Raw genomic sequence first — 115,343 nt, forward strand, 5'->3', positions numbered from 1 at the left:
CTCTAGGTTTAATGCTTTTTTAAAGAAATAAAGAGCTATGTTATATTTTTTTGCGTCAGTAAATAAATTCCCTATACCATTTAATGCAATTGCTTGGCTTGGAATACTAAATTTTTCTGCTAAAGTATGTGCTTTGAAATAATAGTCAAATGATTTATCTGTTATATTAACTTTTCTATATGCAATGCCTAAAGAATTTAAACATTTAATTGTTTCAAGTGTGTCTGCGGTCTTTAATAAATAGTTTAGTGCTAATTTATGATTTTGAATGGCTGTATAGTAATCATAATTATATCTAGCAATAAGTCCTTTTTGTTGGTATGCTCTTCCAACACCTTCCGTATACGCTAAACTAGTTCCTATATTAATTGCGCTGTCAATGATGTTATAGTCAACATATTTATTTCTTGAAGCATTTTTGAAAAGATTAATCAGGTTATCAACTTTCAGTTTCGTGTTAGGTGAATTTATAAGTGCAGTAAAAGTGCTATCTGTATCAACTTCTATCTGCTTATTTTGTGCAATAACATTCTCTAATGTTATTATAAGAAGAACAAATACTAGATTTAATAACCTTTTCATATATATATAAAGTCGGAATTAAGAAATATTCAATAAAGAAAACGAAATAAATTAAAATTATAAAATAAAAATTAATAGTTAAGATAACGATAAAGTTTTGGCACGATATCTTCGGACTCAATATTATCAATATAAATATACCCGTAGGTCGCTTAGAATGCCTTTATTCTGTAGATAACTCCTAAACTTATTCTGTTTTTATCATAATTACTGAAGAGGTTCGTGTTTCCCTCAAATTTTACTTTTTTACCCAAATAAGTGAGGAATAATCTCATTTCTTGATCTTCAAAAGGCATATATTCTATTCCTGCATAATAGCCATAAGACTTTCTGAAATTGTCGTCTATATATTCTAATTCAGCTACATTTGCGGTTTCGTAAATTCCTTTGACAAATAAATTCCACGATGATGAAGGCTGATATTCTGCTTTAGCGATAAAAGAATTGTAAGTAACGTCTTCAAAAATATTTACAGGAGTATTTGTACTCATAAAATAATCTTTTGCATCATTAGATGCCACAAGTAGTCGATCAAGATCCGAATCGTCTCTCATATAGTCAAAAGCTAATTGGAAGTTGGGTAAATTGAGCATTGTGCCTAAAGTGATTGAATAAGTATGTTTGTCTTTAGCATCAGTTTGTAAAGCAACAGCCCAGCGCGTTTTAATAACATCACTAAAAAGATTACCATTCCAGTTAAAAATATAAGTCAGTGGCATCTTACTTTCTTCAATTCCTTCAGGTAAGTAATAGTTACTATAAAAATCTTCAAATTTATCATTATGATTATCTGTTATCTGAAATACAAACTCATGGTCTTTATTTGGGGTGTAAATGACAGCAGCACCCAGTTGGAAACAATCCATGTTTTCTCCATAATCTGAAAATTCATAAATATAAATTGGGTTTAAATCATATTCCCAACCACCCCAATATTGTATGAGCTTACCACCAATTACAGTTATTTTATCATTAAAGTGATAACCTACTTTTAATATATCCGTAGCTTTAGATAAGCCATCAAGTGATCCTTTTTCATTTCTCTGGTTTAGTTTGTGACGTAGTCTGTAAAATAATTTATCTGTAAGATAGCCTTTGGCTTCGAAGCGAATATCCTTCATTCTGAACTTTGCACTCCAATTATTAGAACCATTATCCGCTAGGTCAAATGTGGTGTGCGTGTTCAAATAGATATTTAATTTATCTGATTTTTTTTGAACGATATTTAGTTTCTGTGCAATCGAGGGGTATTCCTCATTGGTAATATTATCTTGTGCGTTAATAAAGTTAAAACTTAATAATAGCAAAGAGAATCCAAAGAATAGCTTTTTCATGAAGTTCAAATAATTAATTGTTTTTTGAAGCGCCAAAGATATAAAAGACAAATGAATAAAGAGTTCGTGTTGTTTTGTAACATTTTCTTTTGGAGATGCTATCAAATGTCTATCTACTCCTTTTTGTTTCTATCTATAATCATAGCGATAATTAGGCATAGCATTGCGGTTATTCCTAAATAGTTATCTATGTTTTGTGGTGAGCCTAAATCTTTGTAGTCAAAAAGACATAACTGAGCAATTATTAGAAGTACCGCAAGAATGATTAAACCTGTTCTTAGTTTCCTCATAGTTTATGGGTGGTGTTATCTGTTCTCTTTTAACTCTTCCGCAAGCATTTCCAATTCTATCCAGCGTTCAGTCTTTTCATCTATTTGTTGCTTGACTTTTTCATATTCTTTAGAAAGTTCTGACACATCTTCCAAAGGAGAAGGGGCATTAAATTTTTTCTCAATTTTTTGTTTTAAACTTTCAAGTGTGGCAATTTCTTCTTCTAATTGTTCGTATTCCAACTGTTCTTTGTAAGAAAGCTTAGTTTTTTGTCGTTTAGGTTTTATCGTCTTTTCCTCTTTGGGTTTTACTTGTGTTTTCTGTTTTTCTTCAGATTCTTGGCGGTACTGCGTGTAGTTTCCTGCAAAATCTCTAATCTCTCCGTTTCCTTCAAAAATAAATAAATGGTCAACCATCTTATCCATAAAATAACGGTCGTGAGAAACCACCAAAAAACAGCCTTCAAAGCTCATCAAAAATTCCTCTAAAATATTGAGCGTGACTATATCCAGATCATTGGTGGGCTCATCAAGGATAAGAAAGTTCGGATTGGTCATTAGAATACGACATAGATTCAAACGCTTTTGCTCGCCACCACTTAAATTCTCTACAAAATCATGCTGTTGTTTGCGAGAGAAAAGAAAACGTTCCAGCAGTTGCTCGGCAGAGAGTTGGCGACCTTTTGACAAAGGGATATAATCAGCCACTTCCTTTATTACTTCTACAACTTTCTGTCCTGTTTTAATTTCAATTCCTTTTTGAGAGTAATAACCAAATTTTACCGTTTCGCCCCATTCTATTTCGCCACTGTCTATATTTTCTTTTTCGGTTAGTATATTTAAAAAAGTGGTTTTCCCAGTACCATTATTGCCTACAATTCCAACGCGTTCTCCCTTTTGAAAATTGTAACTGAAATTCTTTAAAATTGATAGATTGTCGAAACTCTTAGAAACCTTATCTAACTTTATGATTTTTGAGCCTAGACGCTCCATTTGAACTTCTATCTCAATATTCCGATGTTCTCGACGCAAGTGTGCAAGTTCTTTGATGTCATAGAAACTGCTGATGCGCGATTTTGACTTTGTACCTCGTGCTTTAGGTTGGCGACGCATCCAGTCTAACTCTTTCCGATAGAGATTTTGAGCTTTACTCACTTCGGTTTCAAACTGCTGTATGCGTTCTTCTTTTTTCTTTAAGAAATAAGAGTAATTTCCTTTGTACTTGTAGAGAGTTTTGTCATCAAGTTCCCAAATTTCATTACAAACGCATTCTAAGAAATAGCGGTCGTGAGTAACCATAAAAAGGGTAACTTTTTCTCGGGCAAGATATTGCTCCAACCATTCAATCATTTCCAAATCCAAATGGTTGGTTGGCTCATCTAAAAGTAACACATCAGGCTTACTTACCAAAATGTGAGCTAATGCTACACGTTTCTTTTGTCCACCTGAAAGCGTTCCGACCTTTTGCTCAATGTCTGTAATTTTTAACTGTGTCAAAAGTTGTTTGTAATGTTGCTCAAAAACCCAAGCATTATTTTTATCCATTTGTTCGAAGGCTACTTGATAATTCGCTTCATCTTCTGGATGTTTGAGTGCTTGTTCGTACTTTTCTACAATTTTAAGTAAAGGACTTTCAGATGCAAAAATTGTTTGCTCTATCGTCAAATTATCATCTAATGTTGGGAGCTGAGGCAGAAATTCAATAACGGCATCCTTGTCTCTAAGCACAGAGCCTTCACCATCAGACTCGTCAATACCCGCAAGAATATTCAACAAGCTGGTTTTTCCTGTCCCATTTTTAGCAATAAGAGCAATTTTTTGTCCTTCAGTAATGGCAAAACTCAGTCCTTCGAAGAGCACACGCTCTCCATAGGATTTTTTCAGATTGGTGGCGGTGATATAATTCATTCTAAGACGATACTCGCTCTATTTTTGCCCCCAAATTACGAAGGCGTTCATCAATATTTTCATAACCTCTATCGATTAACTCAGCATTATCAATTACGCTTTCTCCGTCTGCCATCATTGCCGCGATAACCAAGGCGATGCCCGCTCTTAAGTCAGGACTGCTAAGGTGCTGAGCTTTAAGTTGGGTAATGCCATTTACGATAACTCTGTGAGGGTCGCAAATAGTGATGTTTGCACCCATGCCTACGAGTTTGTCACAGAAGAACATTCGGGATTCGAACATCCAATCGTGGCAAAGAGTATTTCCTTCTGCCTGCGTAGTAAGCACAACCATCGGACTCATTAAGTCTGTTGGAAATCCTGGCCATAGTCCTACTTGCACTTTTCGTGAAGGAGCTTTTAATGGTCTTTCGTAACGTACGCGTACCGTAGTATTATCAATAAACTCCGGTTTTGCACCCATTAAATTCATATAAAATGTAGGAGTGATAAGATGTTCTTTTACAATGTTTTTTATTGTAATATCACCTTTGGTACATAATGCGGCAATCATAAAAGTGCCTGCTTCAATATTGTCAGCAACTACCTGATGAGTAACACCTTTCAGTTTTTTAGTGCCTTTTATTTTAAGTCTATTAGTTCCAATGCCCTTAATTTTCGCACCCATCTTTACTAAGATATTTGCTAAGTCACTCACGTGAGGTTCACAAGCGGCGTTATCTATTATCGTTTCTTTAGAAACAGTTGCTGCTAATAATAGTGCATTTTCTGTCGCAGTTACAGAAGCTTCTTGAAGGAAGAGATAAGAATCTTGCTCATCAGGGAGAACAGCCTCATAAGTTGTCGTCGAAAAGTTCAATTTGACTCCCATTCCTGTAAATACATCAGAATGAATATCCAGCCCGCGTTTGCCTATAACACAACCACCCGGGGGTGCTATAGTTCCTTTTCGGCATCTTCCAAGTAGAGCTCCTAAATATAAGATAGATGCTCTTATTTTTCTTACCAATTCTTGAGAGGGCACAGCATGTGTTATGCTTCCTGATACTTTCAGAGTATTACTTTCAAAAACGACAGTTTTGCCTAAGTCTTCTAAAATGGCAACCATAGACATTACATCTAATATTCGAGGCACATTATGTAGCGTACAAGGCTCATCGGTAAGTACTGTTGCTGCGATAATCGGTAATGCTGCATTTTTATTTCCAGAAACACTAATTTCACCTTTTAGTGGTGTTCCTCCTATAATTTTAAATTTAGACATATCTCTTAATTTAGTTCTCCTACAAATTCTATCTCTGATTGTAACACTATTCCCGTTTTCAGTAGCATTTGTTTTTTTATTTCATTAATTAATTTCAAAACGTCCTCTGCTGTTGCTTTTCCAGTATTCTCTATAAAGGCAGCATGACCTTCAGAAATTTTAGCACCTCCAATTGTTTTACCTTTTAATCCTAAGACCTTGTCAATAACATAACCAATTGAAGGTGTAGGGTAGCCCAACTTTTCTTGCTGTTCATTTGTTAAGTTATGGAACAAGCATCCCGCAGAACGTTGCGGTTGATTTTTTTTCTTCATTATCCATTCTTTGGCTAATGCTTTTGCCTCTTTACTTTGTCCTTGCGTAAGCACTAAATCACAACTAAGTACTGTTTCTTGAGTTTCGTGTAAAATACTATAATCGTAATCAAATTGAAAATATTCTTGAGAAACATTTTTTACTTCACCATTACTAAGCAGTTGAGCCTGTGCTATTAAATCTCCAAAGAATAATTTTGCTCCATGCATATTCATATAAGTAGCACCACCAACAGTAGCTGGAATGCCCGCAAAAAGCTCCAAACCTGAGATATCCACCTTTAAGAGCTGATTCATCAACGTTGGGATTTTTATACCTGAAGCAATTCTAACGATTACCTTATTTTGCCTTTCTTCTAATGGAGTTACCACATCTTCTGCTCTATGTCTGGCTAATGCAGTTGATTTTAGTTCAGGGATTTCAGCATCTTCTAAGATTTCCCAATCCTTTGCTTTATTTATAATGATAAGACCTCTGTAACCTTTGTCCGAAACCAATATATTGCTACCTCCGCCAATAATTTTATAAGGTATGTGATGAGAATTACATGCAATAATAGTGTCGTGTAGCTCAGGCAATGATTCAATGACACATAATAAATCTGCTTCACCACCAATTCTAAAAGTAGTGTGAGGTGCAATGGGGCAGTCCCTTTGAAATGAAATGCCTAAAGAAGTAAGACGCTCTATGAGTGCTTGGTAGGACATTCTATTTTGTAATTAAAAGGTAGTAATTTTTCTTGCCTTTTTGTGCTAAAATATATTTCCCAGCAATAAGATGTTCATTATTTAGGCTATAATCAGCATCAGCAATTTTTGTTTTATTGATACTGATAGCATTTCCTTTAATCGCTCTGCGCAATTCTCCCTTAGAAGAGAAAGCTGGTGCTTCTTCGGCTAATAAACTAACGATATCAATACCTTCTTGCAATTTACTGGCACTTATTTCAAACTGAGGAACACCATCAAATATGCTCAACAATGTTTTCTCATCTAATTTGCGCAAGCTCTCTTCAGTTGCACGCCCAAAGAGTATTTGTGAAGCTTCAACTGCCATATCATATGCTTCCCGAGAATGTATCATTACTGTTACTTCTTCTGCCAATTTTTGTTGTAATTGACGTTGGTGTGGAGCTTCTTTATGTTTTTCCACTAAGTCTTTAATTTCTTCTTCAGAAAGTAACGTAAATATCTTGATATAGCGTTCTGCATCTTCATCGGATGTATTTAGCCAAAATTGATAAAACTGATAAGGAGAAGTACGCTCTGGATCTAGCCATATATTCCCACTTTCTGTTTTACCAAATTTATTCCCATCAGCTTTAGTAATGAGGGGACAAGTGATTGCAAAAGCTTCTCCTCCCGTCTTACGACGGATGAGTTCTGTTCCAGTGGTCATATTACCCCATTGGTCAGAACCGCCCATTTGCAGTTTGCAGTTTTTGTTTTGATTCAACCATAGAAAATCATATCCTTGAACCAATTGATAGGTAAATTCGGTGAATGACATTCCTGCTTTACTGTCAGCACTTAGGCGTTTTTTTACAGAATCTTTAGCCATCATATAATTCACAGTAATGTGTTTCCCTACATCACGGATGAAGTCTAAGAATGAAAAATCTTTCATCCAGTCATAGTTGTTTACCATCTCAGCTACGTTTTCAGCATCGCTGTCAAAATCCAGAAAATTTGCCAATTGATTTTTTATGGACTCTTGATTATGGCGAAGTGTTTCTTCATCTAACAAATTACGTTCTTGAGATTTTCCTGAGGGGTCACCTATCATTCCCGTAGCACCTCCAACCAATACTAGAGGTTTGTGACCGCAACTTTGGAAATGTTTCAGCATCATAACGCCGACCAAATGCCCAATGTGTAGAGAATCTGCCGTAGGGTCTATACCTACATAGGCTGTAGTCATTTCTTTGTTTGTTTGTTCTTCTGCACCTGGCATAGCGTTATGAATCATTCCACGCCATGTCAGTTCTTGTATAAAATTTTTCATGATTTTATTCTTTAAATGATGTTACTTCCCTATTAAATAGGCGTACTATCAATATCTTCTAATGTCTTGTCTATAGTTTCTTTCACTTCGTCGAAATGCTCATCGGCAAATTCATAAATCACCCCGGCAAATCCATTGAGGGGATAATACAGGTAGCTGTCATTTATCGTTTTTTGCTTTACAATCTGTTTGTCTTTATTTACCCTATCCAATCCATTAACTACTAAAGAAAGGATAATACCAATTTTTAAAAGACCGAAGATCAGTCCTAGAAGTCTATTTAAAATACCCAGTTGTGCAATATGAAGTGCTTGCGTTATAACTTTTCCAATAATACTGACTGCAACGAGAATTACCAAAAATGTGATAACGAAGCTTAGAAATGGTAGATAATCGCCCTGCATACCAAGCTTATCATGCAGAAATTCTGTTGTAAATAATCTATATTTCAATGCTCCCCAAATTGCCAAAATCAATGCAGCAAATGTAGTGAGCTCCACAATAAATCCATTTCTAAATCCTTTGTATGCAAACCATAGTATAATGATGAGCAAAACAATATCTATCCAAACCATGCTTGAGTATTTTTCACAAAGATATTTCAAATTCTACTAAGAATAAAATTTGAAGATTTCATAAATAAAATGTTAAGATTCATCAAGAAATAGTTTGCAAGAAAAAAAATAATAACTTCGCAACAAGTATTTATTAAAAAAACAAATTATTATGAAGAAAGTGGTATTATTACTAGTGAGTTGTTTTGTTGTTTTAAGTGCAACAAATGCACAAGGCTTTGATTTTGGTGTTAAGGCTGGTTATCTTTATTCTGATATTGATGAAGTTTCTGTAGATGCTTTGAAAACTGAAGGTAATAGCGGTTATTTCTTAGGCGTTTTTACTAGATTTAGTAGTAAATCGTGGTTTTTTCAACCTGAAGTTCAATATCGTGTTCGTTCTTCTGAAGTGGTTTCTGTTTCAGATGCAATCAAAGGTAAAGTTGATGTTGAGATGAAAACGATAGATATTCCGTTGCAGGTGGGAACTAACTTACTTGACCTGCCAATGATAAGATTAGCATTGCATGCTGGTCCGACATTGTCTTTTAATGTTGCTGATGACACAACAATAAAAAATGAAATATCAAATTTTGATATTGATAAATTTACTGACTATAAATCATTTATTTGGTCTGGACAAATTGGTTTAACGGCAGATATTTCTCGTTTTACTGTTGGTGTTGCATATGAGAAGGGGTTTTCTGATATCTCAGACGGCTTAGGAAAAAATAATTTAGTCCTTGTAAATGTTGGGTTGAGATTCTAATAGTCATAATCAAAAAAACAAAAGGCTGTATCTTTTTTTTAGACACAGCCTTTTTTGTAGAACATTAAATCTAATTATTTAATACCCAATTTGTTTTTAATTGCTTGAGGGATTGCATCTTTATGAACTAGAATATTCATGGTCTTGTATGCAACATAAGGTTTTGATACGTAAAATGAACCATCAAAATCATTGTAGTTACCCCAAGAGTTTTTCACTTTATAATATTTATTTCCAATTTGGTCAGTTGCTGTACCATAGATATGCATTCCATGGTCGTCTGTTGATTGGTAATTGTCAAAAGCTTCTTGTCTCAATTCTTGAGTAATTACTTTTTCCTTTCCAGGCTTGTCAAAAGAGTAGATTTTCTTATTTCTTTCAGCCTCAGACATTGCTTCCCATTTGCCAATCTCAGCTTGATCCATTGATTCAATATTGGTTTCAGGAACAATTGCTACACCAACTTTCTTAGTATTAAACCCTTTTTCACTGACGTCAGCAGCCCATGCAACAGAGTAGCCAGTTTCTAAAGCGTTGTCAATAACTTGCATCATTTCATCTAAAGGCACGTTATAGATAGTTTTCCAAAGCCAGTTATCTTGAACTTCAAAAATAAATTCTTCATAGAAAGGATGATGTGTGTACGAACCAATTGCAACATAATCTTCTGGTACTATACCGCAATAGTCTGTCAAGAAACTCTTTGGTGTGTATGTTTTTCCATCATATACAAAACTCTTTGGAAGTTCACCAAAGTATGCATCTAATGCACCTTCGAAAGCAACCTTCCATTTAGGAGAAAGTTTACGATTAGGATTTTTAATAGCAGCATCAGCGATGCCTCTTAGAACAGCTTCTACTTCACCATGTACGTGTCCTTTTTCTCCATATTCTAAACCACTATAAACAGATTCAGGAACGATACCATATTTATCAAACACATAAAGATTGTCATGGAAAGCACCACCTTGTGCAAAGTTTAAATAGCCGTGTAATCTTACATATTTTTCTGCTTTGTCAGTGTAAGTATGACGGACAACAAACATTTCAGAAAGGTCTGTAACAGGTTTTCCCATGCGTAACATCTCTTGTTCAAAGAATGAATTAGCAGAAAATGACCAACAAGTCCCTGAGCGATTTTGATCCTTCACAGGAGTAATATCTAGATTGATAATGTCTGTAAATTTGTAGCCCTCTGGCTTTTCCTCTTTCTTAGTGTCCTGTGCATATACACTTGTAAAAGTGAAGCACAAAAGCAATGCATAAAGTAATTGTTTCATGTTTTATTAAATTTTTGGTAATAATTTATTCTGTAAAAGTCGAAGATATAAAATATCAAGCATACTTACTGTAATGTTTTACAACACATCGCATTCAATAGGATAAAAGCATAAACTGAATAGGGGACTATTTTTTTACTCTAGCAGGATTCTTTTCAGCAAATTCTTTCCAAGATTTGGCACCTCCACCTTTTATTTGAAGCTTACTCTGATAAAAATGGCATAAGGCAATAGCTAGCGCATCAGTCTCATCAAGTGAGGAAGGCATTTTTTCGATTTTCAATTGTTTTTGAAGCATCAGTGCTACCTGTTCCTTTGAGGCTTCACCATTCCCGGTTACAGCTATTTTTATTTTTTTTGGTGCATATTCTGAAATAGGAATGTCTCGTTGTAATGCGGCAGCAATAGCTACACCTTGTGCTCTGCCTAATTTAAGCATAGATTGTACATTTTTACCAAAAAATTGAGATTCAATGGCTAATTCGTCAGGATGGTATTTATCGATAACTTGTAATGTTCTTTTGAAGATTGTTCGAAGTTTTAGGTAAGAATCACTCATTTTAGAGAGGTTAAGTGCACCACTAAGTATGACTTCAGGTTTATTATCAACGACACGCAAAAGTCCATAACCCAAGTAATTTGTTCCGGGGTCTATTCCCATGATAATGCGTTCGCCTTTTATCATTATAATACCTTTAACAGCGTAGAAAATGCTAAAACATCTTGACCAAATTCTTTGATGAGTTTTGCCTCACATTGTGGCAGATATTTTTGTTCAAACTCTTGATATGCTGAAGCGTTTTCTAAATGTAGCTGTAGTGAGTAAGAGAAACTTCCTCCTTGTTCGCCCACCATTACCCGAGAGAAAACTTTGTCAGTAATCATGTTTGTATCTTCTAAAAATGGGAAATAGTGAGTTCGCATCCATTCAATCCATTGGTCTTGCAACTCTGTACGCACGCTATATGTTGTGTTTAAAATAATCATTCGAAATGTTCTCCTTTGTTAAAGAATAATGTCGTAAAACTTAATCAATTAAATCAAAACGAGTATATGGAACTAAAGCATCTGGTATACGAATTCCCTTTTCTGTTTGGTTATTCTCCAACAAAGCAGCCATAATTCTTGGCAAGGCTAAAGCACTGCCATTTAACGTATGAGCTAAAGTTGTCCCTTTGCTGTTTTTACTTTTAAAACGAAGTTTTAATCTATTAGCTTGGTAACTTTCAAAGTTGGAAACAGAACTAACCTCTAACCAACGTTTCTGTGCAACAGAATATACTTCAAAGTCAAAAGTAAGGGCAGAAGTGAAGCTCAAATCACCACCACAAAGTCGTAAAATGCGATAAGGCAATTCAAGTTTTATCAAGATAGCTTCAACATGTGCGACCATTTCGTTTAAAATCTCATATGATTTATCAGGGTGTGCCACTTGGACTACTTCTACTTTATCAAACTGATGTAGTCGGTTGAGTCCTCTTACATCTTTACCGTATGAACCTGCTTCGCGACGGAAACAAGGAGTGTATGCAGTATTTTTCTTAGGTAGATTTTCTTCTTGTAATATTACATCACGGTAGATATTGGTAACCGGTACTTCTGCTGTAGGTATCAAGTATAAATTATCACCAGTCACATGATACATTTGTCCTTCCTTGTCTGGAAGTTGACCTGTTCCATACGCGGAATCTTCATTAACTACAATAGGAGGGAGCACTTCCTCGTAGCCAGCTTTGATGTTTTCATCGAGAAAGAAACTTATCAATGCACGTTGGAGTGCTGCGCCTTTACCCTTATATACTGGAAATCCTGCTCCTGTAATTTTGGTTCCCAATTCAAAATCAACGATATCATATTTTGTCAATAAATCCCAATGCGGAATCATGTCGTCTTTAGTCTCAGGAACATTTAGACAATCTTTTTCAATGATATTGTCAGCATCAGTTTTTCCCGCAGGCACAGAAGGGTGGGGTATGTTCGGCAATTGAATTAAAAGTTCCTCCAAACGTTGATTATAATTGCTTACTTCATCATTGTGTTCAGCAATTTCTGTTTTAAGGTTTGCAGTTTTTGCTTTTATATTATTAGCCTCTTCTGTTTTGCCTTCTCTAAATAATTGTCCTATTTCTTTAGAAAGTGAATTCATAAAAGCTTGTTTCTCCTCTAATTGTTGTAGGCTAGTTCTCCGTTTAGCATCTACATCAACTATTTCAGCAACGATATCAGAAACATCTACATTTTTGATTTTTAAAGCTTCAATGATTTTTTCACTGTTGGCAATGATGTTTTTTAATTCTAACATTTTATAGGACTTTAGATTTTAGTTTTGTTTCAAGGGGTAAAAATAACAAAAATCCCCTGCTTCTTTGCAGAAACAGGGGAAGTTTTTTCTCTTAGTCTTAATCTTCTATTCTTCAGCAACTGGTACTACATGAACATAAGATTTGTTGTCTTTTTTCTTGATAAACGTTACCTCACCATCTACTAATGCAAATAGTGTGTGGTCTTTACCACAACCAACATTCAATCCTGGATTGTGCTTTGTACCACGTTGACGTACGATGATATTACCTGCTTTTGCAAATTGTCCACCATATACTTTTACGCCGAGGCGTTTACTTTCTGATTCTCTACCGTTCTTAGAACTACCGACACCTTTTTTATGAGCCATTTGTCTTCGATTTTAAAAATTTAACCTACGATTTCTGTTATTTTCAATTGCGTAAGGTCTTGTCTGTGACCATTCAGTTTTTGATAACCTTTTCTACGCTTTTTCTTGAAAACTTTCACTTTTTCACCACGGAAATGTTTCAAAACCTCCGCACTTACTTTAGCACTTTCGAGTACAGGTGTTCCTACCTGAATACTTCCATCATTATCAACAAGTAAAACTTTGTCGAAATCTACTTTGTCACCTTCTTTCAAAGAGTTCAGTCTATGAACTGTAATCTTTTGATCTTGATTTACTTTAAACTGCTTTCCAGCAATTTCTACAATTGCATACATTTGCTATACTTTTTTCAAGTTTTCCCGTAAGGCGAGTTTCTATAACTACTTTTTTGAGCCCTAACGAGTTTTCATAATTTGGTGGGCAAAGGTACGAATATATTTTAAGAATGCAATAGTGAATTTATTTTATTCTATAATTTAACTTCACTGTAATAGAGGCAGTTTTGTCTTTGTCAGCTGTATTAAATGTTCCTCCCCAAGAATAGTCTTCTCCGGAATTCTGTCCTGTAATTTGGAAGACACCCATCTTTGCCGAAATTAAATCACCGAGTCTGCCCTTAGAGTTTTCGGCAATCATGTCTGCACGTAATTTAGCGTCAGCAGTGGCTTTAGAAATAAGCTCTATTTTTAAATCTGCCAATTTTGTATAATAATAACGCGGTGGTTGCGAATAGAAACCAATACCTCTATTGAGTAACTCAGTAATTTCTCTTGATATTTTTTCCACTTTTTCAACATTCTTAGACTTTACCTGCAATGATTGCGTTAAAGTATATCCTAAAAATCGATTACCTATATATTTCCCATCATCAGAATATTTAGATTCTGTTTCTTCTCTACTTTGCACGGCATTAAATATAAGTTCTTCAGGTGCAATTCCCTTCGATGTTAAATAACTAGTAATAATTTGCTTGTCTCTTTCTAAACTTGAATAAGCACTGCTTAAATCTGTACTAGTTCTGCTAAAAGAACCGTCCCAGACAATAAGGTCCGAAGTGAAATTAGTTTCTCCTAATCCTGTTACTTCAACGCTTCCAGAAGGGTTGCTTCTTTGAATATATGCATCTCCTAATAAATAGGCTGCTATAATAATTGCGAGTCCAAAAATAGACGCAATGATAATGTTCTTGTTACTCTTTGTGGTGTTCATTAGTTTATTTATCAATTAATTTTGTTGAAAGATACAATAATTATCTCATATCTATAACTTCAACATCAGGATGTGCCGTTTCGTCAAAGACAAATTTGCTATCAGAAACCGGAAGATCCTTTTTTAAAGTAAGAATTTTTATCTCTACATCATCACCGGATTTTCCGATAGACTCCATAGAAACCAAATTATTCGTTTTAACATCTATTTTCGCAATAATCTTTTTAAAATTTTGATTTTCCTTTTTAGGAAGTAAATCAATGACGTGGATACTTTTACCGTTTTCAATAATTTTACCTACATATTCATGCTCGTATCCCTTTTGATAGATAGTGAACAAATTTGATGGTTTTAAGAAATCCTCATCATCACTTTCAGGATTTTGGATACTTACCTCATCCACATCTTTAATAAAAGAATATAGGTATTGACCATCGAAATAGGTTTCAGCACCCATCACGTCAATGAAATATTTATCACCTTTAATAATATATTTGCCTTTACTGGTTTCATAAATATTAGATGATTTATTTTCTAATTTATATTCAAATTCGCCTTGCATTGTTTTACAAGCTTTACTTTGTGCTGCTAGTTTATCTAAAATTGACTTAGCATCTTGAGCAAGAACAGAGCTCAAGGCAACAAACACTAACACTGTTATACTAATTATTTTTTTCATGATTTATATTGATGTAAAATTCTACTTAATTTGATAATTTCATAGGCAAGTTCTATGCCAAAAATAGAAGGTGTTAAAAGATTATAAATTGTTTAGAATGATATTGCATGAGGGGTGATTTTTTGATAGTTTTGTACATATCACTTAAATATAGAAATGGATATTACCGAAAGTAATTTAAGAATCGCAATAATTGGTGGAGGGAGTATGGCTACAGCAATTGCAAAAATGCTACAGTCGAATAGTCTTTCCTTCAATTGGTATATGAGAAAACGCGAAACGATCAAGAAGTTCAAAGAGCTGGGGCATAACCCTAGCTACCTCTCAGCTGTACGTTTCAATATTAATAAGATAAAATTTTATAATAATCTGAATAAGTGTGCAGAAAATTCTGATCTTTTGATTTTTGTTATTCCTGCAGCTTTCATGCACAAAGGACTTGAAAATCTTACGACAGATATTTCAGAAAAGTACATTGTTTCAGCAACAAAAGGTATATCTCCTGAGACAGGCGAGTTAGCCAGTCAGTATTTCATCAATCAGCATCAAATCTCTATGAGCAATTTTGGTGTGATAAAGGGGCCATGCCATGCAGAGGAAATTGCACTAGAGCGTTTATCGTATCTTACAATTGCCTCAGAAAATAACGAATTGGCTACAGTTGTTACTAAAATATTAGGAACTGCGTACACAAAACTGTGCACTTCTAATGACGTACTTGGTACAGAATACGCGGCTGTTTTGAAAAATGTTATGGCAATAGCGTCGGGTGTAGCTTACGGTCTGCGCTATGGAGATAATTTTCAAGCTGTACTCATCAGCAATGCTATTAAAGAAATGAAGCGCTTTTTAGATGTTGTTGTTCCCCAAGAAAGGGACATTAAAGATTCTGTTTACTTAGGCGATCTTTTGGTTACAACTTATTCACAATTTAGTAGAAATCGTACTTTTGGTACGATGATTGGACGAGGTTATACAGTAAAATCAGCAATTTTGGAGCTGTCTATGGTTGCTGAAGGGTACTATGCTGTAAAAAGCATTTATGACATTATGATGGAATTAGATATTCATATGCCTATCACAAAAGCTGTTTATCTAATCTTACATGAAAGAATTGCTCCCTCAATAGAGATGAAGATTCTCTCAGACGAATTACAATAATCAACATTAAATACACCTACGATGAAAAAGATAAAATTAGACCTAAAAAATGTTTCTCCATTTGTTGATGAAGCTACAGTTGAAAAATATGCTGAAAAAGCATCGGATTTTCGTAATGATTTACTAAATGGTACAGGTGAAGGGAGTGATTTCTTAGGCTGGGTAGAGCTTCCTTCTAATACGCCTGAAGAATTAGTTGCTGAGATAGAAGATGTTGCTACCCATTTTCGGAATACGGTGGACGTGTTGGTTGTAGTAGGAATTGGCGGTTCATACTTAGGGGCAAAAGCTGTGATTGATGCACTTTCTCATAGTTTTGATATGATGACACAAGAAAATGAGAATCCAATCATATTATATGCAGGACAAAATATTAATGAAGATTACTTGTCTGAGCTAAAAGAGGTGCTTAGAGGTGTTACTTTCGGTATTTGTGTGATTTCTAAATCAGGAACAACTACTGAGCCAGCAATTGCATTTCGTGTATTGAAGGCTTTGCTCGAAGAACAGGAGGGTGAAGATGCTTCCAACTATATCGTAGCGATTACTGACAAAGAAAAAGGCGCATTACGGACATTGGCTGACCAAAAGGGTTATAAAACTTTCGTGATTCCTGATAATGTAGGAGGACGGTATTCTGTTCTTACGCCAGTAGGACTTTTGCCAATAGCCTGTGCAGGTTTTGATATAAAAGCGTTGATAGCAGGAGCAAAAGAGATGCAAAAGCATTTACTATTAACCTCATTTGAAAGTAATATTGCTATGCAATATGCAGCCTTCCGAAATGCATTGTATGATGAAGGAAAGAAGCTTGAAATCTTAGTAAATTATCATCCAAAACTTGCGAACATATCAGAGTGGTGGAAGCAATTATACGGGGAGAGTGAAGGTAAAGATGGAAAAGGTATTTTTCCGGCGAGTGTAAACTTTACTACTGACTTGCATTCTATGGGACAGTACATTCAAGATGGAGAGCGGACGCTATTCGAAACAGTACTTTCTGTAGCTTTACCAAATCAAGAAATTGCAATACCAGAAACAGAAGAGGATTTAGATAATCTGAATTATCTTGCAGGAAAGAGACTAGATGATGTAAATAAATCAGCGGAGGTAGCAACCACTTTAGCACATGTAGATGGGGGTGTTCCAAATTTTAGAATTATCATCCCAAGGTTAGATGCTTATTACTTAGGACAGTTAATATACTTCTTTGAATTTGCTTGTGGATTGAGTGGCTATATGCTAGGAGTGAATCCATTTGACCAGCCTGGAGTTGAAGCCTATAAAAAGAATATGTTTGCATTGCTAGGGAAACCGGGTTTCGAAGACGAGACAGAAGAAATAAATAAGAGAATCGAGGAATAGCACTGTTTTAGGTTCATCATTAGGCTAATTAAGAAAATAATCTCGTAGAGTAGTTACTGTGTTTCAGCAACTTCAAGTCATTATGACTGGGCATTGAAAAAATTAAAAGCTCACCTAAAAAGAGCATTGAAAAAGTAGTAATTGTAAATTGAGTTTTAGATTTCTTGTATATCTTGTTGAGACATGCGTTTTTGTCGCCATCTTTTACCTACATATTGTCCCAAGAAAAAAATGGCTAATAATACAGGAAAGGTAACCCATGTATATTCTAGCTCTAACCAATTACGCATAAAATACAAGAAAACAACTGGTACGTGAATAGCCACAAACCATTGCCATGAAAATTTCTTTTCACCACCTCGCCAGTATCCGAATGGAATATTTATAAAAAAAGTAAAGAGGAACAGTATGATAAGATTAGTCATGATTTTTTCAGCTATTTGCACAAAGCTATTGATAGTTTGATAAAATACCAAATATTCTTTTTTACGATTGTGACAATAAAGCTCTAGCATTGGCTATAGCTTCTGAAGTAAGTTGTCTTCCAGAAAGCATTTTAGCTATCGCTACAGTACGATCGTCTGCATCTAATTTTGTAATAGATGTAAGCGTTTTATCACTGGTGTCTTTCTTATAAACTTGCCAATGCTGGTTTGCCTTAGCGGCAATTTGGGGTAGGTGGGTAATAGCTATTACTTGCATTTGCTGAGCCATTTCATGCATAGTGTCACCCATTTTTGAAGCAATTTCGCCCGATACTCCACTATCTATTTCATCAAAAATCAAGGTAGGCAATACCATTGATTTTGCCATGAGTTGTTTTATAGAGAGCATGAGACGTGAAAGCTCACCGCCAGATGCTACATCACTAATAGGAGCAGGGCTTGTGTTTTTATTAGTAGAAAATAAAATATAAATAGTCTCTTTTCCCAGCATTTTAAACTCATTAGTAGGCTCTACTCCAATCAGAATTTTAGCATGTGGCATACCAAGGCGTTGCAGTTGTTCAGTAAGTTGTTTCTCTATTTTAGGGATGGCTTTTTTTCTTGACTTTGACAATTGACTAGCAAAGTCAGAAGTTTGTGTCATTTGAGATTCGAGTTCATTTTCGATTTTCGCTAAATGCTCATCAAAATGATGCACTGCATTGACTTTTTCTTGCAATTCTTGTTCTAATTGTAAAAGCTCTGCAATAGTGTCCTTTCCATGTTTTTGCTGAAGACGATAAATAGTATCAAGCCGTTCACTGACTTCAATTGCACGCTTAGGGTCATTTTGCAAGCGTTCTGCTTCTACAAGAATTTCAGAAATAATGTCTTTTAGCTCAATATAGACACTTTCTAGTCGATCTCCTAATGCCTTTGAGGGGTTATGGACATCTTCTAGCTTTTGAAAATTAGAGGCTAATTTTCTTATATTCTCAATAGGGGTGAGGTCTGAATTAAAATAATCATTGGCTTCTGAGTAGGAATTAATAATACTTTCCATTTGTGAAAGCATAGTATTTTCTTGCTCTAGTTGCTCTTGTTCGCCGTCTTTTAAGTCAGCTGAAATGAGTTCTTCTAACTGAAATTGCCAATAGTCGATATCAGAGCTTTGTTGTCGTTGGGATTCAAGCAATGTTGCTTTTTTCTTTTTTAACTCTTGAAGTAGTCTATAAGACTTTTGATACTCAGAAAGGACTTTTTTATTTTTTGAATAATTGTCTACCAACTGAAATTGAAAAGCTTCGTTTTCTATCTGCAAATTCTGATGTTGCGAATGTATATCAATTAGTTTAGATGTAAATTCCTTTAAAACGTTTAGTCTTACAGGTGTATCATTTATAAATGCTCGTGACTTCCCTGTGGGAGAGAGCTCACGTCTTATAAGGGTTATATCTTCATAGTCGATATCTTCTGCTGTAAAAAAGTCTGAAAGATCATAGTTAGAGATTGAAAATTCTCCTTCAACGATGCATTTCTTTTTAGGGTCACCAATGCTTGAAAGGTTTGCTCGCTCACCAAGTAGAAGCCCTAAGGCGCCTAATATTATGGATTTACCCGCACCTGTTTCACCTGTGAGTACAACAAAACCCTTATCAAATGCTATGGTAAGGGCTTCAATCAATGCATAGTTTTGAATATGCAGACTTTGTAACATTATTCTAAGACTTTATAGATACCTAAATGCCCTGGGTCAATAGTGCCTAATAAATCGTACATCTCTTTACGCTTTTCAGGTGGCAATACTAATGTACTTTGTGTGATTTCATTAGCTTTTGCGTCAAAGAACATATGCATTGCAGCCACGTCTGATGATTTTTGATGAACTTTGGCTAAATCTTTTATACTCTCAAGCATATTTTCAATAGCTTCCCGAGGTTCTGTCACCATTTTATCTAATCCCTCTCGATGATAGTTGTAAATTGATTCACGGAGTTCCTTGTAGTTTAAGAGATCTTCTACCATCCAATAACGATTAATCTCACGTTCTGATGTTGACCATCCGTCATTAGACAATCCTTGACCTTGCTGAACACTTATATCCAATGCTTTCTTGAAATAGGATGTGCCTCCTAGGCGAGAAAAGCTGTCGCCATCTAATCCGAGAATGAGGTAGGCATAGTATGCTGCAACTGCTACTAATTCTTTATTTTTACCAACACCTTCGTAGTGAAATGCCTCGTTTGGCAAATATGAAAATGTGATTTGTTTATCTTTGTGATTAAGCAGAGGAGTGATATAGGAAGAATTAAATACAGGACGACTCGCTTGTACCTGAACACTTGCTTGGTAGCTGTTTTCATTAGGTACACCCTCTATAATAAGTAGAAAAGTACAAGCAATCTTTTCTTTTGCATTATTTTTATTATCAGTCCACTTTGTTGCATTTAAAATGTCCGACAGATTTTGTTCTAAGGTCTTAAATACTACATGATCAACTCCGGTTACTTTTTGAGTAATGACCTTTACATCACAATCTAGCTCCTGTCCAATAGATGGCGTAAGAAAGTTAAAACTTTGAAGAATGAGGAAGATTTTTATGTAGCTAGAGCGACTCATAGAACGGATAAATTTAATGATTGTCTATTCCGTTTTTTCTCCTCTGCGGTAATAGATTCGATCTTGAGTAAACTCTTCTAAAGCGATAAGTACAGGCTTAGGTAGTCTTTCGTAGAATTTTGAAATCTCAATTTGCTCTCTATTTTCAAAAATCTCTTCAAGATTATCAGATACCGATGCAAAATCTTGTAATTTTTTGCTCAGCTCTTCTTTCATCTCCACAGAAATCTGATTTGATCTTTTAGCAATAATCATTAATGTTTCATAAACATTGCCAACTTCAGCGCTTAATTCTTTAACGTTACGCGTGATAGTATTTGTGTCTGCTTTTGTATTTTTAAAATCCATAGGTATAATAAGTTATTCAGTTCCTAGATATTCGTTAATATTATTGTTCATCCTCTTAGCCTTACTCACATATTTGCTGTCAGGAAACTCTTCAGCAAATGACAAGTATTCTTCCTTAGCCTTGTTGTAGCGGTCACGTTTTTTAGAAGGGATACTGTTTTTAGCTAATTGATAACGTGACTCTAGAAGCATAAAGAGTATTTCCTCTCGATATCCTGATTCGGGATATTCCTTTATACTATTGTTTAAAGCAATAATGGCAGAGTCGTAATACTCTCTATCATAATAAGATTTAGCATTTAAGTAGGATTTTTTCACCAGCTTATCGTAGAGCTTAGAAATGTATTCTTTAGCATCGTCATTTCTTGAACTATTAGGGTATCTCTTGATATAGGTTTCAAAGGCTTGAATAGCATCTTTAGTAGGTGTCTGATCCAATAAAACCATCGGAGTACCTTTATAATAGCAGAATGCTTTCATATATAAACATTCTTCAACATAAGGACTTTTAGGATATAGACGAACTATTTGATTGAAATAGTTACCCGCATCTAAATAACGCTTTTGTTCATATAAGGAATACGCATAATAATACTCTATGGTAGGTGCTTGAGTTCTTCCTCTATAAAGTGGGCGTACGTCATCCAGCAGATCAAGCGTTTTTGCATAGTCTTGTGAATTAAAGTACTCAATAGCCTTTTTTAGCTTAAATTCAGCATTAGTACTTTTTTTGATTTCTTGATATTCCCCACAGCTTGCAAAAAAGAAAGCCACGCCGATAAGTATCACTACTATTTTTCGCATTGTCTTCAGATAAGTTCATTTTGAAGTTGCAAAGTTAGCAATAATTTTCATTCCTACCGAAAAACATCAGTTTTTAACGAATTTTAGAACTAATGATAAATGATCGTAAACTTAGATTCTAAAAATACGTTTTGCTACAAAAGCTATAATAATATTACGAATAGCGACTTTCCAGTTAATTCCGTGGGTTGATCTTGTTCTTGATAAACTGCTAATCGCATTTAGTGCAAGATTCTTAGGAGCCAAGCTGTATTTTAATTGCTCAGATTCATTCTTCATGGTCCATATTGCAATCTCCTTTTTCAGTTTCAATATTCTAAGCTCTTTATCAATTTCCTTAAAGGACTTGTATGTTTTCTGCATAATATTTTAGTCTTCTTTTACAATTTCAGAGAGAATCCGCAATATAGGTCTATCTACAATAAATTTCTTTAACGCTAAGAATAAAATTAGCGCAACGAGAATTATCCCTGCCATAGTTAAAAATCCGTAGGCGTTATTGCCCCAATATTCACCGAGGGCAAAGCCACCAGCTAAGCATAAGAAAAACACAATGAGTAAACAAGCTAGGGCTACTATAAGTATCTTAGTTAATCCTGTTGCAGTTTTAGCTGCAATTTTAAAACCTAGAAGCTTATAGTAGTCCATATTGTCACTCATTACATTCTCCATTTGAGCCTTAAGCTCTTTGGCGTTATGAGTGATATTTTCTAGTGCCATATATTATTTTTGAAGTTTGGCGTTTGCTTGTTTCAAATCAGCTAATTTCTTCTCCAATACATCAATTACTTCATCAGCTTTGTAACTTGATTTTGTAACTAAGTACTCAACATTATCTTCTAAACTACCTTTAGCTTGCATTGTTTTAGCTTTTACCTCATCAGTTAGCTCGTTTAGACGAGATTTGATATCCTCAGTAGTCTCATCGAAAGTTCTTTTAATTTTCTTACGAGTTTTTTTTCCCTCGTCTGGAGCCATTAATACACCTACTCCTAAACCAATTGCGATTCCAGCTAAAGCTGCTAACATTGAATTTCCACTGTTGTGTGCCATAATATTTAAGTTTTTAAATGTTAAAAATATATGAACATAAATGACAAATACCTTGCCATATAACTTTAGTACATCGGAAAAATTCTGATTTTTTTATTGCATATAAAAAAAGTTATGCTTGATATGCCATTCTTTATATTTATAATATAAAAAGAGCTGTTCCTTAAAGAAACAGCTCCTCATATTTTAGTAAATAAGATTTTATTATTTATCTAATTCAATAGCTGATTGTGCAGCTGCTAGACGTGCGATAGGTACGCGGAATGGTGAACAAGAAACATAATCCATATTTACCGTTCCGCAGAACTTCACTGATGAAGGTTCTCCACCATGTTCTCCACAAATGCCGACTTTCAATTTTGCGTTCGAACTACGACCTTTTTCAGTACCCATTTGTACTAATTGTCCTACACCTTCTTGATCTAATACTTGGAAAGGATCATTCTTCAAGATGCCTTTGTTTAAGTAGATAGGAAGGAATTTGCCAGCGTCGTCACGAGAATAACCGTAAGTCATCTGTGTAAGGTCATTTGTACCAAATGAGAAGAATTCAGCTACTTCAGCAACTTTGTCAGCAGTAAGTGCTGCACGAGGAATCTCAATCATTGTTCCTACTAAGTAATCAATGCTTTCTCCTTTTTCTTCAAATACTTTGTTTGCAATTCTGTCAATAATTTCTTTTTGAAGTTTCAATTCTTCTACAGTTCCAATAAGTGGCACCATAATCTCTGGACGTGGGTCTTTACCTTTTTTCTTCAAGTTTACAGCAGCTTCTAAAATTGCTCGAGCTTGCATTTCTGTAATCTCAGGATAAGTATTTCCTAAACGGCAACCTCTATGTCCTAACATCGGGTTGAATTCGTGTAAAGATTCCACTTTAGATTTTACAACATCAGCAGGAACGCCTAATTCTTTCGCCATTTCTTCTTGAGATGCCTCGTCATTAGGAGTAAACTCATGCAATGGTGGGTCTAATAAACGGATAGTTACACCAAAACCGTCCATAGCTTCTAGGATTCCTTCAAAGTCTTCACGTTGCATTGGCAGTAATTTAGCTAATGCTTTGCGACGCCCTTCTTCATCTTCTGCTAATATCATTTCTCTAACTGCAATGATTCTTTCTCCTTCAAAGAACATATGCTCTGTACGGCAAAGACCAATACCTTTTGCTCCAAAGTCACGTGCTACTTGTGCATCGTGTGGGGTATCAGCGTTAGTACGAACATACATCTTAGTATATTTCTCTGCTAATTCCATGATTTTTGCAAAGTTTCCAGAAAGCTCAGGATTTACAGTTGCAACTTTATCTTCATATACCTCACCAGTTGATCCGTTTAATGAAATCCAGTCGCCTTCTTTTACTACGCGGTCACCTACTTTGAAGGTGCGTCCTTCATAGTCCACTCTTACGTCACCAGCACCTGAAACGCAACATTTACCCATACCACGTGCAACTACGGCTGCGTGAGAAGTCATACCGCCACGTGCAGTTAAAATACCATTAGCCACGTGCATTCCTTTCAAGTCTTCAGGAGAAGTTTCTTGACGAACCAATACTACTTCTTCACCACGATTTTTCCATTCTTCAGCATCGTTAGCAAAGAATACTACGCGACCTGTAGCAGCACCTGGTGATGCTGGAAGTCCTTTTGTGATAACGGTTGCAGATTCTAATGCTTTTTTCTCAAATACTGGGTGAAGTAATTCATCTAATTTATCAGCTTCTTGACGTAATAATGCTGTTTTTTCATCAATCATTCCTTGGTCAAGCATTTCTACTGCCATGCGTACCATCGCAGATCCAGTACGCTTACCATTTCTTGTTTGTAAAATCCAAAGTTTACCATCTTGAATAGTGAACTCTAAATCTTGCATATCAGAATAATGATCTTCTAATTTTTGTTGAGTAGCATCTAATTCCTTGTAGATTTCAGGCATAGCTTCTTCCAAAGATGGATATTTAGCTTTACGATCATCCTCAGAAACTCCTGCACGCTTAGCCCAGCGACGAGAACCTTCAACGGTAATCTCTTGTGGAGTACGTACACCCGCAACCACGTCTTCTCCCTGTGCATCGATTAGGTACTCGCCGTTAAAGATATCTTCTCCAGTTGCGGCATCACGAGTGAAAGCTACACCAGTTGCAGAGTTTTTACCCATATTACCATACACCATCGCTTGTACGTTTACAGCAGTTCCCCACTCAGCAGGAATTTGGTGCATTTGGCGATAATAAATAGCACGCTCAGTATTCCAAGAATCGAATACTGCACATACAGCTCCCCAAAGTTGATCCCATGGGTTAGTAGGAAAATCGTCGCCAGTACGATCATGTACTACCTTCTTGAATTTTTCCACCAAAGTTTTTAAGTCTTCAGGAGTGAATTCAGTATCTAGTTCGTAGCCTTTAGCTTCTTTTAATTTATCAATTTCAATTTCAAAAGGATCATGTTTTCCGTCTTCGGCTTCTACACCCATCACTACGTCACCATACATTTGGATAAAACGACGGTATGAATCCCAAGCAAAACGCTCATTGCCTGATTTTTCAGCAACTAATTTTACAGTTTCGTCATTCATACCCAAGTTAAGAACCGTATTCATCATACCCGGCATAGAAACTCGAGCACCAGAACGTACTGAAAGTAATAAAGGAAAAGCTTCACCTTTAGAACCGAATTTTGCATTCATTGCCTCTTCAGTCTCCTTGATTTTGGCTTCTACTTCTGATTTTATCAAATCTACAGTGTAGTCTCTGCCTTTATCATTGTAAACGGTACATACCTCTGTGGTGATTGTGAAACCAGCTGGAACAGGTACACCGATAAGATTCATCTCTGCCAAATTGGCTCCTTTACCGCCTAATAGGTTTTTCATACTTGCGTTACCTTCAGCTTTTCCATCGCCGAAAAAATACACGTGCTTATCGCTCATAATTTATTAATTTAATATTATATATAGTTTACTGTAATTCCCATAAAAATGAATAGGCACAAAGATATACGAACTTTCGATTATTTGCAAGTCATTTATATCCGAAAACGTTTGTAAAACAATGTTTTGAATATTAAAAAGTGTTAAGTTTAATATTGTAGGTTTATGTGATGTTAATGGCTCAGAATTCTCTCTAAAAATTTACAAGATGTTGTGAAAATATAAAAGGTTTTGGTTTCAACTAAAGTCATTTTCTATAGAAAGTCCAAATAGGGCAAAATCATATTTTACAGGATCATTTTTATCGAAAAATCTTAACTTTTGGGTTAATTGCATCGCTGCCTTCCAATCGTCTTGTGTTCTTTCCAGGAGACCTAGGAATCTTGCAGTTCTCCCAACATGTACATCTAACGGACAGATTAGGTCTTTTGGTTTTATTGTTTTCCATAAACCAAAGTCCACACCTTTGTTATCGTGGCGTACCATCCAACGCATATACATATTGAGACGCTTGCAAGCAGATTTTCTTTCTGGGGTTGCTATGTGTTTTCGGGTGCGTTGTGGGGCATAGGGAGTATTAAAAAAGGAGTGATGAAATTTTTCCAAATTAGTTTTCATAGTACCTCCTAATGTAAAGGCAGACTCTAGACTATTATGCTCGGCATAGTGCCTTTTTAGAAAATCTACGGTATAGAGCAAATCAGTATCATTGAAAGTACGGTGTTTGAATCCTAGCAGTTGCCTACTATCCTGTTCTGTACTATTACGTATGAAATCATAAGGTGAATTATCCATCCGTTGCATGAGTTCGTTGCATTTGTTGATGATGGTTTTGCGTAGTCCCCAAGCTAGAATAGCGGCAAAAAATCCGCTAATCTCGATATCTTGTAATACAGAAAAACCGTGTGGAATCACTATCGGATCATTCTCGATAAACTCCACACGGTTGTATTTTTCTACTTTGTTATCTAAATATTCTTTTAAGTTACTTCCCAAGTTACTTATTTTTCACTTTAGTGTATTTACCCGCTAAAGTACTGCCATCCTTACAAAAATATTTTAATGCAGGTATATTTTCTTCAAGTTTTGTGGTAACTTCTAAAGTTTCTTTATCAACAGATTTGATAATCATCTTAGCACCTTTGTCCCATTCTTCGATAGGTACTTCAAGGATATCATTGACAATGTTTCCTTCTTTTTTAAATGTGCAACCTTCGTTACCTTCTTTGATATTGGTGGAAGTAAAAGTGACTTCGTAAATACTGTCAGCTTTAGCTTTAACCATTAATGTCTGATAGTTTGTATTTGACTCATCTTGAGTCTCTGATTTGTATGTACCGACAAATGCATCTTTATCATCTTTACCACACGCAAAGAATACAAAAACTCCAAGAACTAAAACAACTATTTTTTTCATGATATTATTACTTTTTTAAGTTAATACTAATAGTTAGTTTCTATCAATTTTAATGCCAATGAATCTCTTTTTACTTTTTCCTTCGGTACAATCGGTATAAGTCTTTCCGTCTGTCATTTAAATTATTGACACTTCCTACTTGATTCAACTCTGTGAGTAAATTCAAATCGACATCAGCTATGAGAATCATTTCTGTATTAGATGTGGTTTGTGCTTTTACGCCATCGGTAGGAAAGGCAAAGTCACAAGGAGTGAAGACTCCTGACTGGGCAAATTGTATATCCATATTATGCACTTTAGGTAAGTTCCCTACACTACCGGCAATAGCCACGTAGCATTCGTTCTCAATAGCTCTAGCCTGCGCGCAATGGCGAATTCTGCAGTACCCGTTTTGTGTGTCAGTGAGGAAAGGAATAAACAGAATATTCATACCTTCGTCTGCTAGGATTCGGCTAAGCTCAGGAAATTCTGAGTCATAGCAGATTAACACTCCAATTTTACCACAATCGGTATCAAAAGTTTTGAATCCATTGCCACCCTGCATACCCCATACTTTTCGTTCGTCGGGTGTTACATGCAGTTTTTCAAAACGATCAATGCTACCATCGCGTTTACATAAATAGCCTGCATTATATAGCAATTCATCTTTGATTTCAGGCATACTTCCTGTGATAATGTTGATATTGTATGAAATCGCTAATTCTGAAAAACGCTCAACAATTGCTGGGGTATAACTGGCTAAATCTCGAATGGATTCTGCTGGATTCATCGCATTATTACCTGCCATGAGTGGGGCATTAAAGAATTCTGGGAATAATGCAAAGTCAGAACGATAACCGGATACAGAGTCGACAAAAAACTCGGCTTGTTGCATGAGTTCATCCAAGTTTTTATAAGGTCGCATCTGCCACTGAACTAAACCTAACCGAACAATTGATTTTTGTGTTTCTGCTTGTTCAACAGCCTCTTCGTAGGAAATATTATCCCATTCTAAGAGTACAGCATATTCATTCGAAGCTTCATCACCTTCTAAATAACCTTTTAAAATCTTTGAAGCATGAAAATCATTCGATAATTGGAAGTTGAGAACAGGATCATGAATTTCTTTTCGCTTAACCTTCTGGAGGTATTCTTTTGGAGAAATTTCATCAGCATATTTGTGGTAATTAGGAATGCGACCGCCTATGGCTATTCCTTTTAAATTAAGACGTTCACACAGTTCTTTCCGATAATCATATAGGCGTCTGCCTAAACGCAAAGCTCGAAATTCAGGTTTTATGAAAACATCAATTCCATACAGCATATCACCGTCATTGGTGTGCGTACTGAAGGTGTAATCCCCTGTTACCTTTTTATAAGTGTGTTGTCGATTGTATTTTGCATAATCAACAATTATACTCAATGCACAACCAGCTAGTTGCCCATTAATTTTAATAACGACTTGCCCTTCAGGAAAATGCTCAATTAAGTATTCAATTGCATCCTCTTCCCAATAAGGGTCAGGTATATTTTTGTAAACCTGTATCATCACAGATTTTAGTTCCTTATAATCATCGATGGTAAGGTACTTCAGTTCTATATTATCTATTTCTTTAATATCCATAATTTGATGGTATAGTGTGTGTCAATGATTCAAAATTACATTAAAAAAATCCTTTCTGAACTTGAGATAAGAAAATTATAGTCTGAATATTACTATAGATTTTTGATACGCTCCATTTGAATGCTTATTTACTAGTTCTCTCTCTATTTTATAAACTTCTTTTTAAGAATTTCTCCAAATCGTGATTTGCTCCATAAACGACTAATATGTCTTTCTCTTCTAAGAGTAAATCTGCCGAGGCTACACCTTGTACTTTGCTAATATTACGTTTTCCGCCAATAATGCTACTCATCTCTTTCATCTTGATGGTTGTGAGCAGTAGAGTATTATATTTACTTTGAAAATCCAGCTCTTTCACTCTTTTCCCCACATATTCGTCTGGGACTTCTACTTCAATAATACTGTATTCACTATTAATTTCAAATGATTCTGCAATATTTTTTAATGTTAACTTCTTAGCCCATCGTTGTGCAGTTTCTGCTTCTGGACGAACTATTTCATCAACTCCTATGGCATGAAGTACTTTTTCGTGTAATGGATTTATGGCACGACTGATTAATCGCTTCGCTTTCAAATTTTTGAAAACAGCTGTCACCATAATACTAGTTCCAGGCTCTTCTCCTATAGCCACAACCACTACATCAGTATCTTTTATGGGAAGTCCTGAAACAGTTGTTTCGTCGGTGGCATCTAAGCTAATAGTATGAGTGATTTTTTCTTTTAGTGCATCAACTTTATCCATTTTAATATCGATTCCTATAACCTCATGTCCTTGGGCTGTAAGCTCTTCAGCCAAAGCTGCGCCAAAATTTCCTAAGCCTACGATAATATACTTCATTTCATACAGATTTAGTTTATAATAATTTCTTCAGTCGGATAACTATAAGCCTTTTCCTTTACTTTTTTCATCAGGGCAATAACTATTGAGAGCATGCTGACTCTTCCTATAAACATGATAAAGATAATGACTAGTTTCCCTACATTAGATAAATCAGCTGTGATTCCCAAACTGAGACCTACTGTACTGTAAGCTGAAAAGCATTCGAAGGCTATCGCCAAGAGTTGTTTTTCTTCATCAAAAATGGAAATAAGCATGATACCCAAGCCGATAACGACCAAAGATAGACTAATAATAGCTGAGGCTCGTCTAAGGGAAACGGTTGCAATCCTTCGTCTAAACACCTCAACGTGTTCTTTTCCTCTGCCTAGACTGGTAATATTCAAGATAGAAATAGCAAATGTACTCGTTTTAATACCACCACCTGTTGATGCTGGTGAAGCCCCAATCCACATTAATAAAAAAATCAACATTATTGTAGATAGATGAAGCTCATTCAAATCCAGAGTATTAAAGCCGGCTGTACGTGGAGTGGTTGCTGTAAATAATGCAGTAACCCATTTACCGCTTTCCGATTGATGAGCAAATGCATGGTCTTGCTCTAAAAAGTAAAAAAAGATGGTTCCTGAAACGATTAACCCAAAGGTGGTAATAAGCGTAATTCTACTGCTGAGATTGAGCAACCAAGGCTTGTGAGGATTTTTATGTCCGGTAAACGGTATTATCATAAGAATTTTATGTTTCAGATATCTTAGAAGATTTACAACAATAGGAAAACCTAAACCTCCAATGATGAACGTGATGCAGATAACCAATTGCAGGGAATAGTTGGTGTTAACTCCGCTGTCATATAAGTTCTGGGATAGTGTTGAAAAACCGGCATTGCAAAAAGCTGAAATGGCATGAAATCCAGAAAAGAAAAGCGTATCAGCAAAATTACCAATAGAATTGTGACTTCCTAAACTGATAAAAATCAAGATGGCTGAGATAAGCTCAATGGTGAAAGTAATTACGAGAACATATTTTAAAGTGGAGAAAACTTCTCCCAGCTTATTCGTATTAGTAATGTCTCCTAAAATTAGTTGATTTCTATATGAAGAACCTCCTTTGAAGAAATAACTAAAATAACTCGCCACTGTTAAGATGCCTATACCACCAATTTGAATAAGAATGAGTATAAATATTTGTCCAAGTTGTGTAAATGCTGTTGCCGTATTCACCACAACTAAACCTGTGACACAAACTGCACTAGTCGATGTAAATAAGGCATCAATAAATGAGATATCTCTATAAGTAGCCTTAGGAAGCATGAGTAGCAGTGTTCCCAACAAAATGATAAGCAGAAAGCTGAGAATAAATAATTGTGGTGGGTTTATTGAGATGCGATTTAAGTTAACCCTACGATCTGATACTTCTCTAAAAAAGATGATAATAACTCCTAAAATAACCCAATCATCACCAATCCATAACGTATTCAACCCTTCATATGGTATCACGAATAAATGGTGATAAATAATAAATAAAATAAAGAGGAAAATAAGGGCATCTAATATTTTAATTTTAAAACTGTATTCAGACTTCCGGTCAAGAATATGTCTAAAGCTAATATTCATAAGACCGATAAAAAGCACAATAAAGTAGAATCCATTAATCAGATTTTCAAAATATAATGATTGCTCAAATCCAAAATCTACAATAATCAATAGGATATTAAAGATACTTATGAAAAAGGCAGTCTTATAAATGTTTTGAAGATTAATTTTCACTTGGCTCTCTTTCTATGCGTTAGGCTGTGGCAAAAGTAAGGATAAAAACCTATGCAATTTTTAAAACGGACTATTTTTTTAATGTTTTCTCAAAATCAGTAATTGCCTCATCACTAGTAGCCCAAGAACAAACCATGCGTATTGCTACTTCATTATCATTCATGACTTGCCAAGGATAGCATTCGTATTTGTCAGTGATGATTTTAGCTAATTTTTGGGGGAATATTGGGAAAATCTGATTGCTTTCAGGAGTGAGCAGGAATTTATAACCAGCATCACTTATAATTTCAACCAATTGCATTGCCTTTGAATTTGCATGTTCAGCAAGTTCAAAAAACAGGTTGTTTGTAAATAATTCCAGAAATTGAATGCCTAAAACTCTGCCTTTAGCCATGAGAGCTCCTTTTTGTTTTAGGTGATAAGGGAAATCCTCTTGTAACTCTTTGTTTGGTATCACAATGGCTTCACCAAGCAGTGCTCCATTTTTTGTGCCACCGATATAAAAAACATCAGAATATTTAGCGACATCAGCCAGGGTGAGATGATAATTAGCAGTAGTAATTAATGCTACACCTAAGCGTGCTCCATCTATGTACAAAAGAAGGTTGTTATCTTTACAGCATTTTGATAACTCCTGCAATTCGTTAAGATTATAAACCGTACCAACTTCCGTTGCGTTGGAAATGTAAACCAATCTTGGTTTTACCATATGTGGCGGTTCATTATGTTCTTTTACTACTTCTAATATTTGCTTTGGAGTCAGCTTTCCATCTTGGCTATAGCACGTACATACTTTATGACCAGTGGCTTCAATAGCACCTGCTTCGTGCACATTGATGTGCCCGCTGTGTGCACTTATGACGGCTTCGTGTGGTTTAAGTATTGAAGAAATGACAATAAGATTCGCTTGAGTGCCACCAGAAACAAAATGAACTGTCGCATGTTTACTTCTTATTATTTCTTTGATAAGTTCTTTAGCTTTGATGGAATATTGGTCGTCACCATAGCCTTCTTGTTGAGTTTTATTCGTCTCAGCAAGTGCTTTCAAGATGTTTGGATGGCAACCTTCGCTATAATCATTTTTGAAACTATACATTATTCTGATTTTATGGTTTCTTCCAAATAAACAGGAGCAGACTTATAAATCATAAATTGCAGCATAGCTACTATAGTGCATACCAATAGCAAAATCATATCTAATCTTATTCCTAAAATTACAGAAGGTATCCAAGCCGAAAAGCTAGATAGCACATAAAGGATCAGCGAGGCAAAAGTAACATAGGGTAAAATATTAGAATGTTTTTGATTCGAAAAAATTGCCGTAAATATCATAGGTGCAAGCAATGCAGTTCCTGCAAAACTGACTCGTGCAAGTAGCACTAATTCTTTAGTCGTAAATATAGAAAGCAGTAGAGCCACCAAGCCAAAACCTATGATGAGGAGTTTGTTGTTATTTTTTGATTTCTTATAGTTCGCTACCTCAGCTTGTATTGCAAACAACTGAGAGTCAACAGTGGACATAGCTGCAGCTATTAAGCCTATGATTGCTAATGCTCCGATTATTGCATGCTGTTCAGTTACTAATGTGTTAAATAAGAAAGCATCAGTTGATGAATCTGCATAGCGGAGTGCACCGTATAAGCCTATAAAAATCGTCGGCATGATGATAAGAAAAGCAAAAATAGAAACGGCAACAGCCATTCGTTTTGTGTCTTTTTGAGAATTCATAATCACAATGCGTGTTAGCAACTGTGGTTGCGATATAGGCATCAATATAATGACAATGAATGATGAAAAAAGAAATTGACTAGTGAGCAGACCTTTTGGTCCTGGGATAGATAGCAATTGTGGTTTGTTTGTTGCCAGCTCTGCAAAAAATGATTCGAAACCGCCAATATTTATCACGCAAGTGTATGCAATGATTGTTGTTACAATGAGCAAAGTGACACCTTGTATTGCATCACTAACTATAATTGCTTTCAAGCCACCAACATAACTGTAAGATAAAATAATGACTAAAAAGAGGGTAGCCCATGCCCACTCTGGTATGGCTAAGATATTTGAGAAATCTATAAACGCTGCAATACCTTTTATCTGAATGGCAACGTAGGGGATAAGAAATACAAAGATTCCAAAGCGATAAATATAGACTGGCAGATTGTTGCCATACCGATCTCTGATAATATTGCTTACGTTTGTAAAATTCTTTTTAGAATATTTCCTTCTAAGTGATAATCCAAACCATAAAGTAACAAAAGCTAGGGCAGTGTCTGTAACTCCTAAAAAAACCCATGCGCCTACACCGTGAGTCCTGAAAAAATCAGGCATGCCCATCAGAGTAAAAGTACTGAAAAGTGTAGCTGAAAATGTGAGAAAACCCAGAATGACACCCACTTTGGGTAGGGCATAATCTTTTTCACTCTTTATTGAAATTTTTGATTTGTAGGCTGAGTATATTAGTGCACTTAGGTATATTCCAGCAAAAATAATTAACCAATAATTCATTATTTTTTTTATTTTTCAGAGTTTGCTACCAGGGCACCTACTAAGGTGACAACTATAAATCCTAAAGAAATAAGAATGCCATTCCATAGTACCTTTGGCATCATAAAAAGTGGAGGTTCTACTTTATTTTCACTAAGTACTAAAGGACTAAAAGTAATGAGGATAAGTACCACGTAAGTTATTTTGCACAGGAGCCATACTTTTCTTTTCATATAGATGTTTTTTATCTCGTTGTGTGGTAATGTGCGAAAAAATAGACGCAATTCCCTCATCCGTAAAGTTGAAGGAATTACTGCTAATTTTTATTTATTCAGAAATTCATCAAGAAGCTTATAGAATTTTTCTGGTTCTTCTAAGTAAGGATTATGCGAGCTATTTTCAAACATTACAAACTGCGCTTGAGGCATAAATTCTTTGTATTGTACATTGAATTCTGAAGTAGAAACGCCATCATATCTTCCTGCAATGATAAGTGTAGGGAAATCTAAATCCTTAAGTTTTCTACGAAAATCAGTATCCATCATGCTTCCGCTTACGAAAAAGTCTGCATCTCGACCAATTATCGAGTTATAAACATCTAATGCCCAACCTTTAAATGGATAATTAGGCACATTTTGTTGTAGAGAAGTATCATGATAGTAAATATGTTTTAATGGTAAACTTCCATATACTTTACTAAATTCGGGGTCACTAGAGATATAACCTAAGTTTCTAAGCGAATCTACTTTTTCCCATATTTCAGGGAAGTGTTTTTTCTGTAGGGCATTGTAGCTGTCGCAGTTTGCCTGCCACATTTCGCCACTGTGAAATCCGCTGATTAAAACCATTTTGTTTACATTTTCAGGATAAGTAGTCGCGTATGCTTGAGCAACAACAGTACCGTAGGAATGACCAACAACAGTAATCTTGTCCAATCCCAATGCTTTACGCACTTCTTCTACGGTATATGCATCATTTTGAACAGAATATTCACTTTTATCCTTAGCTTCATCGGACAGTCCACAGCCTAGCATATCAATAAATACAACTTGGTGCGTTTTGTAGTAGTGACCGAAATTACCTTGCATATAATCGTGAGAATTACCTGGACCACCGGCAAAGAAAAATACAGGATCTCCTTCACCTAGAGTTTCTACGTTTATATTATATCCATTTACTTGGATTTTTTGTGGAATGAATTTGTCAAAAATATTCTTATCATCTGGTTGCGCTACAGCGATTGATACTATCAACATCACTGACAGGAGGGCTATTAGTTTTTTCATGGTGTTTTTTATTTAGTTTAGATATGAGTATGTTACAATTTAAAAAGCAGTGATAATACCAAAGAAATCATCAGCATTTAAAGAAGCACCACCAATAAGACCACCGTCAACATCAGCTTGGGAAACCAACTCCTTGGCATTGGCAGGTTTCATACTGCCTCCGTACAATATAGATACTTCATCAGCTATTTTGTCGTTGTATTTTTCGGCAACTACTTTTCTTATAAATGCGTGCATTTCTTGAGCTTGCTCAGGTGAAGCCGTTTTGCCTGTACCGATAGCCCACACTGGTTCATAAGCTAAGATAACTCTTCCGAAGTCTTTTTCGGACAGATGGAATAATGCATTTTTCAATTGATTTTCAACCACCTCAAAATGTTTGTCATTTTCCCTATCATCCAATACTTCACCAATACAAAAAATAGGGTAGAGCTTATTAGCAATAGCTTGGTCAACTTTTTTAGTGAGAATCTCATCTGTTTCGCCATAGTATGCTCTTCGCTCAGAATGTCCAATGATGACATACTCTGTGCCTGTTGATCGGATCATTTTGGCTGAAACCTCACCAGTATATGCTCCTGATTCTTCACTAGCACAATTCTGCGCAGCAATACGTACAGGACTTATTGCTTCCTCTACAGCTTTGGCTAAGTGAATAAAAGGCGTAGCTACAATTACTTGTACTCCTTTCACATCAGTTTTTTTTGCATTTACATTAATATCTTTTATTAAGTTCAAGCCTTCATCTAAGGTGTTATTCATTTTCCAGTTTCCTGCAACGATATTTCTTCTCATATTATTAATTTTTAATGATGTATCTTTTTGTGAATATTATAATTTCGTTTGCTTCTTTTTACTTTCAGTTATAGGTTGCTTTTTTATGATAATTATTACCAAAGTTACCACAGCCAATGCAACAAGTATCAGTAAGCTGAAGTAGATTTGATTGTTGTAAGTAGTTCTTTTAAGCTGTTCATTATCCTGATTCAATTTCTCATTATGGAAATCAATCGATTCTGGTAAATCATTAGCATTCCATTTCCCTGCAACAATACCATTATTAAGCAATACAACTCCAGGATTAGCACGAATCATTGTTTTCAACATTTTCTCATCTGCTAAACTGTAAATTATGTCATCTGACAAATAAGAGCTAATGTTTTCGACCTGTTGAGGGTTTGAAGCTGTAAGTAGATATACGGGAAGATTTTCCTGATTAGCAGCTTTCACAACCTCATTAAGATAAGTCGCTTGATATTGCTTCACAAAATCAATTTTCTCAATCTTATAACTTACGATGAGTAAGCAAGATTCTGAGTTTAAAATTTCATTTGTTATGCTTTCACCTTCAACGGTTTCGATGAAGAAGTCCTCAATCGCTGGCTTGTAACCCTCTTTTATCAGTTTTTGTTTAGTATCAACGTAATGCCAAGTTGTATCTTGCCATGGATAATTTTCTTCATCAAATTCCTTTTCTACTCCATTTTTTTCGTAAATAAGAGTTGTCTCATATTCTGCAGTGGGGGCATCCTCGGGGATTTGACTCTCTTTCTTGATATCGCTACCAACTTTGAATGGACGGAAGTCAATAAGCGGTAAGTGTTGATATGAAAAATAAGTAACTCCTGCACTAAACAGTAATCCAATGATAAAAAGAAGACGCTGTTTTTTGCTCGGGATGGTAGATGGGTGTTTTTTTCTATATACCAGAACAAAAATTGTAACAGCTAACAAAAATATGTTTTTGTAAAAGGTCTCCCAGTCCGTAAGTTTTACTGCATCACCAAAACAACCACAGTCAGTAACCTTCCCAGTTATGGCTAGCCAGAGAGTGAGAGGTGTAAACAGTAGCATGAGCAGAAGTGTAATCCTACTCGTCCACTTCATTTTAATATTGAAAATGAGCAGATACCCTACCAATAATTCTAATACACTCAGTAGGTTTGAAAATAAAAAGGAAAGTGAATGAAATAAATTCATTCCCATAGCCTCAAAATATTCATCAAATTTGATTGCTGTTCCCCAAGGATCTATAGCTTTTACATATCCAGAGAAAACAAATAAAACTCCTAAAAGTATCCTTAGTATAATATATGCGTATTTCATAATATTAGTTATTCTCGAGTAAAATTAATGCAAAAACGGCATAATTTATCATATCAAGATAATTTGCATCTATACCTTCAGAAATCAAAGTTTTTCCACCTAAATCTTCTATCTGCTTTGTCCGATATATTTTCATAAGAATAAGGTCTGTGATTGAGCTCACACGCATCATTCGCCACGCCTCACCATAATCGTGGTTTTTCTTTTCCATTAGCGATTTTGCTTTTTGGAAATTAGTATGATATCGCTCTATAATGTTAGGGATGTGTATTTCATGCTCTTCCGAAGCAGGTCCAAGTTCCAATTGTATCAGTCCAATGATACAGTAGTTGATAATACCTTTGAACTCGGATTCTTGTCCTTCATCAATTAAACTTTTACCTTTCTCTTGTAAACTTCTGATGCGTTTAGCTTTTATCAATAGCTGATCGGTAACTGATGAGACTCGCATAATACGCCACGCTGCACCATAGTCATGCATTTTTTTCTCAAAAATAGAACTACATTCTTTTATAATAGCATCGTAAGATTCTGAAGTATTTGCCATGCCGTCATTTTTAATCAATGTAGCACAAAGGTAGGAAAATTCTATAGAATTAAAATTGTAAATTTTCTTGGTTTTAATAGATTATTCCATTTTTATTTTTACTATCTTTAATCAGTATTATTTTAGCACAAATTCTTTCGACAAATGAAACGTACGGTATACTTATTAAGCATTCTTTTGGTGATACTCATTGGTACATATCTCCAATATTGTTATTGTTGTAAAAGTGATGTGGAGCAAGAGGAAATATTGATAAATTATGAAAATAAAAGTTTAGCTACTTTTAGTGTTGAGGCTGGAGACTTTAAAGTTGAAAGTGATGACAATTTTGATTTTGATAAGTCTTCCTATAAAATAAGAAAGCCGGTTTCAGCTTCTGTAAAAGAGAGCATTGAACAGTTGAGAAGATATTTAGTAGAAGATGTAAATAGAGTACTAAAGATTCGGGGATATTATGCTGCCTTTGAGGAGAATACTTCTATTTTTCCAAACTTAGGATTAGCTAGAGCTAATGCGGTAAAAAATTACCTGCGTGGGGAAGGGATTAATAAAAAACAATTGCGAGTAGATGACTCTCAACTAACCGAGTCACTCCCAGACTCTGTTACAATTATTAAGGGAGCAACAGCTTTCGAGTTAGACCTTGAGGATGAGAATGCTCTTTTAGAAAGAATAAAATCATTAAGGATCTTTGGAGAAGAACTACAAGAAGAACCTATTCATTTGTATTTTAAAACAGGTGAAGCTCATATTCATCTTAGTGTGAAAGAGCGTGAGCAAATTCGTAAGATAAGCGAATATCTTACCCAAGTTGATGAGGCAAAACTGCTAATTGTAGGGCATACTGATAATACTGGAAATCGTGAGATGAATATCAAACTATCGAAAGAACGTGCTGATTTTGTCAAAGATTATTTCATTAAAAATGATTTTTCGACGGATGCCATTGAAACTCGTGGAGTAGGGCCCGATAAACCTATTGCAACTAACAATACAGAAGAAGGTAGAGCGAAAAACCGCAGAGTAACGCTCGTATTGAAATAAAAACAAATTAATAATTCTAAAAAATAAAGAGATGACATACTGTTGGATAATACCTGTGATTGTAGGACTAATATGTGCAATCTTAGGTTACCTCTTGGGTAAAAAGAGCACAGGCAAAACAAACGATAGGGAAGAGGACTATCAGAATTTAAAGGCTCAATTGACTGAATGTAAAAAGCAACGGTCTGATTTAGAAGCAAAATTACGAGATTGTGAGGCGACTAAAGACAATAATGAGGAATTAATCAAATTACAAGAAAAGTGTGATAATTTAGAAGCGCAATTAGTCGCTTGCAATAATAGCAATAAGGTGCTCACTTCGGAGTTGTCAGTCAGAGATCGTTCCATTATAGATTTAAATAAAAAATTGGGTTTTACTAAAAATCCTACTAAACTGATCCCTTTTAATGCTGAGGATGCAAAGCTTGCATTTGGAAGGACAATTAAAGAAAATGATTTGACCATTATTGAAGGTATCGGTCCTAAAATTCAAGGACTATTTCATGAAAATGGCATTATTACTTGGAAATCACTTTCAGAAACATCTGTAGATAGATGTAAGGAAATATTGGCTGAAGCCGGAGCAAATTATGCAGTACATAACCCTGCAACTTGGCCCAAACAAGCTTTATTAGCTTATGAAGGCAAGTGGGAGGAATTGATACGATGGCAAGATAATCTAAATGGTGGAGTATAAATTCATTAGTTGAAATTTTTTAGTCATGATGGAGGATAGTAATATCCTCTATTTTTTTGCTATTGTTTTCTTTATCTTTGTTCTTTCTCGTAAAAATATAACTATGTTTATAGAAACCAGTAAGTCTCAAAAAGGTTGGATAGAAGTAATTGTTGGCTCTATGTTTTCAGGAAAGACAGAAGAACTTATTAGAAGGCTGAATAGGGCGAAGATAGCTAAACAAACTGTTGAAATATTTAAGCCGGGCATTGATGTTCGTTACTCTGAGGAAGAGGTTGTTTCCCATGATTCCAATGCCATCCGCTCAACTTCCGTAGAGAATTCTGCCAATATCCTGTTGCTTTCAGGTTCAGTAGATGTTATTGGAATAGACGAGGCACAATTTTTTGATAAAGGATTAGTAGCCGTTTGTAATCAATTAGCAAATGACGGAGTTCGTGTTATAGTTGCAGGTTTAGATATGGATTTTTCCGGGAAACCTTTTGGTCCTATCCCAGACTTGTTAGCCACAGCTGAGTACGTAACCAAAGTGCATGCTATCTGTATGCGTTGTGGTGCTTTAGCAAACTATTCTTACCGTTTGTCCGAAAATAAAGATACGGTATTGCTCGGAGAGAAGGATAGGTATGAACCTCTCTGTAGGTCATGTTATCTTAAGGCTACGAAATAGCGTAAAAAAGAAGGGTTAACCTATTTGGCAAACCCTATCTTTCTTCGCATTTATTAAACTTGTTTTAGTTTACATCCCACCATAGTTTTGAAGTAATTTCATCTCCACCATTTATTCTTGAAGTAGCCTCTTTAAGGTTTTCACCATTAATATTAGCTTCCTCACCTGGGTAGGTAACTCTTGTTGGAATATCATCAGTATCTACTAATGGAATAAATTCATAATCGAAAGTTTTCATTCCATCTTCTGTTTGAACATCAACAGTATATGATTCACCTGGCATGATTAAGAATTGTGGATAACCAGTTCTTCTATACTCTGTCCATGCAGCATGTGACTGCATATATAGTGCTATATACTTTTGCGTAAGAACGGTTTCCTCAGACGCTGGAGGAAGAGTTGCAACGTAAGCTGTTGCATCTGCATCAGGATTCCACTTCTCAATAGATGCTTTAACTCCATTCTCATAATGCGTTTGATCCCAGCCATTCAATTCTGAAAGAATGAACTCAACCTCAGCGTAATCCATCAATGGTACATTGAAACTTGCATCTAAAATTGCAGTTCCCGGTAATGACCACCATTTGAAAGTTGGAGCAATTGCACTCTCAACACCATAAGGCATACCAACATGATTTCCTAATCCATTAGGTGCAACATATACTGGCAATCTTGGATCAGTAAGTCCACTAAAAGGATTTGCCTTAGGGTTAGTTGTTGTCAAATCTTCACCTTTAAGTAATCTTACAAATGGATATGCAACAGCAAAGTCAGTACGATTATCTACGTAGTAAGCCTTATAAAAAGGAGAAGCGTTTGTATCGTTAGCTTCATATGAAAGTGCAGCATTATCAGCATTTGAAGTGAAGGCATTTGTTTTAGCTTCATTAATGTGTTGCATTGCTGTAGCAGCTTCAGATGTACCTAAAAGTTTAACCGCAATTCTCATACGTAGAGAATTTGCAAACTTTTGCCATTTTGATAAATCGCCAAAATAAATTGCATCACCACCATTAAGATGTTGACCGCTAACTGATCCAAGTTGTGCAGCTGCAGCTTTCAATTCATTCAAAATATCTAAATAGATATCTTTTTGCTGTGCATATTTTGGTGCAAGTACCTCGTTTACATTTAATGCTTGAAAGTCAGGATTCTCAGTACCGTAAGAATAATACGGTATGTCACCAAATGTATCAGCCATTAAGTTAAACGTATAAGCTAACATGATTCGAGCAACAGCTATTTGTCCTTCATTTGGACCATAAGCTAAAACGTCATTCTTAGTTGCCTCATCAGTATTATATTGAATAATTAGTCGATAATTCTCTAATGCTCTGTAGAAGGTACTCCAAGTATCTGGTAATCCTGGACGATACTGGTATCTATCTTCTTCCGTATAGTTTACTTGTGCCCAATATTGCATTGTTGGCAGTGTAAATCTTCCTTCAAACCACTCATCTCTACTTGCATCAATAATCACTTTCGTTGCATTATTGAATAGTCCTGATGTTGGAGGAACCGATGGTTCGTTTGGGTTATCCTCATAATCGACATCACAGGCTATCCATGAAAAGATCATGAGAAAAATTAATATGCTATATTTTATTGTCTTCATAATTTTTATTTTATTTTTTTAGAATCCGAATTGAATGTTAAAACCATAACTTCTTGTTGCTGGTACAAAACCACCTTCAAGTCCTTGGATATTACCAGAACCACCTACAGTTGTTTCAGGATCAAATCCTTTAAGATCTAAACCAGTAACGATTAAGTTCTTACCGTAAGCTGAAACACGTAAGCTGTTGAAAGGACCAAATTTCACATTTGAAAAAGTATAACCTATATTTACTTCGCGAAGTTTTACATAATCAGCATCAAACATACTTAAGGTTCCTAGTCCACTTGTGTAGTAAGTTTGGGCCCAAGTTTGTCCATCAATATATTTTTCATTTGGTTTAGTATTAGAAACGGTATAGCTTCCATCTTCATTCCATGTAACATCACCTGTTACACCTTCTAATTTGATACCACCTCCATCAGCAACATCAGCACGTATTTCATTACCTTTATCATTGACACCGGCTGTAGCACCCATCATACCAGAATACATACCCCACATATGACTTACAGAGAAGAATTTACCCCCTTTTTGAATATCAAACAAGAAACTGAAGTCAAAATTCTTATATGTGAAACTGTTTCTGATACCTAAGTTATAATCAGGAATCACAGAACCTAGTGGCTCTATATCCTTAGTTTTTAGATATTGTCCATTTGCTCCAATTACTTTGTTGCCTTCACTATCATAGATATGATTATAACCTACTAATTGTCCGTATGCTTCACCCGCAGTTGCCTTTAAGTAAGCTCTACTAAATGCAGCACGACCAATTTGTAATTCATGAATACCTGGATATAATTCTACTAACTCACTTTCATTTTTTGAGTAATTGATAGAAATATCCCAGTTGAAATTATCTGTACGAATTGGAGTTCCTGTTAATGTTAACTCAACACCTTTATTTTCCATCTCACCAGCATTAATCCATTTGCTCTCATAACCTGTTGTTTTAGAAAGGGTTAATGGGATGATTTGGTCTGTTGTATTAATTTGATACAATGTCGCAGAAAGGCCTAAGCGATTGTCAAACATTCTTAAATCTAAACCAATCTCTTTAGTTGTAGTTGTTTCAGGTTTTAGGTCTTCATTAAGTAACTCAGACTTAGCACGCAATCTTGGTGATGCTTTAAATGGTCCCTCAGGATTGTACTCATAAGTAGTAACCACTCTGTATGGGTCTGTATCAGAACCTACTTCTGACCAACCTAAACGTAATTTACCAAAGCTTAACCATGGCATTTCTGTTTTCGTTAATTCAGAAAAGATGAATCCTAATGAAGCGGATGGATAAAAGTAGCTGTTATTATCATCTGGTAAAGTTGAAGACCAGTCATTACGTGCAGTAAGGTCTAGGAATAACATGTTTTTAAAACCTAATGACGCACTTGCAAATAAACTATTGACTTTCTTTTTACTTTCAAAGTCATTAATAGCTACATTTCCAGTTGAATTTTTCAAATTCCAAATACCTGGTACGATAAGTCCACCAGAAGTTTCTCCTCTATTTAAAGTAAAACGTGAATGACGTGTGTTTCCTCCTAATAGAGCGCTGATATTGAAATCATCAGTGATATCCTTCACATAATTCAAAGTTAATTCATAATTATACTCGTAATTATTTCTCACTGCTTCATAGAACCATGATTGAGCTTGAGATCCTAATGCGATACGCTCTCTGTTATAGAAAGTATAAGTATCAGCATAAACACTACCTCTTGCTGTTAATCCTTCAAGGAGTTCATAAGTCAAGCTTAAATTTCCCCAGAAGCGGTCACGCTCATCATCACTGTAGTTTTCATTCACAGTCCAATAAGGATTATCTGCATAGTTAGGCGTTGAATTATTCCAAGCTTTTCTATTCCATGTTCTTTGTGAACCATCAATTCTCTTATAGTCTTTAAGTTTCTCGTAGTCTAATTGACGTTGTCCCCATTGGAAGAATTTTTGTGCGAAACTATTTCCATCATAACCAAATGTAGGACGTCCGCTTGTCTTTTGACGAGAAAAATTAATTCCAGCTTCAACTTTCAGTTTTTCTAAGATTTTTGCATTACCATTCAAACTAAAGTTGTTTTTATTTTGTTCAGAATTAGGAACGAAACCCTCTAAGTTTGTATTTGTATAACCAAAACGAATACCATAAGCATCGCCGGATTTAGCTAAGGATACAGAGTTTGTGAATTTTACACCTGTCTCGAAGAAATCCTCAACATCATGCTCTGGAGCAACCCACGGCACTGGCTTTAAATAATCATTAGGGAAGCTTTCCTCATCAAATGCATACCAAGGAAGGTAAGTAAGATTTGGATCATATTTTGGTCCCCAACTTTCATCAGTTGCATATTGCGGTACATTATAAGTTGTTCCGTTTATTGTAGCTTGTTCAAATCCGTTTACGCCACCCTTGCTATCTGGAACGATAGAACCACCACCATACTTTCTTTGTAGGTCTGGTAAATCATGGATAGATTCGAACTCAACGCCTGTACTTACACTTACTTTTACTACATCACGACCAGCTTTTGCTTTCTTTGTAGTAACCATTACAACACCGTTAGATGCACGTGAACCGTAAAGCGCGGCAGCAGCTCCCTTAAGTATAGATATATTTTCAATATCATCAGGGTTCAAGTCATTAAGCATATTACCATAGTCGATACCACCAAAACCTTGCTGAGCACTGCTAGAGTTGTAGTTGGCGTTGTCCATAGGTACACCATCTACTACGAATAGTGGCTGGTTCTCACCAAAGATAGAATTAGCACCACGTATCAAGATACGATTTGATCCTGACATACCAGAACCTTTACTAATTTGTACCCCTGCTGCTTTACCAGAAAGTGCACTAATAGCATCTGTTTGTTTTACTTTGTTAAGTTCATCAGCACCAACATCCTGTACTGCAAAACCTACTGATTTCTTATCTCGAGTCATACCCATAGCTGTAACTACGACTTCGTCAAGCATTTGAGAATCAGCAATCATATTTACCACTGCTGCATCTGAAGCTTTCACCTCAATTGGTTTCATCCCAATCGCAGTAAACTGCAAAATAGAATTATCACTAGGAAGTACTAGTGTCCAATTACCATCTAGGTCTGTAGCAGCACCGTTCATTGGATTTGCTTTTTCAACGACATTTACTCCTGGTAATCCTAACCCGTCAGGACCGATTACCTTTCCACTGAACGTTTTTTGCGCCCAGACACTTGATATGCCTAGTAAACAAAAAACGAGTAAGAAGATTAGTTTTTTCATGTTAAAATTATTAGTTAAACTGTATTAATTTGCCTCTAATGTGAAGCTTTCGTTTCCAAATATAGTTTTTTTTGTTAAAAATTGCAAAAAAACATTTAAAATTGTTGCTAAACAAAGGTTTTTATTTGGTAGTTTATTTTGTTTGTATAAACAAAAAAGCCGTCCCATTTTAAGTGACGGCTTTCCTTTGAAATTGAGATTATTTTAATTAATAACCTTCATTTTGTACCATATTAGAGTTTGCATCTAATTCTGTTTTAGGAATAGGGTAAGCTAATCTGTAATCCCCTGCAGGAATAGATGCTTCAATATTCTGGTCAAATTCAACTTTTGGAATTCCTCTGCCTGTACGCACTAAGTCGTCAAACCTGAATCCTTCAAAAGCTAATTCTTTACGTCTTTCTAAGATAACATTATCTAAAGTTGCAACTGTGTATGGAGTAGCACCTCTATTTTCTGGAATTTTATTTAACCATGTAAGAGCTTCACCAGGATTTGTGTTTAACAATGCTTCAGCATATATTAATACCATTTCTTCATAGCGAATAACAACTACATTGTCATATCCATTCATGTCCGGATATTTTTTTAAATTTTGTATGTATCCAGGATTACCTGGAACTTCTCCAATCACATCTTTTCGAACGTCAGAGTCTTCATATATGGTGTAAAGATTTTCAGTGACACTAATATCACCGTATCCTTTACCACTTGATCCACTAAATCTATAGATATAGGCTAAACCATTAATACTAATATTATCTGTAGCACTAAATGCTAATTCAAAAATGGAATTACTATTTCGATCTGCTGCCCAAGATTTAATAAAATTATCAGCAGGAACTATTTGATACTCTTCAGAATCTATAATCATTTTAGCAGCATCAAGCGCTTTTGGGTACATTTTGAAATAATTAGCGACCCTTGCCTCAATAGCTTTTACTGCAGTTTTAGAAATAAAAACTTTACGAGATTTATCAGACATCATTTCATAGGCTTTAGCTAAATCACTGAAAATATTCGTTTTTATCTCATCTACTGTATTTCTAGTAGGGAATAGTTCTTCTGGTTAAGATTCACTAGTAGCAAATGTTGTTTTATATGGAATACCTAAAGTACCGCCCACATACTGTTGACCGTTGATTCTTAAAAGATCATAATGTGCAAGTGCACGCAATGCATAAGCCTGAGCTTGATAATCTTTACCAACTTCCAAATCACCACTTAATGTGCTTAAGTCAGTGTTAATTATCAAATTCGCATTTTGAATAATCCTGAAGCAATATTGATAACAAAAGCCATTGTTAGCATTGTATTTAAAATTTGCTGCTGTAGTAAAGCGTCCAGAGTTACCATTAGCCCAAGTATTATCTGTGCGAACTTCATTATTTACTATAATATCTCTACCATAATATTCTTCACTAGTCATTGTACTATAGCATCCTTTTAATATCGCATAGAGATTATCAGTAGATGTAATACTTGTTGTTGCATCCTTATCTTGGTCTAGTGATGGATCTAAGTCATCGGTATCACAACTCCACAAGCTTGTAAGAAGCATACCAGTAAGAAAGATATTTAAAATATTTTTTTTCATATTCATTAAAAATTTAATGTTTATACCAAAAATAATAGATTTAGTTGGTGGTGTTGCAAGGTTAGTAAATCCACTTGCACCTACTTCAGGGTCATATACTAGGTAATCATCTTTAAACCAGGTATATAAGTTGGTACTACGAACAAAAATCTTAGCACCTGTTAAATGCACTTTTTCTAACAAACTTTCATTAAAGTTATAACCTAAGGTTAAAGCTTTTTATCGGAAATAATCACCATCATGTAATAATTTACTATGACTTTGCCATGGATAATAGGTATATTCCATTTTACCGTTGCGTGCAATATCTCCTGGCTTTTGACATCTGTCCATTAATGTATTTAAACCATTGAATACTGTAAGAGGATAAGCATGAGCTTGGTTAATATAACGGTGCCAATCTTCATAGATTTTATGTCCACCTGCATAATAAGCATTTGCATCTAAGAATACGCCTTTGAAATCAACATGAAGGTTTATACCTGCAGTGATTTCCGATAATGCACTACCTCCTTGCCACGCTTGGTTAGCTTCGTTATAATCATCTGTTTTCTCACTGCCTTCACCATCTACATACCACTCTTCATTTCCAGTTTCTGGGTTTACTCCAGCCCAAGTAGGCATATACCAACCATATACTGGGTGACCTGTTGCTACTCTTTGTGTATTCGAAGTTATGTTAATCTCTTCACCATTAAGGTCTTTAGCTAATTTCAGAACTTCATTCTTTGTAGTCGCTACGTTACCTCCAATACTTAAATTAAAGTCACTACGACGTACAATATCAAAATTCATTTCTAGCTCAACACCATAATTTTCCATCTCGCCAATATTACGTGTTTGTCTTGCTCTACCATTAGAATCTAAAATACCTACTGTGTATGAAAGTGGTACTTCTAATAAAAGATCTGTTGAGTTTCTTTTATAATAGGCAATCGACCCCGTTAGTTTATTTTCTAAGAAACCGAAATCTAACCCAATATCAAATGTTTTTGAGTTTTCCCAGGTTAAATTTTTATTGCCGAAAGTTCCAACATAAGCTGCACCTTCTCCTGCATAGTCTGAGTCAAAGTATAACAGAGATTGGTATAGATTAATACCGATATTTGCATTACCAGTGATACTATAAGATGTTCTAAGTTTTAAATTGGATATGAAGTCCACATTATCCATAAATTGTTCACGATGAACATTCCATGCAGCACCGATAGCACCAAAATTACCCCAGCGTTCTTCTGCGGCAAATCTAGAGTTACCTTCTCTTCTATAAGTAAGATCTAGTACATATTTACCTTGGAATGCTGAATAGTGAGCCATCGCTAAATATGATGCTACAATCCAATCACTTGTTTGTGAATCCACAGCAGTTGGATTACCTGTTGAATTTAAGTTTGTTAGACCTACATCACTAAATTGATCTGCTTCTCCATAAAAGTAAAAGCCCTTAAACTTTTGTCATTCTTGTAAAAGTGTAAAATCTAGTTTATGGTCTTCACTTATTTCCCAGAAATAATTTAATGAGTTTTGAATGGAATAGGTTACTCTATTTCTAGTTGTTTGACTTCCAGTACCATTTGATGTTTCACCATCACCTAATATTGGGTTTTGGTATGTCTTGTAACTAAAAGTATTCCAATCAATATTTATCCTTGAAGTAAAAGAAAGATTTTCAATAGGAGTGATCCAATTCAGGCTATTGTTAGAGATAATTCTAGTGTATTTACTAAGATTCATATCATGTTCTGCAATGTACAATGGATTATTCATTGTTCCAGTATTCATGTTTATACTACCATATAAGTGTTTAGTACAGCTTCATACGTTAATTCCTCACGTTGAGCAGCAGTAAGTACTTTAGGTTCATCAATAGCATCATTAGAAAATCCTAACGTGGCTTTAAATTCCAATTTAGCTTTACCCTTTCTACCTGATTTGGTAGTGATGACGATAACACCATTTGCACCACGTGCACCATAAGTAGCAGTTGCAGAAGGATCTTTCAAAACTGTGATACTTTCTATGTCTGAACTATTCAAACTTGAAAGTTCTGAAAGTGAAGAAGCTCCAGTACTTCCTGAGTTTCCAATGTCTGAATTGTTAACAGGAATTCCATCAACTACATACAGAGGGCTGTTACCTGCTGTAATGGAACTAATACCCCTAATTCGAATATTCTGCACTGAACCTGGAGTACCTGATGTTGATGCAATATTAACACCTGCAACTTTACCTTGCAATGCTTGATCAACTGAAGCTACGGGTAAATCAGCTAGCTCGTCAGAATCTACCTGAACTGAGGAGCCAGTAAGCTCACTCTTATTCTGTGAACCATAACCGAGTACAATGACCTCATCAATTAAAGTAGCATCAATGACCATTGTTAGCTTTCCAGCATCTTTAGTTGCAATTTCAATAGGTTTCATCCCTATGGCAGTAAATTCAAGTATTGAATTTCCACTAGGTACTGTAAGTGTCCAATTACCATCAATGTCAGTAGCCACACCATTCATAGGATTGGCTTTTTCTAAAACACTAACGCCTGGTAATCTAAGCCCGTCAGGACCAATTACCTTACCACTGAACGTTTTTTGAGCCCAGGCACTTGAAATACCTAATGCTAAAAAAACGAGTAAGAACATAAGTTTTTTATTTTTAAAAATTTAGTTAAACTGTTTTAGTCGCTTCTAATATGAAACTTTAGTTTCCAAATGTATGTTTAATTGTTAAAAAAATGCAAAAAATACTTAAATACATTTCAATTTTTTTCATTAAATTGATTTTAGGATGGAACAATAATATAAAAAAAGCCATCTCATAATTGAGATGGCTTTTCTATGAATTCTAGTTTAAATCTTATGGATTTTGTACTAGATTAGGATTCGATTCAATTTCACTTTGAGGTATTTTGTGGAAGAATCTAGTTGCATCAGTTTCAACACGTATTTTTGTCCAGTGATTTGTACCTTCTACAGTACGGTCAATAGGCAATTTCCAACGTTTCATGTCAAACCAAGTTGATCCCTCAGCCCAAAGTTCTATGCGACGTTGGAAGCGTACTTCCTCGCGTAATTCGTCTTGTGACTCTGGAGCAACAAAATCTGGATTTCTTTTCTTCGCAAAATCAGTAAGAAGAGTTTTAGCAGTTCCTAAGTCTCCTAACTCAATAGTTGCTTCAATTTCTAACAAAATTGGATCTTGTACTCTTAAGAAACAATAATCTTGCTCCATTCCAGGTGTACCTGCAACAAATTTAAATTGATCATAGTCATATATTTCTGCTTTAGGATTTTTTGGATCACTTGCTTTCATTTGATCAATAATATCAGGATATTGCTCATAGTTAGCATATAATTTTCTTCTTGAATCGTTTTCAGGAAGTTTATCATAAAGCAAGTTGTGAATTCCCTTGTCACTACCACCGGCAGCATATCCTCTTGATAAGAATTTATCTAAATGACTCCAGAAAGATGCCCAAAGAGTTGATGTTTGTGTATTCACATCATATCCCCAAAGCATGTCTTTTTCACCAACACTCCAACCACGACCAGGAGCTGATACTACATCAGTACCACCTTGCTTAGCCATTGCAGCATATTTCTTTACGTTAGCCCAATCTTCCATTTGAGCATACACTTTAGCAAGATAAGCTGCAGCTACATATTTATCAACGTCAGTAGATTCAGAAGTAGCTTTACCGTGCTCGGCAGCATATGTTAAATCTTCTACTATTTGTGCATAAACTTCTTTTACAGTTGCACGTGGAAGGTTCTCATCTGTTGTTTTTAAAGATAAAGGTACTCCAAGTTCATTCTCATGACCTACATATGTATGTTGGTAGAAGTTTACTAAGTTAAAATATGCAATAGCTCTGATTGCTAGAGGTTCAGACTTAGATGCCATAATTACAGGATCAGTACTATCTTCAGCAAAATAAGTTTCTAAATGAAGATTAATTTTCGCAATAATCTCATAGTTTTGATCCCAAGTACTATTTGTTCTACGATAGTTAGCCTCTCTGTTATCAAGGTTATAATCATAGATGAACCATTGTGAACCATATAGCACAACATCTTCACACATTGCATCAGTTGCAAATTGGAATGCTCTCAATCCAAAATCATCATGGCTATCCCAATATTCTTGGAAGATTGCATAGGTTTTAGAAATAGCCGCTTTAGAAACGCCACCAGCTGTTTCTGGATTTGAAATTAACTCATCATGACGCTCTTGCGTTGTATATCTCGTAACGTCAGCATCAAGAAAATCATCTTGACAACTAAGAAATATAGGTGCAAGTATTGCCACAAAAGCAAATCTTTTTATATATTTTTTCATATTATTCATGTTTTTTTCTGTTTTGTTATCTAACAGATAGATTATTATAATGTTACTTTTACTCCTAAAGAAATTGTGCGAATAGCACTATTCTTAGAATAAGATTGACTTCCAGATAATGTAAGTCTAGGATCAAAACCTTTACGCTTAGACCATAAGTAAACATTATCAGCTGCTACATATACTCTCAATGCTTTTAAACCTATGTTTTCTACAGTAGCTGTTGGTAAAGTATAACCTAAAGTTACATTACGTAGAGATAAGTAGGTAGCATCAGTAATAAAACGATCTGAGCTAGAAATTAACTTTTGAGAGTTAGTTTGAACTCTTGGTACGTCAGTAGTTGTGTTTTCTGGTGTCCAACGATTTAGTATGTCAGTATGCCAGTTATTTCCAGCATCACCAGCACTCATAAGACCAGCGTATAATCCATCATAAACTTTACCACCAATACGGTAAGAGAATTGTAAACCTAAGTCAACTCCATAGAATGAACCATTTGCAAAGAAACCACCGTCAAGGTCTGGAATTGAAGAACCAATTAATTGCTTATTAACTTTATCTGTAGAGTGCTCTGAACTTGGTTTTGCAACAAAGTCATTAGTGTCCTCATCAAATATGTAATACAAAGCATCACCATTTTCTGGGTCTACACCTGCATATTTAACCATCCATAGGTCATATACACCACCACCTTCTTTAATTATTCTGTTTCCAGTAGCAATACCTTCTTCTTTAAATTCATCAGGGAGATTCAATACTTCGTTCTCATAGTGAATACCATTTACTCCTACGTTAATATTAATGTCATCATTACTATAAACGCGTGAAGTCAGATTAAATTCAAAACCAGTATTTTTCATATTACCAATGTTTACTGGCTCTGTAGAGAATCCTGTGGTAGATGGTATAGGAAGGTTAAACAACATATCATCTGTCTTACGTTGGAAGAAATCAAGTTCCCCAGCTAATGCGCCATCAAAGATGTTGAATTCTAAACCTACGTTAAAGTTTTTGTTTTTCTCCCATGTAATATCTTTGTTTCCTTTATATGTAGGACCATAGATTGACTGAGTACCATCAGAAGAGATAGAATATAAGTTGGTGTAAGGAGTATAAGCTCTAGCACTACTGCTTCCTGGTAAATATAAATAGTCATTACCTTGTGCACCATAACTCACACGTAATTTTAAACTATTTATCCACTCAGTATCTCTTAAGAATTCTTCTTCATTTAATCTCCAAGAAGCACCAAGACTCCAGAAAGTACCCCATCTATTATCTGGATGGAATACAGAAGATCCATCACGTCTTAAAGACGCAGAAAAATAATATTTATCATCTATATCTGCAGTGATTTGTCCAAAATATCCTTCAACTTTATAGTCAGTAGTATATGATCCTAAAGATGAAATAGTTGCTGCACTTTGGAATTCTGTTAGTTCAGGATCCAACAGTGATCTTTTTTCACCATATACATATTCACCTTCTGCTTGGTAAGTTTCATGACCTAACATAGCATTAAGGTCAAATAAATCAAATTCTTTTTCCCAAGTTAGGATTTGGTTGAAGTTGAAAGTTTCATAAGAGTTGTTCTCTTTATAAAGAATACCGCCATAAGCAGCACCATCACCAATCAATGGGTTTTTAAAGTCTGAATACTTCCACCAGTTAATGTATTGAGTAGCAGTAGTACTAAATTTAAAACCAGCAGGTAAATCGATATCAACTCTTAAATTATTAGTTAAATAATTGTCTTTAGTTAAAAGCTCATTCATTTCTTGCTGCCCAATCAAGTTAAAACCACCGGCATATTTTCTGTCTAGACTATCATCATACAGTTTTTTGCCATTTTCATCAGTAAGAATGTTTCCATCAGCATCATGCTTATAAACAGGGTAGATTGGTGCTATACTTCTTGTCCACATAAAAGTGTTTGAGAAATTATTTTCTTCATCAGATGGGTAAGTAGATTCTGTCTGAGCATATTGTGAAGACGCGTTTACTTTTAACCACTCATAAATTTGAGTTTCATAGGCTATACGAGTAGAAATACGCTCAAATCCTGAGTTTAGGTTAAATCCTTTGTCATCCAAATATCCTAGTGAGAAATAAATCTTGTTATCTTCAGTACCTTTTGTGATACCTAAATTATACTCTTGTCTCAACTCTGGATCATATAACACATCAATCCAATCATTAAAATCTGAACCATCTGCATATCTAATAGGAGAGGTAGTAAGATTTCCATTCACATCAACCACTTGGTTATCAGCTACATTGTAAATGTTATATCCTAATTCAGGGATCAAGTTATCACTAGCCCACTGTGCTGGATTGTCACTTCCGCCTTCACCATAGATTTGAGAGTTCTTTAATGCTTCCCAATAAGTCGTGTAATATACACCTGGGTCTTCCATAATATCATACTCTGGTACACCTCTTTGGTTTTGACCTAAGCGAGCATCAAATGTAACTTGTACGCGACCTTCTTTACCCTTTTTGGTAGTGATCAAAATCACACCGTTAGCACCACGTGCACCGTATAAAGCAGCAGAAGCAGCATCTTTCAATACACTGATGTTTTCAATATCCTGAGTATTAATAGAGTTCAATTGACCTGAATAAGGAGCACCATCTAAAATAATAAGTGGAGCACTTGAAGCATTCAAAGATCCAATACCTCTAATTCGTAATGTAGAAGATGAACCTGGACGTCCTGTACTGTTAGTTACAGTAAGACCTGGAACAACACCTTCTAATGCCTTAGCAGCATCAGATGCTTGTGTTTTTTCTAACTTTTCGTTATCTACTTGAACTGCAGAACCAGTAAATGTAGATTTTTTAGCAGTACCATAAGCAACTACCATAACTTCGTCAAGAACTTGAGCATCGGCAACCATATTTACAGTTGCAGCTTCAGATGCTGCTAACTCTACAGGTTTCATACCAATAGCAGTAAATTCTAGAATGGTATTATCACCTGGCACTGTTAGTGTCCAATTACCATCAATGTCTGTAGCTACACCATTAATAGGGTTGGCTTTTTCTACGACACTAACGCCCGGTAATCCAAGCCCATCAGGACCAATTACCTTACCACTGAACGTTTTTTGAGCCCAGGCACTTGAGATACCCAATGCTAAAAAAACGAGTAAGAACATAAGTTTTTTCATATTAATAAATTAAGTTTAATAAATTAGTACTCTTTCCTGTCACAGTCAGGAAAATCTTTGCGAGCAAATATATGAAATAATTGTTAAGAAATGAAAATGTATGTTATTAAATTAGTTTTTAAAAAAAGTGAGATTATGTACTTATTTTTGTTGTTTTATTATATCTTAATCTGATGAGTTTAGTTTATTTTATAAGTCATAGATTCGCCTCTTACTCTAAAAAGGGTTATGGTATTCACTCTCCGTTTGTGTATCAGTTTCAGAAACAGATACTTAGACCTAAGGGTAGAGAGAAGAAGATTTACGGCGACGAAAACGATAAGGTATTGCGTATGATGTTGCGAATGAAGCATCATTATAAACTAACAGATATTTTGCTCTTAAATAATAATTATTATAATTCTTTTGATAAATATCACCTAAAGTATGATAAAACCCCTGTGTTAGATAAAAAATACAACTTGGTTATCCTTGGAAAGAAAGATTGCTTTGGAAAGCTAAGTTTATCTAATGAGGCTTTTGTTATATCTATCGGCACTAGATTTATCAATTCAGATTACTCTCTGAGGGAAAAATGTGACTTCTTCTTAGACTTGTATAAAGTTAGAGTTTTTGTTTTTAATAATGGATTCTCTCATCAAGAGTTTAAACTGGTTCTTTAATCGGTTTGCTTATGAATTTTTAGATGAAATAATTTTTCTATCTTTATAATAACATATGAAATAATTTAAATATTATAATAATGGCAAAAATTTACACAAAATCAGGTGATAAAGGTAAAACAGGTTTAGTAGGAGGACAAAGAGTCTCTAAACATAATATAAGGCTGGAGGCATACGGTACTGTAGATGAATTGAATTCATTTGTAGGTTTGTTAGAATCGCAGTCTATGGACAAGCGAATGAAAGAATTCTTAGGAAAGTTACAATACAAACTTTTTGATATTGGTGCTTATTTAGCAACAGAGAAAGAAGACTTAGAGAAATACAACATAGTTGCATGTGAAGAAGATGACGTTACTGAAATTGAAGCATTAATTGATGAACTCAATGAAGAACTTCCTAAATTGAAACATTTTATTATGCCAGGCGGTCATCAAACCGTGGCATTTTGTCATATAGCCCGAACCGTATGCCGTAGAGCAGAGCGGAGAATTACGCATCTTGCAACAGAAGAAGACATTGATACAGTTGTTGTTAAATATATTAACCGACTATCAGATTTATTTTTTATCATGGCAAGAAAACTGGCACAGGATTTGCAAATCTCGGAACATAAATGGGAAGGATTTTGAAATTTAAGAAAAAATGATACCTTCGCAGCCATAAAAGTAAAAATTTAAACAAAATACAAGAATAATTATGTATTGGACATTAGAACTCGCATCGAAATTAGAAGATGCACCATGGCCAGCAACAAAAGAAGAGCTTATTGACTATGCGATAAGATCAGGAGCTCCTTTGGAGGTGATTGAAAATTTACAAGATATTGAAGAAGAGAATGAAGTCTTTGATAGTATTGAAGATATATGGCCAGACTATCCAAGTAAAGACGATTTTTTCTTTAATGAGGATGAATATTAAGATTTAGTTAAGAAGTTCACAGAAGTTTAAGCCAATTGTTGTAAATCAATAGTTGGCTTTTTTTAGTTAATTTAAATAGCGTTTGTGCTTAAATATTTTAACGTATTTTTGTATGAACTCAAATTTAGGCCTATGAAAAAGTTAGTGCTTTTAATTTTCGTTTTTTTACTTTGTTCTGTTACCTATTCACAATATTATTCTACAGGACAGGATAGAAGCTCTATTTCTTGGAGAGAAATAGAAACAGATGATTTTCAATTAGTTTACCCATCTTATTTTGAAAACCAAGCACAACGATTAGCAGCTATTTTCACAGAGCTTTATCATTTAAATAAAAAAAGTCTGAAAGTACAGCCAAAGAAGGTATCTATTGTGTTACATGCAGAGACTACAAAGTCTAATGGCTACTTTGCTTGGGCACCAAGACGCGGTGAGTTATATAGTACTCCACCCAATGCAGGTTTACCTAATGATTGGTTAGAGCATCTGGCTACGCATGAGTACCGACATGTTGTTCAAATGGATAAGCTCCATGAAGATTTACCAAAGATTTTGACCGTTTTGTTTGGGGAACAAGCAGTGCCAGCAGTTTTGAGTTACAAAGTACCTATGTGGTTTATGGAAGGTGATGCAGTGCTCTCAGAAACGTTACTAAGTAATGCCGGGCGAGGACGTTCACCAAAATTTTTACAGGTGATGAAAGCACATTTGTTAGAAAATGAAAACTGGTATAGCTATGATAAAGCTTCTTTAGGATCTTTTAAAGATTATGTGCCTAATTATTACGAATTTGGTTATTTTATGGTAGCAAATACGCTTAAAAACTATGGTGATGACTTCTGGATTAATGCACTGGCAAAGGCAGGGGAATATCCTTATCCGTGGTATAATTTTGCAGAATTTAGTTTGAAGAATGAGGAGAGAAAACGTACATTTCAAAAACTTATACAAGAACTTGATTCCCACGCAGAAACCGAAAGCACTTTTGATTCAAAGGAATTAGAAATAGCAGAAAAGTGGAATAATAATGCGCATAAAAATGCTACTGTGACATTATATAATGATAATATGACGGAACTGCAGGCACGTTGGAAGCAAGAGCAAAGTTTAATAGATACTACTACCTATCAACCCTTATCAAAGTCTGTAAAAATTTATACAAATTACACATCCCCTCAAATATTAAATGATGGGAGTATCGCGGTGTTGAAATCCGGGTATGAAGACTACCTGCAATTTGTAAACTTAAAAAATGATGGCACTGAAGAAGTTTTATTCACTCCAGGAAATCTGACGAGCAAAATAAATGTAAACGATGAATTTCTGTATTGGACAGAAGATATACCCCATATCAGATGGACGGAAAATTCTCATTCAGCACTTTACTACTTAGACGTCATTTCAAAAAAGAAGAGAAAAATACCTTTTGACCGTGATTTGTATATGCCTTCAGCTAATGAAGACAATTCTTTGATTGTAGCAGTAGTTAAGAATGATGACTATACAAACGAGTTGGTAGTACTAGATAGGGAGACTGGGGAATTGAAATATCAATATAACTTTGGCAGTACTCGAATTACAGATCCTCAATTTATAAATAGTTCAACTATAGCATACATTTTCACCGAAGACGGAACAGGTATAGCTGAGCTCAACCTTAAGACCAAGGAGAAGGATTTACTTGTTGAAATATTTAATGTAGCACTATCTGATTTGGAGTATTCTGATGGAAGTCTATTATTTACAGCAGGATATGAAGGTAAAAATGATATCTATAAACTAGAGATGGACACTAGCAAGCTGATAAAACTGACAGAATCTCCCTATGGAGCTTCAGAAGCAACCATTAGTGGTGATAAATTAGTGTATGTAAGCTATACATCTAAAGGAAACCAAGTGGTATCAATGGACTTAGAAGAAGGAGAAAATATTGAGGTAGAACCAAAAGCATGGAACGACGACTTATTACTGCAAGCTGTAAATCATCAACAAAAGGAAGCAGAGTTAAGCTATGATAAAAGTTTGGCATTTTCTTCCAATCATTATTCTAAAAGTAAAAAGTTATTTAATTTCCATAGTCGCTCTCCGTTTGCATTTAGTTCTGGTGATTATGATTTGGGAATTTCTACAACATCACAGAATTTATTAAGTACTATGTTTGTAAATGTTGGGTATCGTGACAAAAGTGGTTACAAAAATGGACAAGCCTATGCTAATTTGGTTTACAAGGGATGGTTTCCAATTATCTCCACAGAATTAAGCTACGGGAAACAATCAAGAAGACTGTTAACAATATTAGATAATCAAAATCCCATTGATACTGCAACAATTAAGCAAGAAAAGAGAAGGTGGGAGTGGGAGACTGAGGTCAGCTTACCTTTTGATATTTCTAGAGGGAAATATTCACGGCATATTACCGTGTCAACAGGTTTAGAATTTACAAAAGACAGAAAAGTAAAACATACTTATTTGAGTGGTACCAGTGACATATCTTCTTACAAGGAAGGAGATCCAATTCACCTAGGTCTAGAGAAAACACACAAGTTGTTAAAATACAATTTCGTCTTTTCTAATCTTCATAAGCGGTCTTATCGTGATCTTTACAGTCCATTTGGTCAGCAACTTTCATTTACTTATCGTCACACTCCATTTGATGATGATAATGCTTATACCTATGCTGCGGAGGGAGTATTTTATTTTCCCTCATTGATAAAACATCATGGTATTAAGTTATATGGTGCTTATCAATATCAGCCTGAACAAAATGAGTTCTTGGATGATAATATTGAGCATCCTCGTGGCACTTCCTCATTGTTAAGTGAGAAAAAATACACTTTGATGTCTAATTATAAGTTTCCATTAGCTTATCCTGATTGGAATCTTGGAAGAGTGCTATATGTAAAACGTGTCAATACAGCATTATTCTATGATTATGGGTTGTCAAAGACAGAGGATTATTCTAAAAATATTCATTCATTTGGAACGGAATTTACTGCCGATGCCCATATTCTGCATATCCCGATCCCTATAGTGTTTGGAGTTCGTGTAGGTTATGAAACACAAACATCAGATATGTTCTATGATGCCTTGCTGTCTATAAGATTTTAAAAATGATTATATAACACATTTCAGGTATAGCTCCTCGTTTTTTTGTATAATTGCATCGCAATTGATAAAAATTGCCTGATTTGTTGTAATTAATTAACCCAAAGCTAATGAAACGCAAATTGAAATTTCCAACTCCGTACACAGTTTTGATGATTGTGATTGCATTAAGTGCATCACTCACTTTTCTATTACCATCTGGTTCATTCAACACACTAAGATATGATAGTTCTGATAATGAGTTTGTTATTGAAGGGGGAGAAGAGCGTGAAACCGTTCCTGCAACCCAGGAAGAATTGGAAAGTCGAAATATTTACATAGAATTAAATAAATTTAAAGAAGGAAAAATAAAAAAACCGGTTTCCATACCCGGAACTTATAAACAAGGCAAGGCAAAGCCACAAGGTCTTTTGGAAATTCTTTATGCACCTTTGAAAGGTATTTATGACACTATTGACATCATCCTTTTCGTCTTGATTTTAGGAGGATTCATTGGAGTATTCAATAGTTCGGGTGCTTTCAATGAGGGCGTAGGATATTTGGCACATCGGCTGAAAGGTAGAGAAGGGTTGCTTATTATTCTTATCACTACATTAATTGCTTTGGGCGGTACGTCTTTTGGGTTGGCAGAAGAGACTCTAGCCTTTTATCCTATTTTAGTTCCGGTGTTTTTAGCTGCAGGTTATGACCTATTGGTTCCGGTTGCAGTTATCTATACAGCTTCTTGTATCGGTACTATGGCTTCTACGACCAATCCTTTTGCAACGATTATAGCCTCTGATGCGGCCGGGGTAGATTGGACAGTGGGAATGAATAGCCGTATTGTAATGCTCGTTTTAGGAGTGATAGTATGTATCATCTATGTGATGCGTTATGCTTCAAAAATTAAAAAAGACCCAACGAAATCATTAGTTTATGGTGTGCCACTGCCTAAAGCTTTTGCCGGTGAGCAGGCATTGCCTGTGGAAAAAGTAAAAAGAAGAACACAAATTTTACTCACCGTTTTTGCTTTGACTTTTATAGTGATGATTTATGGGGTATCTAGAATGGGTTGGTGGTTTCAAGAAATGACAGCCTTATTTTTAGTGTCTTCGGTAATTGTGGGGGTGATATTACGTTTAAGCGAAGAAGGTTTTATTAATGAATTTTTAGCGGGAGCTAAGGATTTGCTTGGTGTAGCTTTCATTATTGGTATTGCACGAGGAGTCACATTTATATTGAATGAAGGACAAATTGCTGATACGATATTATTTTATGCTACAAATCTAGTTGAAGGAATGCCTCCTATGATTTTCTTGCCTGTATTGATGTTTGTCTATTCAATACTAACGCTTTTTATCGCATCATCTTCAGGCATGGCAGTCGTTACGATGCCTATTATGGGTTCATTGGCAACTGTAGTAGGAGTGGAACCACAAGAGATTGTAAATACTTTCTTGTTTGGAATGGGACTAATGAGTTTCATAACTCCTACAGGTTTGATATTGCCTTCCTTAGCTATGGTTAATGTAAACTATAAGCAATGGTTAAAGTTTATCATGCCACTCCTAGTGATGCTTGGTATCATCGCTACTCTTGTGTTATGGGGAGGCTTGTTTTTTTGATGTAATTATATTTCTAAATTAATTAGTTGATAAAATAATAAGCTTACATTTGACTACTATTTCGATTGTATTTTGTTAAAATCTATACATTTAATAATATATTAATTAAATTCAAATAAATGAAAAGAATTTTAATGCTAGTTTTAAGTGTAAGTTTTATTGTTGCGGTTACAGCACAAGAACAGAGCGACTCTTTTTAGAGCGAAAAAATGAAGTTAAAGTAAATATACCGGTAAGCATCTTTGGAGCTTTTCCCGAAGTGTCTTATGAGCGTATTTTAGATGAAGACATTAGTGTGGGAGCATCTCTGGGTGTTTCTGTAGATGATGGGGATACTTATGTAGGTAAATATCAATTTTCACCTTACTTCCGTTGGTTCTTTGGTGGTGATAGAGAATCTGCAAGAAAGTATGCAGCAGGTTTCTTTATTGAAGTGAATGCTTCAGTTTATTCTGTGAAGGGAGATGAGGATATTGGAGGAGGATCCAATAAAACTAATTTTGAAAGAGGTGCAGGCTTAGGGGTTGGATTAGGATGGAAATATGTATCTAAAAATAATTGGGTTGGAGAAATCTTTTTAGGTGGAGGAAAAGATATGTCGGGTAATGATATTGGAGGTTACCCTCGTGCGGGGATTTCTATCGGTAAGCGTTTCTAAGACAAAACTCGAATACAGAAAAATTGAAGGAACTTCGTTTGAAAAAGACAAAGTTCCTTTTTTATTTTCGTATATTTGATATGATAAACTTTCAAAATCTATACGATTATGGCACTAAAGATTTACTACGATAAAGATTGCGATATAGAATTATTAAAACAGAAAACTGTTGCAATTATTGGTTTTGGTGCTCAAGGTGTGGCACAAGCAGCTAATCTTAGAGACTCGGGAATCCCATTGATTGTGGGATTGCGTAGAGAAAAGGGAAGTTCATGGGTAAATGCCGTAAAACAAGATTTTGATGTGCGCCCGATTGCTGAGGCTGTACAAGTTGCGGATCTTGTAATGTTATTAATCCCTGATGAAGTGCAGGCAGAGGTGTATGAGAAAAAAATTGCATCGAATTTAAAGGAAGGAGCAACGATTGGTTTTGCTCACGGTTTTAATATTCACTATGGCTATATCAATCCAGGGAAAGGTATAAATGTGATGATGGTAGCCCCGAAAGGACAAGGGAAAGCTGTTCGTAGCACTTTCGAAGAAGGCGGTGGCGTGGCAGCACTCTGGGCAGTAGCAAATGATGCTTCTGGGAATACGAAAGACCTCGCTTTAGCCTATGCCGCGGCAAATGGTTGTGGACGTACAGGCATTATTGAAACCACATTTAAGAATGAAACAGAGTCTGATCTTTTTAGTGAGCAAAGTGTTCTGTGCGGAGGGATGATGGATGTAGTTTTGGCTGGTTTTGAAACATTGACTGAAGCTGGATATCCTCCTGAAATAGCCTATTTTGAGTGTCTGCATGAGCTGAAATTAGTGGTAGATTTACTCTACGAAGGTGGCTATAAATACATGAGAGAAACTATTTCCAATACTGCTGAATATGGAGCAATGGTTGCCGGAAAACAAATAGTAACCCCTGACGTTAGAAAAGCTATGCGTGATATCTTAAAAGATATTCAAAGTGGTAAGTTTGCTGATGATTTTATGGAAGAAGCAACGGAAGGCTACAAACATCTTAAAGAGGATAGAGAGAAATTAGCAAACCATCCTATTGAGGAGGTAGGTGGAAGATTACGTAAGATTATTTTCAAAAATAAATTGTAAATATAATATGGCAAGAAAAAAAATGACCTATAGTGAAGCTATGGCTGAAATAGAGCAAGTCATCAAAGAGATAGAAAATGATGAATTAGATGTAGATTTACTTTCTGTGAAAGTAAAACGTGTTGCATATTTATTAGAGGTCTGTAAAAATAAATTGTATAAAACTGAGCAAGAAGTTGAAGAAATTCTAAAAGATATAACTAATGCGAAGGAGTAAACTACTCATTTTTCTGTTGTTAAATGCTGTTGTTGCGACTTTTGGTCAAGGTGCTCAAACCATACATCGAAGTATCAATGAATTTGTCACCGATGAAGATTTAAAACATGCAAGTCTCGGAATACATGTAATAAGTTCTAATGGTGAAGAGTTGGGCGCTTACAATGCTGAAAAAAGTCTAGCTACAGCATCTATTCTTAAATTGCTATCTACAGCAACTGTCTTAGAACAAAAAGGAGCAGATTTTCGATATGAAACACCCGTGAGTTATACAGGTAAATTACAAAACGGTTTGCTTAACGGAAGTATAGTTATCACAGGGGTAGGTGATCCGACATTTAATTCTAAATATTTTAAGGACAAAAATGCAGTAAATGAGATTGTTTATCTACTGAAAAGCAAAGGAATAAAACTTATAAGTGGAGATATTTTTATTGATGAAAGTGCTTTTGATGCAAGAGTTCCTTCTACATGGACTTGGGAAGATCTCGGAAATTATTACGGAGCAACAGTTCATCCTATTAACTACAATGATAATTTATATAAACTTACATTTACTACAGCCAAAGCGGGCAGTTTAGCGAAAATCACTTCGGTAAAACCTGATTTAGGCTTAGCTATTAGGAGTGAAGTTTTAGCCTCAAAAATCAAGGCTGATAAAGCGTATATTTTTGGAGCTCCTTTTAGCAAAGAACGAATCGTAAGAGGAACCTTACCTGAGTATCGTAAAATTTTCACTGTAAAAGGGTCGCTACCAAACCCGGCACTTGCCTTTGGTCAGGCTTTAAAGAAGACGTTGATAAGCTCAGGTATTCCCGTAAAAGGTATGGTAAAAATTACTCCTTGTACAGAAACCAAAATAGAACTTGGTGTTATTAGTTCACCGGCGTTGAGAGATATCATAAAACAGACCAATCATAAAAGCATCAATCTCTACGCTGAGGCTTTACTGTATTTGGTGGAAGGAAGTAAAAGTACAGCACGCGAAGATTTGCTTAAATCCTTGAAGAACTATTGGGAAGGAAAAGGTCTCGGAGTTGACGGACTCTACTTACACGATGGCAGCGGTTTGTCACATTTTAATGCTGCGAATCCTTCATTTTTTACAGCCTTATTACGCTATATGTCTGAGAGTTCTCAAACAGGAGCTTTCAAAAAAAGTTTACCCCTATCTGGGCTAAACGGCACACTGAAATACTTAGGAAAAAATACAGATTTAGTTGGGAAAGCTCATGCAAAGTCAGGAAGTATGCAACAGGTGTGTTGTTATGCCGGCTATCTTAAAACTCAAAGTGGGGAAGAAGTTGCATTTGCAGTTATGGTCAATAACTATAGAGGCAGTACATCAAAACTCAGAAATAAAATCGCACAACTATTGATGAAGTGGTAATAGGTCTTTGAGTATTTTCTATTTTTTTTATTTAAGATTCACCCATAAAGATTAGAATAATTATAAATAACCTCGAAGTTCTGCTTTTGCTGTTCAAATTAAGTATTTTTGTTCATCGATTTGTAAGAGGTGAGTTTTTATGGTGCAAACAGACACAATAGATCATTTAGGTGAAGTTGTTTCAATACGAAACAATCGTGTCAAAGTACTACTGCGCAGTGCGTCAGCCTGTAGTTCTTGCCATGCCAAAGGAGCTTGTTCGGCTGCTGATTTTCAAGACAAATACATTGTGACTAAAGTAGCAGATGCAACAAATTATTCTAAAGGTGAGAAAGTGTATGTGAGCTGTAATGATAAACAAGGCTTTTTTGCACTGTTTTGGGCTTATGTTTTTCCAATGATTTTGGTGGTAGCTTTGCTGTTTATCGGTTATGTAGTTTGGGATGATGAATTAAAAGCTGGCTTATTGAGTCTTGGAATTTTACCCATATATTACTTCCTCTTGTATTTTAAGAAGACCTATTTTGATAATAAATTACATATTAAGATTAAAAAGATAACAGCATGAGTTTATTAGTAATTACCATAATATCTCTTTGTGCTATTGGTGTGGTTGCCGCAATCATACTTTATGTAGCATCTAAGAAATTTCATGTAATAGAAGACCCACGTATTGATAAAGTAGAAGAGGCGCTTCCCGCAGCTAATTGTGGAGGTTGCGGTTTTCCGGGATGTCGTGCATTTGCAGAAGCAACTGTTAAGGCTGATGATTTAGGAGATTTATATTGTCCGGTTGGGGGATCTGATACTATGGCAAAAGTTGCAAGTATTTTAGGACAGGAGGTTGAAGACAAGAAACGACAAATAGCTGTATTGCGTTGTAATGGGGCTTGCGAACATAGGCCAAAAACGAATATTTACGACGGGGCTACTTCTTGTTCTGTTGCTTCGCTGACTTATGGCGGAGATACAGGTTGTGAGTACGGTTGCTTAGGTATGGGAGAATGCGTCGATGCTTGTAATTTTAATGCCATGTATATGGATGAAAGTACAGGACTTCCTGTGGTTATTGAAGACAATTGTGTAGCTTGTAATGCTTGTGTTGAAGCTTGTCCAAAAGACTTACTGGAGTTACGAAATGTGGGACCAAAGAGCCGTCGTATTTTCGTATCATGTCGTAATGAAGCTAAAGGAGCCATCGCTAAAAAGTCATGTGAGGTTGCATGTATAGGTTGTAGCAAGTGTTTTAAAGAGTGTAAGTTTGATGCGATTACTATTGCAAACAACCTCGCCTATATTGATGACGACAAATGTGTATTGTGTAGAAAATGCGTGCCAGTTTGCCCGACTAATGCTATACATGAACTAAATTTTCCACCTCGCAGAGAGCCAAGAAAAGACAAAGCTCCTGCTAAACCAAAAATTGAAAACATAGAGAAACCTATCGTTTTGAAAAAGCCAAAAGAAGAAGTGAAAGATAATCAAAGTACTAACGATATAAAGAAGGAGGAATAACTGTGTTAAAGACATTTTCATTAGGAGGTATTCATCCACCAGAGAATAAACTATCTGCCAGAAAAGGATTAAAAGACCTACCACTGCCTAAGATGGTAACTATTCCTGTATCGCAACATATTGGGGCTCCAGCCAAGATTTTAGTAAAACGTGGAGAGGAAGTTAAAGTGGGGCAGCTTATTGCCGAGTCAGCAGGCTTTATCTCTGCAAATATCTATGCATCTGTATCAGGAAAAGTAAAAAAAATAGACCAAGTCGTAGATGCTAGCGGATACAGAAAAGAGTCTATTGTCATAAGTGTAGAAGGAGATGAATGGTTAGATACTATAGACAGAAGTGATATTTTAAACAAAACAATAGAACTTTCACCTCAAGAAATTATTGATAAGGTAGCTGAGGCAGGTATTGTCGGCTTGGGAGGTGCTACATTTCCTGCACATGTGAAATTGATGGTTCCTCCGGGTAAAAAAGCAGAAGTGCTAATCGTTAACGGAGTTGAATGTGAACCTTACTTAACTTCTGACCATCAACTGATGTTGGAAAGAGGAGAGCAAGTCATAGTAGGAGTGCAGATTGTATTGAAAGCTTTAGGCATCGACAAAGCTATCATTGGTATTGAGAACAATAAGGAAGATGCTATTAAGCACCTGAGAATGATTACTAAAAATCATCCTAACATAAAGATTTGTCCTTTAAAAGTTCAATATCCTCAAGGCGGAGAAAAGCAACTCATCAAGGCTACAATTGACAAAGAAGTGCCCTCGGGAGCTTTACCAATAGAAGTAGGAGCTGTGGTACAAAATGTTGCAACAATTTTTGCCATCTACGAAGCAGTTCAGAAAAACAAGCCTTTAATTAGTCGAATTGTGACTGTTACAGGAAAATCGTTTAGCAATCCATCAAATTGGCGTTGTAGAATTGGAATTCCTATTAGTCATTTGATTGAACAAGCTGGTGGTTTACCTGAAGATACTGAAAAAGTTATCTCTGGAGGACCGATGATGGGAAAAGCACTTACCAATTTAGATGCTCCTATTACAAAAGGGACATCAGGCGTTTTACTCATAAGAAGTCTAGAAGCTCGCAGAAAAGAGATGCAGAACTGTATTCGTTGTTGCAAATGTGTAAGAGTCTGTCCAATGGGCTTGGAGCCTTATCTACTCATGCAATTGACAGAGCGAAATTATCATGATAGACTAGAAAAAGAAGACGTTATGGATTGCATAGAATGTGGTTCGTGTAGTTACACTTGTCCATCATATCGTCCGTTGTTAGACTATATCCGTATAGGGAAGAAAGATGTTGGACAAATCATGCGTTCGCGAAAAAAATAAGAAAATCTTTGAAAAGCTAAAGTATATAAAATGAATCAATTTGTAATATCACCATCACCGCATATTCATAGTGGCGATAGCGTACAAAAGAATATGTATCGAGTGCTTTTTGCTTTGATACCTGCTTTTTTGGTTTCAGCTTTATTTTTTGGTTGGGACACTTGGATAGTTACTGCTATTGCTGTATTAGGCTGCGTCATTACGGAGTATGTCATACAAGTTTATCTAATGAAAGTGCCAACGACTATTATGGATGGCTCTGCCTTACTCACTGGTGTTCTTTTGGCATTTAATCTTCCCGGGAATTTAGCCTGGTGGATTATTCTATTAGGGGCTATTTTTGCGATTGCTGTTGGGAAAATGTCTTTTGGAGGATTGGGAAGCAATGTGTTTAATCCAGCATTGGTTGGTCGCGTGTTCTTGCTCATCTCATTCCCTGCACAAATGACCTCATGGCCAAGACCTAAAATGTTTAACTGGACTGATGTAGATGCAGGTACAGGTGCAACGCCATTGGAATTAGTAAAACAAGCCTCAAAAGAGGGTAATGTAGATCAATTTACAGATAGCGTGGGGATGATATTCAATATGATAAGCGGAGACGTAGGAGGTTCTCTTGGTGAAGTTTCTGCGTTAGCACTCATCGTGGGTGGAGCTTATCTTATCTGGAAGAAAGTAATTACTTGGCATATTCCGGTAGCTATTTTAGGAACTGTGATAGTGTTTACATCTATTCTCTATTTTTACGATCCTACTCGGTACGTCGATCCATTTTTTCATGTATTTTCTGGCGGGCTGATGTTGGGGACAATATTTATGGCAACTGACTATGCTACCTCACCAATGACCTATAAGGGCATGATAATTTATGGAGTAGGAATTGGTGTTATTACTGTACTTATCCGAGTATTCGGATCTTATCCTGAAGGAGTGTCTTTTGCAATACTGATAATGAATGCAGTAACACCTCTAATAAATGTATATATGAAGCCTCAGCGCTTTGCACAACCTTTAAAAACTGTGTAATATGGCAAAAAGAGAATCTAATTTAACGAATATGGTGCTCACCCTTTTGGTAATTACTTTAATATCAGGAGGTGTATTGGGTTATGTATATGAACTTACAAAGGAGCCTATTGCAAAAGCCAAACTAGCTAAAAAGGTTGTAGCAATTAAAGGGGTGATTCCAGAGTTTGATAATGACCCATTAAAAGATATGAATTCATTGAACATAGAAGATAAATTTACCATTGAATTTTATCCGGCTAAGGTTGGAGACAAACAAGTGGGTACCGCAGTCAAAACCTATTCTAAGAAAGGCTATGGCGGACCTGTTTGGTTAATGGTTGGTTTTGCTAACGATAATACAATAACAGATATCAAAGTTCTAGAGCATACAGAAACGCCGGGCTTAGGCACCAAAATGGCAACTCCCGCTTTTATAGATCAATTTAAAGGCAAAAATCCTAAAGATTTTAAATTGAAGGTGAAAAAAGATGGAGGAGATGTTGATGCAATCACTGCAGCTACAATAAGTTCAAGAGCATTTAGTGATGCAGTACAGCGCGCTTATGACAACTTAGAAAAGAAAGGAGGATCTGATGAGTAGTAATTTGAAGATATTTACGAAAGGATTTTTTACAGAAAATGCAGTTTTCGTTTTGCTTTTGGGAATGTGTCCAACCCTAGGGGTCACTTCTTCAGCTATAAACGGCTTAGGTATGGGGTTGGCAACAACTTTCGTATTGATTATGTCAAATATTGTGATTTCTTTAATCGCAGCTTTGATACCTGACAAAGTTCGTATTCCTTCTTATATTGTTGTGATTGCGACATTTGTAACTATAGTACAATTAACTATGGAGGCTTTTGTTCCCTCCTTATTTAATGCGTTAGGATTATTTATCCCTTTGATTGTTGTGAACTGTATAGTATTAGGTCGTGCTGAAGCTTTTGCATCGAAAAATGGCGTCTTCAAGTCTATCCTAGACGGTGCAGGTATGGGACTCGGTTTTACGATGGCGTTGACCATGTTAGGTGCATTGAGAGAGTTTTTAGGAACTGGTAAGATGTTTAACCTTCCTATTTTCAATGAGCACTATGGAATGTTATTGTTTATTTTAGCACCGGGAGCATTTATCGCTTTAGGCTACCTTATTGCTTTTATTAATCATCTTAGAAAAGTATAAAGACTATGGAATATTTCATTATTATCATATCAGCGATATTCGTTAATAATATTGTATTGTCTCAATTCTTAGGGATTTGTCCGTTCCTAGGAGTTTCCAAACGAATATCAACAGCGGTAGGGATGACAGGCGCAGTAACTTTCGTAATGGTTGTTTCAACAATAGTAACATTTCTATTGCAAAAGTATGTTCTTGATGCGTATGGTATCGGTTATATGCAGACAGTTGTATTTATTTTGGTCATTGCTGCACTTGTACAATTAGTAGAGATTATCTTGAAAAAAGTGAGCCCGGCTTTATATCAAGCCTTGGGTGTATTTTTACCTTTAATTACTACAAACTGTGCAATACTTGGGGTTGCTATATTAGTAATCACTAATGACTATAACCTTATGGAATCAGTTGTATTTGCTTTGGCTAATGCTATAGGTTTTGGTTTAGCTTTGGTGATTTTTGCGGGAATAAGAGAACATTTAGACTTAGTATTTCTTCCTAAAAGAATGCGTGGCGTCCCTATTTCATTGATTTGTGCAGGTTTACTGGCAATGGCATTTATGGGATTTTCAGGAATTGTTTAGTCCGTAAATTCATACTATTTTAATTCTGTTACAGCCTTTACTCTTCATTAGAGTGAGGCTTTTTTTCTTCTATAATTGGTAGCGCGGTCTATAACTGTTTTGAATAACAAGAGAAAATATTTATGACAGGGATTAATGCGGAAAGTGTTAATGCTAAGCTACTATATGATTCCTTCGTCAGCAAAGCTTAAGTAGGTTGTATGACAAACGATAATGTGATCCAATAAGCGAATATCTAAAAGTTGGCATAGTTCTTTTACATCTTTTGTAATCTGACGATCAGCTTGACTAGTTTTCTTTTGACCAGAAGGGTGGTTGTGAGCAAGAATAATACCTGATGCTAAGTGTTCTACGACTAACTTCAACAACATACTTTTATCAACAACGGTGCCTTTAGTACCACCCATGCTTAGTTTATTTGTAGTGATGACTTTATTAGCATTATTGAGCAGAAGCACCCAAAACTCCTCATGCGATAAATCTGCCAACCTGTGGGCAATAAGCTGGTAAGCATCTTGACTGCTTGTAATAACAACGGCACTTTCTTTTTCCAATCCCTTACGTACAGCTAATTCCATGGCTGCAAGAAGTGTCACAGCTTTGGCATTACCGACTCCTTTAAAATTTTTGCATAGCTCCTGTGCTGATGCTCTGCTCAATTTATTGAGGCTGTTGTCGTAGTGTAATAGGATTTTCTTAGCCAAATCAACAGCACTGTCTTCTTTATTTCCTGAACCTAAGAGAATAGCAATAAGTTCAGCAATGCTTAGTGTATTACGCCCATGCATAAGAAGTTTTTCACGAGGTCGGTCATCTTCCGCCCAAGAGGTAATGGCTTTGGTGTCTTTCATTGTTTATTTTTGATAGAGCTTCTCAAGCTCTCTTTAGTTATTGATATACGTCTGCATGATTTTATGAACTGCTTCTTGGCATGCAGGGCATAGTTCATTAGTATTGTTCGTTTTCATCTTACAATCTTGCATGGGTGAGTAAATACCTTTACTCTGATAGGCACCACCTTCAAAAGCACCTAATTCATCCTCATATTTCGGAATACGAGGTGTGGGGATAGGAATATCTTTATTGACAAGATGCTTCCACTTTTTACTAAAGTCAATCAGCGTCGTGATATTGGGTTCCCAAGGCTCTATATCTAGATTGTAATAATAGTTAATTTCATCACCATTTGTATAATATTCATCGGCTAAACCAATAAGTCCGTGGCACAATTCATGTGAGGCTATCTCTTCTGCGTTTCTGCAATCAGAGGCACACGAAGTGTATGTGTTATAAAAACCAGCACCACCATATATCTCAGTATTTACGATTACATATACATGATCATAAGGAACTTGGGCGGCAATATCGTACATTTTTTTTGTATCACGTATTGTAAGATATCTTGGAGAATTAAAAGTATAAAAACTGGCATTTAATAAAGTATTTTGATAGATAGAATCTCCTGGCACATCTGGTCCAGAATCCTGTGAAGGAGCAAGAATTGCATAAATATTTACGTTGTTTTTGTACTTCGTAAAAGGTGCTACACTGAATATCCACTGTTTAAAACGCTGCACATCTTTTTGAAATTTTGTAAGTTCGTCTTTTGTATACGCTTCTGCAATAAAAACAAGATCAAGATAGTCAGAACTATTGCCGGCATAGCTGAGAGTATCGATAGGGTAGTGAGGGGTTTTATCTTGGGTAATTAAATAATCTTTTGGATTCACTTCCCACTTAAGCAAAGTTTGAAATTTTCCATCCTTTTGTCTAGAGTTAATAGATACAATGACAGAGTCCCTAGGATAGGGAAGCTGAATAGCATGGTGAAAACTTCGATTGATTTTTTGTGCTTCACTAATCGTTTGCCATTCACGGAACAGCGAATTAAAACCTTTGCTATAAAGGATTTCTTCATCTAAGTTTTTAATGGTAATTCTATAGTCACCCATATTATATTTAGGGATAAGTGCTTGCTGATTGCCTCCCCAGTGGGGTTCTTGCTTCATAGATTGCAGAATAGCAAACTCTTCATCCGCATTTCCAGCCAATTCAAAATCTATACGCAACGAATTTTCTGTAAAATGCTTTTCGAAATTGTTTTGACTAAGGGCAACGAGAGGTGTCAATAAAAATAATAGAAGAAGTCTTTTCATGATGCATTGCATATTTTGTGTTTTTACGAAGGTACAAAATAATTAGACTGTAAACATAGAAATTGTTAAACAAAAAAGAAAGGGTCGCATTTGCGACCCTTTACTTTTATCTAATATATATCTTTCGATATATTATTTTCTAACTTTAGTTAGTAGTTGTTGCTTCAACTAGAATCTTAATTTCTCTAGTTACGATTGTACCTCTATCATATATAATAGTAATCGGTATATATAGGTAGTAATCTTCAGTAACAACACTCTCATTAGAATCGTAACGTAATCCACCGTAACGGAATAGGTCAGGATCTTCATCAGAGTTAGCAGCACTTGTATCTGTAACAACTTGACCATCAAAGTTCAAATCACCATTAGTGATTGATGCTACAGTCGCTCTGTCAATCCAGCTTAATTCAACAGTTGTTGGTATTGGCTCAATACTACCACTAGCATCCCATCTTGCACCTTCTTCGTAAGTAATAGAAGTTACACCATAGAAATCGTAGTAATTATCATTCTCGGCGAATGTATCTTTTCTCCAGTCAGCTAAACCAACAGCCTTAAAGATATCTACGATAGAACCAAACTTACCTTGGTCAACACCGTCAATAAATTTCTCTGTTGAAGTACTGTTTACATCAATTGGACGTAAGAAGCGAACGTTAAATCCATCATTACCGTTGATTTTCACAAAGGTCTCTGGTGCATCTGGACAAGTACATTGTGCTTTAATTTGAAGTCTAGCCCACATGAAATAGTTTTCACCATTGTTTGCTTTGTTCAATAAGTAGTTAGCCATATCATTCTTCTCATAAGTTAAGAAGTCAGAACTTTGAGGATCCAATGGATCAAATGTACCGCTACCAGCGTTTAATGCTTCATGGTCTGTAATAGTTGCTACTAATTCTCCATTTGCACGTAACTCTTTACCATCATTTTCAATTGTAATAATGATATCACTACCATCCCTATATTTAGCACCAGATATTTGCTCAGTTGCAGGAGCGAAAATATACTCGTACTCCATATTATCGAATGCAGATGGTGTTGTGTTTTGATTTACGAATGCACCATTGATATCAGTTGTGTATGTAAAGTTATTCACATCAGAGTCATTCACTGATCTTGGCTTTTGTGAGTGATGCTCAATGTATGTGAAATTCTCGTGCCAGTATTTAGCATATAAATCAGCTGGTTCTAAGTTCATATTGTCAGCTAACTTAGCTAATACAGAGAATTTTACGATTACTTGTTCTCCTGCGTCATTAAAGTATCTTCCAGTTGCAGTTAGAATAGCAGACTCACTATTTTCTCCACACTTATCAACAAATTCAGCATACATTGCACAAGCATTAACTGTCCATTTTGGTAAGTAAGTAGTTTGTCCATCTTCAGTATCTTCAATAACCTCTACAGTACCTAATCCATTAACATGCTCAAATTCTGGATACTTCTCGTGGAATCTTTGCTTAGACAATCCAAGTTCATTATAAATTTGCTCATTTACTTGTTGTACAGTGAACATTTGTGTAAATGTATCTTCTTCATTACATCCTACAACATATTCAGCTTGTTCTAAACCAATAATAACATCGTCTGGTCTTTCTTCCTCTTCTTCACCAATTAATATCTTGATGAAAGCTTGACTAATAAAGCAAGTAGGATTTTCAGGGTCAATCAAACGTACACGTACAATAGGAGTACGGTCAACAGCTGCACCATTAGGATCTTGAGAGAATACTCTAGCTTTTACTTCACCAGTTTCTTCATTAAGAGTAATGAATTGTTGCTGATCAGTATTGTTATTTTCTAAAATATACTCAATAGGATCATCATTACCATCTAATAATGAGAATTCCCATTCGAAACCATACTTTTCAACATCTACATCTACACAGTCATCTTTTGAGTCAGGGAATCTTTCAGACCCACCAATAGCTTTTACAACTGTATGAAGATCTAAAGTTTCTCCTTCTACTAAGTCAACAATTCTTGCATCTTTTGGTTTTAAATTTGAAGCATCGTCATATAGATTGATTCCATCACCTAAATATTTAGCATTCTCAACACCAGCCCAGTCAAAATCATAACCACCTGGAACATTTTGTGTTTGGTCATCAGTAGATGGACCATCGATGTAGTCTGAATAACGAAGACAATCATTATTATTAGGCTTTGCAATATCAATACCATAGATTGGTTGAACAGTAGCTAAAGTATAGTCAGAAGTAACATAAGATGAAGTTCCAGTAGCAGTTTCTCCAGCTGGAACTTGTAATGCCAATACAATATTTTTATCACCATTTTCACTTTCGCTTCCATTACCAACAACACCTGTAAAATAGTCTTCTAAATTAAAATCATTACCATACGCATTTTCAAAAGCAGTATAGTCAATATCTAAACTTACGTGCATTTTTCCGTCCATCATGTCAACGAATTTAGCTGTAAATGGGTTGTTTTCAACAGCATCTTCAGCACCACCCGCTTTTGTATATATTGACACATTTGAATTTGTATACATTTTAGCAACATGAGATGTTACCATTAAGTTTTCTGTATCCAATTTAGATACATCAATATTACTTGCATTTACATTATATGCTACAGTAGTTGCTGCAGATAATAATTGCATAGTGAAAGTTTGATTTTCTGCTCCAGCCATAGAAACACTAGTACCGATGTTATCTAGACAACCTGGTGCGGGAGGCTCACTTGGATTACATTCATCATTTTGCCAATTATCGGTTGTTTCAGCTCTAAATACAACTGGTCTAAATACAATAGCTTCAACACCATTTACATAAGTTTCAGGATAGTAAACTAAGCTAGTAAGACCTTGACCTAATTCAGAAATGTTAAGTCCCATTTCTTCTAATAGTTCATTGAACTTGTCTTCATCAATACCACCGTCAATTAAAGCTTTGATAGATGCTTCATTAGCAGCAATGTTATCTTCAAGTTCTTGTAAACCATCAAATGTACCATCTTCCTTGATTTTCAACAATGCTTCCAAAGCAGCTACACGTCCTTCAAGGCTATTAACATCAGTTACTACAGCATCCAACTCATCAGTGTTAGTTGCAGCTTCTAACTGAGCCATAACGTCATCTTTGAACTCGTTGAACATTTCTAATGTTACCACTTTGTCCATAATCTCTTGCTTAGCAGCTTCAATATCTTCAGCTGTGGCAGCATTTGCCATGTCAGACTGTAAAGCATCAATTTCTGCTTGTAGAGTACTGATTTTTGCATCCATCTTTGCTTCAAAGTCAGCTGATAAATCAGACTTCAAGGCATTAATTTGATTCTGCAAAGAATCAATGTCATCATCATAATCCTTACAGTTAACTGTAAGCACTACAACTGTCAATAACATGACAATTTTAAAAAACAAACTTTTTTTCATAATTAAATAAATTAAATTAAAGAATAAATTATACTTCTATTTTTCTCAAGTATTTTCATTGAGTATTCACTTATATACTGCAAATGTAAAGTTTTTTTGGTCTCTAAACAAACAAATACTTATAATTTGATTTCAAAACGCTATATTTTTATTAACGTATCAAGAATAATGCTAAGTTTGAATAGAAACATATTACACTTTATTTCTCAGAACAAACATAATATTTTTTTTAAAAATTAGCTATTGTTTGATAAAAAAAATACAGTCTTATTGTTTTTTTAACATAAGGGTTAGCCACTTTATTTATGTGTACGGCTTAAGTACGCATCTATATTTTAACATTGATTTGATATAGAATAAACAACTCTGATGCTCAGCTGAGGCTTTATCTTGTTATATAGTTCTAAGTCGAGATGCACGGTAGGAAAAATGTGTCAGCAATACATGTTAATAAGCATGTATATAATATAATAGAATATACTTTTATTATTTTTGTGGAAAATCTCAAAAAAAATATATCAATGAAACTTCCCTTTGCAGAAACTTTTAGAATTAAGACTGTAGAACAAATTTATCAATCTACAAGAGAAGAACGTGAAAGATGGATAGAGCAGGCTGACTATAATTTATTTAACCTCAAAAGCTCTCAAGTTTTCATAGATTTGCTTACTGATAGTGGTACAGGATCTATGAGTGACAAACAGTGGGGCGAGATGATGCTTGGTGATGAAAGCTATGCGGGCTCTTCATCTTTTGAAAAGTTAAAAGAAACGGTTCAATCCATTACAGGGTATGAACACTTTTTGCCGACTCATCAAGGACGTGCTGCAGAAAATGTTTTGTTCTCTGCATTAATCAAAAAAGGAGATATTATTCCTGGAAATTCCCATTTTGACACAACAAAAGGGCACATTGAGTTCCGTGATGCCAAAGCAATAGATTGTACGATAGATGAAGCTTTTGATATTGATAACTTACATCCTTTCAAAGGCAACATCGATTTGGAAAAATTAGAGGAAGTGTATAAAACGTATCCTAAAGAAAAAATTCCATTTTGCTTGATTACGATAACCTGTAATTCATCAGGAGGACAACCTGTTTCAATGGAAAATATAAAAGCAGTCCGGGAATTATCTAATAAATACGGTATTCGCGTATTGTTTGATGCTGCTCGTTTTGCTGAGAATGCTTATTTTGTTAAGATTCGTGAAGAAGGGTTTGCTGATCAATCCATCAAAGAAATAGCTAAAGAGGCCTTTAGTTACGGTGATGGGATGACGATTTCTGCCAAAAAAGACGGTTTAGTTAATATGGGTGGCTTTATTGCACTAAGAGAAGAGGAGCTGTGGAGAAAAGCAATGAGTTTTTGTATTATGTATGAGGGCTATGTTACCTATGGCGGGATGTCAGGACGTGATATGGGGGCATTAGCTCAAGGTTTGAAAGAATCAACAGAATTTGATTATTTAAAAACTCGTATCGGTCAAGTTGAATACCTAGGAGAAAAATTAAAAGAATATGGCATTCCAATACAAAAACCCGTGGGTGGACATGCTATTTTTGTAGATGCTCTAGCAGTTTTGCCAAATGTACCTCGTGAGCATTACGTTGCACAGACATTAGCTATAGAACTTTACAAAGAAGCAGGTATTAGGGGAGTAGAAATAGGAACATTGCTCGCAGATAGAGACCCAGAAACTAGAAAGGATAGATTTCCGAAACTAGAATTGTTACGTTTAGCTATGCCACGTCGTACCTATACCCAAAATCATATGGATTATATCGCCGTAGGTCTTAAAAATCTTTATGATCGTAGAGAGGAAATCACTACAGGTTACGAAATTTCCTGGGAAGCCGATATTTTACGTCATTTTACCGTAAAACTAAAACCCGTTGAATAATAATTGTTTAATTAAATACTATAAAAGATGATAAATACTATTTGGTGGATTGTTCCACTGTCAGCTTTGTTTGCCTTAATCATGGCTTACATTTTCTTTAAAAACATGATGAAGGAATCTGAGGGAACACCTAGGATGAAAGAAATTGCACAATACGTTCGTGAAGGAGCGATGGCATACCTTTCAAGACAATATAAAGTAGTTATAAAAGTTTTCCTTGTACTCATTGTTTTGTTAGCAGTTTTGGCTTATTTAGGAGTACAAAATCCATTTGTTCCTATTGCATTTCTTACAGGAGGTTTCTTCTCAGGATTATGTGGATATTTAGGTATGAAAACAGCTACATTTGCTTCTGCCCGTACTGCACATGGAGCGTCTCAGTCATTAAATAAAGGACTTAAAGTAGCTTTTAGAAGTGGTGCAGTGATGGGCTTGATTGTAGTAGGTTTTGGCTTACTGGATATAGCTGCATGGTTTTGGTTTTTAAATGATATCATTTTCTCTCCAGAAAATATGACGAACGGTCTTTCATTTTTAGGATTAGATTTGGTACATGCCGGAACTGATGAACATGCTAAAATGATTGAAATAACAACAACTATGCTAACATTTGGTATGGGAGCATCTACTCAAGCATTATTCGCACGTGTTGGTGGTGGTATTTATACTAAAGCTGCTGACGTTGGTGCGGACTTAGTAGGTAAAGTAGAGGCTGGAATTCCTGAGGATGATCCACGTAACCCAGCAACTATTGCTGATAATGTAGGAGACAACGTAGGTGACGTAGCTGGAATGGGAGCTGACTTATACGAATCATATTGTGGTTCCATATTAGCCACAGCAGCATTAGGAGCCGCATTGCCTGGGTTAGCAGGTGACCTACAAATGAAAGCTGTTGTTGCACCTATGATTGTTGCAGCTATCGGTATTCTTCTATCTGTAGTTGGTATTTTTATGGTACGTACTAAAGAATCTGCCACACAAAAGAATTTATTGAATGCTTTGCTGATAGGAACAGGAGGTAGCTCATTGTTAATTATTCTAGCTCTTGTAGTTTTAGCTTATTTTGATTGGATAACTTGGGGAGTTTTAGGTTCAGTAATTTCAGGTTTAGTAGCTGGAGTTGTTATTGGACAAGGAACGGAATATTATACTTCTGATGAATATAAACCTACACGAGGTATTGCTAAGCAGGCAGAACAAGGACCAGCGACTACTATTATTGATGGTATTGCGGTTGGAATGTTCAGTACATGGCTACCAGTGGTAACTATAGTAGTTGGAATTATCGCTGCTTATGGTTTTTCTGGTGGATTTCAGAATTTTGCTCAAGGAGTTTACGGAATTGGTTTTGCCGCAGTTGGAATGTTATCAACTCTCGGTATTACATTAGCAACTGATGCCTTTGGACCTATTGCAGATAATGCAGGTGGAAATGCAGAGATGTCAGAACTTCCATCAGAAGTTCGTGAACGTACTGATGCCCTTGATATGCTAGGTAATACTACTGCAGCTACCGGTAAAGGATTCGCGATTGGTTCAGCGGCATTAACAGCAATGGCTTTATTAGCTGCATATATGGAAGAAATTCGTTTATGGTTAGGAAAAGTACCGGAAAAAGGTGAAGAGTTTTTGGCAGTTACCGGATTAGACTCATTGAAAGATGCAGGAATTAAAGACTTTACTGATTTTTATGATCTTACGATATTCAATCCAATGCTTTTAGGCGGACTGTTTATCGGTGCGATGATGGCATTTGTATTCTGTGCAATGACCATGAAGGCAGTAGGTCGTGCAGCAGGGGATATGGTAGATGAGGTTCGCCGTCAATTCAAGTCTATACCTGGTATTATGGAAGGTACAGGAAAGCCTGATTATGCACGATGTGTTGAAATTTCTACCAAAGGAGCACAAAAAGAAATGTTGCTTCCTTCAATTATTGCTATTGCAGTTCCGGTATTAGTAGGTATTATTTTAGGTGTTGCCGGTGTTATGGGATTACTTGCTGGAGGCTTAACAGCAGGATTTACTTTGGCTGTAATGCTTAACAACTCAGGTGGTGCTTGGGATAATGCAAAAAAATATATCGAAAAAGGAAATCATGGTGGTAAAGGCAGTGAAGCTCACCACGCAGGTGTAGTTGGTGATACTGTTGGTGATCCATTCAAAGATACTTCGGGACCATCATTGAATATTTTGATAAAATTAATGACTATGGTTTCTGTGGTAATGGCAGGATTGACCGTAGCATCTTCTTTATTTTAATAGCTCAATTCAAAGGGTAAAAAGAGCAATTTATTTATATAAGTTGCTCTTTTTTTTGAAAGACATTTTCTATTTAGTATTTCGGAGGTATAATATTTTAAATAATCTGTATTTTTACGAGAGCTGTTTTGAAAATGAGATAGATATTTTAATAATGAAAAAAAGTTGACCATTTGTTTGTTCATTTCTGTTATCTTGATGATTTCATGTAATACTGCAAACCAAAAAGAAAATAAAAACATGGTTCTACGGAAAATAAAGATAAAATTATTAATGATGAACCCTTAGGGAAATCAAAGGATCTAATTAAGCTTTTAAAAAGGGAGGTTGAGGTTTCAAACCAAGCAGCCACTGTTGTTATAAACACGGAAGGACGTTGGTGGTGGATAAATGATATTGCATTTAATGATGCTCATGTCGATTTTCAATCTATTGATACTTCTGTGAGTGATTTTATAATTAAAAAGCAAAACTTTTCTATAGAAAGGAAAGCCACTACTGAATTAGTTATAAAGTTAGAAGAAAATCTCTCCTCTCAAAGAAGAGTACTTAGAATTACTCTTCAAGCAGGCAATTATTTTGATTCTGTAGAAATTACTCAATTGCCGTAACATAAAGATTAATCTAATAGATACTTAACTATTCTTATTTATCAGATTTTAAAATATGAACATATGAAATTCATTCAATTAAAATAACTACCTTTTTAGTTGTCGATGAAAATCTAAACCCTTAACACCCTATGAAAAATTATTCAATATTCATACTCCCTGTATTTCTTGCTAGTCTGCTTGCCTTTTCTTGTAGTGATGAGAATCCCGCAAGTGTAGTTTTAGTTTTTGAAGAAGCTCGGAGTCCATCTGACTATATTTCACCATCAGGAAATTTCAGAAAAACAAATCCAACGATGGGCTTAATTTCATACATTAAAGATGATACTCTTCGGTTTTATAGTCCTAAGACTAATTTTGATACTTTGTCGTTGGCTGTTCCCAAAGAAGGATTAGAAATTCAGATTAAAGAAAAGATTGCTCCTTTTAATTATTTGCTGCAGCAGGGGGACACTATTTTAGTTACTATTGATGAATTTGGCAATTCTTTTTTGAAAAGTAAAGTTTCGCAAGAAAATACAACTTTTTATAATTTACCTTATGAAATTTCTACTGGGCAAAAGTATTTAGGGATGTCGCTTCTTGTTGGACTTGTGAGTTTTGGTCATTAGTTAGAGCGTATAGAGCTTGCCAAAACACAAATGCCAGATCTCTACGAAATTCTAAAAGAGAGTTATGCTCCCAGAGATTCCTTAATAATGTCATTTGAATTGTATGATGCTAATTTTGAGAAAGAATTGGATGAAATAAAGTCAAAAAATCAATTCTCTGAGGAGAAAATTAATTATTTACGTTACATAAAAAGATTAAATGAAGCACTTTTTACTTGGGGAAAGGCAAGCAGTAGCAAAGAAAAACCCGTAAAAGATGCTTTTTCTGATTTTTATAATGATGCGTATTTGGATTTTGTTAGTTACAAAGATTTTTTGGAATACGCATTTGGATTTTATTATGAAGTAGCTGAGAATATACCAAGAGTCTATGGAGGCATTGGGACTAAAATTGATTCTCGGGAAACTTTTAAAAAGATAATTAAAGATACTGAGATTCCTCCTAAAACAAAAAACTATGTTTTAAAATTCACATTAACAAAATTGTTAGATCAGTTTGGAGAAGAAGAAGGCTATACTTATGTAAAAGAATATGAGAAATTAGCTGAAGAGTCATTTTCAAGAGAAGATGAAAAAAATATTAAATATGTACAAGATGAATTATTTTTAAAAGACTTGTCAGGCAATCAAGTAACATTTCAAGCATTATTACAAAAATACAAAGGAAAGGTCATTTATGTTGACTTTTGGGCAAGTTGGTGCATGCCGTGTAGAGAACAAATGCCTAAAGGGAAGGAATTACACAAAAAATTTAAGGATAAAGACATTGTGTTTCTATATTTTGCGTTAAATGATAATGAAGAAGCATGGACTAAAGCTTGCAAGAAGTTAGAAATCGAAGAGAATAGCTATTTTGTAATAAATCCTAAAACGGCTAGATTTATAGCTGATAATAAGATAAAAAGCATTCCTCGCTACTTTCTCTTTGATAAAACAGGAATGTTGATAGATAGAAATGCTCCTCGTCCTAAAGATGATAATGTAGAAATTATTTTTGATAAATATTTAAAAGAGTAATAAATAAAAAAACAGCTATAAACCAATGTTTGTAACTGTTTTGTGGCTAAAAGTCAGCCTTTATTTTTTCAGTTTGTCTTTAAACTGTTTTTTGAACTTGTTTACCTTAGGGCGGATAACCATACGGCAATACGGTTGGTCGCCATTACGTTCATAATAGTCGTTATGATAATCTTCGGCAGGATAGAAAGCTTCAAAAGGAACAACTTCCGTTACAATAGGTTTGTCAAACACTTTATCATAATGTAATTGCTTGATGTATTCATTTGCAACTTCTTTTTGCTTTTCACTATGATAGAAGATAGCCGAGCGGTACTGCGTACCTACATCTGCACCTTGGCGGTTTAAACTTGTGGGGTCATGAACAGTCCAAAATACCTCTAAGATTTCCTCAAAAGTGATGAGTTCAGGATTGAAAGTGATTTGTACAACCTCTGCGTGCCCTGTTCTGCCAGTGCAAACTTCTTTATATGCTGGGTTTTTAATATCTCCACCACTATAACCTGATTGCACACTCTCTACACCTTTAAGTTGATCAAAGACAGCCTCAACACACCAAAAGCATCCTGCGCCAAGTGTAGCAGTTTCTGCATTTTTTGCTTCTACTATCATACCTATAAATATTGTTGTAATTAATACTGTTATTTGTTTTAAAATACTCATTCGTTATTGTCTCGTGAAAGATTGGATATCTTTTTTGTTAATCGTTTGTTGACCAAGAATGATAAGCCTTTCAATAACATTACGAAACTCGCGGATGTTACCTGTCCAATCTAGCTTTTGCAATTCTTTTATAGCTTCTTTATCTATTTTCTTCTCAGGAACCTTCATCTCAGTACATATTTGATTGATAAAATGCTCAGCTAAAATAGGGATATCATCTTTTCTATCATTTAGTGACGGTACTTGTATGAGAATAACACTCAATCGATGATAGAGGTCTTCTCGAAAGCGTTTTGCCTTTATTTCTTCCTCAATATTTTTATTTGTGGCGGCAATGACTCTTGGATTTACTTTGATTTCTTTAGTGCCACCTACCCGTGTAATTCTGTTTTCTTGTAGCGCGCGCAACACTTTGGCTTGAGCCGGTAAACTCATATCGCCAATCTCATCTAAAAATAGGGTTCCTTCACTTGCCAACTCAAACTTTCCTTTGCGTTGCTTGTGCGCTGAGGTAAATGAACCTTTTTCATGTCCGAAAAGTTCACTTTCTATCAATTCCGAAGGTATTGCTGCACAGTTTACCTCAATAAATGGAGCTTTACTACGTTCACTTTTCTCATGAATTTGATGAGCTACCAATTCCTTGCCGCTACCATTAGGCCCAGTGATTAAAACACGAGCTTCTGTAGGAGCAACTTTATCAATCATATCCCGAATCCTGTTTAGAGGTTCTGAATCTCCAATGATTTGAAATTTCTTGCTGACTCTTTTCTTTAAAACCTTTGTTTCTGTGATAAGATTCGATTTGTCAAGGCCATTACGAAGTGTTACCAAAAGTCTGTTAAGATCTACAGGTTTTTCGATAAAATCATAAGCACCGAGTTTTATAGCCTCTACAGCAGTGTCAATAGTTCCATGTCCCGATAGCATTATAACCGATAAATCGGGTTTTAGCTCAAGCATTTTCGGTAATGCTTCTATACCATCCATTTCAGGCATTTTTATATCACATAAAACGGCATCAAAATCCTCTTTTTTGATTAATTCCAAAGCTTTCAGAGCGTTTTCTGCTGTGCTTATCTCATAATTTTCGTAGCTTAAAACATCGCTTAAACTTCGACGGATGCTTTGCTCATCATCAACAACTAATATTGAAGGCATTTTTTCTCTAATTTTTTATTGAACATTCAAAGTAATAAAAAAAAACGAACTTATTAGAATTTATGGATACAAAAGATGGATTTTTAGAAACTTACCAAATAGAAACTTCCAAATTATTAAGATTCGTTATTGTATTTATTATAGACTTTTAGTAAATCATTAAAATCAGCTTCTTCTTCGAGATTTCTTTCTGCAGTTTTTAAAATAATATTAATGTGCTTTTCTATAATTTCTTTGCGTTCTTCGTCATTGATGTAGTTTGAGATTCTAACTAATCCTTCCATGAGTCGTATTAAAATAGCTGGAGTCTCACTACCATATTGGCGGATTTGGTTAAAAGCGGTATCTATAAATTTCTCAAAAGTAAGGGGTTTTGTAATGAGCCTCAACTTTTTGTCATCATCTAATATATTTGGTTTTGGAAAATCAATTTGTGTAAGATAACAGCCTATAGCAGTTAGATTATCAATGCAGTTGATAGCAGTATATGGATCGTTTACACCTGGCGAAAGTGCTCTAGAGGCTATTTCAACCATTTGGTGTATGCCAAAGTCAGCATCTTGGGTAGCGGTGCGTCGATTTCCTGTGATGAAGCAATCATGAATCTCATCTACGGTAGATTCATCACATTTTGTGTGAGAATGGATTCTTAGGAGTTCTTCTCCAATAATTAGAAAATCACCAGGACGAAAATGAATAATCAATAAAATATTTTTTTGAGTAGCAATAGTTAATAAACTATCAAAATCTACTGCTTGTAGGTAGCCATTTTTCTCAGTCCGGATTTTTTCAACTATAGAATATTGCGAAAAAGCTTTTTCTAATTGTTCATTACTAAATGTTACATTATTAAACTTTTTCTCACGTTCAATTAAAAGGCGTAAGTTTTTACGCATAGCAGCATTTATCTTTGCAACTACTTGGTCAGCCTGTATTTGCAATGCGGTATGGTGTACGTAAACAACCAATAAGACAATATTGGCAACTGCAAGCATGATCGCAAACATAATAGACAAATTGGGCGTAAACTTAGTTTCTTCTATTGATTTTACAGTACGCAAGACTATAATTGAATAGATAAAAGTCGCAATATAACTGCCTAGTACAATTTGATTGATTCTGTCATACATAAAGTTTTGTAATAACCTTGGACCAAACTGGGAAGATGCCATAGTGAGTGCTACCAGTGTAATTGAGAATACTGTACCGGCCACGCCAATCATTGCGCCTGCTATAGTTGATAATATGCTTCTGGCAGCATCTGAACCTCCTGTAAGTAAATACTTATAAGCGCCTGCAGGTTTAAATTCACTTACTGCATCAAAATAGACTAGACCCAATGCTAGCATGATAGCTACGAATACTATTGAAAGTGGGATAAACCAAAAACTACCTAATAACAGTTTCCAAATATATGCAATACGTGTTTTCAAAATCGTTATTCTTTTTCTACCTCATTAGGTTGAGATATAAGTGTTCTAATAGGAAATGGAATTTCTATATCGTTTTTGTCAAATGCCTTTTTTAAAGCAATGATAGCTTCGCTTTTAGCTTTTAAAATATCGATAGCTTTTTTACCATTAATCCAAAATCGCATTTTAAAGTTGATGGAGCTATCAGCAAATTCCTGGTAATAAAATTCAATATCTTCTAAAGGATTGGGTGGAAAAATTTCTTTTATAGTTGCTATAGCAATATCTCTGACTTCTTCTAAATCAGAATCATAATGCACGCCACAACTAATGTCTGTCCTAATGCGTGAATTCAGTCCATAGTTCTTAAAAGGACTTTGAAGTACCAGTTTATTCGGAATGACGACGATATTGTTATCTCCCTCTTTTACTTTTATACTACGCAGATTTATTTCTAAAACCTCCCCGCTGAATCCATTTGAATCAATCCAATCGCCTACATGAACTACCTCGTTCAATGCAAGAGATATTCCCGAAAACGTGTTCGTCAATGTTCCTTGTAAGGCTAAACCGATAGCCAAACCTGCTACTCCTGCACTAGCTAATATCGTTTTCAAAACTTCATCAAGATTAAGTATTGCTAAAGCAAGAAATAACCCTAAAGACAATGTAATAATAGATAGGATATTTGCAGCCAAATTTCGGATGGATGTTTGTTTGATAAATCGTTTAAGATATTTCCTAAAAGATTTCTCAAACAACCTTGATAAGAAGTAGGATAGCGTAAAAACAGCTATGGCTAATATAATGTTTGGAGTATTAGTGATAAGAGTATCCAACCAGCCCTCAAGTTTAGTCATGAGTTTTTCCCAAGAGCCATTCATTTGCTCATCCATAAGATTTATTTTTCAATTTTCTGTTGTAAAAATATATTTTTAAGCTATTAAAAACTAATTCTATTATAGAAAATTGATTAGTTTTGAGGTCGGATGTATTAAAAATTAAGAAAAGAAAACTAACTAAAATACTTAAATGATATGGAAAATAAGAATATTGGTAAAGCTTTAGCCCCAGAGAAAAAAGGATTTTCAAGAGCCTTTTGGGTAGCTAATAGTGTAGAATTATTAGAGCGATTGGCGTACTATGCCGTATTCATTGTAATTACTTTATATTTATCCAATATATTAGGATTTACTGATGGGCAAGCAGGTATTATTTCTGGAGCATTCTCTGCTTTGTTATACTTGCTACCAACTTTCGTAGGTGCTTATGCTGATAAAATAGGTTTTAGAACGTCAATTATTCTAGCCTTTGGACTATTAACAGTTGGTTATGCAGGTCTAGGCGTTTTGCCAACGATGTTGGAAAGTGCAGGTTTAGTAACTTATGGAACAGGAGATGGATTAGGAGTCTTGTCTGATTTCTTTAGCAGTTTTACTGATGTTGTTTTTGGAACAAATACAGAATATACAGGACTTGCAGAAAGTGCTGAACGATGGATAATTGTACCCATCTTATTATTAATTGTAGTCGGAGGGGCATTTATCAAAGCGGTTATCTCAGGAACTGTTGCTAAGGAAACCACATCAGAAACAAGAGCTAGAGGATATGCCATTTTTTATATGATGGTAAATTTTGGAGCTTTCACTGGTAAGACTGTTGTAGATCCATTAAGAAGAAGTTTGGGAGATTACGGATTGGTTTACTTAAACTATTTTTCTGCATTTATGACATTCCTAGCTTTCATAACAGTAATATTCTTATATAAATCTTCAAAAGTTGAGGGACAAGGAAAGAAAATGTCTGAAATATGGACGGCTTTAGTAAAATTGGTTCAAAATAAACGTTTAATTATATTGATTTTAATAGTAACAGGTTTCTGGACAGTGCAACAACAGTTGTACGCTTCTATGCCTAAATATGTCATTCGCATGGTAGGTGAAGATGCTTCTCCAGGGTGGATTGCCAACGTGAATCCGTTTGTTGTCTTCTTGAGTGTTAGTTTTGTTACTTCTCTTATGGCAAAGAAAAGAGCCATTACTTCAATGGTAGTAGGTATGTTCATTATTCCTTTTTCTGCATTAATTATGGCAGGAGGTAATATGATTGGTTCCGGTGAAATTTTAGGATTGCATCCTGTTACCTTTATGATGATTTTAGGTATCGTGTTCCAAGCTTTGGCTGAATGTTTCATTTCGCCACGTTTCTTAGAATATTTCTCAAAACAATCTCCAGAAGGAGAGGAGGGATTGTATTTAGGGTTTAGTCACTTGCATTCATTCTTCTCATCTTTAATTGCATTTATCAGTGCAGGATATCTGTTAGAAGCTTTCTGCCCAGACCCAAGATTGTATGAAGTAAATGGAGTTTTAGATAAAGTTGCCTATGCCGATGCAACCTCCCATGCTCATTATTTGTGGTTTGTATTCTGTGGCGTAGGTATTGTATCTGCGGTTGCTTTGTTGATATATGGTAAAGTTTATGATAAGAGAGATAAGAAGTCTGGCTTCGTAGATGTAGCATAGTATTAAATTAGAAAGAATGCATCAAAAAATAATAGAGGCTTGGGATAATCGTGAGTTGCTTAAAGATAAAGAAGTTCAGAAAGCAATTAGGGAAACTATTGAACAATTAGATAAAGGGAGAATTCGTGTAGCAGAACCAACTGATGAGGGTTGGATAGTAAATGAAGCGGTCAAAAAAGCAGTGTTATTATACTTTCCCCTTCAGCAAATGGAAACTACAGAAGTAGGAATCTTTGAGTATCATGATAAAATGGCTCTTAAAAAAGATTATGCATCACAAGGTGTGAGAGTGGTTCCTCCTGCGGTTGCTCGCTATGGTTCTTATTTAGCAGAAGGAGTAATATTAATGCCCTCTTATGTAAATATTGGTGCCTATGTTGATAGTCATACAATGGTGGATACTTGGGCAACTGTGGGGTCTTGTGCACAGATAGGTAAAAATGTACATCTGAGCGGAGGTGTTGGAGTTGGCGGTGTTTTAGAGCCAGTACAAGCATCTCCGGTAATCATAGAAGATGATTGCTTTGTAGGCTCTCGTTGTATTGTTGTGGAAGGTGTGCATCTTGAGAAAGAGGTTGTATTAGGAGCAAATGTTACTCTAACTGCTTCTACACCTATCATTGATGTAACAGGAAGTGAGCCTAAAGAATATAAAGGCAGAGTCCCGGAACGCTCTGTGGTAATTCCGGGAACACGTAAAAAGGAATTCCCTGCTGGAACCTATGATGTACCTTGCGCTTTAATTATTGGAAAACGCAAAGCTTCTACGAATACAAAAACTTCTTTAAATGATGCATTAAGAACCTATGGAGTACAAGTATAATCGAGAAGATTTGAAAAAAACCCTAGCTGTCCTTCGCGACGGAGGGCTTATTTTGTATCCTACTGATACTATTTGGGGAATTGGTTGTGATGCCACCAATGAAGAAGCAGTACAAAAGGTATTTGCTTTGAAGCAGCGCGAAGACGCAAAGTCTTTATTGCTTTTAGTGGAAACTTCAGGTCGTTTGCCCTCGTATGTTGATAAAGTGCCTGACGTTGCTTGGGATTTAATGGAGATGAGTGAAAAGCCAGTGAGCATTATTTATGATCATGCTAAGAATTTAGCTCCTTCAGTTGTTGCTGAAGATGGGAGTGTAGGTATTCGTGTTTGTAATGAACCTTTTGTGAGAGCTTTATTACAGCAATTTAAAAAGCCAATTGTCTCTACCTCTGCAAATATCAGTGGTGAAAATGCTCCAGCTTTTTTTAATGAAATTAGTGAGGAAATAAAAACTGGCGTAGATTATGTCGTGGAATATCGTCAAGATGATATAACAAAGTCATTTTCTTCTTCAATTATTAAGTTAGGAGCAAGTGGCACAGTAAAAGTAATAAGAGAATGATAAAGAATATCCAAGCGGAAGAAATTCCTCATTATATTGAAAAAGGTGCATTAATTATTGATATCAGAGAGAGTTATGAAACTCCGAAATTTCAATTTCCAAGTCATAAAAATGTTCCAACTAGTGAAATTGGTGATAGATTAGATGAAATACCTAAAACAGGTGATGTACTTATCTATTGTCATTCAGGAGCGCGTAGTGCTGATCTTGTTGCAACGCTCAACTTGCATTATGGCTATGAGAATTTGTTGAATGTAATAGGAGGCACGATTATGATGTCCTTAAAGCTTCCAGAGCATAAGTTGTAAAAAAATCTATATTGATGACAAGAATATAAAAAACAAAAGCATCCCAAACAGGATGCTTTCTTGTTATATATTTAGATAAAGTTTTTATTCAAATTCTTTCAAGCTCTTTTCAATAATAGAAACGGCTTCATCTATTTGTTCTTCAGTGATAACCAATGGAGGAGCGAAACGAATAATATGTCCGTGAGTAGGTTTTGCTAGCAATCCGTTGTCACGCATCTTTAAACACACATCCCAAGCCGTTTTCCCTTTAGTTGGCTTGATAACAACAGCATTTAGAAGACCTTTACCGCGAACTAATTCAATCATTGGAGAATTAATTGCTCTTAGACCTTTGCGGAATTGCTCTCCTAATTTCTCTGCACGCTCAGCTAATTTTTCTTCTTTTACCACCTCTAATGCAGCCATCGCCACTTTACAAGCAAGAGGGTTACCACCAAAAGTAGAACCATGCTCTCCTGGTTTGATACACATCATGATTTCGTCATCGGCTAACACTGCAGAAACGGGCATAGCTCCACCAGAAAGTGCTTTACCTAAAATAAGAATATCAGGTCGAACATCTTCATGATCTACTGCTAATAATTTACCAGTACGTGCGATACCTGTTTGCACCTCATCGGCAATAAAAAGGACATTGTTTTTCTTACATAAATCGTATGCTTTTTTTAAGTAACCATCATCTGGAACAAAAACACCAGCTTCACCTTGGATAGGCTCCAATAAGAAACCTGCAACATTTCTATCTTTTAAAGCTTCCTCTAATGCATCTATATCATTGTAAGGAATGGTAATGAACCCTGGAGTATAGGGTCCAAATCCTGTAAATGAATCAGGATCGGTTGACATAGAAATAACGGTAACGGTACGTCCATGGAAGTTGTTTTCACAAACGATAATTTTTGCTTCATTCGGCTTTAAGCCTTTTTTCTCATAGCCCCACTTACGACAAAGTTTAATAGCCGTCTCATCAGCTTCCACTCCTGAGTTCATCGGAAGAACTTTGTCATAACCAAAATAGTTTGTTACGTACTCTTCATATTCACCCAGATTACTACTGAAGAATGCACGGGAGGTAAGAGTAAGTTTCTCCGCTTGTTCTTTCATTGCACCTATAATCTTTGGGTGGCAATGTCCTTGATTTACAGCAGAGTATGCTGAAAGAAAATCAAAATATTTTTTGTCGTCAACATCCCAAACATATACACCTTCACCTCTTTCTAAAACGACAGGAAGCGGATGATAATTGTGTGCTCCATACTTCTCTTCTTTGTCGATATAAGTCTGCGAATTTGCAGTAGGTTTTTTTGTCTCCATAGAGTAATTTTTTTTGAAGTTATAATTAAATAGTATAGTTCTTATTTTATCGTTTGCTAAAGATAATAAATTATATAATCCAAACGTACTATTTATAGGTTTTTGGAATAAATATGTCCTTTAGTTTGAAATCTTTTTCGCCTAAGTTTTTCCAAGTTTCTATTTCAGTTTCCAAGACAATAGCACAGCACGTCGGAGCGTGTTGTGAAAAATCTTTTGTAAGACGATAAGCAAAGCGAGCTATATCAGGATTATGTCCTACAAAAAGCAAAGTCTCAATCCCGTCGTCGGTTGAGGAAAGCAAGTTTAGCAAATCCTGAGTTGTAAGACCATCATAAATGGATTGGTGACATTCAATGAGTTCTTTGTCGAGATTAAAATCTTCAGCAAATAGTGTAGCCGTTTGCTGTGCTCTATTGGCAGAGCTTGAAACGATATGATCAATCTTATAGCCGTTTCTTTCTAGCACAGCCGTAATAATATGGCTGTCTGCTTTTCCCCTTTCTGTTAGGTTACGTTTAAAATCATTTTTATGATAATCGTATGGTTCGGTTTTAGCATGGCGTAAGAGAATGATTCGTTTCATAGTATTTGAATTTAAGAATTTCTGTGAATTATCTAATTTTATGACCTTTTACTGCAAAAAAGAGGATAATACCATAGCAAGGGAGCAAAATCCAGTAGCTGTGGTGTGATGCAATAGCTGATGCAGTTGCTTGTTCCATACCTTCACTAATCAAAGAAAGGCGTTGCGTGTCAACCAAACGACCGTAGAGGGGAGGAATGATAGCACCACCAGCTATAGCCATAACCAATAGAGCTGATGCCGTCTTAGTATGTCGACCTAATCCTTTCAAAGTTAATGGCCAAACGGAAGGCCACACCATGGCATTGGCAAATCCTAATAAGGCGACAAATAATACAGAAGTGAATCCATTAGTCAGCAAAACACAAACCGAGAAAAGGATACCCAATAAGGCGCTAAGTTTCAGTGCATTTTCTTGACGTAAATATTTAGGAATGAGAATAACACCAAGTCCATAGGCTACAACCATTGCTGTTAAAGTGAAAGTAGTAAAAAATTTAGCTTGTTCGGCAGCATAGCCTAAAGATAAGCCGTAGGCTATAATAGTATCACCTGCAATAACTTCAGCTCCTACATATACGAAAAGTGTAAATACTCCAAGCCATAAATGAGGAAATTGAAAAATGCTTTTTTTATTTGTTTTAGCGCTGTCTGCTTCTGTTGCTTTTTTTTCTTCTTTATTTTCGATGTCAGGCAAAGGAGTGAAACGCATCAAAACAGCAAAAATAAAGAAGATGCCTGCCATTACCAGGTAGGGTGTAACAACACTATTGGCTGCAATATTCAACATGTCTTCTTTCTCAATTGCATTGACATGTGCGAGTTTATCTTTAATCTCATCAATGCCGGAAAGTAATAAGGCACCAAAAATAAGGGAGCCTAGAGCACCTGCCACTTTGTTACAAATTCCCATTAGGGCGATTCGTTTAGCACCACTTTCAATAGGACCTAATATTGTAATGTACGGATTTGCTGCGGTTTGTAAAAGTGTCATTCCTGTTCCTTGAATGAAAATACCTGCTAAAAACATCCAATAGGTTCTTGAATTCGCTGCAGGAATAAATACTAGAGCACCCATGCCCATAACAATAAGACCTATTGACATTCCTCTTTTATAACCAACTTTTTTCAATAAATAGGATGATGGTAGTGCCATCACTACAAAAGAAATGTACGAAGCCGTAGCAACTAAATACGCCTGTGCATCTGTGAGTTCATTGACAGTTCGCATAAAAGGGATGAGTACACCGTTGATCCAAGTAACAAAACCGAATATAAAGAACAGGCTTGCAATGATAAGAATAGGTAGCGTGTAGCTTTTCCTTATAGAAGTATTCATAGTTTTTTATAGGTTTTTATTGGATTTTTTAGAAATCTGCTGTTTCAGGATGTAGTTTTGAGAACCCCATTTGTGGCAATTTATCTATTAGCGATATTTCCTCTGTTGACAGTTCGAAATCAAAAATATCTAGATTTTCTTTCATACGCTTAGGCGTAACTGTTTTTGGAAGAGGAAGAACTTTGTGATGCAATACCCATCTCAAACAAATCTGAGCTGTGGTTTTATTGTACTTTTCGGCAATGTTAGTTAAGGTTTTGTTTTCCAGTATCTTTGCTCTTCCTAATGGTGACCATGCCTGTACAAGAATGTCCTTTCCTTTACAATATTCAGTAACCTCTTGTTGCCAATATCCCGGGTGAAATTCTATTTGGTTGACCATAGGACTTATTGTGGACTTTGCTATCAGTGCATCTAAGTGCTTTGGAAGAAAGTTACTGACACCAATAGCTTTTATCTTTCCCTCTTGATATAGTTTTTCAAACGCTCTCCATGTTTCAGTATTTAATTCCGCCCAATTGTCAAATTGATGAGGATCTGCAGGCCAATGTATTAAATATAAATCGAGATAATCAGTTTTTAACCTGGTTAAGGTTTTTTCAAAGGCTTTTAACGTAGTATTGAAACCGCGCTCTTTGTTCCATAGCTTGCTTGTAAGAAATAATGATTCACGAGGAATCTTAGCATCATTTATTGCAAATCCTATCTCTTGTTCATTTTCATAAACAGCCGCAGTATCAATATGAGTATAGCCAGTCCTTAGCGCATTTGTTACAGCTTCAATAGCGATCTCTCCTTTTGCCTTATAAGTGCCGAATCCAATTGAAGGTATTTTTGTCTGATTACTTAAAGTAAAATATTTCATGTTGTGCTGTGTTTTTTGCTTTTACACAAATATAATTAAAATCAACGGAGTCTATGAGATTATCTCTGGCACTTGCCAAAATACTTATTACATTTGTACTTTTAAAATAGAAAAAAGATACAACATTGAAAATACGATTAATTATATTTTTTACACTCGCATCGTTTGCTATTACTTCAGGACAAAATTTTCCTAAAGATTATTTTAGTGCTCCATTAGACATACCGATGTATCTTTCCGGTAATTTTGGGGAACTGCGAAGCAACCATTATCATTCAGGCATTGATATAAAAACACAAGGAAGAGAGGGGCATAAGGTGTATGCAACAGCATCAGGGGTTGTAAGTCGTATAAAAGTTTCACCATACGGGTATGGTCATGCTATTTATATAGACCATCCTAATGGTTATACTACTGTTTATGGACATTTACAAAGGTTCTCAGCTAAAATAGATAAAATAGTTAAGCATTATCAATACAGTCAAGAATCTTTTGCTATTGATGAAATGTTGGCTTCCGATATCTTGAAAGTTAAGAAAGGAGAGGTGATAGGATTTTCTGGAAACTCCGGATCCTCAGGCGGACCTCATTTGCACTTTGAAATACGAGAAACCGAAAGTGAATATCCAACAAATCCACTACTATATGGTTTTGATATTCATGACGATGTTGCTCCAGTTATTAGAGGACTATATATTTATCCGTTGGATGAAACAGCTGTGGTGGATGGAAGCAACGATAAGAAATTGTATAGACTGACTAAAATAGGAAATACTTATAGTTTACAAAATGCTAAAGTTCCACTTGTGAGCGGAAAGATTGGTTTTGCTCTAGATACGAGAGATTATATGAACGGGACTCGCAATTATTATGGAATCTACCAATTGGATATGTACGTGGATGAACAGCTAGAGCATAGCTTTACATTCGATAAATTTTCATTTTCAGAGTCTAGGTATTTGAATGCACATATTGACTACGCCTTATATAAAACTCATAAGCGTCGAATTCATAAACTATTTCATGAGGATAATCACAAGGAAAGTTTTACAGAGGTTTTTAATAAAGGCATTTATTTCAAGGATAAGCAGCAACATTCTGTAAGAATAGATATTGCAGATGTTAGTGGAAATAAGATAGATTTAAAATTTAATGTTCAAGCAGCAGTTCAAAAGGAAACTCCAAACTTAGGTGGTCCGTTATTATCTTATTACATGCCTAACCGATTGGAAATCGAGAATTTCTATGTGAAAATTCCGGCTTTAACATTTTACAAGGATATTCCTAAGAAAGAAATTCAAGCTATACCATCCGAGAGAAAGGATAGTTATTCGAAACAATATCATTTTTTAGATGAAACAGTGCCGTTGCATAAAAATATTACGGTTGGGATTAGACCGAATGATATACCGCACCATTTGCATGACAAAGCATTTATTGCGAGGAAAAATGGTAGTAAATACCGCTTTGCAGGGCATAATTGGGATGGAAAATACCTTACAGCTAAAACGAATGCAGTTGGCGATTTTGTGGTTTTAGTTGATACCATTGCACCTCAAATTTCACTCTGGAGAGGTAGTAGCTTTAAGAAAACAGGCAAATTGCGTTATAAAATAACAGATAATCTATCAGGGATAGCCTCTTTTAAAGGAAAGATTGATGGTAAGTGGGTGCTTTTTGAATACGATCCGAAACTAAATATCATTTGGCATATTCTATCACCTGAAGTTATCACTAAAGTGCAAAAACATAAATTAGAGTTAGAGGTAAAAGATTCTTGCGGTAATATTGGCTTTCGAGAAGCTTACTTTACATGGTAAATACTGTTAGTCTCAACATTTTTTAAGTTGATAGATTATAGAGCATTACAATAATCTTTGTTTATTCAAACGTTTGATATAGTTTTGTAGGTAAATTTGTCTGATATGAAAATTACTGAACAGCAAGCATTAAATATTCTATTTGAAGAAGTAGTACCAGCAGAAGGATGTACTGAGCCCATTGCATTAGCCTATACGGGAGCTAAAGCGCGTAGCATTTTAGGAAGTCTGCCAGATAAAATTGTTATTTCCGTATCTGGTAATATGTTGAAGAATGTAAAAAGCGTTGTTATTCCTAACAGTGGAGGCATTGTAGGTATAGAATCTTCTGTAGCTATGGGTGTAGTGGCAGGTGATTGTGATAAAGAGCTAATGGTTATTAGTGATGTTTCAGATAAACAGTTGCAAGAAATCAGAGAGTACATGAAATCGACTCCAATAGTTGTTGAACACGTTCCCACAGATGTGAAACTATATATCAAAGTTGGAGTCTTCAAAGATGATGAGTGTGCAAGTGTAGAGGTAAAACATTTGCATACTAATATTACACAAATAGAGAGGAATGGAGAAGTAGTATTGAAACAGCCATGCAATGATTCTGATTTTAATTCTCCATTAAAAGACAGAGAGAAATTGTCCATCAAAGGGATATATGAGTTAGCTAATACCATTGATTTAGAGAAAATACGACCATTGTTCAAAAGGGTCATTGAGCTGAACTCTAAAATCGCTGAGGAAGGCTTGAAAGGGCAATATGGTGTGAATATAGGACAGTTGATTCGGAATAATATCAGCAAAGGTTTTTATGGTAATGACGCTAGGAATAGAGCTGCCAGTTTTGCGGCGGCAGGCAGTGATGCCCGTATGAGTGGTTGTCCATTACCGGTGATGACTACCAGTGGCAGTGGAAATCAAGGATTGACCGCTTCGTTAGCATTGATTGACTTTGCGAAAAGCATGAAAATCAATGAAGACTTTTTAATAAGATGTCTATTCTTTTCCCATATGTCTACGATACATATAAAAACGAACGTCGGTCGGCTTTCTGCGTACTGTGGTGTGATATGTGCAGCGGCTGCAGTAGCCGGAGCATTATGTATGGTGCAACGTGAGCGTTATGAAGTTATTGAACACGCCATACAAAACACTTTGGGAGATATTTCTGGGATTATTTGTGATGGTGCAAAAGCTTCTTGCGCAATGAAGATTTCAACGAGCATTACTGCGGCATTTGATGCAGCTATGTTGGCTATGGCAGGTAGGAATCTAAGTGGGGGAGATGGTATCATTGCTTCAGATATTGAGCAAACATTATTGAATATTAGGGAATTATCAAGCTCAGGAATGAAAACAACAGATGATGTTATTATTGACATTATGAGTAAAAATAATCGATAGTTTTATTCAAATTCAGTTATAAAAAGAAAGCATCTATCGGAAAATAGATGCTTTCTTTTTTGCGTAAAATATAAGGTTAACTCTTATTTCTTTTTCTTTTTTTGTTGACGCATTTGTTCTTTTTGCATTTCTTCTAAGCGTTGTCTGAATTTTGACTTTGGCTTCTTCTTGGTCTTCGCTTTGTTTTCTTCTAACCGTGCTAAGAGTTTTTCATCATCAATCATGAATTTTCTAATGATTATGGTTTGGATGATGGTAAATAATGTAGCCACAAAATAGTAATAACTTAAACCAGAAGCATATTGATTGAATACACCTAAGAAAATGATAGGCATCAAGTACATAATAAACTTCATATTAGGCATACCGGGTTGCGACGTAGAGGGCTGGTTTTGCATATTGATGTACGTATATATCAAGTTGGTCACAGCCATCAGCAAACAAAATAGACTTACATGATCTCCATAAAATGGAATGTTGAACGGGAGTGAGGCAATAGAATCATAACTTGACAAATCTTCTGCCCACAAGAAGGATTTTTGCCGGAGCTGTATCGCTACAGGGAAGAAGTAGAACATTGCAAATAATATTGGCATCTGCACAATCATAGGAATACAGCCACCCATAGGGTTTACGCCTGCTTTTCTGTACAATTCCATAGTCGCTTGTTGGCGTTCCATAGCTTTATCCTTTGGAATACGTTCATTGATTTCTTCAATTTGTGGTTTTAAGACACGCATTTTAGCAGAAGAAACGTATGATTTATACGTCAATGGAGCCAATAGTAATTTGATAATAATGGTCAATAATAGAATTATAATTCCATAATTACTTGTAATGTATTTTTCCAAGAAATTGAATATTTCAATAACTAAGAAACGGTTTACCCAAGCAATAGGTCCCCAGCCTAAATCTATCAATTTGTGTAACTCAATATCTTTACCATATTTACGAAGTGTCTTGTATTCGTTCGGTCCAAAATAGAATCTTAAATCAAATGAAGTATCATTAGTTCCTTTATAATTCAGAGGAATATTGACAGCAGTACGCTTCAAATAAGGTGAGGTTTCAGCGTAGCTATTCGTCTCCATTTTCACATTAGAGAATGATTCATTAGTAATTAATACTGATGAAAAAAACTGTGATTTGAAAGCCACCCAGCGTAATGCATCTTCAGGTTCCTCAGTATCAGTGTCTGCACTTGAGGAAAGATGCTTCACATCTCCATCTACCTTTTTGTAATAGACTGAAGTATATCGGTTCTCAAAACGTCGCCCTTTCTCATTGGCAATCAAATCTTCTGACCAGACAAGGTTGATTTTTTCTGGAGCTCCTAGACTACTCTTTAAGTTATTAAGCTTTACATCAAATCCTACAGAATAATTATCTTTTGATAGTGAGTATATGTAATCAATCTTACCACCCATAGGCGTTTGTGCAGTCATCACTACTGTAGAATCGGTTGTTCTTGCAGATTCAAAAACGAGAGATTGTGTGCTGAGTATATTCCCTTGTTGTCCTATTTGCAAACCAAAATTGTTGCCTTTACCCTCCCAAAGTATGAGGGGAGAATCATCATAGGATTTATATTTTTTAAGTTCTACACTTGCAATCTTACCGCCATGATTACTTAACTTTAATTTTAAAAGATTATTTTCTAAAGTCGTAAAACTCTCCGCTACTGATGCGGTTGATGTAGATGAAGCGACTTCACCTACAACTTGAAAAGATGATTCTTCCTGTTTTATTTCTTGCTCTTTAACCAGTTTTTCGACTTGTGCAATAGAGTCTTGTTTGCGTTTTATTTGTTGTAATTCTTCTTCAGTAGGTTGATTGTAAAAGGTATAGGCAACAATCAATATTCCGATGAGAATAAAACCTATAATTGAATTTCTATCCATTATTTATTATTTTCTAAGATTGTACCTATGAAACTTACGAACAAAGGATGTGGATTGAGTACGGTACTTTTATACTCAGGGTGAAATTGCGTTCCAACAAACCATTTGTGCTCAGAAATTTCTACAATTTCAACCAACTCACTATCAGGGTTTATTCCTGTAGCTACCATTCCATGTTTCTCGTAATCTGAAAGATATTTGTTGTTGAATTCATAACGATGCCTATGTCTTTCACTGATCAATTCTTTTTTATAGGCTCCGAATACATTGCTGTCTTTTTTTAATTTACAAGGATATGCACCTAGACGCATAGTGCCACCAATATCTTTAATGTCTTCCTGTTCTTCCATTAAATGTATGACAGGGTAAGCTGTATTTGGATTCATTTCAGTGGAATCAGCATCTTTAAAGCCTAGGACGTTTCTTGCAAACTCAATGACTGCAATTTGCATTCCCAAACAAATCCCAAAGAAAGGGATATTATTCTCACGAGCGTATTGTACAGCCAAAATTTTCCCTTCAATACCGCGTTCTCCAAAGCCCGGAGCTACTAATATTCCATCTAAATGAGATAACTGCTCTGCAGGTAGTGTCAGTGATTCTGAATGTATCCATTCGATATTTACTTTGCAATTATGAACAGAGCCTGCGTGTATAAATGATTCATTAATAGACTTATACGCGTCTTTCAATTCTACATATTTACCTACCAATCCAACAGTTATTTCTTTCGTCGGATGCATCATTTTATCCAGGAAGGTATTCCATAGAGTTAAATCTGGCTCTGTATCGGTTGGTAGTTTGAATCTTTTAAGAACAGTAACATCTAGTCCCTCGTCTTTCATTTTTAAAGGAACCTCATAGATAGTATCAACATCAATCGATTGAACGACAGCTCTCTTTTCAACATTACAAAAGCGGGCAACTTTACTTCTTACTTCATCAGTAAGTTCATGCTCTGTACGCAAAACAAGTATATCTGGCTGTACACCTTCTTCTAGCAATGTTTTAACAGAATGTTGAGTAGGTTTAGTTTTTAATTCACCCGAAGCCGCCAAAAATGGAACTAATGTCAAATGAATAACGAGAGCTCTTTTTTCCAACTCCCACTTTAATTGACGCACCGCTTCTATATAGGGTAAAGACTCTATATCACCAACAGTACCACCAATTTCGGTAATAACAATATCATAGTTTCCCGTTTTTCCTAGTGATAGGATGCGTTCTTTAATCTCATCTGTTACATGAGGAATAATTTGAACGGTTTTTCCAAGATAATCACCACGACGTTCTTTATTGATAACTTCCTGATAAATACGCCCAGTAGTTACATTATTATTTTGTGAGCAAGGGTGGTTTGTGAATCTCTCGTAATGCCCTAAGTCTAGGTCGGTTTCAGCACCGTCATCGGTTACATAGCATTCGCCATGTTCGTAAGGATTTAGTGTGCCAGGATCTATATTGATATATGGATCTAGCTTCTGAATGGTGACAGTGTAACCACGAGCTTGCAAAAGTTTTGCTAAGGAAGATGCAATAATACCTTTCCCGAGCGAGGAGGTAACACCTCCTGTAACGAAAATATACTTTGTTTTTTCAGGCACAATAATAGGTTTACAAGTGAAAATTATTCGCTCGCAAAGGTAACCAAACGCATAACAAAATCCTAAAAATTACTGTAGCAACTTGTCTAAAAATCTCAACTTTTGATAATAAGTTTTTAATTCCTCTTTTGCCTCAGAAATGTTTTGTTCGACTTCTGCAATCAGTTTTTCCGCATTAGAAGAATTGTTGAAAAAACCAATGTTATTACCCCAAACTACGATGTTATTTTCTATTTGTTTTACTTTGTTTGCAAGACGAAGTCTTTCTTTTACCACACGATTTTCACCATCAGGTTCTTGAATAATAGCAGTATATTTACCCATATACTGTTGCAATTGCATTTCTTCTTCGGTAATTTCAAGTTTTTCTAACTTGCCTTTTACAGCTTTATCAAAAGATGTAGTTACAGATTTCTTTTCATCTATAGGTACATATCCTGTGGCATGGAATTCTGTTTGCAATTGTTGCAATTCTTTGAGTGCATTCTCTGATTCATCCACATTGAAGTCTTCAATCTTCTGAATAATAGCTTGCTTTTTCTCAAGATTTTCTTTTTGTTGCTCTTCTGATGCCGCTTCTACTTTGCCTGAACGTCTGTCAAAGAAACGGTCACAAGCCGTACGGAATCTGTCCCAAAGTTTTTGAGAATATTTATATTGTACTGGGCCAACTTCTTTCCACTGTTTTTGCAACTCAATAAGATAATCAGTTGTCATATTCCAATCCTCACTATCCATAACAGCTTCAGCCATTTCGCATAGTTGGATTTTCTTTGCCATGTTTTGTTTGAATTCTTCACGCTGTGCTTTATGTGCATCTCTTTTTGCTTGGAAGAAAGTGTCACAAGCTTTGCGGAAACGATCGTAAATAGCTTGATTCTGCTTTTTGGGAGCAAAACCAATAGTTTTCCATTCTTCTTGTAACTCTTTTACGATAGAAGCTACCTTATTCCATTGCTTATTTGAAGTTGGCATTGGGGTAAGAAGTGCTTCTGCTTTCTCACACAAAATTTCTTTTTTGGCTAGATTTTCTTTTTGTTCGCTCTTCAGTTTTACAAAATACTCTTGATGTTTTTTATGGATTGCTTTAGAAGCTTCTTTGAATTCTAGCCATAGTTCTTCACGCAGTTCTCTTTTTACTGGACCTGTTTCTTTCCATTTATTATGGAGCTTTTGCAGGCGATCAAAGGATTTTTTTACCGAGGGTTCATCAACTAGGGATTTTGCTTCTTCCAGCAACTTAGTTTTGATTTCTAGATTCTTTTTAAAATCTAAGTCGCGAAGCTCTTTATTAATGCGAATATAATCGTAGAAATTTTCTACATGGAAATGATAATTACGCCACAGTTCATTTACATTAGACAAAGGCACTAAACCTATTGATTTCCATTCATCTTGCAACGCATGAAATTCTTTAAATGTTTCACTTAGAGATTCCTGCTTATTGATAAGATTTTTGATTCCTTCAATAATCTCATATTTTCTTTCAAGATTTTTTTGTTTCTCAGCTTCTAACTTTTTATTGTATTCGGCTTTTTTATCTCTATATTTTGCTAATAAACCTTTAAATTGTTCTTCATAAAGGCTGGAGTAAGTAAACTCTTCAGGCTTACCACCTTCTTCAATGAACTTTGTTCGTTCCTTGTTTTTCTCTTGATTGTACCTTCGGTAGAATGTTGCTTGTAGCCTGTCAACCAACTCTTTTATTTTTGTTAAATCAGCCTCTTCGATAAGAAGCCTTAGAGTTGCTACCATTTTCTCTTCTGTGTACGTACTGAAGTCTGTATCTTTTAGGCGAGCAGAGATAGAAGGCGTGCTGGTCTTTTCATTTTCTTCATCGTTGTTTCCTTCAGCTGGTCTCTCCTCATTACTGTTTTCAGAGGTCACAGCCTTATCAGCTTCTGAAACTTCTTTCGCTTCTGGCGCTTTAGCTACTTCCTTAACTTCCTCATTAGATTTCGCAGTAGGAGCCTCTTTTTCCTCTTTTACGATATTTTGGTTATTTTCGTTTGAGGCTGAAACATTTTCTTGCTCATTGCTTTTGTTTTCTAAAGCTTCTTCAGTCTTGTCCTCATGGTCTAGAGGATTTTGATTTTGGTCAGGCATAATCATCGTGTACGTTTATCTTTTTTTATTCTCAAAAAAAGTATTAGTTATTCTTATAATATTGCTTCTATTATCATTATAGAAGTAAAAAAGTCAATCATTTACCACTTTGGTATTGATAGAATAGGCTTCGAAGATACTAAGATATTTTCAAAAAATCATAAAAACGTCGCTAATCCTTGTTTTTTGTTAAGTTCATAAATGCAAACTGCCCAAGGATAGAAATCCTCAGGCAGTATAGTTTCGTCAATTATTCTAATTGAATTATGCTTTGGCTCCGTGAGCTAAAAGGCAAGATAATGCAATAGAATTTAATTTGTCTTGTGTGGTATCTCCTCTAGATGACAAAATTGTAGGTACTTTAGCTCCTAAAACTGCAGCGGCAATACGTGATTTTGCTAACTTGGTTGAAGTTTTATAGAAAACATTTCCAGCCTCAATATTTGAGAATACCAAGCAATCTGCATCTCCAGCAACAGGAGAATCTACTTTCTTGATTTTTACAGCCTCTTCATCAATAGCAGCATCTATAGAAAGCGGTCCATCTACTACACAACCTTTAATTTGTCCTCTTTGGTTCATTTTAGAAATCACAGAGAATTCCATATTTGATTCTAACTGCGGTAATACTTGTTCACTTGCAGAGACTAAGGCAACTTTAGGGTTTTCTACACCTAAAGCACGGGCTGTTTGTGCTACGTTGTTTGTAATTGTTATCTTTTGTTTGAAATCCGGTAGTGGTATCACTGCCACATCACCTACGATAAGTAGCTTATGATAGTTCGTATTTTCAAAAACAGTAACGTGGCTCAATGTGCCTTTATATGGAAGTAGTCCTTTTTCCTTATTAAGAATTGCTCTCATAAATTTATCGGTACTTACGAGACCTTTCATAATCATTTCTCCCTTGCCTTCATGGATTAATTCAACGGCTTTTGCAGCTGCTTTCACATCAACAGGTTCATGCACGATTGTAAAATCTGAAACATTGTAATTGTTTTCCTTACAAACTTTTTCAATCTCGTCTTTATCACCAACGATGGTTGCGTTGATAATCCCTTTTTGTACCGCCTGGTATAAAGCACCAATCGTATGGTCATCATTTGCATAAGCAGCAACTAGATTTTTCTTTGGTTTTCCTTCCAAAGCGACGAACATATCGTCTAATTTTTTAATATCCATATCCTTTATACTTTTTATGATTGTTTAATAAGTCTTTTTGTATCCTTAGCGATTACTAACTCTTCGTTAGTGGTTATTGTCATTGCCAGCACTTTCGAGTCGTCAGTACTTATGATAGCATCCTTGCCTCTGATGTTATTCTTTTCAACATCAACATATAACCCTATGTATTCAAAATTCTCTAAAATTTTCTTGCGGGTATTAGCATCATTTTCACCAATTCCTCCAGTAAATACAATTAAATCCACACCATTGAGGATAGCAATATAAGAACCAACAAATTTTTGTACACGATGAGAAAACATATCTAATGCTAATTGTGCGCGTTCATTTCCTTCAGCGGCTGCATCTTCAAGGTCTCTCATATCTGAAGAAATTCCTGAAATACCTTGCATACCGCTTTCCTTGTTTATTAGTGTATTTGCTTGGCCAATATTCAAGTGTTTCTTTTCCGCGATATATAGTAAAGCTCCAAGGTCAAGGTTACCAGTACGTGTACCCATAATAAGACCTTCGTTTGGTGTAAATCCCATAGAAGTTTCTACAGATTGTCCTTTGTTAATTGCACACACTGAAGCACCATTTCCTAAGTGGCATGTTACGATTTTTTTGTCTTTAATGTTCCATCCCAAAATATCACAAGCTTTTTCTGCTACAAACTTATGACTGGTTCCATGAAACCCATATTTCCTAATTTTTAAGTCCGTGTACATTTCATACGGTAAAGCATACATAAATGCTTTTGATGGAAGTGTTTGGTGAAATGCTGTGTCAAAAACAGCCACTTGAGGTACTGCAGGCATTTTTTCTTTTACCGTTAAAATACCTTTTAGGTTTGCGGGATTATGTAGGGGGGCAAGCTCAGCACATTGTGCTATTTTTTCAATAGCTTCATCATCGAGCAGTGTACTGTCGTTGAAAAAACTGCCACCATGGGCTACACGGTGTCCAACACCATCTATTTCATCTAATGAAGAAATTGCACCATTTTCACTATCTACTAACAGCTCAAAAATGGCATTGATCCCTTTTGCATGATCAGGAATAGGCATTGTTTTCTTGATTTTTTCTTCAGCATTATGGTTTATAATACCATTTTCCAATCCAATACGCTCTACTAATCCTTTAGCCATTATTTCTCCATCATTACCATTTTCCAAGTTCAGCAGTTGGTATTTTATGGATGAGCTACCGCAGTTAAGTACTAAAATATTCATTTTCTTTTTATATGTTTGGTTATCATCTATTAACGGAACAAAGCCGTGCGTATTTACACGGCTTACTATTTTACGATTCAAAAGTATTGAAAAAGAGACTTGTCCGCAAACAAATCTCTTAATTTTTCTAAGACTTAACTCTTTCTTTATATGCGTTTGTCGCTGTATCTATTTTGATAATGTCTCCAGTGTTTATAAACAACGGAACCATTATTGTTGCGCCTGTCTCTATAGTAGCAGGTTTTAGTGAATTTGTAGATGAAGTGTCACCACGCAAGCCTGGCTCTGTATAAGTTACTTCCATATCAACAGAAGGTTGCATATCTGCTAGCAGAGGTGTTTCTGTATCAGCATGTACCACCAGTTCAATAGCGTCACCTTCTTTTAATAATTCTGGGTTAGGAATCATTTCTTCTTGCAGTGCCAATTGTTCATAAGTTTCTACATGCATAATATGATATCCCATATCGTCTTTGTACAAAAACTGATAGGGACGACGCTCAATTCTAGCTTCTTCAACTTTGACTCCAGATGCAAAAGTATTTTCTAAAACTCTGCCTGTTTGTACATTTTTTAGCTTTGTTCTTACAAATGCAGGACCTTTACCTGGTTTCACATGTTGAAATTCTACGATAAAATATAATCCATCTTTGAAATGAATACACATTCCATTTTTAAAATCTGCTGTTGATGCCATACAATGTATACTTTTATTTTGAATGCAAAGGTAGTTTTTTCTTTGTAAAAATCCTTATAAAAGTTTCTTCTTAGAGGTCGTCACTTGAAACTTCTTCAGATAGAACGGCGTAAAATAAGCCACATCAGTAAAATCCTTGTCTAGATAAGCTTTTTGAGCCAGTAGAATCATTTGTGATGCCTTAGGATATATGTTATTGAAGAACTTAGCTTTTGGAGAATGACATATTTCACTGAATTTCTCAGCACCATTCCCGAAGAATGCAATTTCTTGCTTTTCTAATAATGATGAAAATGACTTTTCGTCTAATATTTTAGCTTCTATTTCACTTAAAGGTTTTAAGTCTGCATTAAAAAGTTGACAATAGACTTCCATACGTCGGGCATCTATCATAGGACAACGTAAGCCAGTAGCAGAGAGAGAAGTGTTATTAGCTAAGGCTTGTAGTGTGTTGATGGTAAGCAGAGGAATCTGTAATGCATAGCAAATACCTTTTGCCACAGAAGTCCCGATACGCAAACCTGTATAGGATCCAGGACCTTGACTTATAGCTACAGCGTCAATGTCACTCATCGAGTACTTTGAATCCTTCAAAAGTTCTTTAATGAGAACCGTGATTAGTTTAGCATGATTTTGCCCTTCGGTATCAATCTTTTCTGCCACAAGTTCGCCTTCATTGCCCAAAGCTACGGAGCAAATAGCGGTTGAAGTTTCTATATTTAATATTAAAGCCATGCAACAAAGATAAATTGTTTTTCACAAAAAAGGCATACAGAGTACTGCATGCCTTTACAAGTTAGTTTGACTATTCTTTGAAATTTATGCTACTTCTTCTTTAATTTGTTTTACCCATTTTTCGATACGTCCATCAGTAAGCTCTGACTGATTGTCTTCATCGATAACCAGACCAACAAATTGACCATCAACTTCAGAGATAGATTCATCAAACTCGTATCCATCAGTCGATGTAAAACCTACCACCTTTTTGCAATTGTCTTTTACAGCTTCATAAACTAAGCCCATGCCATCACAAAATGTGTCAGGATAACCATCTTGGTCACCCAATCCAAATAAGGCAATGGTTTTGTCAGATAAATCAGCTTCTTTCAAAGTATCTAAAAAGTCTTCAAAATCATCCTGTAAATCACCAATGCCCCATGTTGATATACCTAGAATAATAAACTCACCATTTAGGTTTTCCTCGCTTGCGTCAGCTACATCGATTGCTGTGACTCCCTCTCCGTAAGCATCTTTGATTTTCTCAGCAACATCTGCAGTATTACCTCCAGAAGAACCGTATAAAATTACTGTATCCATATTATTACTTATTTATTTTAATTAAGACTCGATAAAAATAGATAAAATATCTTAGATAACAAATTTATAAAAGGAAAAAGGAGCAAAATTTGCTCCTTTTTCCTTTTATAAGTAATGTAGTAAATGTTTATTATTCATACTTTGGCAATGCAGAATAACTGATTTTAAGCGCACTTGCTTTTCTCAATTCTTGCTTAACCGCTGTTACAATACCCATCTTAGATTTTTTATCAATCTTTAGCGAAACAATCATCTTGTTTTGCTCAGCTTCAGCAATTTCTGCACGCTGGTTGGCAATAAATGATGGTATATCTTGAATATTACGTATCGAACCGTTCAGTTCTACACGATCTTCTTTACCAAATACTTTTTGAAATTTTTCAATTGGTTTACCAATAGAAATGTTGGTAACCAATTCTTTACGTTCAAGTTGTGTAACTTCCTTTGCAGAGACCGGACGCACTGTTACTACAGGATCACTGTCTTTCATTGTGGTAGAAACCATAAAGAAAAACAAGAGCATAAAAATAATGTCTGGTAGTGATGCTGTGGAAATAGCAGGTGTTTCCTTTTCTCCGCTTCTTGTAAATTTAGCCATTATTTTATGTTTTTAGGTTCTGCTTCAGAAATAGACATAGGTACCATCTTTTTGATGACCTCTACTTTCTCCTCTTCCTTGTCTTGAACCAATTGGTTATAAGACTTTTTATACACTTCTCTCGCTTTATCTTCCCTAATTTGCTCAAATGCAGTTGCTAAAGCATCTTGTACAGCAATGTATACTTCATAAGTAGTACCACGGTCATTTTGCAGAGAAACTACTCCTTTAGAAACTTCAGCTTCTCCATAGCCTTCAATTTGAGTCATCTTTTTTTCTGGACGATCTTCACTATTGGTTTTGTTTTCAATAAATTCACGAGCTTTTTGAGTGATTTCAGAAATTCTCACTTCTTCACCGTTCATCTGAATTTGATCTTGTTTATTAACCAATACAGAAAGAAGATTTCTCTTTTCAATTTTAGGTGGATTATCTACTTTTTCCATCGGAGGTAATTTCCTGAAAATACCGGTCTGTGTATCCATCGTAGTTGTTACCAAAAAGAATATTAGTAACAAGAAAGCGATGTCTGCCATAGAGCCCGCATTCAATTCAGGTGCTTTTCTTCTAGCCATATTATACTTTCTTTATTTTATTAAAATCTGATAAAGTTCTTAATGAAGCTTTATCTTTAAACTCATTCACAGATTTATTTTACTTCGTCAACTTAATAACGTAAGAAAACGCTATTGAAAGGATAGTAAGTATCAATAATATCCAAGAAGTCCAGATGCAAACACCAGCTAGTGTTAGTCGGAATTCATTTGTGAACATTCTGCCGTCAGATAATAATACTGGATCAGTATCAGTAAGCATATACGCTACAAATACGACAGCTGCCAATAAAGCTAGTCCTAATAGACTTTTCATAGACTCTTTTGGAGATTGTATAAATCCCCAAATCGCAATGATTAATGCAGCTGCAATAGCAACTATCATCAATACAAATGCTAGGTTCAAAGCTAATGAGGTGTAGTTTGGTTGATAGAATACATCTGCATCAGTTGCAGTAGAAAGTGCACCTTCCGTACCACCGCCAAAGTAGAATAATCCCATAACTACTACCGTAATAGCTATAATGATATATAATACAATTTTTGATATATTTTTCATACTAATAATGAATTTTTTAGATTAGTGTGTAACAACTACGCGATCAACATTCTTTGCTTTATGCTTAACAATCATGTCAAGTAAAGAAATAGAAGCATCTTCCATGTCGTTAACTTGGCTGTCAATCATTGATACGATAAGGTTATAGAATACTTGAAGGATAATCGCAACAATCAAACCAGATACAGTTGTAATCAAGGCAACTTTAATACCTCCCGCAACAATAGTTGCACTAATATTACCTGCAGCTTGGATGTTGTCGAATGCACCAATCATACCGATTACTGTACCCATGAAACCTAACATCGGAGCCAAAGCAATAAATAGTCCAATCCAAGATAAACCTTTTTCTAAACGTCCCATTTGTACACCACCGTAAGAAACAACAGATTTCTCTACCATCTCTATACCTTGGTCATAACGATCAAGACCTTGATAGAAGATACTTGCTAATGGTCCTCTTGTGTTACGTGCTACTTCTTTAGCAGACTCTACACCGCCGTTTTCAAGTGCATCCTCAACTTTAGCAACAAGTTTCTTCTTGTTTGAAGAAGCAAGACCTAAGTAAATAATACGCTCAATTGAAAAAGCTAAACCTAAAATAAGACATAATAGTACGAAACTCATGAAGATTGCTCCACCCTCAATGAATTTATTCTTTACTACTTTGTGAAGTCCTTGGTCATTTTGCTCTACCTGAACAGTTTCACTAGCGTCATCTTGTGCAACCGCAATGTTAGCAGCTCCAATTGTAAGCATCATGATTAATGCTACTAATGCAATTAATTTTTTCATAACTTAAAATAATTTATTAAAATTTAGTATTAAACACTTTTTATTTGTTTCAATTGATAATCGACGACCAAAATACGAAAAAAAAACAAAACATGTAAAGAAATATTATGATATTTCTCCTTTTAAACTTGTTTGACAACGTTTTCTTAACATTTCAGAAGATAAATTTTGCCCTAAAAGGTGCATCAATTTTGTTAAGGCAGCCTCTGTAGTCATGTCGCCGCCATCGATTACACCCGCCTCTGCTAGTCCTCTTCCTGCTTCATAAATATTCATATTCACACTACCCGCTTTACATTGGGAAATATTGATAATATGAATGCCTCTATTTATTGCTTGTCTCAGCATTTCTAAAAACCAAGAATCTGTCATGGCATTGCCTGCGCCATAAGTCTCTAAGATTATTCCTTTTAAATTAGGAATAGAAATGATGCTTTGGACTATTTCCTTGCCAATAGATGGGAATAGTTTTAAAATACAAACGTTTGTATCCATCTTTGTATTAATACCGAAATGCCCCGAACTTGGTTCATTAATACGATGATGATTATATTTAATATGAATACCTATATTAGCAAGTTCTCGATAGTTGTAGGAATGAAAGGCATCAAAATCTTCAGAATTGTGTTTTGTGGTTCTATTGCCTCTCATGAGTTTATCCTCGAATAATATAGCGACTTCAGGAACGATGGCTTTTTCATTTTTGTAAGCTGCAGCAATTTCAATAGCAGTAATGAAATTTTCTTTTCCATCGGTACGTAGCATTCCTATAGGAAGTTGCGAACCAGTGAAAATAATTGGTTTTTGCAGATTCTCTAGCATAAAACTCAGAGCAGAAGCAGAGTAGGACATCGTGTCGGTTCCATGCAATACAACAAAGCCGTCATATTGATTGTAGTTAGTCTTTATCGTTTTAGCAAGCTTTACCCAAACTTCCACGGTTACATCAGAAGAATCTATAGCTGGTTCAAAGGCTATAGTATCGAGTTGGTGTGCAAAACGCTTTAATTCTGGAAATTCATCCCAAATTTTATCGAAATTGAAAGGCTGCAAACTTCCGGTTTCTTGATTTTGAATCATGCCAATAGTTCCACCTGTATATATTATTAGAATTTTTCGTTGCATATCTTTAGCTTAGTTTAAAGAGGCGATTGGCATTTTGAGCTGTTTGTTTAGCCACTTCCTCTATATTAATATGATGTATTTCTGCCAATCGTTTCGCTATTAGAGGTAAGTAAGAAGGTTCATTCTGTTTCCCTCTGTATGGGGAAGGTGCTAGGTATGGACTGTCTGTCTCTAGTATAAGATGTTCTAACCCTATATTCGCTAAAGTTTTATCAACCCCAGAATTTTTAAATGTTAAAACGCCACCCACGCCTAAGTAAAAGCCTAGGTCAATCGCCTGTGTTGCTTGCTCAAATGTGCCGGTGAAGCAATGCAAAACTCCTTTTAGTCCTTTCCCTCTATAATCTTCCAATAGTTCGAGCATTTGCGGAAAAGCATCACGCACATGTACTGAAATAGGGAGTTCTTTTTCAATGGCAACATCAGCTTGATATCGGAAGGCATCTATTTGCCGATTAAGTGTGGTTTTATCCCAATACAAATCTAGTCCAATTTCACCTACAGCAATATATTCACTAGAAAATTGGGAGAATATAGCGTCTAGTGCTGTTTTATAATCATCTTTCACGTCGCAAGGATGTAGCCCTAGCATTGGATAGCAATAGTTGGGAAATTCTTTTGTTAGTGAGAGCATGGGTGAAATTGATGCAACATCTATATTTGGCATCAGTATTTTACTAATGCCTGCCTGTTTTGCTCGATAGATGATATTGTCACTATCCTCTATCATATTTTCTACATATATATGTGCGTGGGTATCTATAAAGTTCATCGGTATAAATTTCTTACACAAAAAAACAAAAAAAAGTTGAGAGAATAGTCTTCACTTTGCTGTTGTGTAAATATTATTTCTTCTATGCGTAGTAACTAGAATTGATTAAGCGATACTGTCCCCTCTTCTTAAAATTTGAATAGATAATCTATCCTAGGAATAATTATATTGTCCATCTAAAATGTATAACCAATACCGAACTGGATACTGCCACCAATCAATCTTTGTAGATATTGTTCATTTTGAAATGGAATTACTGTGTGTGTTTTGAAAGTGGGATTTATATAAAATGAGAAATTATTGATCTCGTATTTTGCCCCTATCCCTAAACCAAATCCAATTCCTGATTGCGTATTGAAACTACGATCCTTGCTTTGGAAATGCAAGAAAGCCCCTCCATTGCAGAAGAAATAGTTGCCAAAAGTATAGTTTAGGTACACTGGGATGGCTATTATTTTAAAATCTTCATATTTGGCTGATAAGAGTTGATAAGTTCCTGTGTATGCAGAAGTAATTTTTACTGTTCCGCTACTAAGAGTCACACCAGTTTCTAAGGATAACTGTGGTTTTAATTCTCTTAAATATTTTACTCCTAATTCATAACAATTTTCGTTATCATAACTTGCGTCACCGTCTAATGACGCGCGCATGAGGTCATTATCAGCAAAACCATAAAAGATACGAACCTCATTGTTGCTTTGAGAATATCCTTTTAAACAAAAAAATAGGAACACAACTAAAAAAAAATAGCAGAATTAATTTTCATAAATTTTTAAATATGTATATTGTGGTCCAATTTAGTGTTTTTTCCTCATGAGGGGACGGTTTTTACATTATTTATTTAAACAATTTTTGAACTTAACAAATGATACCATTTTAGAATTTTGACATCTATGTAAATGGAAAATATCTTTAATTGTATCTTGAGCTTCTGTTGTAGAACATGTAATTAAATAATAAAAAAAAACAAATGAAAACATTAGTTTTGTTAGAAACCAGAATAATAATCAAAATCTTAAAATAAAAATAACAATATGAAAGTAGCTGAAAAAATTGCTCTTTTAAAAGAAAAAAGAGAAAAAGCCAAGCTGATGGGAGGAGACCAGCGCCTCACAAAGCAAAAAGAAAAAGGCAAACTAAATGCGAGGGAGCGTTTGGATTTGCTTTTTGATGAAGGAACTTTTCAAGAAATAGATACCTTTATAAAACACCGCTCAGTAAATTTTGGAATGCAAAAAGTAGATATAAACTCTGATGGAGTTATAGTTGGTCATGGGCTAATTAACGGACGCACTGTCTATGCTTTTTCTCAAGATTTTACTTCAAGAGGAGGCTCGCTAGGTGAAATGCATGCTAAAAAAATATGTAAAGTAATGGATCTTGCGATGAAAGCAGGAGCTCCTTTAGTTGGTCTTAACGATTCCGGTGGAGCTAGGGTTGAAGAAGGAGTAGATGCCCTTAGAGGATATGGGAATATATTTTTCAGAAATTCTCGCGCTTCAGGTGTAGTACCTCAGATTTCTGCGATAATGGGACCTTGTGCTGGTGGTGCAGTATATTCTCCTGCTATGACAGACTTTGTATTTATGGTGAAGAAAACCAGCCACATGTTTATCACGAGTCCTTACGTAATTAAAACCGTAACGGGAGAGGAAACAACTTTTGAGGATCTAGGTGGTGCAATGGTACACAATACAAAGAGTGGTAATGCGCACTTTGCTTGTGATAATGATGAAGACACAATTGAACAGATTCGTGACTTATTAACCTATTTGCCTTCAAATAATATGGAACGTCCACCTATGGTTCCTATGGGTGATTCTCCTGATAGAGTGTGTGAGAAATTGGATACGGTCATTCCTGATGATCCTAAAGTACCTTACGATATGAAAGACATTATCCGTGAGATTTTAGATGATGAGGATTTCATGGAAGTGCATGAGCATTATGCAGAAAATGCAATTGTAGGATTTGGAAGGTTGAACAACCGTAGTGTCGGGGTTATTGGTAACCAACCGATGATTTCTGCAGGTACTTTAGATATTGATGCTTCTGATAAGATAAGTAGATTCATTCGTACCTGCGATGCCTTTAATATCCCTATTATCACTTTTGTTGATGTACCCGGATATTTACCAGGAGTTGAGCAAGAGTGGGGCGGTATTATTCGTCATGGAGCTAAGTTGCTCTGGAGCTACTCTGAGGCAACAGTTCCAAAGATGACAGTGATTTGTCGTAAAGATTATGGAGGTGCTTATTTGGCTATGAGTGCTAAATCTTTGGGTGCTGACATGGTATTCGCATGGCCAACAGCAGAAATTGCAGTAATGGGTGCTAAAGGTGCTGTAGAAGTTATTTCTAGTTATCGTAAAGAAATATCAGAGGCAGAGGATAAAGCAGCAAAAACGCAAGAAAAAATAGATGAATATGAAAAAGCATTTAGCGTGCCATATATTGCTGCCGAAAGAGGTTATATAGATGATGTAATTTTACCTTCGGAAACGAGAATACGATTAATTTCAAGCTTAGAGGCATTGGCTAATAAAACAGAACTTCTTCCTGCTAAGAAGCATGGTAATATTCCATTATAAAAAGAAAATTATATGACATTACAAGAGAAGAAAAGAAAAGCCGCTGCTATTGCTGTCGCAACGATGATTGCTCTTCAACAAAAGAACAATCAGGTCGAGGAAGATAGTAGATGGAGATTAATGGGATTGTACAGAGCTACACAAGCTCGAAATGCTCCACATTTATATGGTAGAGGCTTTGGTACCTATAATTGGTAACCTGCATTAAAAAATTAAGTAAAACTATAAAATCAGAAAAAGTGAAATACGATAAGCACGGTGTCTTAGAAATGACACAAGTAAAATACGAGGCAGACAGACCAAAAGCTGCCAACCCGATTAAAATTCAAGACCTAAGTTTCAGAGATGGTCATCAGTCTTTATTTGCTACGCGTGGTCGTACGGAGGATATGATCCCTGTTGCAGAGATGATAGACGAAGTAGGTTTCCATGCCGTAGAGACATGGGGAGGAGCTACGTTTGATACGATGCACAGGTTTTTAGGAGAAGATCCTTGGGAGAGGATAAGAACCCTTAAGAAATATATGCCTAAAACACCATTCTTTATGTTACTTCGTGGGCAGAATGTAGTTGGCTATAGAAATTATTCAGATGATGTAGTGAAAGCATTTGTTCAACGTTCTATTGATAATGGAATGGATATTTTCCGTTGTTTTGATGCGCTGAATGATTTTAGAAACTTTGAAACAGCAGCTCAAGTTATAAAAGACAATAAAAAGCACTTCCAAGGTGTAGTTTGTTATACACTTACGGAGCCTCGCTTAGGTGGCGAAGTGTACAATATGGATTACTATTTGAATAAGGTACGAGAACTAGAAGACTTTGGTGTTGATTCTATCTGTATAAAAGATATGGCTGGACTTATTTCACCTTATGATATTTATAATCTTATTCGTGAAATTAAAAAAATCACAGACACACCTATAAATCTGCATACTCACTTTACTTCAGGAATGGCAGACTTAGCTATTTTTAAAGCAATAGAAGCAGGAGTAGATATTGTAGATACATGTATAGGACCTTATGCTTATCGTACATCTCATCCTGCATGTGAGCCGTTGATTATGTCTTTGCTTGGAACTAACAGAGACTCAGGTTTAGATATTAAGAAAATAACCGATATCTCTGATAAAATGGAAGAAGAGATTATTCCAAAATATAGACATTTAGATAATAATCCTAAGTATGGTATTACTGATATCAATGTAATCCTGCATCAAACTCCAGGTGGTATGATTTCTAATTTGGTAAATCAAATGAAAGCCATGGATGCTCTAGACAGAATTGATGAAGTATTCAAATTATTACCTAAGGTTAGAAAAGATTTAGGTAATATACCTTTGGTTACACCTACTTCTCAAATTGTTGGAGTTCAGACAGTTAATAATGTTTTATTTGATAGTTATGAAGGTGAATATGCTAAAATAACACAGGAAGTGAAAGATTTGTGTTATGGTTTATATGGAGAAACTACCGAGCCTATAAATCCTGAAGTAAGGGCAAAAGCGCTGAAAGGATACCCAAGAGGCGAGGAGCCTATTACTGTTCGCCCAGGCAGTATTTTAGAACCAGAAATGGATCAAGTTAAAGAAAAAGTTGGTGATCTTGCTAAAGATATTGATGATCAAGTGCTTTTCGCGCTATATCCAGTTACAGGAAAGCGCTTCTTAAAATGGAAATATGGTTTAGAACCAATTCCAGAAGAAGTGAAACCTAAAACAATGGAGGATGTAAAGAAAGAGAAAGAATTAATTGAAAAAGCACTTTCAGGTGAATTGACGAGTAAAAAAGGCGGAGATGAAAGCATGGAAGAAATGGAAGTCTTTGTAGATGGTGAAAAATTCACAGTGTCAGTACCAACCTCTTTGATGGGTGGCGCTAGCATGAGCTCAACAGCGATGCCAAGAAAGCGTAAGAAAAAAGAAAAACAAGAGGATAGTGGTGCAGGCAAAGGCAGTATTCTAGCCCCAATTCCAGGAATGATTGTGGAATATAAGGTTAAAGAAGGAGATAAAGTTAATGCAGGAGATGTAGTAGTAGTAGTTGAAGCGATGAAGATGATGAATAATATCGAAACTAAAGTGAGCGGTATTGTTGGAGAAATAAAACTAGACTCTGGTGATTCTGTTGCGAAAAATGATGTTCTATTGATTGTAGAGCCAGAAGAATAACATAACTAAACAGCTAAACTGTAAATTTAAGGATGTCTATTCAACGAGACATCCTTTTTTTGTTGCAAAAGCGTTTGTGTGGAAAGATGATTAGTGTATAATCAATAAATTTCTCTTAATAAACATGTCTGTTAGA

106 protein-coding genes and 2 pseudogenes (1 of these 108 only partly in view) are annotated in these 115,343 nt (G+C 35.5%); 36 read left to right on the forward strand and 72 right to left on the reverse strand.

Going from position 1 to position 115,343, the window contains the following annotated elements; all coding sequences use genetic code 11:
- The 8 genes from C7377_RS04130 to C7377_RS04160 all read right to left on the reverse strand — a co-directional run.
- A protein-coding gene (locus tag C7377_RS04130; protein ID WP_116496042.1) for a LuxR family transcriptional regulator crosses the window boundary here: on the reverse strand, positions 1-582 show its start. Its footprint begins 993 nt before the window's first position; the window shows 582 of its 1,575 coding nt (coding positions 1-582); the start codon lies at positions 580-582; its stop codon lies beyond the left edge, outside the window.
- 152 nt (positions 583-734) lie between these two features.
- The gene (locus tag C7377_RS04135) at positions 735-1,916 is read right to left on the reverse strand and encodes a porin (RefSeq protein WP_116496043.1); all 1,182 of its coding nucleotides are present in this window, start codon (positions 1,914-1,916) and stop codon (positions 735-737) included.
- 113 nt (positions 1,917-2,029) lie between these two features.
- Positions 2,030-2,206 (reverse strand): hypothetical protein, encoded by a 177-nt coding sequence (locus tag C7377_RS09370; protein WP_165806842.1) that lies wholly within the window; start codon positions 2,204-2,206, stop codon positions 2,030-2,032.
- Between the two features lie 15 nt (positions 2,207-2,221).
- On the reverse strand, positions 2,222-4,093 hold the full coding sequence (locus tag C7377_RS04140) for an ABC-F family ATP-binding cassette domain-containing protein (protein ID WP_116496044.1): 1,872 nt from the start codon (positions 4,091-4,093) through the stop codon (positions 2,222-2,224).
- 1 nt (position 4,094) lies between these two features.
- A complete protein-coding gene (murA, locus tag C7377_RS04145; RefSeq protein ID WP_116496045.1) occupies positions 4,095-5,357 on the reverse strand; it encodes a UDP-N-acetylglucosamine 1-carboxyvinyltransferase in 1,263 nt (420 codons plus the stop codon).
- 5 nt (positions 5,358-5,362) lie between these two features.
- The gene (locus tag C7377_RS04150; RefSeq protein WP_116496046.1) at positions 5,363-6,379 is read right to left on the reverse strand and encodes a UDP-N-acetylmuramate dehydrogenase; all 1,017 of its coding nucleotides are present in this window, start codon (positions 6,377-6,379) and stop codon (positions 5,363-5,365) included.
- Between the two features lies 1 nt (position 6,380).
- Positions 6,381-7,676, reverse strand: a complete 1,296-nt coding sequence (gene tyrS / locus C7377_RS04155; RefSeq protein ID WP_116496047.1) for a tyrosine--tRNA ligase — start codon at positions 7,674-7,676, stop codon at positions 6,381-6,383.
- A gap of 32 nt (positions 7,677-7,708) precedes the next feature.
- The gene (locus tag C7377_RS04160) at positions 7,709-8,251 is read right to left on the reverse strand and encodes a CvpA family protein (RefSeq protein WP_116496048.1); all 543 of its coding nucleotides are present in this window, start codon (positions 8,249-8,251) and stop codon (positions 7,709-7,711) included.
- A gap of 151 nt (positions 8,252-8,402) precedes the next feature.
- Between C7377_RS04160 and C7377_RS04165 the strand changes: the two genes are divergently transcribed.
- A complete protein-coding gene (locus C7377_RS04165; RefSeq protein ID WP_116496049.1) occupies positions 8,403-8,999 on the forward strand; it encodes a porin family protein in 597 nt (198 codons plus the stop codon).
- Positions 9,000-9,073: 74 nt separating this feature from the next.
- Here C7377_RS04165 and C7377_RS04170 read toward each other — a convergent pair whose 3' ends face one another.
- The 8 genes from C7377_RS04170 to C7377_RS04205 form a co-directional block, all read right to left on the reverse strand.
- Positions 9,074-10,279 (reverse strand): C1 family peptidase, encoded by a 1,206-nt coding sequence (locus C7377_RS04170; protein WP_116496050.1) that lies wholly within the window; start codon positions 10,277-10,279, stop codon positions 9,074-9,076.
- Positions 10,280-10,406: 127 nt separating this feature from the next.
- Complete coding sequence (gene ruvC, locus C7377_RS04175) at positions 10,407-10,970, reverse strand: crossover junction endodeoxyribonuclease RuvC (protein WP_394336360.1); 564 nt, start codon at positions 10,968-10,970, stop codon at positions 10,407-10,409.
- The gene (locus C7377_RS04180; protein WP_116496052.1) at positions 10,964-11,266 is read right to left on the reverse strand and encodes a DUF4286 family protein; all 303 of its coding nucleotides are present in this window, start codon (positions 11,264-11,266) and stop codon (positions 10,964-10,966) included. Before C7377_RS04180 ends, ruvC begins: the two co-directional genes overlap by 7 nt.
- Positions 11,267-11,306: 40 nt before the next feature.
- Complete coding sequence (gene serS, locus C7377_RS04185) at positions 11,307-12,581, reverse strand: serine--tRNA ligase (RefSeq protein WP_116496053.1); 1,275 nt, start codon at positions 12,579-12,581, stop codon at positions 11,307-11,309.
- Positions 12,582-12,686: 105 nt separating this feature from the next.
- On the reverse strand, positions 12,687-12,950 hold the full coding sequence (rpmA, locus tag C7377_RS04190) for a 50S ribosomal protein L27 (RefSeq protein WP_116496054.1): 264 nt from the start codon (positions 12,948-12,950) through the stop codon (positions 12,687-12,689).
- Positions 12,951-12,970: 20 nt separating this feature from the next.
- A complete protein-coding gene (rplU, locus tag C7377_RS04195) occupies positions 12,971-13,285 on the reverse strand; it encodes a 50S ribosomal protein L21 (protein WP_116496055.1) in 315 nt (104 codons plus the stop codon).
- Positions 13,286-13,409: 124 nt separating this feature from the next.
- Entirely contained in the window at positions 13,410-14,159 is a 750-nt protein-coding gene (locus tag C7377_RS04200; RefSeq protein ID WP_116496056.1) for an SIMPL domain-containing protein, read from the reverse strand.
- Between the two features lie 40 nt (positions 14,160-14,199).
- The gene (locus C7377_RS04205) at positions 14,200-14,838 is read right to left on the reverse strand and encodes a LolA family protein (protein WP_116496057.1); all 639 of its coding nucleotides are present in this window, start codon (positions 14,836-14,838) and stop codon (positions 14,200-14,202) included.
- Between the two features lie 156 nt (positions 14,839-14,994).
- Between C7377_RS04205 and C7377_RS04210 the strand changes: the two genes are divergently transcribed.
- The 3 genes and pseudogenes from C7377_RS04210 to C7377_RS09835 all read left to right on the forward strand — a co-directional run.
- Positions 14,995-15,999 carry an NAD(P)H-dependent glycerol-3-phosphate dehydrogenase gene (locus C7377_RS04210; protein ID WP_116496058.1) on the forward strand — a complete coding sequence of 335 codons (1,005 nt, stop codon included), beginning with the start codon at positions 14,995-14,997 and terminating at the stop codon, positions 15,997-15,999.
- A gap of 21 nt (positions 16,000-16,020) precedes the next feature.
- The gene (locus C7377_RS04215) at positions 16,021-17,364 is read left to right on the forward strand and encodes a glucose-6-phosphate isomerase (RefSeq protein ID WP_116496059.1); all 1,344 of its coding nucleotides are present in this window, start codon (positions 16,021-16,023) and stop codon (positions 17,362-17,364) included.
- A 57-nt stretch (positions 17,365-17,421) separates the two neighbouring features.
- Positions 17,422-17,502, forward strand: a pseudogene (locus tag C7377_RS09835) (ClbS/DfsB family four-helix bundle protein); the annotation flags it as partial.
- 17 nt (positions 17,503-17,519) lie between these two features.
- Here C7377_RS09835 and C7377_RS04225 read toward each other — a convergent pair.
- The 21 genes from C7377_RS04225 to C7377_RS04325 form a co-directional block, all read right to left on the reverse strand.
- Positions 17,520-17,789, reverse strand: coding sequence for a hypothetical protein (locus C7377_RS04225; RefSeq protein ID WP_133241459.1), 270 nt, complete (start codon positions 17,787-17,789; stop codon positions 17,520-17,522).
- Between the two features lie 61 nt (positions 17,790-17,850).
- Positions 17,851-19,506 carry a DNA repair protein RecN gene (recN, locus tag C7377_RS04230; protein ID WP_116496061.1) on the reverse strand — a complete coding sequence of 552 codons (1,656 nt, stop codon included), beginning with the start codon at positions 19,504-19,506 and terminating at the stop codon, positions 17,851-17,853.
- Positions 19,506-20,408 carry a type IX secretion system protein PorD gene (gene porD, locus C7377_RS04235; RefSeq protein ID WP_116496062.1) on the reverse strand — a complete coding sequence of 301 codons (903 nt, stop codon included), beginning with the start codon at positions 20,406-20,408 and terminating at the stop codon, positions 19,506-19,508. Before porD ends, recN begins: the two co-directional genes overlap by 1 nt.
- Before the next feature lie 24 nt (positions 20,409-20,432).
- Positions 20,433-20,756: a DNA-directed RNA polymerase subunit omega gene (locus tag C7377_RS04240; RefSeq protein ID WP_116496063.1), complete on the reverse strand. Its 324-nt coding sequence runs from the start codon at positions 20,754-20,756 to the stop codon at positions 20,433-20,435.
- A gap of 12 nt (positions 20,757-20,768) precedes the next feature.
- Positions 20,769-21,560, reverse strand: coding sequence for an outer membrane protein assembly factor BamD (locus C7377_RS04245; protein WP_116496064.1), 792 nt, complete (start codon positions 21,558-21,560; stop codon positions 20,769-20,771).
- Between the two features lie 111 nt (positions 21,561-21,671).
- Positions 21,672-21,923 (reverse strand): DUF6327 family protein, encoded by a 252-nt coding sequence (locus C7377_RS04250; RefSeq protein WP_116496065.1) that lies wholly within the window; start codon positions 21,921-21,923, stop codon positions 21,672-21,674.
- 6 nt (positions 21,924-21,929) lie between these two features.
- On the reverse strand, positions 21,930-22,280 hold the full coding sequence (locus tag C7377_RS04255; protein WP_116496066.1) for a hypothetical protein: 351 nt from the start codon (positions 22,278-22,280) through the stop codon (positions 21,930-21,932).
- 3 nt (positions 22,281-22,283) lie between these two features.
- Positions 22,284-22,613: a YtxH domain-containing protein gene (locus C7377_RS04260; RefSeq protein WP_116496067.1), complete on the reverse strand. Its 330-nt coding sequence runs from the start codon at positions 22,611-22,613 to the stop codon at positions 22,284-22,286.
- A gap of 204 nt (positions 22,614-22,817) precedes the next feature.
- Positions 22,818-25,547: a pyruvate, phosphate dikinase gene (ppdK, locus tag C7377_RS04265; protein WP_116496068.1), complete on the reverse strand. Its 2,730-nt coding sequence runs from the start codon at positions 25,545-25,547 to the stop codon at positions 22,818-22,820.
- Positions 25,548-25,784: 237 nt separating this feature from the next.
- Positions 25,785-26,543, reverse strand: coding sequence for a TIGR02757 family protein (locus C7377_RS04270; RefSeq protein ID WP_243408291.1), 759 nt, complete (start codon positions 26,541-26,543; stop codon positions 25,785-25,787).
- 1 nt (position 26,544) lies between these two features.
- Positions 26,545-26,964: a hypothetical protein gene (locus C7377_RS04275; RefSeq protein ID WP_116496070.1), complete on the reverse strand. Its 420-nt coding sequence runs from the start codon at positions 26,962-26,964 to the stop codon at positions 26,545-26,547.
- 70 nt (positions 26,965-27,034) lie between these two features.
- On the reverse strand, positions 27,035-28,567 hold the full coding sequence (locus C7377_RS04280) for a carbon-nitrogen hydrolase family protein (RefSeq protein ID WP_116496071.1): 1,533 nt from the start codon (positions 28,565-28,567) through the stop codon (positions 27,035-27,037).
- 148 nt (positions 28,568-28,715) lie between these two features.
- Positions 28,716-29,405 carry a potassium channel family protein gene (locus tag C7377_RS04285; protein ID WP_116496072.1) on the reverse strand — a complete coding sequence of 230 codons (690 nt, stop codon included), beginning with the start codon at positions 29,403-29,405 and terminating at the stop codon, positions 28,716-28,718.
- Positions 29,406-29,416: 11 nt separating this feature from the next.
- Positions 29,417-31,171 (reverse strand): TrkH family potassium uptake protein, encoded by a 1,755-nt coding sequence (locus tag C7377_RS04290; RefSeq protein WP_116496073.1) that lies wholly within the window; start codon positions 31,169-31,171, stop codon positions 29,417-29,419.
- Positions 31,172-31,241: 70 nt separating this feature from the next.
- On the reverse strand, positions 31,242-32,267 hold the full coding sequence (locus C7377_RS04295; protein WP_116496074.1) for a threonine aldolase family protein: 1,026 nt from the start codon (positions 32,265-32,267) through the stop codon (positions 31,242-31,244).
- Positions 32,267-33,676, reverse strand: coding sequence for a sodium:solute symporter family protein (locus C7377_RS04300; protein ID WP_116496075.1), 1,410 nt, complete (start codon positions 33,674-33,676; stop codon positions 32,267-32,269). Before C7377_RS04300 ends, C7377_RS04295 begins: the two co-directional genes overlap by 1 nt.
- Before the next feature lie 8 nt (positions 33,677-33,684).
- On the reverse strand, positions 33,685-33,888 hold the full coding sequence (locus C7377_RS04305; protein WP_133241460.1) for a hypothetical protein: 204 nt from the start codon (positions 33,886-33,888) through the stop codon (positions 33,685-33,687).
- Between the two features lie 90 nt (positions 33,889-33,978).
- The gene (locus tag C7377_RS04310; protein ID WP_207778405.1) at positions 33,979-34,941 is read right to left on the reverse strand and encodes an alpha/beta fold hydrolase; all 963 of its coding nucleotides are present in this window, start codon (positions 34,939-34,941) and stop codon (positions 33,979-33,981) included.
- Between the two features lie 39 nt (positions 34,942-34,980).
- Positions 34,981-35,736 carry a triose-phosphate isomerase gene (gene tpiA, locus C7377_RS04315; RefSeq protein ID WP_116496077.1) on the reverse strand — a complete coding sequence of 252 codons (756 nt, stop codon included), beginning with the start codon at positions 35,734-35,736 and terminating at the stop codon, positions 34,981-34,983.
- Between the two features lie 36 nt (positions 35,737-35,772).
- A complete protein-coding gene (locus C7377_RS04320; RefSeq protein WP_116496078.1) occupies positions 35,773-37,047 on the reverse strand; it encodes a BT_3928 family protein in 1,275 nt (424 codons plus the stop codon).
- A 4-nt stretch (positions 37,048-37,051) separates the two neighbouring features.
- A complete protein-coding gene (locus C7377_RS04325) occupies positions 37,052-37,594 on the reverse strand; it encodes a DUF1599 domain-containing protein (protein ID WP_116496079.1) in 543 nt (180 codons plus the stop codon).
- A gap of 144 nt (positions 37,595-37,738) precedes the next feature.
- Here C7377_RS04325 and C7377_RS04330 point away from each other — a divergent pair, with 144 nt between their 5' ends.
- From C7377_RS04330 to C7377_RS04340, 3 genes are all read left to right on the forward strand, one after another.
- On the forward strand, positions 37,739-38,638 hold the full coding sequence (locus tag C7377_RS04330; protein ID WP_116496080.1) for an OmpA family protein: 900 nt from the start codon (positions 37,739-37,741) through the stop codon (positions 38,636-38,638).
- A 31-nt stretch (positions 38,639-38,669) separates the two neighbouring features.
- Entirely contained in the window at positions 38,670-39,335 is a 666-nt protein-coding gene (locus C7377_RS04335; protein ID WP_116496081.1) for a hypothetical protein, read from the forward strand.
- Between the two features lie 103 nt (positions 39,336-39,438).
- Complete coding sequence (locus C7377_RS04340) at positions 39,439-40,005, forward strand: thymidine kinase (RefSeq protein ID WP_116496082.1); 567 nt, start codon at positions 39,439-39,441, stop codon at positions 40,003-40,005.
- 64 nt (positions 40,006-40,069) lie between these two features.
- Here the strand turns inward: C7377_RS04340 and C7377_RS04345 are convergent, their stop codons facing one another.
- The 9 genes and pseudogenes from C7377_RS04345 to C7377_RS04370 all read right to left on the reverse strand — a co-directional run bounded on the left by C7377_RS04345 (position 40,070) and on the right by C7377_RS04370 (position 53,992).
- Entirely contained in the window at positions 40,070-41,620 is a 1,551-nt protein-coding gene (locus C7377_RS04345) for a SusD/RagB family nutrient-binding outer membrane lipoprotein (RefSeq protein ID WP_116496083.1), read from the reverse strand.
- 18 nt (positions 41,621-41,638) lie between these two features.
- Positions 41,639-44,884, reverse strand: coding sequence for a SusC/RagA family TonB-linked outer membrane protein (locus C7377_RS04350; RefSeq protein ID WP_116496084.1), 3,246 nt, complete (start codon positions 44,882-44,884; stop codon positions 41,639-41,641).
- Between the two features lie 208 nt (positions 44,885-45,092).
- Positions 45,093-45,872 carry a RagB/SusD family nutrient uptake outer membrane protein gene (locus C7377_RS09505; RefSeq protein WP_207778406.1) on the reverse strand — a complete coding sequence of 260 codons (780 nt, stop codon included), beginning with the start codon at positions 45,870-45,872 and terminating at the stop codon, positions 45,093-45,095.
- A gap of 81 nt (positions 45,873-45,953) precedes the next feature.
- Positions 45,954-46,664, reverse strand: coding sequence for a RagB/SusD family nutrient uptake outer membrane protein (locus C7377_RS09510; RefSeq protein ID WP_207778407.1), 711 nt, complete (start codon positions 46,662-46,664; stop codon positions 45,954-45,956).
- 36 nt (positions 46,665-46,700) lie between these two features.
- Positions 46,701-47,864 (reverse strand): annotated as a pseudogene (locus C7377_RS09515) (TonB-dependent receptor domain-containing protein); the annotation flags it as partial.
- A 72-nt stretch (positions 47,865-47,936) separates the two neighbouring features.
- Positions 47,937-48,263, reverse strand: coding sequence for a hypothetical protein (locus C7377_RS09520; protein WP_207778408.1), 327 nt, complete (start codon positions 48,261-48,263; stop codon positions 47,937-47,939).
- Between the two features lie 2 nt (positions 48,264-48,265).
- Positions 48,266-49,120, reverse strand: coding sequence for a TonB-dependent receptor plug domain-containing protein (locus C7377_RS09525; RefSeq protein WP_207778409.1), 855 nt, complete (start codon positions 49,118-49,120; stop codon positions 48,266-48,268).
- A 214-nt stretch (positions 49,121-49,334) separates the two neighbouring features.
- Positions 49,335-50,816, reverse strand: a complete 1,482-nt coding sequence (locus C7377_RS04365) for a RagB/SusD family nutrient uptake outer membrane protein (RefSeq protein ID WP_165806843.1) — start codon at positions 50,814-50,816, stop codon at positions 49,335-49,337.
- A 44-nt stretch (positions 50,817-50,860) separates the two neighbouring features.
- On the reverse strand, positions 50,861-53,992 hold the full coding sequence (locus C7377_RS04370) for a SusC/RagA family TonB-linked outer membrane protein (RefSeq protein ID WP_116496086.1): 3,132 nt from the start codon (positions 53,990-53,992) through the stop codon (positions 50,861-50,863).
- A 173-nt stretch (positions 53,993-54,165) separates the two neighbouring features.
- Between C7377_RS04370 and C7377_RS04375 the strand changes: the two genes are divergently transcribed.
- The 16 genes from C7377_RS04375 to C7377_RS04450 all read left to right on the forward strand — a co-directional run bounded on the left by C7377_RS04375 (position 54,166) and on the right by C7377_RS04450 (position 69,272).
- Positions 54,166-54,654, forward strand: coding sequence for a hypothetical protein (locus C7377_RS04375; RefSeq protein ID WP_116496087.1), 489 nt, complete (start codon positions 54,166-54,168; stop codon positions 54,652-54,654).
- Between the two features lie 80 nt (positions 54,655-54,734).
- The gene (locus tag C7377_RS04380) at positions 54,735-55,286 is read left to right on the forward strand and encodes a cob(I)yrinic acid a,c-diamide adenosyltransferase (protein WP_116496088.1); all 552 of its coding nucleotides are present in this window, start codon (positions 54,735-54,737) and stop codon (positions 55,284-55,286) included.
- A 67-nt stretch (positions 55,287-55,353) separates the two neighbouring features.
- Positions 55,354-55,575, forward strand: coding sequence for a DUF2795 domain-containing protein (locus tag C7377_RS04385; protein ID WP_116496089.1), 222 nt, complete (start codon positions 55,354-55,356; stop codon positions 55,573-55,575).
- 132 nt (positions 55,576-55,707) lie between these two features.
- A complete protein-coding gene (locus tag C7377_RS04390) occupies positions 55,708-58,683 on the forward strand; it encodes a TolB-like translocation protein (protein ID WP_116496090.1) in 2,976 nt (991 codons plus the stop codon).
- Positions 58,684-58,790: 107 nt separating this feature from the next.
- A complete protein-coding gene (locus C7377_RS04395; RefSeq protein WP_116496091.1) occupies positions 58,791-60,284 on the forward strand; it encodes a YfcC family protein in 1,494 nt (497 codons plus the stop codon).
- A gap of 259 nt (positions 60,285-60,543) precedes the next feature.
- Positions 60,544-60,942 carry a hypothetical protein gene (locus C7377_RS04400; RefSeq protein ID WP_116496092.1) on the forward strand — a complete coding sequence of 133 codons (399 nt, stop codon included), beginning with the start codon at positions 60,544-60,546 and terminating at the stop codon, positions 60,940-60,942.
- Between the two features lie 108 nt (positions 60,943-61,050).
- Positions 61,051-62,049, forward strand: a complete 999-nt coding sequence (gene ilvC / locus C7377_RS04405) for a ketol-acid reductoisomerase (protein WP_116496093.1) — start codon at positions 61,051-61,053, stop codon at positions 62,047-62,049.
- A 7-nt stretch (positions 62,050-62,056) separates the two neighbouring features.
- On the forward strand, positions 62,057-62,266 hold the full coding sequence (gene xseB, locus C7377_RS04410) for an exodeoxyribonuclease VII small subunit (RefSeq protein WP_116496094.1): 210 nt from the start codon (positions 62,057-62,059) through the stop codon (positions 62,264-62,266).
- Entirely contained in the window at positions 62,253-63,656 is a 1,404-nt protein-coding gene (dacB, locus tag C7377_RS04415) for a D-alanyl-D-alanine carboxypeptidase/D-alanyl-D-alanine endopeptidase (protein ID WP_116496095.1), read from the forward strand. Before xseB ends, dacB begins: the two co-directional genes overlap by 14 nt.
- 139 nt (positions 63,657-63,795) lie before the next feature.
- Positions 63,796-64,224 (forward strand): SoxR reducing system RseC family protein, encoded by a 429-nt coding sequence (locus C7377_RS04420; RefSeq protein ID WP_116496096.1) that lies wholly within the window; start codon positions 63,796-63,798, stop codon positions 64,222-64,224.
- Positions 64,221-65,171, forward strand: coding sequence for a Fe-S cluster domain-containing protein (locus tag C7377_RS04425; RefSeq protein WP_116496097.1), 951 nt, complete (start codon positions 64,221-64,223; stop codon positions 65,169-65,171). The genes C7377_RS04420 and C7377_RS04425 overlap by 4 nt, the downstream gene beginning before the upstream one ends.
- Before the next feature lie 2 nt (positions 65,172-65,173).
- Complete coding sequence (gene rsxC, locus C7377_RS04430; protein ID WP_116496098.1) at positions 65,174-66,505, forward strand: electron transport complex subunit RsxC; 1,332 nt, start codon at positions 65,174-65,176, stop codon at positions 66,503-66,505.
- Between the two features lie 30 nt (positions 66,506-66,535).
- Complete coding sequence (locus tag C7377_RS04435) at positions 66,536-67,531, forward strand: RnfABCDGE type electron transport complex subunit D (RefSeq protein WP_116496099.1); 996 nt, start codon at positions 66,536-66,538, stop codon at positions 67,529-67,531.
- Between the two features lies 1 nt (position 67,532).
- Entirely contained in the window at positions 67,533-68,114 is a 582-nt protein-coding gene (locus C7377_RS04440; protein WP_116496100.1) for an RnfABCDGE type electron transport complex subunit G, read from the forward strand.
- Positions 68,107-68,694, forward strand: coding sequence for an electron transport complex subunit RsxE (rsxE, locus tag C7377_RS04445; protein WP_116496101.1), 588 nt, complete (start codon positions 68,107-68,109; stop codon positions 68,692-68,694). The genes C7377_RS04440 and rsxE overlap by 8 nt, the downstream gene beginning before the upstream one ends.
- 5 nt (positions 68,695-68,699) lie before the next feature.
- Positions 68,700-69,272 (forward strand): electron transport complex protein RnfA, encoded by a 573-nt coding sequence (locus C7377_RS04450; RefSeq protein WP_116496102.1) that lies wholly within the window; start codon positions 68,700-68,702, stop codon positions 69,270-69,272.
- A gap of 161 nt (positions 69,273-69,433) precedes the next feature.
- Here the strand turns inward: C7377_RS04450 and radC are convergent, their stop codons facing one another.
- The 3 genes from radC to C7377_RS04465 form a co-directional block, all read right to left on the reverse strand.
- The gene (radC, locus tag C7377_RS04455; RefSeq protein ID WP_116496103.1) at positions 69,434-70,123 is read right to left on the reverse strand and encodes a RadC family protein; all 690 of its coding nucleotides are present in this window, start codon (positions 70,121-70,123) and stop codon (positions 69,434-69,436) included.
- A gap of 33 nt (positions 70,124-70,156) precedes the next feature.
- Entirely contained in the window at positions 70,157-71,428 is a 1,272-nt protein-coding gene (locus C7377_RS04460) for a M64 family metallopeptidase (protein ID WP_165806844.1), read from the reverse strand.
- Between the two features lie 145 nt (positions 71,429-71,573).
- Positions 71,574-74,834, reverse strand: coding sequence for a hypothetical protein (locus tag C7377_RS04465; RefSeq protein WP_116496105.1), 3,261 nt, complete (start codon positions 74,832-74,834; stop codon positions 71,574-71,576).
- A gap of 521 nt (positions 74,835-75,355) precedes the next feature.
- Between C7377_RS04465 and C7377_RS04470 the strand changes: the two genes are divergently transcribed.
- The 4 genes from C7377_RS04470 to C7377_RS04490 all read left to right on the forward strand — a co-directional run bounded on the left by C7377_RS04470 (position 75,356) and on the right by C7377_RS04490 (position 81,239).
- Positions 75,356-76,735 (forward strand): tryptophanase, encoded by a 1,380-nt coding sequence (locus C7377_RS04470; RefSeq protein ID WP_116496227.1) that lies wholly within the window; start codon positions 75,356-75,358, stop codon positions 76,733-76,735.
- A 27-nt stretch (positions 76,736-76,762) separates the two neighbouring features.
- Complete coding sequence (locus C7377_RS04475; protein WP_116496106.1) at positions 76,763-79,000, forward strand: sodium-translocating pyrophosphatase; 2,238 nt, start codon at positions 76,763-76,765, stop codon at positions 78,998-79,000.
- 742 nt (positions 79,001-79,742) lie between these two features.
- Complete coding sequence (locus C7377_RS04485) at positions 79,743-80,222, forward strand: hypothetical protein (RefSeq protein ID WP_116496108.1); 480 nt, start codon at positions 79,743-79,745, stop codon at positions 80,220-80,222.
- Between the two features lie 30 nt (positions 80,223-80,252).
- Positions 80,253-81,239, forward strand: a complete 987-nt coding sequence (locus tag C7377_RS04490) for a TlpA family protein disulfide reductase (RefSeq protein WP_116496109.1) — start codon at positions 80,253-80,255, stop codon at positions 81,237-81,239.
- Between the two features lie 60 nt (positions 81,240-81,299).
- Here the strand turns inward: C7377_RS04490 and msrA are convergent, their stop codons facing one another.
- The 4 genes from msrA to C7377_RS04510 form a co-directional block, all read right to left on the reverse strand.
- Positions 81,300-81,902, reverse strand: a complete 603-nt coding sequence (gene msrA, locus C7377_RS04495) for a peptide-methionine (S)-S-oxide reductase MsrA (protein WP_116496110.1) — start codon at positions 81,900-81,902, stop codon at positions 81,300-81,302.
- A 3-nt stretch (positions 81,903-81,905) separates the two neighbouring features.
- Positions 81,906-83,063 carry a sigma-54-dependent transcriptional regulator gene (locus C7377_RS04500; protein ID WP_116496111.1) on the reverse strand — a complete coding sequence of 386 codons (1,158 nt, stop codon included), beginning with the start codon at positions 83,061-83,063 and terminating at the stop codon, positions 81,906-81,908.
- Between the two features lie 116 nt (positions 83,064-83,179).
- Positions 83,180-84,496, reverse strand: coding sequence for a DUF2254 domain-containing protein (locus tag C7377_RS04505; protein WP_207778410.1), 1,317 nt, complete (start codon positions 84,494-84,496; stop codon positions 83,180-83,182).
- A gap of 5 nt (positions 84,497-84,501) precedes the next feature.
- A complete protein-coding gene (locus C7377_RS04510) occupies positions 84,502-85,371 on the reverse strand; it encodes a mechanosensitive ion channel family protein (protein ID WP_116496113.1) in 870 nt (289 codons plus the stop codon).
- A gap of 141 nt (positions 85,372-85,512) precedes the next feature.
- Here C7377_RS04510 and C7377_RS04515 point away from each other — a divergent pair, with 141 nt between their 5' ends.
- Genes C7377_RS04515 through C7377_RS04530 form a run of 4 tightly spaced genes read left to right on the forward strand, consistent with a single transcriptional unit; the run spans position 85,513 to position 88,693 of the window.
- On the forward strand, positions 85,513-87,000 hold the full coding sequence (locus C7377_RS04515; protein WP_116496114.1) for an MFS transporter: 1,488 nt from the start codon (positions 85,513-85,515) through the stop codon (positions 86,998-87,000).
- A gap of 16 nt (positions 87,001-87,016) precedes the next feature.
- Positions 87,017-87,823 carry a 2,3,4,5-tetrahydropyridine-2,6-dicarboxylate N-succinyltransferase gene (locus tag C7377_RS04520; RefSeq protein WP_116496115.1) on the forward strand — a complete coding sequence of 269 codons (807 nt, stop codon included), beginning with the start codon at positions 87,017-87,019 and terminating at the stop codon, positions 87,821-87,823.
- Entirely contained in the window at positions 87,807-88,385 is a 579-nt protein-coding gene (locus C7377_RS04525) for an L-threonylcarbamoyladenylate synthase (RefSeq protein WP_116496116.1), read from the forward strand. Before C7377_RS04520 ends, C7377_RS04525 begins: the two co-directional genes overlap by 17 nt.
- Positions 88,382-88,693: a rhodanese-like domain-containing protein gene (locus C7377_RS04530; RefSeq protein WP_116496117.1), complete on the forward strand. Its 312-nt coding sequence runs from the start codon at positions 88,382-88,384 to the stop codon at positions 88,691-88,693. Before C7377_RS04525 ends, C7377_RS04530 begins: the two co-directional genes overlap by 4 nt.
- A gap of 84 nt (positions 88,694-88,777) precedes the next feature.
- On the opposite strand, the gene rocD is transcribed toward C7377_RS04530, so the two are convergent.
- The 4 genes from rocD to C7377_RS04550 all read right to left on the reverse strand — a co-directional run bounded on the left by rocD (position 88,778) and on the right by C7377_RS04550 (position 92,800).
- Positions 88,778-90,010 carry an ornithine--oxo-acid transaminase gene (gene rocD / locus C7377_RS04535; RefSeq protein ID WP_116496118.1) on the reverse strand — a complete coding sequence of 411 codons (1,233 nt, stop codon included), beginning with the start codon at positions 90,008-90,010 and terminating at the stop codon, positions 88,778-88,780.
- Positions 90,011-90,098: 88 nt separating this feature from the next.
- A complete protein-coding gene (locus tag C7377_RS04540) occupies positions 90,099-90,596 on the reverse strand; it encodes a SixA phosphatase family protein (protein ID WP_116496119.1) in 498 nt (165 codons plus the stop codon).
- 28 nt (positions 90,597-90,624) lie between these two features.
- Positions 90,625-91,935: a sugar MFS transporter gene (locus tag C7377_RS04545; RefSeq protein WP_116496120.1), complete on the reverse strand. Its 1,311-nt coding sequence runs from the start codon at positions 91,933-91,935 to the stop codon at positions 90,625-90,627.
- A gap of 28 nt (positions 91,936-91,963) precedes the next feature.
- The gene (locus tag C7377_RS04550) at positions 91,964-92,800 is read right to left on the reverse strand and encodes an aldo/keto reductase (protein ID WP_116496121.1); all 837 of its coding nucleotides are present in this window, start codon (positions 92,798-92,800) and stop codon (positions 91,964-91,966) included.
- Positions 92,801-92,925: 125 nt separating this feature from the next.
- Here C7377_RS04550 and C7377_RS04555 point away from each other — a divergent pair, with 125 nt between their 5' ends.
- Together C7377_RS04555 and C7377_RS04560 are read left to right on the forward strand one after the other, a co-directional pair.
- The gene (locus C7377_RS04555; protein ID WP_116496122.1) at positions 92,926-94,620 is read left to right on the forward strand and encodes a M23 family metallopeptidase; all 1,695 of its coding nucleotides are present in this window, start codon (positions 92,926-92,928) and stop codon (positions 94,618-94,620) included.
- 105 nt (positions 94,621-94,725) lie between these two features.
- A complete protein-coding gene (locus tag C7377_RS04560; protein ID WP_116496123.1) occupies positions 94,726-96,018 on the forward strand; it encodes an L-cysteine desulfidase family protein in 1,293 nt (430 codons plus the stop codon).
- Between the two features lie 83 nt (positions 96,019-96,101).
- Here C7377_RS04560 and yidC read toward each other — a convergent pair whose 3' ends face one another.
- The 15 genes from yidC to C7377_RS04635 form a co-directional block, all read right to left on the reverse strand.
- The gene (yidC, locus tag C7377_RS04565) at positions 96,102-97,919 is read right to left on the reverse strand and encodes a membrane protein insertase YidC (RefSeq protein ID WP_116496124.1); all 1,818 of its coding nucleotides are present in this window, start codon (positions 97,917-97,919) and stop codon (positions 96,102-96,104) included.
- The gene (locus C7377_RS04570) at positions 97,919-99,523 is read right to left on the reverse strand and encodes a CTP synthase (RefSeq protein ID WP_116496125.1); all 1,605 of its coding nucleotides are present in this window, start codon (positions 99,521-99,523) and stop codon (positions 97,919-97,921) included. The genes yidC and C7377_RS04570 overlap by 1 nt, the downstream gene beginning before the upstream one ends.
- A 69-nt stretch (positions 99,524-99,592) precedes the next feature.
- Entirely contained in the window at positions 99,593-101,635 is a 2,043-nt protein-coding gene (locus C7377_RS04575) for a DUF349 domain-containing protein (RefSeq protein ID WP_116496126.1), read from the reverse strand.
- A 258-nt stretch (positions 101,636-101,893) separates the two neighbouring features.
- Entirely contained in the window at positions 101,894-102,811 is a 918-nt protein-coding gene (locus C7377_RS04580; RefSeq protein ID WP_116496127.1) for a phosphate acyltransferase, read from the reverse strand.
- Positions 102,812-102,825: 14 nt separating this feature from the next.
- Entirely contained in the window at positions 102,826-104,028 is a 1,203-nt protein-coding gene (locus C7377_RS04585) for an acetate/propionate family kinase (protein WP_116496228.1), read from the reverse strand.
- Positions 104,029-104,155: 127 nt separating this feature from the next.
- A complete protein-coding gene (gene efp, locus C7377_RS04590; RefSeq protein ID WP_116496128.1) occupies positions 104,156-104,725 on the reverse strand; it encodes an elongation factor P in 570 nt (189 codons plus the stop codon).
- 54 nt (positions 104,726-104,779) lie between these two features.
- Positions 104,780-105,460: a tRNA (adenosine(37)-N6)-threonylcarbamoyltransferase complex dimerization subunit type 1 TsaB gene (gene tsaB / locus C7377_RS04595; RefSeq protein ID WP_116496129.1), complete on the reverse strand. Its 681-nt coding sequence runs from the start codon at positions 105,458-105,460 to the stop codon at positions 104,780-104,782.
- A gap of 84 nt (positions 105,461-105,544) precedes the next feature.
- Positions 105,545-106,042: a flavodoxin gene (locus C7377_RS04600; protein WP_116496130.1), complete on the reverse strand. Its 498-nt coding sequence runs from the start codon at positions 106,040-106,042 to the stop codon at positions 105,545-105,547.
- A 130-nt stretch (positions 106,043-106,172) separates the two neighbouring features.
- The gene (locus C7377_RS04605) at positions 106,173-106,640 is read right to left on the reverse strand and encodes an ExbD/TolR family protein (RefSeq protein ID WP_116496131.1); all 468 of its coding nucleotides are present in this window, start codon (positions 106,638-106,640) and stop codon (positions 106,173-106,175) included.
- Positions 106,640-107,215, reverse strand: coding sequence for an ExbD/TolR family protein (locus C7377_RS04610; protein WP_116496132.1), 576 nt, complete (start codon positions 107,213-107,215; stop codon positions 106,640-106,642). The genes C7377_RS04605 and C7377_RS04610 overlap by 1 nt, the downstream gene beginning before the upstream one ends.
- Before the next feature lie 79 nt (positions 107,216-107,294).
- Positions 107,295-107,753 (reverse strand): hypothetical protein, encoded by a 459-nt coding sequence (locus C7377_RS04615; protein ID WP_116496133.1) that lies wholly within the window; start codon positions 107,751-107,753, stop codon positions 107,295-107,297.
- Between the two features lie 21 nt (positions 107,754-107,774).
- Entirely contained in the window at positions 107,775-108,548 is a 774-nt protein-coding gene (locus tag C7377_RS04620) for a MotA/TolQ/ExbB proton channel family protein (protein ID WP_116496134.1), read from the reverse strand.
- A gap of 105 nt (positions 108,549-108,653) precedes the next feature.
- On the reverse strand, positions 108,654-109,673 hold the full coding sequence (locus tag C7377_RS04625) for an asparaginase (protein WP_116496135.1): 1,020 nt from the start codon (positions 109,671-109,673) through the stop codon (positions 108,654-108,656).
- Positions 109,674-109,677: 4 nt separating this feature from the next.
- On the reverse strand, positions 109,678-110,445 hold the full coding sequence (locus tag C7377_RS04630; RefSeq protein ID WP_116496136.1) for a TatD family hydrolase: 768 nt from the start codon (positions 110,443-110,445) through the stop codon (positions 109,678-109,680).
- Positions 110,446-110,621: 176 nt separating this feature from the next.
- The gene (locus C7377_RS04635) at positions 110,622-111,179 is read right to left on the reverse strand and encodes a hypothetical protein (protein ID WP_116496137.1); all 558 of its coding nucleotides are present in this window, start codon (positions 111,177-111,179) and stop codon (positions 110,622-110,624) included.
- 300 nt (positions 111,180-111,479) lie between these two features.
- Between C7377_RS04635 and C7377_RS04640 the strand changes: the two genes are divergently transcribed.
- The 3 genes from C7377_RS04640 to C7377_RS04650 are packed head-to-tail and all read left to right on the forward strand — an operon-like array spanning position 111,480 to position 115,207.
- Positions 111,480-113,036 carry an acyl-CoA carboxylase subunit beta gene (locus C7377_RS04640; protein ID WP_116496138.1) on the forward strand — a complete coding sequence of 519 codons (1,557 nt, stop codon included), beginning with the start codon at positions 111,480-111,482 and terminating at the stop codon, positions 113,034-113,036.
- Positions 113,037-113,048: 12 nt separating this feature from the next.
- Positions 113,049-113,234, forward strand: coding sequence for a hypothetical protein (locus C7377_RS04645; RefSeq protein WP_116496139.1), 186 nt, complete (start codon positions 113,049-113,051; stop codon positions 113,232-113,234).
- A gap of 41 nt (positions 113,235-113,275) precedes the next feature.
- Positions 113,276-115,207 carry a pyruvate carboxylase subunit B gene (locus tag C7377_RS04650; RefSeq protein WP_207778411.1) on the forward strand — a complete coding sequence of 644 codons (1,932 nt, stop codon included), beginning with the start codon at positions 113,276-113,278 and terminating at the stop codon, positions 115,205-115,207.
- Positions 115,208-115,343 lie beyond the last annotated feature (136 nt).

Source organism: Balneicella halophila, from assembly GCF_003096835.1.
Classification (GTDB): Bacteria; Bacteroidota; Bacteroidia; order Bacteroidales; family Balneicellaceae; genus Balneicella; species Balneicella halophila.

What these genes read in the sequence shown, in the direction of transcription:
- C7377_RS04135 (WP_116496043.1), bottom strand. Translation starts at nt 1,916, where the DNA reads ATGAAAAAGCTATTCTTTGGATTCTCTTTGCTATTATTAAGTTTTAAC.
- C7377_RS09370 (WP_165806842.1), bottom strand. Translation starts at nt 2,206, where the DNA reads ATGAGGAAACTAAGAACAGGTTTAATCATTCTTGCGGTACTTCTAATA.
- C7377_RS04140 (WP_116496044.1), bottom strand. Translation starts at nt 4,093, where the DNA reads ATGAATTATATCACCGCCACCAATCTGAAAAAATCCTATGGAGAGCGT.
- murA (WP_116496045.1), bottom strand. Translation starts at nt 5,357, where the DNA reads ATGTCTAAATTTAAAATTATAGGAGGAACACCACTAAAAGGTGAAATT.
- C7377_RS04150 (WP_116496046.1), bottom strand. Translation starts at nt 6,379, where the DNA reads ATGTCCTACCAAGCACTCATAGAGCGTCTTACTTCTTTAGGCATTTCA.
- tyrS (WP_116496047.1), bottom strand. Translation starts at nt 7,676, where the DNA reads ATGAAAAATTTTATACAAGAACTGACATGGCGTGGAATGATTCATAAC.
- C7377_RS04160 (WP_116496048.1), bottom strand. Translation starts at nt 8,251, where the DNA reads ATGGTTTGGATAGATATTGTTTTGCTCATCATTATACTATGGTTTGCA.
- C7377_RS04165 (WP_116496049.1), top strand. Translation starts at nt 8,403, where the DNA reads ATGAAGAAAGTGGTATTATTACTAGTGAGTTGTTTTGTTGTTTTAAGT.
- C7377_RS04170 (WP_116496050.1), bottom strand. Translation starts at nt 10,279, where the DNA reads ATGAAACAATTACTTTATGCATTGCTTTTGTGCTTCACTTTTACAAGT.
- C7377_RS04180 (WP_116496052.1), bottom strand. Translation starts at nt 11,266, where the DNA reads ATGATTATTTTAAACACAACATATAGCGTGCGTACAGAGTTGCAAGAC.
- serS (WP_116496053.1), bottom strand. Translation starts at nt 12,581, where the DNA reads ATGTTAGAATTAAAAAACATCATTGCCAACAGTGAAAAAATCATTGAA.
- rpmA (WP_116496054.1), bottom strand. Translation starts at nt 12,950, where the DNA reads ATGGCTCATAAAAAAGGTGTCGGTAGTTCTAAGAACGGTAGAGAATCA.
- rplU (WP_116496055.1), bottom strand. Translation starts at nt 13,285, where the DNA reads ATGTATGCAATTGTAGAAATTGCTGGAAAGCAGTTTAAAGTAAATCAA.
- C7377_RS04200 (WP_116496056.1), bottom strand. Translation starts at nt 14,159, where the DNA reads ATGAACACCACAAAGAGTAACAAGAACATTATCATTGCGTCTATTTTT.
- C7377_RS04205 (WP_116496057.1), bottom strand. Translation starts at nt 14,838, where the DNA reads ATGAAAAAAATAATTAGTATAACAGTGTTAGTGTTTGTTGCCTTGAGC.
- C7377_RS04210 (WP_116496058.1), top strand. Translation starts at nt 14,995, where the DNA reads ATGGATATTACCGAAAGTAATTTAAGAATCGCAATAATTGGTGGAGGG.
- C7377_RS04215 (WP_116496059.1), top strand. Translation starts at nt 16,021, where the DNA reads ATGAAAAAGATAAAATTAGACCTAAAAAATGTTTCTCCATTTGTTGAT.
- C7377_RS04225 (WP_133241459.1), bottom strand. Translation starts at nt 17,789, where the DNA reads ATGACTAATCTTATCATACTGTTCCTCTTTACTTTTTTTATAAATATT.
- recN (WP_116496061.1), bottom strand. Translation starts at nt 19,506, where the DNA reads ATGTTACAAAGTCTGCATATTCAAAACTATGCATTGATTGAAGCCCTT.
- porD (WP_116496062.1), bottom strand. Translation starts at nt 20,408, where the DNA reads ATGAGTCGCTCTAGCTACATAAAAATCTTCCTCATTCTTCAAAGTTTT.
- C7377_RS04240 (WP_116496063.1), bottom strand. Translation starts at nt 20,756, where the DNA reads ATGGATTTTAAAAATACAAAAGCAGACACAAATACTATCACGCGTAAC.
- C7377_RS04245 (WP_116496064.1), bottom strand. Translation starts at nt 21,560, where the DNA reads ATGCGAAAAATAGTAGTGATACTTATCGGCGTGGCTTTCTTTTTTGCA.
- C7377_RS04250 (WP_116496065.1), bottom strand. Translation starts at nt 21,923, where the DNA reads ATGCAGAAAACATACAAGTCCTTTAAGGAAATTGATAAAGAGCTTAGA.
- C7377_RS04255 (WP_116496066.1), bottom strand. Translation starts at nt 22,280, where the DNA reads ATGGCACTAGAAAATATCACTCATAACGCCAAAGAGCTTAAGGCTCAA.
- C7377_RS04260 (WP_116496067.1), bottom strand. Translation starts at nt 22,613, where the DNA reads ATGGCACACAACAGTGGAAATTCAATGTTAGCAGCTTTAGCTGGAATC.
- ppdK (WP_116496068.1), bottom strand. Translation starts at nt 25,547, where the DNA reads ATGAGCGATAAGCACGTGTATTTTTTCGGCGATGGAAAAGCTGAAGGT.
- C7377_RS04275 (WP_116496070.1), bottom strand. Translation starts at nt 26,964, where the DNA reads ATGAAAAAAATAGTTGTTTTAGTTCTTGGAGTTTTTGTATTCTTTGCG.
- C7377_RS04280 (WP_116496071.1), bottom strand. Translation starts at nt 28,567, where the DNA reads ATGGATATTAAAGAAATAGATAATATAGAACTGAAGTACCTTACCATC.
- C7377_RS04285 (WP_116496072.1), bottom strand. Translation starts at nt 29,405, where the DNA reads ATGAAGTATATTATCGTAGGCTTAGGAAATTTTGGCGCAGCTTTGGCT.
- C7377_RS04295 (WP_116496074.1), bottom strand. Translation starts at nt 32,267, where the DNA reads ATGTATAGTTTCAAAAATGATTATAGCGAAGGTTGCCATCCAAACATC.
- C7377_RS04300 (WP_116496075.1), bottom strand. Translation starts at nt 33,676, where the DNA reads ATGAATTATTGGTTAATTATTTTTGCTGGAATATACCTAAGTGCACTA.
- C7377_RS04305 (WP_133241460.1), bottom strand. Translation starts at nt 33,888, where the DNA reads ATGAAAAGAAAAGTATGGCTCCTGTGCAAAATAACTTACGTGGTACTT.
- C7377_RS04310 (WP_207778405.1), bottom strand. Translation starts at nt 34,941, where the DNA reads ATGAAAAAACTAATAGCCCTCCTGTCAGTGATGTTGATAGTATCAATC.
- tpiA (WP_116496077.1), bottom strand. Translation starts at nt 35,736, where the DNA reads ATGAGAAGAAATATCGTTGCAGGAAACTGGAAAATGAATAACACCTTA.
- C7377_RS04320 (WP_116496078.1), bottom strand. Translation starts at nt 37,047, where the DNA reads ATGAAATACGCATATATTATACTAAGGATACTTTTAGGAGTTTTATTT.
- C7377_RS04325 (WP_116496079.1), bottom strand. Translation starts at nt 37,594, where the DNA reads ATGGCAAATACTTCAGAATCTTACGATGCTATTATAAAAGAATGTAGT.
- C7377_RS04330 (WP_116496080.1), top strand. Translation starts at nt 37,739, where the DNA reads ATGAAACGTACGGTATACTTATTAAGCATTCTTTTGGTGATACTCATT.
- C7377_RS04335 (WP_116496081.1), top strand. Translation starts at nt 38,670, where the DNA reads ATGACATACTGTTGGATAATACCTGTGATTGTAGGACTAATATGTGCA.
- C7377_RS04340 (WP_116496082.1), top strand. Translation starts at nt 39,439, where the DNA reads ATGTTTATAGAAACCAGTAAGTCTCAAAAAGGTTGGATAGAAGTAATT.
- C7377_RS04345 (WP_116496083.1), bottom strand. Translation starts at nt 41,620, where the DNA reads ATGAAGACAATAAAATATAGCATATTAATTTTTCTCATGATCTTTTCA.
- C7377_RS04350 (WP_116496084.1), bottom strand. Translation starts at nt 44,884, where the DNA reads ATGAAAAAACTAATCTTCTTACTCGTTTTTTGTTTACTAGGCATATCA.
- C7377_RS09505 (WP_207778406.1), bottom strand. Translation starts at nt 45,872, where the DNA reads ATGATGTCTGATAAATCTCGTAAAGTTTTTATTTCTAAAACTGCAGTA.
- C7377_RS09520 (WP_207778408.1), bottom strand. Translation starts at nt 48,263, where the DNA reads ATGAATACTGGAACAATGAATAATCCATTGTACATTGCAGAACATGAT.
- C7377_RS09525 (WP_207778409.1), bottom strand. Translation starts at nt 49,120, where the DNA reads ATGTTCTTACTCGTTTTTTTAGCATTAGGTATTTCAAGTGCCTGGGCT.
- C7377_RS04365 (WP_165806843.1), bottom strand. Translation starts at nt 50,816, where the DNA reads ATGAAAAAATATATAAAAAGATTTGCTTTTGTGGCAATACTTGCACCT.
- C7377_RS04370 (WP_116496086.1), bottom strand. Translation starts at nt 53,992, where the DNA reads ATGAAAAAACTTATGTTCTTACTCGTTTTTTTAGCATTGGGTATCTCA.
- C7377_RS04375 (WP_116496087.1), top strand. Translation starts at nt 54,166, where the DNA reads ATGAGTTTAGTTTATTTTATAAGTCATAGATTCGCCTCTTACTCTAAA.
- C7377_RS04380 (WP_116496088.1), top strand. Translation starts at nt 54,735, where the DNA reads ATGGCAAAAATTTACACAAAATCAGGTGATAAAGGTAAAACAGGTTTA.
- C7377_RS04385 (WP_116496089.1), top strand. Translation starts at nt 55,354, where the DNA reads ATGTATTGGACATTAGAACTCGCATCGAAATTAGAAGATGCACCATGG.
- C7377_RS04390 (WP_116496090.1), top strand. Translation starts at nt 55,708, where the DNA reads ATGAAAAAGTTAGTGCTTTTAATTTTCGTTTTTTTACTTTGTTCTGTT.
- C7377_RS04395 (WP_116496091.1), top strand. Translation starts at nt 58,791, where the DNA reads ATGAAACGCAAATTGAAATTTCCAACTCCGTACACAGTTTTGATGATT.
- ilvC (WP_116496093.1), top strand. Translation starts at nt 61,051, where the DNA reads ATGGCACTAAAGATTTACTACGATAAAGATTGCGATATAGAATTATTA.
- xseB (WP_116496094.1), top strand. Translation starts at nt 62,057, where the DNA reads ATGGCAAGAAAAAAAATGACCTATAGTGAAGCTATGGCTGAAATAGAG.
- dacB (WP_116496095.1), top strand. Translation starts at nt 62,253, where the DNA reads ATGCGAAGGAGTAAACTACTCATTTTTCTGTTGTTAAATGCTGTTGTT.
- C7377_RS04420 (WP_116496096.1), top strand. Translation starts at nt 63,796, where the DNA reads ATGGTGCAAACAGACACAATAGATCATTTAGGTGAAGTTGTTTCAATA.
- C7377_RS04425 (WP_116496097.1), top strand. Translation starts at nt 64,221, where the DNA reads ATGAGTTTATTAGTAATTACCATAATATCTCTTTGTGCTATTGGTGTG.
- C7377_RS04435 (WP_116496099.1), top strand. Translation starts at nt 66,536, where the DNA reads ATGAATCAATTTGTAATATCACCATCACCGCATATTCATAGTGGCGAT.
- C7377_RS04440 (WP_116496100.1), top strand. Translation starts at nt 67,533, where the DNA reads ATGGCAAAAAGAGAATCTAATTTAACGAATATGGTGCTCACCCTTTTG.
- rsxE (WP_116496101.1), top strand. Translation starts at nt 68,107, where the DNA reads ATGAGTAGTAATTTGAAGATATTTACGAAAGGATTTTTTACAGAAAAT.
- C7377_RS04450 (WP_116496102.1), top strand. Translation starts at nt 68,700, where the DNA reads ATGGAATATTTCATTATTATCATATCAGCGATATTCGTTAATAATATT.
- radC (WP_116496103.1), bottom strand. Translation starts at nt 70,123, where the DNA reads ATGAAAGACACCAAAGCCATTACCTCTTGGGCGGAAGATGACCGACCT.
- C7377_RS04460 (WP_165806844.1), bottom strand. Translation starts at nt 71,428, where the DNA reads ATGAAAAGACTTCTTCTATTATTTTTATTGACACCTCTCGTTGCCCTT.
- C7377_RS04465 (WP_116496105.1), bottom strand. Translation starts at nt 74,834, where the DNA reads ATGAAAAAAAGTTTGTTTTTTAAAATTGTCATGTTATTGACAGTTGTA.
- C7377_RS04470 (WP_116496227.1), top strand. Translation starts at nt 75,356, where the DNA reads ATGAAACTTCCCTTTGCAGAAACTTTTAGAATTAAGACTGTAGAACAA.
- C7377_RS04475 (WP_116496106.1), top strand. Translation starts at nt 76,763, where the DNA reads ATGATAAATACTATTTGGTGGATTGTTCCACTGTCAGCTTTGTTTGCC.
- C7377_RS04485 (WP_116496108.1), top strand. Translation starts at nt 79,743, where the DNA reads ATGAAAAATTATTCAATATTCATACTCCCTGTATTTCTTGCTAGTCTG.
- C7377_RS04490 (WP_116496109.1), top strand. Translation starts at nt 80,253, where the DNA reads ATGCCAGATCTCTACGAAATTCTAAAAGAGAGTTATGCTCCCAGAGAT.
- msrA (WP_116496110.1), bottom strand. Translation starts at nt 81,902, where the DNA reads ATGAGTATTTTAAAACAAATAACAGTATTAATTACAACAATATTTATA.
- C7377_RS04500 (WP_116496111.1), bottom strand. Translation starts at nt 83,063, where the DNA reads ATGCCTTCAATATTAGTTGTTGATGATGAGCAAAGCATCCGTCGAAGT.
- C7377_RS04510 (WP_116496113.1), bottom strand. Translation starts at nt 85,371, where the DNA reads ATGGATGAGCAAATGAATGGCTCTTGGGAAAAACTCATGACTAAACTT.
- C7377_RS04515 (WP_116496114.1), top strand. Translation starts at nt 85,513, where the DNA reads ATGGAAAATAAGAATATTGGTAAAGCTTTAGCCCCAGAGAAAAAAGGA.
- C7377_RS04520 (WP_116496115.1), top strand. Translation starts at nt 87,017, where the DNA reads ATGCATCAAAAAATAATAGAGGCTTGGGATAATCGTGAGTTGCTTAAA.
- C7377_RS04525 (WP_116496116.1), top strand. Translation starts at nt 87,807, where the DNA reads ATGGAGTACAAGTATAATCGAGAAGATTTGAAAAAAACCCTAGCTGTC.
- C7377_RS04530 (WP_116496117.1), top strand. Translation starts at nt 88,382, where the DNA reads ATGATAAAGAATATCCAAGCGGAAGAAATTCCTCATTATATTGAAAAA.
- rocD (WP_116496118.1), bottom strand. Translation starts at nt 90,010, where the DNA reads ATGGAGACAAAAAAACCTACTGCAAATTCGCAGACTTATATCGACAAA.
- C7377_RS04540 (WP_116496119.1), bottom strand. Translation starts at nt 90,596, where the DNA reads ATGAAACGAATCATTCTCTTACGCCATGCTAAAACCGAACCATACGAT.
- C7377_RS04545 (WP_116496120.1), bottom strand. Translation starts at nt 91,935, where the DNA reads ATGAATACTTCTATAAGGAAAAGCTACACGCTACCTATTCTTATCATT.
- C7377_RS04550 (WP_116496121.1), bottom strand. Translation starts at nt 92,800, where the DNA reads ATGAAATATTTTACTTTAAGTAATCAGACAAAAATACCTTCAATTGGA.
- C7377_RS04560 (WP_116496123.1), top strand. Translation starts at nt 94,726, where the DNA reads ATGAAAATTACTGAACAGCAAGCATTAAATATTCTATTTGAAGAAGTA.
- yidC (WP_116496124.1), bottom strand. Translation starts at nt 97,919, where the DNA reads ATGGATAGAAATTCAATTATAGGTTTTATTCTCATCGGAATATTGATT.
- C7377_RS04575 (WP_116496126.1), bottom strand. Translation starts at nt 101,635, where the DNA reads ATGATTATGCCTGACCAAAATCAAAATCCTCTAGACCATGAGGACAAG.
- C7377_RS04580 (WP_116496127.1), bottom strand. Translation starts at nt 102,811, where the DNA reads ATGGATATTAAAAAATTAGACGATATGTTCGTCGCTTTGGAAGGAAAA.
- C7377_RS04585 (WP_116496228.1), bottom strand. Translation starts at nt 104,028, where the DNA reads ATGAATATTTTAGTACTTAACTGCGGTAGCTCATCCATAAAATACCAA.
- efp (WP_116496128.1), bottom strand. Translation starts at nt 104,725, where the DNA reads ATGGCATCAACAGCAGATTTTAAAAATGGAATGTGTATTCATTTCAAA.
- tsaB (WP_116496129.1), bottom strand. Translation starts at nt 105,460, where the DNA reads ATGGCTTTAATATTAAATATAGAAACTTCAACCGCTATTTGCTCCGTA.
- C7377_RS04600 (WP_116496130.1), bottom strand. Translation starts at nt 106,042, where the DNA reads ATGGATACAGTAATTTTATACGGTTCTTCTGGAGGTAATACTGCAGAT.
- C7377_RS04605 (WP_116496131.1), bottom strand. Translation starts at nt 106,640, where the DNA reads ATGGCTAAATTTACAAGAAGCGGAGAAAAGGAAACACCTGCTATTTCC.
- C7377_RS04610 (WP_116496132.1), bottom strand. Translation starts at nt 107,215, where the DNA reads ATGGCTAGAAGAAAAGCACCTGAATTGAATGCGGGCTCTATGGCAGAC.
- C7377_RS04615 (WP_116496133.1), bottom strand. Translation starts at nt 107,753, where the DNA reads ATGAAAAATATATCAAAAATTGTATTATATATCATTATAGCTATTACG.
- C7377_RS04620 (WP_116496134.1), bottom strand. Translation starts at nt 108,548, where the DNA reads ATGAAAAAATTAATTGCATTAGTAGCATTAATCATGATGCTTACAATT.
- C7377_RS04625 (WP_116496135.1), bottom strand. Translation starts at nt 109,673, where the DNA reads ATGCAACGAAAAATTCTAATAATATATACAGGTGGAACTATTGGCATG.
- C7377_RS04630 (WP_116496136.1), bottom strand. Translation starts at nt 110,445, where the DNA reads ATGAACTTTATAGATACCCACGCACATATATATGTAGAAAATATGATA.
- C7377_RS04640 (WP_116496138.1), top strand. Translation starts at nt 111,480, where the DNA reads ATGAAAGTAGCTGAAAAAATTGCTCTTTTAAAAGAAAAAAGAGAAAAA.
- C7377_RS04645 (WP_116496139.1), top strand. Translation starts at nt 113,049, where the DNA reads ATGACATTACAAGAGAAGAAAAGAAAAGCCGCTGCTATTGCTGTCGCA.